This window comes from Nocardia sp. CA-129566, assembly GCF_050956075.1.
Lineage (GTDB): Bacteria > Actinomycetota > Actinomycetes > Mycobacteriales > Mycobacteriaceae > Nocardia.
This window is the reverse complement of the sequence record NZ_CP192085.1, coordinates 1141824-1257166: the sequence shown is the minus strand read 5'-3', so window position 1 is coordinate 1257166 and position 115343 is coordinate 1141824. Positions and strand designations below refer to the sequence as shown.

At 67.1% G+C, this 115343-nt stretch carries 49 protein-coding genes and 1 pseudogene (2 of these 50 cut by a window edge); 19 read left to right on the top strand and 31 right to left on the bottom strand.

Going from position 1 to position 115343, the window contains the following annotated elements; all coding sequences use genetic code 11:
- From ACQP0C_RS05640 to ACQP0C_RS05620, 5 genes and pseudogenes are all read right to left on the bottom strand, one after another.
- On the bottom strand, window positions 1–36424 hold the 5' portion of the coding sequence (locus ACQP0C_RS05640) for a non-ribosomal peptide synthase/polyketide synthase (RefSeq protein ID WP_433734448.1). Its footprint begins 923 nt before the window's first position; 36424 of the gene's 37347 nt are visible here — the first part of the coding sequence; it begins with the start codon at window positions 36422–36424; its stop codon lies beyond the left edge, outside the window.
- Between the two features lie 336 nt (window positions 36425–36760).
- On the bottom strand, window positions 36761–37525 hold the full coding sequence (gene cobM / locus ACQP0C_RS05635; protein WP_433731192.1) for a precorrin-4 C(11)-methyltransferase: 765 nt from the start codon (window positions 37523–37525) through the stop codon (window positions 36761–36763).
- A 21-nt stretch (window positions 37526–37546) separates the two neighbouring features.
- On the bottom strand, window positions 37547–37972 hold the full coding sequence (locus ACQP0C_RS05630; RefSeq protein WP_433731190.1) for a PPOX class F420-dependent oxidoreductase: 426 nt from the start codon (window positions 37970–37972) through the stop codon (window positions 37547–37549).
- A gap of 82 nt (window positions 37973–38054) precedes the next feature.
- A complete protein-coding gene (locus ACQP0C_RS05625; protein ID WP_433731188.1) occupies window positions 38055–38672 on the bottom strand; it encodes a response regulator in 618 nt (205 codons plus the stop codon).
- A gap of 197 nt (window positions 38673–38869) precedes the next feature.
- A pseudogene (locus ACQP0C_RS05620) lies at window positions 38870–40018 on the bottom strand (sensor histidine kinase); the annotation flags it as partial.
- A 130-nt stretch (window positions 40019–40148) separates the two neighbouring features.
- Here ACQP0C_RS05620 and ACQP0C_RS05615 point away from each other — a divergent pair.
- The 3 genes from ACQP0C_RS05615 to ACQP0C_RS05605 are packed head-to-tail and all read left to right on the top strand — an operon-like array spanning window position 40149 to window position 42873.
- Window positions 40149–41216, top strand: a complete 1068-nt coding sequence (locus tag ACQP0C_RS05615) for an ABC transporter permease (RefSeq protein WP_433731186.1) — start codon at window positions 40149–40151, stop codon at window positions 41214–41216.
- 31 nt (window positions 41217–41247) lie between these two features.
- The gene (locus tag ACQP0C_RS05610; RefSeq protein WP_433734447.1) at window positions 41248–41979 is read left to right on the top strand and encodes an ABC transporter ATP-binding protein; all 732 of its coding nucleotides are present in this window, start codon (window positions 41248–41250) and stop codon (window positions 41977–41979) included.
- Between the two features lie 54 nt (window positions 41980–42033).
- On the top strand, window positions 42034–42873 hold the full coding sequence (locus ACQP0C_RS05605; RefSeq protein WP_433731184.1) for a hypothetical protein: 840 nt from the start codon (window positions 42034–42036) through the stop codon (window positions 42871–42873).
- A gap of 108 nt (window positions 42874–42981) precedes the next feature.
- Here ACQP0C_RS05605 and ACQP0C_RS05600 read toward each other — a convergent pair whose 3' ends face one another.
- From ACQP0C_RS05600 to ACQP0C_RS05590, 3 genes are all read right to left on the bottom strand, one after another.
- Window positions 42982–43599: a hypothetical protein gene (locus ACQP0C_RS05600; RefSeq protein ID WP_433731182.1), complete on the bottom strand. Its 618-nt coding sequence runs from the start codon at window positions 43597–43599 to the stop codon at window positions 42982–42984.
- A complete protein-coding gene (locus tag ACQP0C_RS05595; RefSeq protein ID WP_433731180.1) occupies window positions 43596–44333 on the bottom strand; it encodes a hypothetical protein in 738 nt (245 codons plus the stop codon). Before ACQP0C_RS05595 ends, ACQP0C_RS05600 begins: the two co-directional genes overlap by 4 nt.
- A gap of 280 nt (window positions 44334–44613) precedes the next feature.
- Window positions 44614–45525 carry a LysR family transcriptional regulator gene (locus tag ACQP0C_RS05590; RefSeq protein ID WP_433731178.1) on the bottom strand — a complete coding sequence of 304 codons (912 nt, stop codon included), beginning with the start codon at window positions 45523–45525 and terminating at the stop codon, window positions 44614–44616.
- A 140-nt stretch (window positions 45526–45665) separates the two neighbouring features.
- On the opposite strand from ACQP0C_RS05590, the gene ACQP0C_RS05585 reads away from it, so the two are divergent.
- Both ACQP0C_RS05585 and ACQP0C_RS05580 read left to right on the top strand, forming a co-directional pair.
- The gene (locus ACQP0C_RS05585) at window positions 45666–47096 is read left to right on the top strand and encodes an MFS transporter (protein ID WP_433731176.1); all 1431 of its coding nucleotides are present in this window, start codon (window positions 45666–45668) and stop codon (window positions 47094–47096) included.
- The gene (locus ACQP0C_RS05580; protein WP_433731174.1) at window positions 47093–47839 is read left to right on the top strand and encodes a 3-hydroxybutyrate dehydrogenase; all 747 of its coding nucleotides are present in this window, start codon (window positions 47093–47095) and stop codon (window positions 47837–47839) included. Before ACQP0C_RS05585 ends, ACQP0C_RS05580 begins: the two co-directional genes overlap by 4 nt.
- Before the next feature lie 266 nt (window positions 47840–48105).
- On the opposite strand, the gene ACQP0C_RS05575 is transcribed toward ACQP0C_RS05580, so the two are convergent.
- The gene (locus ACQP0C_RS05575; protein ID WP_433731172.1) at window positions 48106–48699 is read right to left on the bottom strand and encodes an SACE_7040 family transcriptional regulator; all 594 of its coding nucleotides are present in this window, start codon (window positions 48697–48699) and stop codon (window positions 48106–48108) included.
- 93 nt (window positions 48700–48792) lie between these two features.
- Here ACQP0C_RS05575 and ACQP0C_RS05570 point away from each other — a divergent pair, with 93 nt between their 5' ends.
- The 8 genes from ACQP0C_RS05570 to ACQP0C_RS05535 all read left to right on the top strand — a co-directional run bounded on the left by ACQP0C_RS05570 (window position 48793) and on the right by ACQP0C_RS05535 (window position 59678).
- Window positions 48793–50394 carry a carboxyl transferase domain-containing protein gene (locus tag ACQP0C_RS05570; RefSeq protein WP_433731170.1) on the top strand — a complete coding sequence of 534 codons (1602 nt, stop codon included), beginning with the start codon at window positions 48793–48795 and terminating at the stop codon, window positions 50392–50394.
- A 5-nt stretch (window positions 50395–50399) separates the two neighbouring features.
- Entirely contained in the window at window positions 50400–52442 is a 2043-nt protein-coding gene (locus tag ACQP0C_RS05565; RefSeq protein ID WP_433731168.1) for a biotin carboxylase N-terminal domain-containing protein, read from the top strand.
- A complete protein-coding gene (locus tag ACQP0C_RS05560) occupies window positions 52439–53599 on the top strand; it encodes an acyl-CoA dehydrogenase family protein (protein WP_433731166.1) in 1161 nt (386 codons plus the stop codon). Before ACQP0C_RS05565 ends, ACQP0C_RS05560 begins: the two co-directional genes overlap by 4 nt.
- On the top strand, window positions 53596–54084 hold the full coding sequence (locus ACQP0C_RS05555) for a MaoC family dehydratase (protein WP_433731164.1): 489 nt from the start codon (window positions 53596–53598) through the stop codon (window positions 54082–54084). The genes ACQP0C_RS05560 and ACQP0C_RS05555 overlap by 4 nt, the downstream gene beginning before the upstream one ends.
- Entirely contained in the window at window positions 54081–54893 is an 813-nt protein-coding gene (locus tag ACQP0C_RS05550) for an HpcH/HpaI aldolase/citrate lyase family protein (protein WP_433731162.1), read from the top strand. The genes ACQP0C_RS05555 and ACQP0C_RS05550 overlap by 4 nt, the downstream gene beginning before the upstream one ends.
- Before the next feature lie 33 nt (window positions 54894–54926).
- Entirely contained in the window at window positions 54927–56867 is a 1941-nt protein-coding gene (locus ACQP0C_RS05545; RefSeq protein WP_433731160.1) for an acetoacetate--CoA ligase, read from the top strand.
- A gap of 87 nt (window positions 56868–56954) precedes the next feature.
- Window positions 56955–58241 (top strand): TetR/AcrR family transcriptional regulator, encoded by a 1287-nt coding sequence (locus ACQP0C_RS05540; RefSeq protein WP_433731158.1) that lies wholly within the window; start codon window positions 56955–56957, stop codon window positions 58239–58241.
- A 186-nt stretch (window positions 58242–58427) separates the two neighbouring features.
- Window positions 58428–59678, top strand: coding sequence for a TetR/AcrR family transcriptional regulator (locus ACQP0C_RS05535; RefSeq protein WP_433731156.1), 1251 nt, complete (start codon window positions 58428–58430; stop codon window positions 59676–59678).
- Between the two features lies 1 nt (window position 59679).
- Here ACQP0C_RS05535 and ACQP0C_RS05530 read toward each other — a convergent pair whose 3' ends face one another.
- The 11 genes from ACQP0C_RS05530 to ACQP0C_RS05480 are packed head-to-tail and all read right to left on the bottom strand — an operon-like array spanning window position 59680 to window position 69308.
- Entirely contained in the window at window positions 59680–60372 is a 693-nt protein-coding gene (locus ACQP0C_RS05530; protein ID WP_433731154.1) for a hypothetical protein, read from the bottom strand.
- A gap of 12 nt (window positions 60373–60384) precedes the next feature.
- Window positions 60385–61563 carry an MCE family protein gene (locus ACQP0C_RS05525; protein ID WP_433731152.1) on the bottom strand — a complete coding sequence of 393 codons (1179 nt, stop codon included), beginning with the start codon at window positions 61561–61563 and terminating at the stop codon, window positions 60385–60387.
- Complete coding sequence (locus tag ACQP0C_RS05520) at window positions 61560–62639, bottom strand: MCE family protein (protein WP_433731150.1); 1080 nt, start codon at window positions 62637–62639, stop codon at window positions 61560–61562. The genes ACQP0C_RS05525 and ACQP0C_RS05520 overlap by 4 nt, the downstream gene beginning before the upstream one ends.
- Entirely contained in the window at window positions 62636–63736 is a 1101-nt protein-coding gene (locus ACQP0C_RS05515) for an MCE family protein (RefSeq protein ID WP_433731148.1), read from the bottom strand. Before ACQP0C_RS05515 ends, ACQP0C_RS05520 begins: the two co-directional genes overlap by 4 nt.
- Window positions 63736–64749, bottom strand: coding sequence for an MCE family protein (locus ACQP0C_RS05510; protein WP_433731146.1), 1014 nt, complete (start codon window positions 64747–64749; stop codon window positions 63736–63738). Before ACQP0C_RS05510 ends, ACQP0C_RS05515 begins: the two co-directional genes overlap by 1 nt.
- Window positions 64746–65768, bottom strand: coding sequence for an MCE family protein (locus ACQP0C_RS05505; protein ID WP_433731144.1), 1023 nt, complete (start codon window positions 65766–65768; stop codon window positions 64746–64748). The genes ACQP0C_RS05510 and ACQP0C_RS05505 overlap by 4 nt, the downstream gene beginning before the upstream one ends.
- Window positions 65769–65771: 3 nt before the next feature.
- Entirely contained in the window at window positions 65772–67169 is a 1398-nt protein-coding gene (locus ACQP0C_RS05500) for an MCE family protein (RefSeq protein WP_433731142.1), read from the bottom strand.
- A gap of 4 nt (window positions 67170–67173) precedes the next feature.
- The gene (locus ACQP0C_RS05495) at window positions 67174–68037 is read right to left on the bottom strand and encodes an ABC transporter permease (RefSeq protein WP_433731140.1); all 864 of its coding nucleotides are present in this window, start codon (window positions 68035–68037) and stop codon (window positions 67174–67176) included.
- A gap of 1 nt (window position 68038) precedes the next feature.
- Window positions 68039–68899 (bottom strand): MlaE family ABC transporter permease, encoded by an 861-nt coding sequence (locus tag ACQP0C_RS05490; protein ID WP_433731138.1) that lies wholly within the window; start codon window positions 68897–68899, stop codon window positions 68039–68041.
- Complete coding sequence (locus tag ACQP0C_RS05485; protein ID WP_433731135.1) at window positions 68896–69084, bottom strand: hypothetical protein; 189 nt, start codon at window positions 69082–69084, stop codon at window positions 68896–68898. The genes ACQP0C_RS05490 and ACQP0C_RS05485 overlap by 4 nt, the downstream gene beginning before the upstream one ends.
- Window positions 69084–69308 (bottom strand): hypothetical protein, encoded by a 225-nt coding sequence (locus ACQP0C_RS05480; protein ID WP_433731133.1) that lies wholly within the window; start codon window positions 69306–69308, stop codon window positions 69084–69086. The genes ACQP0C_RS05485 and ACQP0C_RS05480 overlap by 1 nt, the downstream gene beginning before the upstream one ends.
- A gap of 276 nt (window positions 69309–69584) precedes the next feature.
- Between ACQP0C_RS05480 and ACQP0C_RS05475 the strand changes: the two genes are divergently transcribed.
- Entirely contained in the window at window positions 69585–70505 is a 921-nt protein-coding gene (locus ACQP0C_RS05475; RefSeq protein WP_433731131.1) for an oxygenase MpaB family protein, read from the top strand.
- A gap of 331 nt (window positions 70506–70836) precedes the next feature.
- Here ACQP0C_RS05475 and ACQP0C_RS05470 read toward each other — a convergent pair whose 3' ends face one another.
- Complete coding sequence (locus ACQP0C_RS05470; protein ID WP_433731129.1) at window positions 70837–71235, bottom strand: AAA family ATPase; 399 nt, start codon at window positions 71233–71235, stop codon at window positions 70837–70839.
- Between the two features lie 63 nt (window positions 71236–71298).
- Here ACQP0C_RS05470 and ACQP0C_RS05465 point away from each other — a divergent pair, with 63 nt between their 5' ends.
- Window positions 71299–72363, top strand: a complete 1065-nt coding sequence (locus ACQP0C_RS05465) for a GNAT family N-acetyltransferase (RefSeq protein ID WP_433731126.1) — start codon at window positions 71299–71301, stop codon at window positions 72361–72363.
- A 40-nt stretch (window positions 72364–72403) separates the two neighbouring features.
- On the opposite strand, the gene ACQP0C_RS05460 is transcribed toward ACQP0C_RS05465, so the two are convergent.
- The 6 genes from ACQP0C_RS05460 to ACQP0C_RS05435 all read right to left on the bottom strand — a co-directional run bounded on the left by ACQP0C_RS05460 (window position 72404) and on the right by ACQP0C_RS05435 (window position 77305).
- Window positions 72404–74119 carry a hydroxysqualene dehydroxylase gene (locus ACQP0C_RS05460; protein WP_433731124.1) on the bottom strand — a complete coding sequence of 572 codons (1716 nt, stop codon included), beginning with the start codon at window positions 74117–74119 and terminating at the stop codon, window positions 72404–72406.
- A gap of 285 nt (window positions 74120–74404) precedes the next feature.
- Window positions 74405–75529: a serine hydrolase domain-containing protein gene (locus tag ACQP0C_RS05455; RefSeq protein WP_433731122.1), complete on the bottom strand. Its 1125-nt coding sequence runs from the start codon at window positions 75527–75529 to the stop codon at window positions 74405–74407.
- Between the two features lie 164 nt (window positions 75530–75693).
- Window positions 75694–75900 carry a DUF397 domain-containing protein gene (locus ACQP0C_RS05450; RefSeq protein ID WP_433731120.1) on the bottom strand — a complete coding sequence of 69 codons (207 nt, stop codon included), beginning with the start codon at window positions 75898–75900 and terminating at the stop codon, window positions 75694–75696.
- A 52-nt stretch (window positions 75901–75952) separates the two neighbouring features.
- Window positions 75953–76159, bottom strand: a complete 207-nt coding sequence (locus ACQP0C_RS05445) for a DUF397 domain-containing protein (protein WP_433731118.1) — start codon at window positions 76157–76159, stop codon at window positions 75953–75955.
- Window positions 76160–76212: 53 nt separating this feature from the next.
- Window positions 76213–76419 carry a DUF397 domain-containing protein gene (locus ACQP0C_RS05440; protein ID WP_433731116.1) on the bottom strand — a complete coding sequence of 69 codons (207 nt, stop codon included), beginning with the start codon at window positions 76417–76419 and terminating at the stop codon, window positions 76213–76215.
- A complete protein-coding gene (locus tag ACQP0C_RS05435; RefSeq protein WP_433731114.1) occupies window positions 76409–77305 on the bottom strand; it encodes a helix-turn-helix domain-containing protein in 897 nt (298 codons plus the stop codon). Before ACQP0C_RS05435 ends, ACQP0C_RS05440 begins: the two co-directional genes overlap by 11 nt.
- A gap of 234 nt (window positions 77306–77539) precedes the next feature.
- On the opposite strand from ACQP0C_RS05435, the gene ACQP0C_RS05430 reads away from it, so the two are divergent.
- From ACQP0C_RS05430 to ACQP0C_RS05420, 3 genes are all read left to right on the top strand, one after another.
- The gene (locus tag ACQP0C_RS05430; RefSeq protein WP_433731112.1) at window positions 77540–77737 is read left to right on the top strand and encodes a hypothetical protein; all 198 of its coding nucleotides are present in this window, start codon (window positions 77540–77542) and stop codon (window positions 77735–77737) included.
- Complete coding sequence (locus ACQP0C_RS05425; RefSeq protein WP_433731110.1) at window positions 77737–78048, top strand: hypothetical protein; 312 nt, start codon at window positions 77737–77739, stop codon at window positions 78046–78048. The genes ACQP0C_RS05430 and ACQP0C_RS05425 overlap by 1 nt, the downstream gene beginning before the upstream one ends.
- Before the next feature lie 449 nt (window positions 78049–78497).
- Complete coding sequence (locus ACQP0C_RS05420) at window positions 78498–79301, top strand: carboxymuconolactone decarboxylase family protein (RefSeq protein WP_433731108.1); 804 nt, start codon at window positions 78498–78500, stop codon at window positions 79299–79301.
- Between the two features lie 462 nt (window positions 79302–79763).
- Here ACQP0C_RS05420 and ACQP0C_RS05415 read toward each other — a convergent pair whose 3' ends face one another.
- Window positions 79764–79952, bottom strand: a complete 189-nt coding sequence (locus ACQP0C_RS05415; RefSeq protein WP_433685988.1) for a hypothetical protein — start codon at window positions 79950–79952, stop codon at window positions 79764–79766.
- 306 nt (window positions 79953–80258) lie between these two features.
- Here ACQP0C_RS05415 and ACQP0C_RS05410 point away from each other — a divergent pair, with 306 nt between their 5' ends.
- Window positions 80259–81557 carry a helix-turn-helix domain-containing protein gene (locus ACQP0C_RS05410; protein ID WP_433731106.1) on the top strand — a complete coding sequence of 433 codons (1299 nt, stop codon included), beginning with the start codon at window positions 80259–80261 and terminating at the stop codon, window positions 81555–81557.
- A gap of 60 nt (window positions 81558–81617) precedes the next feature.
- Here the strand turns inward: ACQP0C_RS05410 and ACQP0C_RS05405 are convergent, their stop codons facing one another.
- The 3 genes in view from ACQP0C_RS05405 to ACQP0C_RS05395 are tightly spaced (at most 25 nt apart) and all read right to left on the bottom strand, a layout consistent with a single transcriptional unit that may run on beyond the window.
- The gene (locus tag ACQP0C_RS05405) at window positions 81618–81836 is read right to left on the bottom strand and encodes an MbtH family protein (RefSeq protein WP_433731104.1); all 219 of its coding nucleotides are present in this window, start codon (window positions 81834–81836) and stop codon (window positions 81618–81620) included.
- 25 nt (window positions 81837–81861) lie between these two features.
- Window positions 81862–107406 carry a non-ribosomal peptide synthase/polyketide synthase gene (locus ACQP0C_RS05400; protein ID WP_433731102.1) on the bottom strand — a complete coding sequence of 8515 codons (25545 nt, stop codon included), beginning with the start codon at window positions 107404–107406 and terminating at the stop codon, window positions 81862–81864.
- Window positions 107406–115343 carry the final stretch of a non-ribosomal peptide synthase/polyketide synthase gene (locus ACQP0C_RS05395; protein ID WP_433731100.1) on the bottom strand. It continues 9999 nt past the right edge of the window, so 7938 of the gene's 17937 nt are visible here — the last part of the coding sequence; its start codon lies beyond the right edge, outside the window; it ends in the stop codon at window positions 107406–107408. The genes ACQP0C_RS05400 and ACQP0C_RS05395 overlap by 1 nt, the downstream gene beginning before the upstream one ends.

The window sequence follows — 115343 nt, the reverse complement described above, 5'->3', positions numbered from 1 at the left end:
CGGTGAACCGGCTGAGCAGGTACTCGAGGGTGAACTCCAGCTTGGACTCCGCGGTCACCTGCAGGGTCAGCGGGTAGTGCGTCGTGCTGTCGACACCGACATCGGCCACCGACATGCCGTCGATCGAACTCGCGGCCGCGATCGCCTCGCGATCGATCGGATACGACTCGAAGACCAGCAGGGTGTCGAACTGCGATCCGATTCCGGCGGCGCGCTGGATATCGGCGAGTCCGAGGTAGTGATGGTCGAGCAGTTCGGTCTGGTCGCGCTGCAACCGCTTCAGCTGATCGTCGATGGTCGCGCGGTCGTCGATTCGCACCCGGATCGGGAGCGTATTGATGAACAGGCCGACCATCGATTCCACACCCGGCAATTCGGCGGGCCGACCGGAAACCGTGGCACCGAACACCACATCGGCGCGGCCGGTGAGCCTGCCGAGCAGAATGCCCCAGGCCGCCTGCACCAGCGTGTTCACCGTGATGCCGAGTTCGGCGCAGTGCTTGGTGAGCTGGCGGGTGCGGTCGGCGTCGATCTCGGTGACCAGCTTGCCGGTCTCGTAGGTCTCGGCCGTCCGGGCGGGCGTCGCCAATTCGGTCGGCTCGGTCGCACCGTCGAAGGCCCCGGCCCAGATCCGCAGCGACGCGTCCTGGTCGCGGGTGGCGAGCCAGTCCAGGAAGTCGCGGTAGGAGGAGACCTGCGGCAGCGCCGACTGATCGCCACGCGTCGCGTAGAGCACCAGCAGATCCCGCATGAGCAGCGGCATCGACCAGCCATCGACCAGCACGTGGTGGGTGGTGATGGCCAGCGACCACTCCTCGGCGGCGGTGCGCAACAGCGTGTAGCGCACCAGCGGCGGCGCGGACATATCGAAGCGATCCGCATGCTCCGCCTCGATCCGCCGCCGCAGTTCCTCGGCCCGCTCGGCCTCCGGCAGATCGGTGAGATCCACCACGCGCCACGGCACTTCGAGTCGATCGAGCACGACCTGCATCGCCTGGCCCATGGCATCGGTGACGAAGGCGGTGCGCAGGTTCGGGTACCGATCCAGGATCGCCTGCGCGGCCGCGTGCAGCCGGTCGATGTCCACCGTTCCGGCCAGTCGCACCACGGCCTGCATGGTGTAGACGTCCACGGTGGCCGTGGTCATCAGCGCGTGGAAGAGCAGACCGGACTGCAGCGGCGAAACGGGCCACACATCGGTGAGACCGCGGTAGGTCCGCTCCCACAGGTCGATATCGGACTGGCCGACCCGCACCAGCGGCAGATCCGACGGTGTGTGCCCACCGGCATCCGGGCGCTGTGCGTGCTCGGCCAGCGCGGTCAGTGCGGTGACCCACAGATCCGCCAGCTCCTGCACCCGCTCCGGGCCGAGCAGGCCCACCGGGAATTCGAAGGTGGCCAGCAGACGCGGGCCAGCGTCCTCATCGCCCACGGTGACGGTGATATCGACCGCACCGTTGGCGGGCATATCGGCGGCGCGCTCGGTCTTGATCACCGCGTCCTGATACCGGAAGCTCACCTGACCCACCTGCGGCAGATGCAGCAGACCGTGGCCGGCGCCCTGATCCGGCACCGCGAGCAGTTGCTCCTTCACCGACTTGACGATGGCGCCCGCGGCGCTGCCGCCGCTGAACGCATCGGCCAGATCGATATCGCCAAGGCCGAGTCGGGCCGGATAGGTGGTGGTGAAAGCACCGACCGTGCGCGACAATTCCGCGTCGCGGACCGCCGCGCGCCCATCGCCATCGAGCCGGATCAGCACATCCGATCCGTGCTGTTCGCCGCGCCAGCGCACCAGCGCCATGGCCAAGGCCGCAAGCAGCCCGTCGGACACACCGCCGTGGAACCGCGCCGGCACGGTGGTGAGCGCGACCTCGGAGACCGCCGTCGGCACCTCGACCCGAACCCGCCGCACCGAGGCGACGGTATCCTGCGCGGGATCGAAGGTGCGCGCGCCCAGCAGCGGATCCGGCGTCGCCGAAACCTCGTGCCAGAACGGCAGTTCGGCGGCACGGGCACTGGCCTCATCGGTCAGGCCGTAGGCCCAGCGCCGCAGTGAGGTGCCGACCTCCGGCAGCGCGACCGGCTCGGCCGCGACCAGATCGCGCAGATCCGTGGCCACCACACCGAGGGATTTCGGGTCGGCCGCGAAGGCGTGCACCACGACCAGCACGAAATTGCCGCCGTCGACCTTATCCGCGGTAATGCGTACGAACTGCACCATCACACCGTTGGCCGGATCGAGACGATCCGCCGCGGCGGCGCGTTCGTTATCGGCGAGCCGCATGAGCTCGTCATAGCCGTAGTCCTCGGTCAGGGTGGCGTCGACCGAAACCTCGTGCACCAGCGCATCGATATCGACGGTGCCGCGCTCGAGCGCCGCGAATGTCGCGCCATCGCCCACCTGACGCAATCGGGTGCGCAGGGCGTCGTGCCTGTCGACGATCGTGGCGATCGCCGCGCGCAGTCCGTCGCGATCAAGTTCGCTCGGCAGGGCCACCGTCGCCTCATGGGAGAGGCGCTGGTAGGACGTGCCACTGGCCAGCACGGCCGCGATGCTCGGCGGCAGCGGGATTTCACCGACGCCGCCACCGGGCAGCTCCGCCATCGTCGGGCGCAGCTCGGCGGTCGAGGTGGCGATCGCCGCGAGTCCGGCAACGCTGCGCTGATCGAAGACATCGCGCACGGAGAACACCACGCCCAGCGCCTTCGCCCGCGATACCAACTGGATCGACAGGATGCTGTTACCGCCGAGGGCGAAGAAGTCGTCATCGGCGCCGATCCGCTCGATACCCAGCACATCGGCGAACACACCGGCCACGATCTGCTCCACCGGCGAGACCGGCGCGCGGAATGCGGCATGTTCGAAGGTGGGCTGCGGCAGCGCATTTCGATCGAGCTTGCCATTGGCGTTGAGCGGCAACGCTTCCAGCGCCAGGAAGGCACTCGGCACCATATAGGACGGCAGCTCCGCCGCCAGCGCCGACTGCAGTGCGCGCTTATCGAGTTCACCGGCGGTCGGCACGACATAGGCGACGAGGCGGTCGCCGAGCGCCGGATCGGTGTGCGCGAGCACGGCGGCCGAGGTGATCGAGGTCTGCCGCAGCAGTGCCGCCTCGATCTCACCGAGTTCGATGCGGAAGCCGCGGATCTTCACCTGGAAGTCGGTGCGGCCGCGGTATTCCAGTTCACCGTCGGCATTCCATGCCACCAGGTCACCCGTGCGGTACATGCGCGCACCGGGCTCGAACGGGTTGGCCACGAACCGCTCCGCGGTCAGATCCGCCCGTCCGAAGTAGCCGCGCGCCAATTGCGTACCGGCCAGGTACAACTCACCGGATACGCCGACCGGCACTGGACGCAAGCGCGAATCCAGCACGTAGACACGGCTGTTCCACTCCGGCGCGCCGATCGACACCGAGACGGCATCGGCATCGGTCACCTCGTGGTTGGTGATCGACACCGCGGCCTCGGTCGGACCGTACAGGTTGAACAGCTTGGCGGCATTGGCCGTGCGGAACCGCTGCGCGGTCGCGGCGGGCAGTGCCTCACCGATCGCCAGCACCCGGCGCAACGACTCGGGCAGCTTTGCATCCGATTCGGTCAGCAGGGCGTCCAACATCGACGGCACCACATGCAGTGTGGTGACACCGGTATCGCGCATCAGGGTATTGAGGTACGCCGGATCGCGATGTCCGTCGGCGGTCGCGATGACCAGTCGGCCACCGGAAACCGCCGCCGACCAGAACTCCCACACCGACAGGTCGAAGGTCGCGGCCGTCTTGAGCAGCACCGCGTCTTCGGCGCCGAGGCCGAATTCGCTGGTCTTCCACTGCAACTGATTGGCGATCGCACCGTGCGGCAGTGCCACACCCTTCGGCTGACCGGTCGAACCCGAGGTGAAGATCACGTACGCGGTATTGGCCGCGGTCAGCGGGCCGAGTCGTTCGCTACCGGCCACCGGCGCATCCGAGTACGGCGACAGATCGAGTTCATCGATGGCCACCGAATCCACCGCCGCGGAGGTGAAGCCCTCGCGACCGGTGGTCAGCACGCACACCGGAGCGGCGGCGCCGAGGATGTATTCGACGCGGTCGGCGGGCTGATCCGGATCGACGGGCACATACGCCGCACCGGCCTTGGCCACCGCGTACATCGCGACGACCAGATCCACCGACCGGCGGATCGCCAGCGCGACCCGATCCTCCGACCCGACACCGCGCTCGATCAGGTACCGCGCCAGGCGGTTCACCTGCGAATCGAGTTCGGCATACGTCAGCGTCGCGTAGCGACTCGTTGAGGGGTGGTGGTCGGGCGACGGGTGGGCCAGCTCCAGCTTGCCGCCGGTTGGCACATCGGCGACCACCGCGATCGCGTCCGGCGTCGCGGCCACGGTCGCATCGAGCAGCGATACCAGCGTCGCGGTGGTATCGACCGCGTGCGCGGTGTCATTCCACTGCGTGAGGATCCGGGTGCTCTCCTGCGGCGCCAGCAGATCGATCTCGCCGACCGGCTGCGCCACATCGGCGACGACCGCGTCCAGTACCCGCAGGAACCGGTCCGCGAAGCCCTGCACCGTGGCCGCGTCGAACAGGTCGATGGCATAGCCGAATTCGGTGACGATCTCGGCCGGGGTGCCGTCATCGGCGTAGCGGTCGTAGAGCGTGACGTGCAGATCGGTCTTGGCCAGCTGGGAATCGAAGTTCACCGCGCTCACCGAGAGGCCGGGCAGGGTGAAGGTGGTCTCGGCCAGGTTCTGGAACGAGAGACCGACCTGGAACAGCGGATTGCGCGCCGTGGAACGCTCCGGGTTGAGCACCTCGACGAGCCGCTCGAACGGCACGTCGGCGTTGGCGAACGCCTCGAGATCCCGTTCGCGCACGTCGGCGAGCAGATCGGCGAAGGTGTCGCCGGGTCGCACTCGGGTACGGAATACCAGGGTGTTGACGAACATGCCGATCAGATCGTCGAGTTCACGCTCGCCGCGACCGGCGATCGGCGTGCCGACGGCGATATCGTCGGTGCCCGAGAGCCGGGCCAGCAGTACCGCGAGTGCCGCGTGCACGACCATGAACAGCGAGGCGTTGTTGGCCCGCGCCAATTCGTGCAGGCGCGCGTGCTTGTCCGGTGCGATCTCGAAGCGAATCGCCTTGCCCTGGAAGCTCTGCGCGGGCGGGCGCGGCCGGTCCGCGGGCAGCTCCAGCTGATCGGGCAGACCCGCGAGCGCGGACTGCCAGTAGGCGACCTGCTGTGCGGCAAGCGATTGCGGATCGTCCTCGGAGCCGAGCACCGCACGCTGCCACAGCGCGTAGTCGGCGTACTGCACCGGCAGCGGCGCCCACTGCGGGATCTCCCCCTGCGCCCGTGCCACATACGCCGCCATGACATCGCGGGCCAGCGGACCCATCGACGAACCGTCGGCCGAGACGTGGTGCACCGTGAACGCGAGCACGTGATCGTGTTCGGCGATCCGCAACAGCGTGACCTTCAGCGGCACCTGGACGGTGACATCGAAGGTGGTGAGCGCGAATTCGATGACCGTGCGCACCAGATCCGACTCGTCGATATCGGTGACGGTCAGCTCCGGCACGGCCCGATCGGCGGGCAGGATCACCTGGTGCGGGCCACTGGCCGAACTCGGATAGGTGGTCCGCAGCACCTCGTGCCGCGCGAAGACGTCGCCGAGCGCCTGCTCGAGTGCCGCCACATCGAGCGCACCGGACAACCGCACCGCGAGCGGGATATTGTCCACCGCCGATGTGGCCGTATCGAACTGGTTGAGGAACCAGTACCGCTGCTGCGCGGGCGAGAGCGGAATCCGGGCTGGCCGCTCCCCCGCGACCAGGCGCGGCCTGGTGCGGCCGGATCCGGCATTGTGTTCGGCCTTGGCCGCCAGCGCGGCGACCGTGGACGCCTCGAACAGGTCGCGCACCGCGAGCTGGGTATCCAGCGCCGCGCCGATGCGCGCGGTCACCTGGGTGGCCAGCAGCGAGTTGCCGCCGAGTTCGAAGAAGTCGTCGTCCAGGCCGACCCGGGCGATGCCGAGCACATCGCAGTAGACGCTGGCCACGATCTCCTCGATCGGGGTCGACGGTGCGCGGAACACCTTCGCCTCGAAGACGGGAGCGGGCAATGCCTTTCGGTCGAGCTTGCCGGAGGCATTGAGCGGGAACGCGTCCAGCACCACGAACGCCGTCGGCACCATGTACGCGGGCAGATCGGCCGCGAGTTCGGCGCGCACCGCATCGATATCGACGCTACGGTCGGCCGCCGCGATCACATAGCCCACCAGCTGATCGCCGAGACGATCGTCGGAGCGGACCACCACGGCGGCCTGGGCGATCGTCTCCAGCGTGGTCAGCGCGGATTCGATCTCGCCGAGTTCGATGCGCAGACCGCGCAGCTTCACCTGGAAGTCGGTGCGGCCCAGGTACTCCAGCTCACCGCCCCCAGTCCAGGTGACCAGGTCACCGGTGCGGTACATGCGCTCGCCGGTGCCGAACGGGTTCGCGACGAAGCGATCCGCGGTCAGATCCGGGCGCGCCACATAGCCGCGCGCCAGCTGATCACCGGCGAGGTACAGCTCACCCGGCACACCGACCGGAACCGGGTGCAGCCGCGAATCCAGCACGTACACCTGGGTATTGAAGACCGGGGCACCGATCGGCACCGAGACGGTATCGGTGTCGGTCACCTCGTGATAGGTGACATCGACCGCGGCCTCGGTCGGGCCGTACAGGTTGTGCAGCCAGACACCGGTCAGCTCGCGCAAACGCTGTGCGGTCACCGCGGGCAGCGCCTCACCGGAGGCGAAGACATTGCGCAGGTCGAAGCATTCGCCCGCCCGGTCATCGGCCACGAAGACCGAGAGCATGGACGGCACGAAGTGCACCGTGGTGACCTGCTCCTCGGCAATGGTGCGCACCAGGTACGCCGGATCGCGATGCCCGTCGGGCCGTGCGATGACCAGGCGCGCCCCGACCTGTAGCGGCCACCAGAATTCCCAGACCGACACATCGAAGGTGGCCGGGGTCTTCTGCAGCACCACATCGCCGCGATCCAGCCCGTATTCGGACTGCATCCACACCAGGCGGTTGACGATGGCGGCGTGGCTGACCGCGACACCCTTCGGGCGACCGGTCGAACCGGAGGTGAAGATCACGTACGCGGTGTTCGAAGGCCGCAGCGGCGCACGACGTTCCGCATCGGTCACCGGCGCCTCGGAGTACGCCGACAGATCCAGCGCCGCGATATCCAGCGCCATCGTGGCGCCCGCGTCGAACTCGTCGGCCGCGGTGCTCAGCACGCACACCGGGTTCGCGGTGTCGAGCACATACCGGGTGCGCTCGGCCGGATGATCCGGATCCAACGGCACATACGCACCACCGGCGACGCTCACCGCGTACATGCCGATCACCAGCTCGACCGACCGGCGCATACCGAGCGCGACCAGCGAATCCGGTCCGACACCCAGCGAGATCAGGTGCCGTGCGAGCTGATTCACTCGCGCGGTGAACTCGCCATAGGACAGACTCGTCCCCTCGAAGGTGAGCGCGGTCGCCTTCGGACTCCGGGCGGCCTGCTCCTCGAACATCGAGACCAGGGTGAGTTCGGCATCGACGACATGCGCCGTGTCGTTCCAGGTTTCGAGCACCAACGTGTGCTCGGCGGCATCGAGCAGATCAATATCACCGACCGCGACGGCCGCATCCGCGACCACGGCCCGCAGCAGCCGGGTCAGGCGCTGGGCGACACCGGCGATCGTCTTCGCATCGAACATATCCGTCGCATAGGCGAATTCGGCGGTCATGCCGTCGGCGTTCCCGGCCGCGTCGATCCGGTCCGCGAGGTTCAGATGCAGATCGAACTTCGCGGTCACCACATCGAGCGGCACACCGGCCACCTCGAGGCCGGGCAGCTCGAACGATGCCTCACCGGTGTTCTGGAACGACAGCATCACCTGGAACAGCGGATGCCGTGCCTGCGAACGGGCCGGGTTGAGGATGTCGACCAGCCGCTCGAACGGCAGGTCGGCATGGCCGAAGGCGGCCAGGTCGGTTTCCCGGGCCCGCGCGACCAGGTCGATGAAGGACGCACCGGCATCGACCGGAGTACGCAGCACCAGCGTATTGACGAACATGCCGATCGCGTCGTCGAGTACGGCCTCACCGCGACCCGCGACGGCGGTGCCGATGGCGATGTCATCGCTGCCGGACAGTCGCGCCAGCAGTGCCGCGAATGCCGCGTGCACCACCATGAACAGGCTCGCGCCCTGAGCGCGGGCCAGTGCGTTGAGTTCGGTCAGCAGCGCCGCGTCGATGCCGAATTCGTAGACATCACCGCGGTTGGACGCGACGGCCGGACGCGAACGATCCGACGGCAGATCCAGCTGATCGGGCAGTCCGGCCAGACTTTCGGACCAGTACGCGACCTGCTTGGCGATCAGCGAGGCCGGATCGTCCTCGGAGCCGAGGGTTTCGCGCTGCCACAGCGCGAAATCGGCGTACTGCACCGGCAGCGGCGCCCAGGCGGGCGATTCGCCGCGGTTGCGGGCCGCGTAGGCGACCATCACATCGCGGGCCAGCGGACGCACCGACCAGCCGTCACCGGAGATGTGGTGCACCACGAAGACCAGCACATGGGTATCGGGCAGCGACCCGTCCATCGGGGCCTCGAGCCGGAACAGCTTGGCCCGCACCGGAACCTCGGCGGTGACATCGAACCCGGTCAACACCAGCTCGCTGATGCGATCGCGAATATCGGTCTCCGACACCACGATCGGGGTCAGGTCCAGATGGACCTGCCCCGCAGGCAGCACCACCTGTACGCCGTGCCCGTCGGCGGTCTCCGGGTAAACGGTGCGCAGCACCTCGTGCCGGTCCACCACATCCGCGACGGCCAGCCGCAGCGCATCGGTATCGAGTGCACCGGTGAGCCGGACCGCCAGCGGGATGTTGTTGACGGCGGTCTGGTTGTCGAAACGGTTGAGGAACCACATCCGCTGCTGAGCCAGCGACAGCGGAATCTGTTCCGGCCGCGGTCCGGCCACCAGCTCCCGGCGACCGCCGGTGCCCTGCTGCGCCTCCATCCGCGCCGCCAGCGCGGCCACATTCGGCGCCTCGAACAGCAACCGCACCGGAATGCGGGTATCGAGTGCGGCACCCAGGCGCGCCACCACCTGGGTGGCGATCAGCGAGTTTCCGCCGAGATCGAAGAAGTCGTCGTCCAGACCGACCGGACGCCCGCCCTCGGCGGTCGACAGCCCGAGCACCTCGGCGAAGGTGTCGGCCACGATCTCCTCGATCGGGGTCGACGGCGCACGGAATTCCCGTGCCTCGAAGGCGGGTTCGGGCAGTGCGCGGCGATCGAGTTTGCCGTTCGGGTTCAGCGGCATTTCATCGAGCACCATCAGCGCCGCCGGCACCATGTAGGACGGCAGTTGTCCGGTCAGCTGCCTGCGCAGCTCGTCGACATCCACCGCGCCGCCGTTCACCGGCACGACATAGCCGACAAGCTGGTCGCCGGTACGGGCATCCGAGCGCACCAGCGCCACCGCCTGCGCGACCGAATCGTGCGCGGTGAGAGCTGTTTCGATCTCTCCGAGCTCGATGCGCAGACCGCGCAGCTTGACCTGGAAGTCGGTACGGCCGAGGTAGTCGATGGCACCATCGGCGGCCCTGGTGACCAGGTCACCGGTGCGGTACATGCGTGCGCCCGGCGCGCCGAACGGATTGGCCACGAAGCGATCAGCCGTCAGATCGGCGCGGCCGAAGTAACCGCGCGCCAACTGCGCACCGGCCAGGTACAACTCACCCGCAACACCCGGCGGCACCGGGTGCAGACGCGAATCCAGGACGTAGGCCTGCGAATTCCACACCGGCAAGCCGATCGGCACCGCGCCTTCGACCTTGTCGGCAACGGGTCCGTGGGTCGCATGGACGGTGAATTCGGTCGGGCCGTACAGGTTGTACAGCTCGGCCCCGCTCACCTTGCGAATGGCCTGTGCCGCATCGGCGGTGAACGCCTCACCGGCGACGAGCAGTGCGCGCAGCGAGCTGAGGGCCGCGCTGCCCGCGGCCGCGTCGACACTGCCCGCGAAGACGCTCAGCATCGAGGGCACGAACGAGGTCATGGTGACCCTCTCGGCCGCGATCACATCCGCCAGATACTGCGGATCACGATGCCCATCCGGGCTCGCCACCACGATCCGGCCACCGGTGCTCAACGGGCCGAACAACTCCCACACCGACACATCGAAGGTCGCCGGGGTCTTGAACAGCACCACATCATCGGCACCGATGCCGTACTCGCCGGTGATCCAACGGATCTGGTTGACGACGGCCGCATGCGGAACCGCGACACCCTTCGGGCGACCCGTCGAACCCGACGTGAAGATCACATACGCCGGGTTGCTCGGCCGCAGCGGTGCGATCCGCTCTGCATCGGTGACCGGCTCGTCCGAGTACCCGGACAGATCCAGGTCATCGATGACGAGTGCAGGCAGACCGGTGGCGTCGAAATCGTCGCGCGAGGTGGTCAGCACACATACCGGCGCGGCCGAATCGAGCACATAGCCGATCCGCTCCGCAGGCTGGTCCAGATCGAGCGGCACATACCCGCCACCGGCCGCGTGCACCGCGTACGCCGCGACCACGAGATCGACAGACCGCCGCAGGCCGAGAGCCACCAGACTTTCCGGACCGACACCGGCCTCGATCAAATGCCGAGCCAACCGATGCACGCGCGCACCGAATTCGGCATAGGTCAGCGAGGCACCCGTCGCCGGATCCACGATCGCGACCGCATCCGAGGTGGCCGCCGCCTGCCTGGCGAACTCGTCCACCAGCGTGGTCACCCCACCCAGCGCACGCTCGGTGTCGTTCCAACCACGCAGCGCCAGTTCGGTTTCCCGCTCGTCGAGCAGGCCGATATCGCCGATGGCCCGATCCGGTTCGGCCGCGACGGCCCGCAGCAACCGGTTGAACCGGTCCCCGAATTCGGCCATGGTGTCGGCGTCGAACAGGTCGGTGGCGTAGATCAATTCGGCGGTAATGCCCGATGGCGCGACCGTGGTGGCACCGGCACCGTTGGCGGTGCTGGTCGGGGTCGCGGTCTGCTCCGAGAGCACCAGCTGCAGATCGAACTTGGCCACATCGATGGGCAGTTCGACGCCGGTGACGGTGAGTCCGGGCAGTTCCAGGCTGTTCTGACCGGTGTTCTGGAACGAGAGCATCACCTGGAACAGCGGATGCCGCGCCTGCGAACGGGCCGGGTTCAGGATCTCCACCAGACGTTCGAACGGCAGGTCCGCGTGCCCGAATGAGCTGATATCGATGCCGCGCACGGTGCGCAGCAGCTCGGTGAAGGTGGCATCGCCGTCGATCGGGGTCCGCAGCACCAGGGTGTTGACGAACATGCCGATGAGGTCGTCGAGCGCGCGTTCACCACGGCCCGCGATCGGGGTGCCGATCGCGATGTCTTGCTCACCGGACAAACGAGACAGCAGTACGGCCAGCGCGGTGTGCGCGACCATGAACAGCGTCGCACCCCTGCTGCGGGCGAGTTCGGCGAGCTTGCCGTGGGTTTCGGCGTCGATCTCGAAGACATGGGTCGCACCGCGCCCCGACGCCACCGCCGGACGTGGCCGGTCGGCGGGCAGGTCGAGCTGTTCGGGCAGGCCGCGCAGGGCCTTCGACCAGAACTCGATCTGCCCGGAGATCACCGACTCCGGATCGGTTTCGGCGCCGAGCACCTCGCGCTGCCACAGCGCGTAGTCCGCGTACTGCACCTCGAGCGGCCGCCAGGCGGGTTCGCCGCCGTCGACGCGGGCGGCGTAGGCGGTCATCACATCGCGGGTGAGCGGGCCCATCGAGAAGCCGTCGGCCGAAATGTGGTGCACCACAAGGGCCAGCACGTGTTCGGTCGGGCTGATCTCGAACAGCCGGGCCCGGAACGGAACCGCGGCGGTGACATCGAAGCCGCTCAGCATGACCTCGGCGAGGCGCTGCGGCAGTTCGGCTTCGGTGACATCGACCGGCGTCAGATCCGGGATCACCTTGCCGGTGGAGACGGTCCGCTGGTACGCGGTGCCGTCGACCTCCGGGTAGTAGGTACGCAGCGATTCGTGGCGGGCCAGCACATCGGCGACCGCGATCTGCAACGCCTGCCGGTCCAGCAGACCGGAAAGCCGCACCGCGGCCGGGATATTGTCCACGGCCGATTCCGGATCGAAGCGGTTGAGGAACCACATGCGCTGCTGCGCCAGCGACAGCGGCACCCGCTCGGGGCGCTGCTGCGGCACCAGTGCCGCCCGCGCACCGGCACCGGCCCGCGATTCCGCACGGGCCGCCAGTGCCGCCACCGTGGCGGCCTCGAAGAGTTCGCGGACACCGAGATCGGTGTCCAGCGCGGCCGAGAGCCGGGCGGCGACCTGGGTGGCGCTGAGCGAGTTGCCGCCGAGCGCGAAGAAGTCATCGTCGAGACCGACGCGCTCCAGGCCGAGCACATCGGCGTAGGTGGCGGCGATGATCTCCTCGACCGGTGTGGTCGGCGCGCGGAATACCGCGGCCTCGAATACCGGTGCGGGCAGGGCCTTGCGGTCCAGCTTGCCGGAGGCGTTGAGCGGGAATTCATCGAGCACGATGACGACCGAGGGCACCATATAGGCGGGCAGCTGACGCGCCAGATCCTCGCGCAATGTCTCGATATCCAGCCGCAGGTTCGGCGTGGCGATGACGTAGGCGACGAGCTGATCGCCGGTGTGCTGATCACCGCGCACCACGACCACGGCCTGGGCTACCTCGTCGAGTGCGGTGAGCGCCTGCTCGATCTCGCCGAGTTCGATGCGCAGACCGCGCAACTTCACCTGGAAGTCGGTGCGGCCCAGGTACTCCAGCTCACCGTCGGCCGTCCAGGCCACCAGGTCACCGGTGCGGTACATGCGCGCACCCGCGCCGCCGAACGGATTGGCCACGAACCGGTCGCTGGTCAGATCCGGTCGCGCGACATAGCCGCGCGCCAACTGGGTGCCCGCGAGGTACAGCTCACCCGCGACACCCACCGGAACCGGCCGCAGTCGCGAATCCAGCACGTAGACCTGGGTATTGAAGACCGGCGCACCGATCGGCACGGTATCGGTATCGGTCGCGACCACCTCGTGGAAGGTGACGTCGACCGCGGCCTCGGTCGGACCGTACAGGTTGTGCAGCGCCGCACCGGTCAACTCGCGCAGGCGGTGCGCGGGCTTGGGCGCCAACGCCTCACCGGAGGCGAAGACCAGCCGCAGCGACTCACACCGCCCCGCCGCCGCATCGGCCACGAAGACCGACAGCATGGACGGCACGAAGTGGGTGACGGTAACCCGCTCGGCGGTGATGACCTCGGCGAGGTAGGCCGGATCGCGATGTCCGTCCGGGCGCGCGACGACCAGGCGCGCACCGATCTGCAACGGCCAGAAGAACTCCCACACCGACACGTCGAAGGTCGCGGGCGTCTTCTGCAGTACGGCATCGGCGCTGGTCAGCCCGTAGGCCGACTGCATCCACACCAGGCGGTTCACGATCGCCGCATGGCTGACCGCGACACCCTTCGGACGGCCGGTCGAACCCGAGGTGAAGATCACGTAGGCGGTATTCGACGGACGCAGCGGCGCACGCCGTTCCGCGTCGGCGACCGGCTCGTCCGAGAGCCCGAACAGGTCGAGCAGGTCGATGCGCACCTGGGCGGTATCGATCTTCAGATCGTCACCGGAGGTCAGCACGCAGACCGGATCGGCGGTGGCGAGAATGTATTCCGTGCGGTCGGCCGGATGATCCGGATCCAGCGGCACGTACGCGCCACCGGCCACGGTCACCGCGTACATGCCGACCACCAGATCGATGGAGCGCCGCATGCCAAGGGCCACATACGATTCCGGGCCGACACCGCGTTCGATGAGCCAGCGCGCCAAACCGTAGACCCTGGAGCCGAATTCGGCGTAGGTCAGACTCGTCCCCTCGAACGTCAGCGCGGTCGCGTCCGGGGTCGCGGCGAGCTGGGCCTCGAACATCGAGACCAGCGTGGCCGCATCGTTCACCTCATGCGCGGTGTCGTTCCAGTCCGATACCACCAGCTCGCGCTCGGCGGTATCGAGCAGTTCGATATCCCCGACGGGCACGGCGGGTTCGGTGGTGATCGCGGTCAGCACCCGGACCAGTCGATCGGCGATGCGGCGCACCGTCTGCTCGTCGAACAGATCGCGCAGGTAGCCCGCGCGGATCCGCAGCCGCGTGTCCAGCTGCGCGATCAGGGTCAGCGGGTAGTGGGTGGCGTCGGCGGCCTGCATATCGACGACCGCCATGCCATCGATATCGGCGGCCTGGGCCCGAATGCCCTCGGCATCGACCGGGTAGGACTCGAAGACCACCAGCGTGTCGAACAGACCGCCGATACCGGCGGCGGACTGGATATCGGCCAGGCCGACGTAGTGGTGATCGAGCAGATCCGCCTGCTCGCCCTGGGTACGGGTCAGCAGCTCGCCCGCCGATTCCGACGGATCGAAGCGCACCCGCACCGGAACGGTATTGATGAACAGACCGACCATCGATTCGACACCGGTGAGCTGCGCCGGACGCCCGGACACCGTGGTACCGAACAGCACATCGTCGCGGCTGGTCATCCGGCCGATCAGGATGCCCCAGGCGACCTGCAGCACGGTATTCGGCGTGACACCGAGCGAGGCGGCCAGCTCGGTCAGTCGCGCGGTCGCCCGCTCGTCCAGTTCGAAGAAGTATTCGCCCGACAGCGAGGTGATCTCGCGGCCCGCGTCCGGACGCGACAGCAGCGTGGGTTCGCTGACACCGCGCAGCGCATCGGTCCACGCGGCCACCGAGGCCGCATGATCCTGCTGTCTGGTCCATTCCAGGAAGTGTCGGTAGGAGCGCACCGCGGGCAGCAGATTGGCATCGGCGTGGGCCGCGTAGAGCACCAGCAGATCCCGCATGAGCAGCGGCATGGACCAGCCGTCGAGCAGGATGTGGTGGTTGGAGACCACGAACTGCCAGCGGTCGGGCGCCACCTGGATCAGGGTGAACCGGATCAGCGGCGGCGCGGTCAGATCGAAACGCTGGGTGCGGTCCGCCGCGATGAGGTCGGCGCCGTCGCCGGATTCGATCCGGTCGTGCTCGGCCCAGGCGACGCGGACGCTGTCGAGCACCACCTGCACCGGGTTGCCGTCGTTATCGGTGACGAACGCGGTGCGCAGGTTCTCGTAGCGATCCACCAGAGCCTGTGCGGCCGAACGCAATCGGGTCGCGTCCACCCGGCCGGTGAGCGTCAGCACGGCCTGCGCGGTGTAGACGTCCACCGAGGTGGCGGCCAGGCGCGCGTGGAAGAGCAGACCCGCCTGCAGCGCGGACAGCGGCCAGATATCGGCCAGTGCCGGGAAGCGCTGCTCCCAGTTGTCGATATCGCGCTGGGGCACTCGGACCATCGTGAAGTCCGACGGTGTGTGCCCACCGGCACCGTTCGAATTGGCGTGCCGGGCAACCGCTTCCAGCGCGGTGACCCACAGCTCGCCGAATTCACGGACCTGCGCGGCGTCCAGCAGGGTGGTCGGGTAGCCGATATTCGCGGTCAGCTTGTCGCCGACCACGATGGCATTGATATCCAGCGGCGCCATCGCGGGCATATCCGCGTCGTAGGCGCCGCCGAGCGCGCCGAGTTCCGCGGCCGGGATCCAGCCGAAGCCGCGCAGCGCCTCGGGCACATCGCCCTCGGAGACGCGGCCCAGGTAGTTGAAGCTCACCTGGCCCGGCTGTGCGGCGGGCAGTTCGCTGGCGGTCGCCGCGTTCATATAGCGCAGCAGGCCGTAGCCGATGCCCTTGTCCGGCACCGCGAGCAGCTGTTCCTTGACCGCCTTGACGGCCTTGCCCAGGGCCGGGCCGCCGCTCAGCGCGGCATCGATATCGATACCGGACAGCTCGAAGCGGACCGGGAAGATCGCGGTGAACCAGCCGACCGTGCGGGACAGATCCGCGCCGGGCACGATGTCCTCTTCGCGGCCGTGGCCTTCCAGACGCAGCAGCAGCGCGTCGTCGGTGCGGGTGCCGGTGCGGCGCGCGCGCCACTTCGCGGTCGCCAGGGCGAGCGCGGTGAGCAGACCGTCGTTGACACCGCCGTGGAACAGCGCGGGCACCGTGGTCAACAGTGCCTTGGTGACCTCGGCGGACACCTCGACCTGCAGCTTGTCGATGACACCCGAGGTATCCACGGTCGGATCCATCGGCCGCTCGGTCAGCAGCGGATCCGCGGTGGCGACCACCGAACGCCAGTAGTCGAGTTCGGCCACCCGCCCGGCACTTTCGGCCTCGCGCTGCAATGCGTCGGCCCAGGCCCGCATCGAGGTGGCGGGCGCGACGAGCTGCGGATCCTGGCCCGCGGTGAGCTGACCCCACGCGGTGACGAAGTCCGGCACCAGGATGCGCCAGGAAACACCGTCCACCACCAGGTGATGCGCGGCCACGATGAGTCGGCCGCCGCGGCTGCCGTCCGAGGGCTCCAGCCAGACGAACCGAACCACCACGCCCGCGGCCGGATCCAGCCGATCCAGCGAGGCATCCAGTGCGGCGGCGGCGATTTCGACCAGTCCGGCCGTGTCCACGCCCGCGTCGAATTCGGTGCGGTCGATCAGCGCGTCGACGTCGACCGTGCCCGGTGCGGCGGTGTCGACGATCCAGTCGTCACCGTCGCGGTAGAGCCGCGCCCGCAGCATGTCGTGGCGATCGATCACCGCGCCAACGGTTTTCGCGATACCGGCCCGGTCGATGCCGACCGGCAGCTCGAGTGCCATGGTCTGGTTGAACCGGCCGAAGGAGCCGTCGCGCTCGGCCATGAACCGGACCACCGGGGTCAACGGCATGGCGCCGATGCCGCCACCGGGCAGCTCGGCCAGCGTCTCCATACTGGATTCGGTGCTGTCGGCGGTCTCGGCGACCGCGGCGAGTCCGGCCACGGTGCGCTGTTCGAAGACGTGGCGCGGGGTGAAGACGACACCGCGCGCCTTGGCCCGCGAGACCAGCTGAATCGAGACGATGCTGTCGCCGCCGAGTGCGAAGAACGAATCGTCGACACCGACGCGATCCACACCGAGCACCTCGGCGAAGACCTCGGCGATGGTGTGCTCGATCGGGGTGCGCGGCGCGCGGAAGACGACCTCGGTCGCGAATACCGGCTCCGGCAGCGCCTTGCGGTCCAGCTTGCCGACCGGGGTCAGCGGGATGTGGTCGATCACCATCACCGACGACGGCACCATATAGGCGGGCAGGCGTTCTTCGACGTGCGCGGTCAGCTCGGCCACGTCGATCGAATGCCCTTGCGCCGCAACCACATACGACACCAGCGAGGTCGCACCGGCGGTGCTCTTGTGGCCGACGGTGACGGCGAAGTCGACGGTCTCGTGCGAGGCCAGCGCGGCGTCGATCTCACCGAGTTCGATGCGGAAGCCGCGCACCTTGACCTGGAAGTCGGAGCGGCCGACGTACTCGACCTCAGCGCTGCTCGTCCATCGGACCACGTCACCGGTGCGGTACATCCGCGCACCCGCGACATACGGGTTGGCCACGAAACGCTCGGCGCTCAGCCCGGCCCGCGCGTGATAACCGCGCGCCAGCTGAATGCCCGACAGGTACAGCTCACCCGCGACACCCACCGGCACCGGCCGCAGCTGGGCGTCCAGGATCAGCGACTGCATACCGCGGATCGGGGCACCGATCACCACCGTGTCACCGGCCACCAGCGGATCGCTGATATTGGTCATGATGGTGGTCTCGGTCGGACCGTACCCGTTGTGGAACTTGCGGACCGACCCGTTCTCCAGCGGCACGGCCCATTTCGCGACCAGATCCGCCGGTACCGCCTCACCACCGGCGACCAGTACCCGCAGCGAGTCCAGCCCGGTCGGGTCGAAGGTGGCCAGCGCGGCCGGGGTGATGAACGCGTGCGTGACCCGCTCGGTGCGGATCAGCTCGGACAATTCCTCACCGCCGTAGACACCGGGCGGCGTCACCACGAGCGCGCCACCGGCACCGATCGCGAGCAGTAGCTCGAGGATCGAGGCGTCGAAGCTCGGCGAAGCGAAATGCAGTGCGCGCGAACCGGAATCGAGGTCGTAGCGCACGATCTGCTCGACACTGAAGTTCGCGAGACCCGCATGGGTGACCACCACGCCCTTGGGCACACCGGTCGAGCCCGAGGTGTAGATGACATAGGCCGGATGCGCCGGACGCAGCGGGCGGACCCGGTCGGCGTCGGTGATCGGACCGCCGTCGAAGGCATCCAGGTCGAGGTCTTCGAGCACCAACCAGCGCGCCGATTCCGGCAGGCCGTCACGGGCCGCCGCGACCGTAAGCCCAACGGGGGAACCGGAATCGGTGACCATATGCGCGATGCGCTCGGCTGGATAGTTCGGGTCCACCGGTACGAAGGCCGCACCGGTCTTCGACACCGCCCAGGCGGCGAATACCGAATCCGCGGACCGCGGCACACCGACGGCGACCAGATCCTCGGTGCCGATGCCCTCGGCAATGAGCAAGCGGGCCAGGCGGTTCGACCGCTCGTCGAGTTCGCCATAGGGCATACGTGTCCCCTGGAACACCACGGCGGTCGCCTTCGGATCCATCGCGGCGGCCTCGGCCAGCAGCTCGGGCAGCGTGCGCGCGGGAACGGCCGTGGGGCCGGTGCGGGCGATGAGATCGGCGCGCTCCTGGGCATCGAGCACGTCGATCGCGCCGACGGTGACCGTGGGATCGGCGGCGATGGCCTCGAGCACGCGCCGCCAGCGCTGGGTGATCTCGGCGGCGGTCGCCTCGTCGAACAGTTCGGTGGCGTAGGTCAGCGCCAGCGTCATACCGGTGGAACCGGTTTCCGACAGCGTGAACTGCAGGTCGAAACGGGCGACGTTCTCGTCGAGGTCCAGTGCGGACACCGAAAGGCCCGGCAGTTCCAGCGCGGTGCGATCCAGGTTCTGGAATGCGAGCATCACCTGGAACAGCGGGTTGCGCGCCTGGGAGCGTTCCGGCGCGAGCAGTTCCACCAGGCGTTCGAACGGCACGTCGGCATTGCCGAAGGCGTCCAGATCGGTCGCCCGGACCCGGTCCAGCAGTTCGGTGAACGACTCGGACTGGCTCACCCCGGTGCGCAGCACGAGCGTGTTGACGAACATGCCGACGAGATCGTCGAGCGCCTGCTCGCCGCGGCCGGCGATCGGCGAGCCGACGGCGATATCGTCGGTGCCCGACAAACGACACAGTAGGACGGCGAGCGCGCTGTGCATCACCATGAACAGCGACGCACCGCGTTGCCGCGCAATGGCTTCCAGGGCGGCGATGAGCTCACCGGGCAGTTCGGTCTGCAGGGTCGCGCCGCGATGCGAGGCGATCGCGGGGCGCGGCCGGTCGGTGGGCAGCGGCAGTTCGTCCGGCACACCGTCGAGCGCGCGCTGCCAATGCGCGACCTGGCGCGCCATCAGCGATGCCGGGTCGTCCTCGGAGCCGAGCACCTCCCGCTGCCAGATCGCGAAGTCCGCGTACTGCACCGGCAGTGGCGCCCAGCCGGGCGCGGCGTCCTGGGTGCGCGCGGAGTAGGCGAGCATGACATCGCGGGTCAGCGGGCCCATGGAGAAGCCGTCGCCCGCGATGTGGTGCACCACCACGACGAGCACATGCTCGTCGGGACCGGCGGCGAACAGCCTGGTCCGCAGCGGAACCTGTTCGGAGACATCGAATCCGGTGCTGACGAACTCGGTGACCACCGCGGTCAGCTCGGCCGGATCGACCGAAACCGGCTGCAGGTCCAGCGCGATCGCGTCGGCGGGCACGATCACCTGTACCGGGGTGCCGCCGTGCTCGGGGTAGCGGGTGCGCAGCGATTCGTGCCTGCGCACCACATCCGCCACCGCCAACCGCAGCGCCTCGATATCGAGGGCACCGGTCAATCTAATGGCGATCGGCAGGTTGTAGGCCGCCGATGCGGTGTCGTACTTGTTCAGGAACCACATGCGCTGCTGTGCGAACGACAGCGGCACCAGTTCGTCGGCCTTGCGCGGACGGGCGAGCAGCCGGGCCCGCGCCGCACCGTCGGCATGCGATTCCACCCGGGCCGCGAGCCCTTCCACGGTGGAGGCCTCGAACAGCGCGCGCACCGGCACCGTGGTGCCCAGCGCCGCGCCGATCCGGGATACCACCCTGGTCGCGATGAGCGAGTTGCCGCCGAGATCGAAGAAGTCGTCGTCGACGCCGACCCGGGGCAGGTCGAGCACATCGGCGAAGACCGCGGCCACGGTCTCCTGCACCGGGGTGACCGGAGCGCGGAAAGCCTTGGCCTGCACCGCGGGCGCGGGCAGCGCGCGGCGGTCCAGCTTGCCGTTGACGGTCAACGGGATCCACTCGAGCCGCACCAGCGCCGCGGGCACCATGTACGACGGAAGTCGTTGCGCCGCACCGCTGCGCACCACATCGAGATCGGGGATCACCTCGGGTTCGGCGACCACATAGGCCACGATCCGCTGGTCGCCCGGCTGATCCTCGCGCACGATGACCGCGGCCTGGGCGATGCCGGGCTGGGCCAGGATCGCCGATTCGATCTCGCCGAGTTCGATGCGGAAACCGCGCACCTTCACCTGATCGTCGGCGCGACCGAGGTATTCGAGTTCGCCGAAGCGGTTCCACCGCGCGAGGTCGCCGGAGCGGTACAGGCGCGTGCCCGCCGCATCGGCGTCGGCGAGCGGGTTCGCGACGAAGCGGGTGGTGGTCAGATCGGGGCGGCCGAGGTAGCCGCGGGCCAATTGCGGTCCCGCGACATACATTTCGCCCGCGACCCCGACCGGTACCGGCCGCAGCCGGTTGTCGAGCACGTACACCCGCAGACCCGCGATCGCGCGGCCGACCACACTGCCGGAGGCGGCGGCGATGGTCGCGGCGTCCAGCGCGCGGTAGGACACGTGCACCGTGGTCTCGGTGATGCCGTACATGTTGACCAGCAGCGGAGCGATCGGCGCGGAGCCCGCGGAGCGCTTGTCGGCACCGTCGCCGTGTCGGGCGACCCAATCGGCGAGCCGACGCAGTTCGAGGGCTTCACCGCCGAACACCACATAGCGCAGCGCCAGCGGTTCGGCGTCCGGTGCGGCATTGCGATCCGCCTCGGCCAGTTGGTAGAACGCGGACGGCGTCTGGTTGAGCACCGTGACCTGCTCCACCCGCAGCAGTTCCAGGAACTGTTCGGGCGAGCGCGAGGTGTAGTAGTCGACGACCACCAGGGTGCCGCCGAACAGCAGCGGACCCCACAGCTCCCACACCGAGAAGTCGAAGGCGTAGGAGTGGAACAGCGTCCACACATCGTCGGGGCCGAAGCCGAAGTCGCGGTCGGTATTGGCGAACAGCCGCACCACATTCCGATGCGCGACCGCGACACCCTTCGGGCGTCCGGTCGAACCGGAGGTGTAGATCACGTACGCCACATTGTCCGGGGCGAGCGCCGCGCGGCGGTCGGCGTCGGTGATCGGGGCGTCGTCGGCGTCCTCGACATTGCCGGTCTCCACCGCGAATCCATCGAGGACCACGGTCGGCAGTTCGGCGGGCACGCTCACCTGGACAGTGGAATCGAGGATCACGCTGGTCGGACGCGAATCCGCGAGCACATAGGCGATGCGGTCGGCCGGGTAGGTCGGATCCACCGGCACATAGCCCGCACCGGTCTTCACCACCGCGAGCAGCGCGACCACCAGGTCCAGCGAGCGCGGCAGGATCACCGCGACCAGCGATTCCGGACCGGCGCCGTCGGCGATCAGCCGGCGCGCCAGCACATTCGCGCGCCGGTCCAATTCGGCGTATGTCAGCGATTCGATGCCGAACTTGGCCGCGGTATTGTCCGGATGCGCGGCCACCGCCTGCTCGAACAGATCGACCAGCGTGGTACCGGCGGCGCTGAATCGCTGCGCGCCACTATCCAATCCGGACGACACCCAGCGCTGCGAAACATTGAGCCGCTCGGCCTCACCGAGCAGATCGATATCGCCGATGACGATCTCGGGATCCTCGACCACGCTGCGCAGAATGCGCACCAGACGATCGGCGAAGGAGGCCACCGTCTCCGGATCGAACAGTTCGGTGGCGTAGTTCCACGACATGCCCAGCGCACCGTCGGCGGCCTCGCCGACGGTCAGCTGCACATCGAATTTGGCGGTGCCCGGATCGAATTCGACCACCGACAGCTCCACACCCGGCAGGGCGAGGGTGCCCATATCGGCGGCCGCGGCGGCCTCGAAGGTCAGCGCCACCTGGAACAGCGGGTGATGCGCCTGCGACCGGGCCGGGCTGATCACCTCGACCAGCCGCTCGAACGGCACATCGGCATTGGCGAAGGCCGCCAGATCGGTGCGGCGCACCTGGGCCAGCAGATCGCTGAACTTGGCGCTCGGATCGACCTCGTTGCGCAGCACCAGCGTATTGACGAACATGCCGACCAGGTCGTCGAGCGCGCGTTCACCGCGTCCGGCGATCGGGGTGCCGATGGCGATATCGGTGCTGTTGGACAGCCGGGCCGCCCAAGTCGCCAGCGCGGCGTGCACGACCATGAACAGCGTGACCCCGCGGGCGCGGGCGAGTTCGGCCAGTGCGGTGTGCAATTCGACGTCGATCGAGAAGCCATGGGTGCCACCGGCATTGGAGGCGACCTCGGGCCGCGAGCGGTCCGCGGGCAGCTCGATCTGATCGGGCAGATCGGCCAGCTGCCCGGTCCAGTACGCGAGCTGCTGTGCCGCGACGGATTGCGGATCGTCCTCGCTGCCGAGCACCGCGCGCTGCCACAGCGCGTAGTCGGCGTACTGGACATCCAGTGGCGCCCACGCGGGCACCTCACCGCGGCTGCGCTCGGTGTAGGCCAACACCACATCGCGCAGCAGCGGGCGCAGCGAGAAGCCGTCACCGCTGATGTGGTGCATGACGAGCACCGCGACGTGGTTGTCGGCATCGATGCTGAGCAGGTTGGCCCGGAACGGCACCTCGCTGGTCACATCGAAGTGGGCACTGGCCAGCTCGACGATGCGCGCGGGCACCGCGGCGGGCGCGATCGCCTCGGCCGCGAGCTCGAAACCCACCTCGTCGGTGTGCAGAACATGCTGGTAGCCGGTGCCTTCCAGCTCCGGATAGATGGTGCGCAGCGCCTCGTGGCGGGCCAGCACATCGCCGATGGCGGCGTTCAACGCGGCGATATCGACATCGCCGGTGAGCCGGATGGCGACCGGAATGTTGTTGACCGCGCTCTGGTTGTCGAAGCGGTTGAGGAACCACATCCGCTGCTGGGCCAGCGACAGCGGGACCAGCTCCGGGCGCGGCTGTGCGGTCAGCGCCGCCCGGCCGCCCGCTCCGGCGGCCGATTCCACCAGCGCGGCCAGCGCCGCGACATTCGAGGCCTCGAACAGCGCGCGCACCGGGATCTGGGTGTCCAATGCCGCGCCGAGCCGCGCCGCCACCTGAGTGGCGATCAGCGAATTGCCGCCGAGTTCGAAGAAGTCGTCGTCCAGGCCGACACCGTGGCCGACCCCCTGCAAGCCCAGCACCTCGGCGAAGGTGCCCGCCACGATCTCCTCCACCGGAGTGCTCGGCGCGCGGAATACCTTGGCCGCGAACGTCGGCGCGGGCAGTGCCTTGCGATCCAGCTTGCCGGAGGCGTTGAGCGGGAACGCGTCGAGCACCATATAGGCCGCGGGCACCATGTAGGCGGGCAACTGCTCGACGAGCGTGTTCTTCACGGTGTCGACAACGATGGCACGGTCCGGGTTCGCGACCAGGTAGGCGACCAGCTGATCGCCGGTCCGCTCATCGGAATGCACCAGTACGACCGCCTGCGCCACCGCGTCCTGTGCGGTGAGGGCCGACTCGATCTCACCCAGTTCGATGCGCAGACCGCGCAGCTTCACCTGGAAGTCGGTGCGGCCCAGGTACTCCAGCTCGCCGCGCGCGGTCCACATGACAAGGTCACCGGTGCGGTACATGCGTTCCGCATCGCCGAACGGGTTCGCGATGAACCGGTCGGTGGTCAGGTCGGGGCGGCCGACATAGCCGTGCGCCAGCTGCGCGCCCGCCAGATACAGCTCACCCGGGACACCGGCGGGCACCGGACGCAACCGCGAATCCAGCACGTACACCTGGGTGTTGAACACCGGGGCGCCGATCGGCACCGAGCTGACATCGGCATCGGTCACCTCGTGGAAGGTGACGTCGACCGCGGCCTCGGTCGGGCCGTACAGGTTGTGCAGCCGCGCGCCGGTCAGCTGGCGCAGGCGCTGCGCCGTCACCGCGGGCAATGCCTCACCGGAGGCGAAGACATTACGCAGGCTCGCGCATTCGGCCGCGCGATCCTCGGCGACGAATACCGAGAGCATCGACGGCACGAAGTGCACCGTGGTGACCTGCTCCTCGACGATCAAACGCGCCAGGTAGGCCGGATCGCGATGGCCGTCGGGCTTGGCGATGACCAGGCGCGCACCGACCTGCAAGGGCCAGAAGAACTCCCACACCGACACGTCGAAGGTCGCCGGCGTCTTCTGCAGCACCACATCATCGGCCGCGAGACCGTATTCGGCGTGCATCCACACCAGGCGGTTGACGATCGCGGCGTGACTCACCGCAACACCCTTGGGTCGACCGGTCGAACCCGAGGTGAAGATCACGTAGGCGGTATTGCCGGGGCGCAGCGGCTTATGCCGATCCGCGTCCGTCAGCGGCTCGTCCGAGAATTCAGTGAGGTCGAGTTCATCGATGCGGACCTGGCGCGACACCGTGGTCTCCAGATCGGTGCCGGAGGTCAACACGCAGACCGGTCGCGCGGTCTCCAGGATGTAGTCGATGCGCTCGGCCGGATGATCCGGATCCAGCGGCACGTACGCACCACCGGCGGCATTGATCGCGTACATGCCGACCACCAGGTCGATCGAGCGCCGCATACCAAGGGCCACATACGATTCCGGGCCGACGCCATTGCGCTTCAGCCAGCGCGCCAGTCGGTGCACCCGGGCGCCGAACTCGGCATAGGACAGACTTGTCCCCTCATAGGTGACCGCGAACTCCTCCGGAGTCCGCACCAGCTGTGCCTCGAACAGCGAAACCAGGGTCGCCGCCGCATCGCCCACCGGTGAGGTGAGCGCCGCGTCCACCGGGAATTCGGTGTCGTTCCAGCGGTCGAGTACCCGTGCCCGCTCGGTGCCGTCGAGCAGATCGATATCGCCGACCGCGACCGCCGGTGCCGCGGTGATACCGCGCAACACCCGGACGAAACGCTCGGCGAAGGATTCGGCGAACGGCTCATCGAAAAGGTCGGTGGCATAGACGAGTTCGGCATCCATCTCCGATTCCGCGCCCTCGCTCAGCGTGAGCTGCAGGTCGACCTTGGCGGTCGGCTGGTCGATGCCCAGCTCGGAGACCGCCAGGCCCGGCAATTCGAGCGAGGTGCGGCCGAGGTTCTGGAACGACAGCATCACCTGGAACAGCGGATGCCGCGCCTGCGAGCGGGCCGGGTTGAGCACCTCGACCAGCCGCTCGAACGGCACATCGGCGTGGGCGAAGGCCTGCAGATCGCGCTCGCGCACCTGGCCGAGCAGGTCGGTGAACGATTCGGCCGGATCAACCGGGGTACGCAAAACCAGGGTGTTGACGAACATGCCGACCAGGTCGTCGAGCACCTGCTCACCGCGACCGGCCACCGGGATGCCGATGGCGATGTCATCGGAACCGCTCAGGCGCGCGAGCAGTGTCGCGAAGGCGCTGTGCACCACCATGAACAGCGTGGTGCTGTGCTCGTGCGCGACCCGGTTCAGCGCGTCGACCACGGCGCCGGGCAGCCGGAATCGGTGTGTCCGTGCCTGATACGAGGCGACCACCGGCCGCGGCTTCGGCGAAAGGCGCAGTTCCTCGGGCAGTCCGGCCAGGGTTTCGCGCCAGTAGCCGAGCTGTTCGGAGATCAGCGAGGTCGGATCGTCCTCGGCGCCGAGGCTTTCGCGCTGCCACAGTGCGTAATCCACGTACTGCACCGGCAGCGGCGCCCAGACCGGCGCGGATTCGGAGCTGCGCGCGATATAGGCCGACATGAGGTCGCGCACCAGCGGACGCATCGAGAAGCCGTCCGCCGCAATGTGGTGCACGACGACCGCGAGCACATGATCCTGGGTGTTGTCGCGCCACTTCTTGCTGCTCAGCGGCGCGCGCTCGACCTGGTAGAGCCGAATCCGCACCGGGGATTCGGTGGTCACGTCGAAGCCGCGACCGATGAATTCGTAGAGGGCGCCGCCCATTTCGCTCTCGGCGACCGGGACGATCTCCAGTTCCGGCAGCGCCCGCGCGGCCGGTAGCACTTGCTGGTAGGCCACGCCCTCGTGGGACGGGTAGACCGTGCGCAGCGATTCGTGCCGGGTGATCACATCGGCGATGGCACCGCGCAGCGCGGGCAGATCCAGATGCCCGTGCAGCCGCACCGCCACCGGAATATTGTCGGCGGCCGAATCGGCGTCGAAGCGGTTGAGGAACCACATCCGCTGCTGCGCCAGCGACAGCGGTGGGTACTCCGGGCGCGGACGCGCGGTCAGCGCCTGACGGCCACCGGCCCCGGCATTGGCCTCCATGCGCGCGGCGAGCGCGGCCACGGTCGGCGCCTCGAACAGCAGCCGGACCGGAACCTGGGTATCCAGTGCCGCACCGAGCCGGGCCACCACCTGGGTGGCGACCAGCGAGTTGCCGCCGAGATCGAAGAAGTTGTCGTCGATGCCGATCCGCTCACAGCTCAACACGTCGCTGAATACGCCGACGACGATCTCTTCGATCGGGGTCGACGGCGCGCGGAATTCCTTGGCCTCGAAGACGGGTTCGGGCAGTGCGCGCCGGTCCAGCTTGCCGTTGGGGTTCAACGGCATGGCATCGAGCACCACAATAGCGGACGGGACCATGTACGAGGGCAGCTGCTCGGTCAGGTGCGCGCGCAGCTCAACGAGGTCGACGGTGCCGCCGTTGGCGGGCACCACATACGCGACCAGCTGATCGCCGGTCCGCGCATCCGCACGCACCAGCGCCACCGCCTGCGCGACCGAATCGTGCGCGGTCAGAGCGGTTTCGATCTCACCGAGCTCGATGCGCAGACCGCGCAGCTTGACCTGGAAGTCGGTACGGCCCAGGTAGACGATCGACCCGTTGGCATTGCGGGTGACCAGGTCACCGGTGCGGTACATCCGAGCACCGGCGGTACCGAACGGGTTGGCCACGAAGCGATCCGCGCTCAGATCGGCGCGGCCGAAGTAACCACGCGCCAGCTGCGCACCCGCGAGATAGAGCTCACCTGCGACACCCGGCGCGACCGGATGCAGGCGGGCATCGAGCACATACGCCTGGGCATTCCAGACGGGCAGGCCGATCGGCACCGCGCCGACCAGCCCCTGCGCCACCGGTCCGTGGGTCGCGTGCACCGCGAATTCGGTTGGGCCGTAGAGGTTGTACAGCTCGGCGGAGCTGACCCGGCGAATGGCCGCGACCGCGTCTCCGGTGAACGCCTCACCGGCGATGAGCAGTGCACGCAGCGATTCCAGCGCCGCACCACCGGCGGCATCCACACTGCCCGCGAACACGGTCAGCATCGAAGGCACGAACGAGGTCATCGTGACCCGCTCGGCCGCGATCACATCCGCCAGATACTGCGGGTCACGATGCCCATCCGGGCTCGCCACGACGATCCGGCCACCAGTGGACAACGGGCCGAACAACTCCCACACCGACACGTCGAACGTGGCAGGAGTCTTGAACAGCACCACATCATCGGCACCGATGCCGTACTCACCGGTGATCCAACGAATCTGGTTGACAACAGCCGCATGCGGCAGCGCCACACCCTTCGGGCGACCCGTCGAACCCGACGTGAAGATCACATACGCGGTGTTCTCCGCCCGCAGCGGTGCGATCCGCTCCGCATCGGTGACCGGCTCGTCCGCGTACCCGGACAGATCCAGCTCATCGATGACGAGTGTGGGCAGACCGCCGCTCTCGAAGTCGTCGCGCGAGGTCGTCAGCACACAGACCGGTGCCGCCGACTCGAGCACATAGCTGATCCGCTCGGTCGGCTGGTCCAGGTCCAACGGCACATAACCGCCGCCCGCTTCCTGCACCGCGTACGCCGCGACCACGAGATCGACCGAACGCCGCAGACCGAGGGCCACCAGCTTTTCCGGACCGACCCCGGCCTCGATGAGACGCCGCGCCAACCGATGCACACGCGCACCGAATTCGGCATATGTCAGCGTCGCGGAGCGACTCGATGAGGGGTGGTGGTCGGGCGACGGGTGGGCCAGCGAGGTGCCGGCCGGATCCACGATCGCGACCGCATCCGGGGTGGCCGCGGCCTGCGCGGCGAACTCGCCCACCAGGGTGAGCCCAGCCCCGTCACCCCGGCGAGCGCCGGAACGACGCGGGCTGCGCCCGGGCTGACGACGCGGCAGCAAATCGCGCCGGGTGTCGTTCCAACCGATCAGCGCCAGCGCGGTTTCGTCATCGTCGAGCAGCCGGATATCGCCGACCGGAACCGTCGGATCGGCGATGATGGCCGCAAGGACCCGATCCAGGCGCCGCGCGAACGCCGCCACCGTCGCCTCGTCGAAAAGGTCGAGCGCATAGGAGAATTCGGCCGACATACCGGCCGCCTCACCATGCTCCTGCGTCTCCTGCAGGGTCAGCTGCAGGTCGAACTTGGCCAGCCTGGCGTCGTAATCGATGCCATTGACCGACAGTCCGGGCAGTTCCAGATTGGCCTGTCTGGTGTTCTGGAAGGCCAGCATCACCTGGAACAGCGGATGGCGCGCCTGCGAACGAGCCGGGTTCAAGATCTCGACCAGCCGCTCGAACGGCAGGTCCGCATGGGCGAAGGCGTGCAGATCGGTTTCCCTGGCCTGCGCGAGCAGATCCGCGAAACTGGCGGAGCCGTCCACATTCGTGCGCAGCACCAGGGTGTTGACGAACATGCCGATCAGATCGTCGAGCGCGGCCTCACCACGACCGGCGGCCGGGGTGCCGACCGCGATATCGCCGGTACCGCTGGCCCGCGCCAACAGCACCGCGAGCGCACTGTGCATCACCATGAACAGCGACGCATTGTGCTTGCGCCCCAACTCGATCAGCGCGCGCTGGGTCTCGGCGGAGATCACGAACGCGTAGGTGCCGCCCCGGTAGGAGGCGACGGCCGGACGCGGACGATCCGATGGCAGCACCAATTCGTCGGGCAGATCGGCGAGTTCGTTGGTCCAGTAGCGAATCTGGCTGGAGATCAACGAGTTCGGATCGTCCTCGGAGCCGAGCACCTCGCGCTGCCACAGCGCGTAGTCGGCGTACTGCACCGGCAGCGCGGACCAGGCGGGCGATTCCCACGAGGTGCGCGCGGCATAGGCCACCATCACATCGCGTGCCAGCGGTCCCATGGACCAGCCGTCGGCCGAAATGTGGTGCACCACCATGCCGAGCACATATTCGGATTCGCTGATCTCGAACAGCCGAGCGTGCAGCGGCACCTCATCGGTGACGTCGAAGGCCATGGAGGCCAGGTCGACCAGATGCTCGACCAGCGTCTCCTCCGTGACCCGATACGGCGTCAGGTCCGGAACGATCTGTGCCGCATCCAGAATCCGCTGCACCGGACCGTTCCTGGTCTCCGGGAATACGGTACGCAGCGATTCGTGCCGGTCGATCACATCGATGACCGCGACCTGCAGCGCGGCGACATCGAGGTCACCGGACAGCCGGATCGCGACCGGGATGTTGTTGACCGCCGATTCGGTATCGAACCGGTTGAGGAACCACATGCGCTGCTGCGCCAGCGACAGCGGCACCTGCTCGGGCCGCTGCCGGGCCACCAGTGCCTTGCGCGCGCCGTCACCGGCATGCGATTCCACCCGGGTCGCCAGCGCCGCCACGGTGGACGCCTCGAACAGCATGCGCACCGGCACCCGGGTGTCGAGCGCGATGCCCAGGCGCGAGGCGACCTGGGTGGCGATCAGCGAGTTGCCGCCGAGTTCGAAGAAGTCGTCGTCGACACCGACCCGGGAGATGCCGAGCACCTCACCGAAGATCTGGGCGACGATCTCCTCGATCGGGGTGGTCGGCGCACGGAATTCGCGCACCTCGAAGACCGGCGCGGGCAGCGCCTTGCGATCCAGCTTGCCGGACGGGTTGAGCGGGAACGCGTCCAGGCCGACGATCGCCGAGGGCACCATGTACGAGGGCAGGGTGCGGTGCAGCGAGTTCTTGATGTCATCGATATCGGCGGCGCCACCCGGGGTGACCACATAGGCGACCAGCTGATCGCCCGCGACGGTATCCATGACGAGCACGACGGCCTGGGTGACCGCGGCATGTTCGAGCAGCGCGGTCTCGATCTCACCGAGTTCGATGCGCTGGCCGCGGAATTTCACCTGGAAGTCGGTGCGGCCGATGTACTCCAGCACACCGGCGGTCCCGGTCGCCGGATCCTTCGGCGCGCTCCAGCGGACCAGGTCGCCGGTGCGGTACAGGCGCGCGCCCGGTGCGCCGAACGGGTCGGCGACGAACCGCTCCGCCGACAGGTCGGGGCGGCCGTGGTAGCCGCGGGCCACCTGGACACCGCCCAGGTACAGCTCGCCGGGCACCCCGACCGGAACCGGGTTCAGGCCCGCGTCGAGCACATAGGTCTGGGCATTGGACACCGGGCGGCCGATCGGCACCGTGGTCGGCGTGGCCTCATCGATATGCCAGGCGGTGGCGTGCACGGTGAATTCGGTCGGGCCGTACAGGTTGTGCACGGCGGCGCCGCAGAACTGCCGGAATGCGGTCACCGTGGCCGGGGGCAGCGCCTCACCGGCGACGAGAACCGTACGCAGCGAAGCGCATTCGTCCGCGGACGCGGCCCCGGCGAAGACCGAGAGCATCGACGGCACGAACGAGGTCATGGTGACCCCGTGGCGGCCGATGACCTCCGACAGGTACATCGGATCGCGGTGGCCGTCCGGCGCGGCGATCAGCATGCGCGCGCCGACCGCCAGGGTGCCGAACAGCTCCCACACCGACACGTCGAAGGTGACCGGCGTCTTCTGCAGGACTACATCGGCGGCGTCGATGCCGTATTCACTGGTGATCCAGGCGATCTGGTTGACGACACCGGCATGGCCGACCGCGACGCCCTTGGGGCGGCCGGTCGAACCGGAGGTGTAGAGCACATAGGCGGTGTTCGAAGAACGCAGCGGCGCGAGGCGTTCGGCATCGGTGACCGGCGCGTCGTCGAAATCGGCGAGGTCGAGGGTGTCGAGCTGGAACACCCGATGGTCACCCTCGGCGGCGACATCATCGGCGCTCGTGGTGAGCACGCAGACCGGATTCGAGCTGGCCAGGACATATTCGGTGCGCTCGGCCGGATGATCGGGATCGATCGGCACATAACCGCCGCCCGCGGCCATGGTCGCGTAGATGGCCACGAGCATGTCCACCGAACGGCGAATGCCAACGGCCACCAGGGATTCCGGGCCGACGCCCTCGGCGATCAGCTTGCGGGCCAGGCGGTTGACCCGCGCCGAGAATTCGGCATACGACAGCGTCGCGTAGCGACTCGATGAGGGGTGGTGGTCGGGCGACGGGTGGGCGAACTCGGTCCGCGGCCCGAATTCGCCTTCGCTGCGGGTACCGCCGTCGAAGACGACGGCGATCTCGTCCGGACGCTGACGCACCTGCTCTTCGAACAGGTCGAGCACGGTGGCGGCGGGCACCGGGTCGGCGGTGCGGTTCCAGTCGCGCAGCACCGTCGCGCGCTCGGCGTCATCGAGGATATCGATATCGCGGACCGCGGATTCCGGTGCGGTGACGACGGTTTCGAGCACGCGCAGGAAACGGCGGCCGAATTCGGCGACGGTTTCGGCGTCGAACAGATCGGTGGCAAAGGACACCACCGTCGACATACCGGCGGGTTCGCCGTGCGCGCCGCGTCCCTCGGTGACCGTCCACTGCAGGTCGAATTTGGCGATATCGACCTCGAGCTCATCGGCGGTGACCGACAGGCCGGGCAGCTCCATCGAACCGTGCGAGAGCTCCTGGAACGACAGCATGACCTGGAACAGCGGATGCCGCGCCTGCGAACGGGTCGGGTTGAGCACCTCGACCAGCCGCTCGAACGGCACATCGGCATAGGCGAATGCGGCGAGATCGCCCTCGCGCGTGCGGGTCAGGAAGTCGGTGAAGGCCTCGCTGCCCTCGACCTCCGAACGCAGCACAAGGGTGTTGACGAACATACCGATCAGATCGTCGAGCGCCTGCTCACCGCGACCGGCCACCGGGGTGCCGATGGCGATATCGCTGGTGCCCGACAGCCGCGACAGCAGCACCGCCAGCGACGCGTGCAGCACCATGAATACGCTGACGCCCTGCGTGCGCGCGAGTCCGGCGATGCGCTCGTGCAGATCGACATCGATATCGAAGCCGACCCGGCCACCGCGGAAGCTCTGCACCGGCGGGCGCGGACGATCGGCGGGCAGGTCCAGCTGATCCGGCAGACCGGCCAAAGCCCTACGCCAGTAGGCGATTTCGCGGGCCGCCATGGAACCGGGATCGGACTCCGCGCCCAGCAGTTCGCGCTGCCACAGCGAGTAGTCGCGGTACTGCACCGGCAGCGGCGCCCACACCGGGGCCGCACCAGCGGCCCTGGCCAGGTAGGCGGTGGCGACATCGCGGGCCAGCGGACCGAACGAAAAACCGTCCGCCGCAATGTGATGCACGACGAACGCGACCGCGTAGTCGGGGGTTCCGTTATTCGAACCGGTGACCCGGTAGACCCGCACCCGGATCGGCAGTTCGGTGGAGACATCGAATCCGGTGGCGGCGAATTCGACCAGTACGCTGTGCAATTCGGCGGGATCGATCGATTGCACCTCGATACCGAGATCGACCTCGTCCATCGGCAGCACCAGCTGGTAGCCGCCGTCGCCGGACTCCGGGAAGATGGTGCGCAGCGATTCCTGGCGCGCCATCACATCGGTCAGCGCCACCTGCAGCGCATCGACAGCGACCTGGCCGCGCAAGCGCACCACGAACGGCAGGTTGTAGGCGGGCACCGTGGAGTCGAACTGGTTGATGAACCACATCCGCTGCTGTGCCAGCGACAGCGGCACCCGCTCGGGCAGCTGCTGGGCGACCAGCGGCGGCCGCGCGAACTCGGCGGGACTCGCGGTTTCGGCCCGGGCGGCGATACCGGCCACCGTCGGGGTCTCGAACAGCGCACGCACCCCGATCTGGGTGCCGAATGCCGTGCCGATCCGCGACACCACCTGGGTGGCGACCAGCGAGTTGCCGCCCAGATCGAAGAAGTTGTCATCGATGCCGACGCGTTCCTGGCTGAGCACATCGGCGAAGATGGCCGCGACGATCTGTTCGGCCTGGGTGCGCGGGGCGCGGAATCCGGCGGCGTCGGCACTGAAGACCGGCTCCGGCAGGGCCTTGCGGTCCAGCTTGCCGGAGGTGTTGAGCGGGAACGCGTCCAGCACCATGATCGCCGCCGGCACCATGTAGCTGGGCAGCTTCTCCGCGACGAATCGGGTGAGTTCGGCCGATTCGATGGACTGTCCCGGCGCGGGCACCACATACGCGACCAACTGTTGGCCAGTGGCGGTATCCACCACCAGGACGGCGGCTTGGCTGACCGCGGGATGGGCGAGCAGATCCGTTTCGATCTCGCCGAGTTCGATGCGCTGACCGCGGAACTTCACCTGGAAGTCGGTACGGCCGATGTACTCCAGCGTGCCGACGGCATTCCAGCGCACCAGGTCACCGGTGCGGTACATGCGTTCGCCGTGGGTGCCGTAGGGGTTGGCCACGAACCGATCCGAGGTCAGATCGGGACGACCGCGATAGCCACGCGCGAGCTGACGTCCACCCAGGTACAGCTCACCCGGTGCGCCGACGGCCGCGGGCCGCAGCCGCGCGTCCAGCACGTAGACCTGAACGTTCCACTCCGGGATACCGATCGGCACCGTCACGGTATCGGCGGCGGTGGCCTCCCAGTAGGTGACCGAGACCGCGGCCTCGGTGGGACCGTAGAGGTTGTGCAGACCGGCGGTGGTGATCGCGCGGAAACCGGCCGCGGTTTCCGGCGGCAGCGCCTCACCGATGACGAAAACCGCACGCAGCGTGGCGCATTGGGCGGCGGTGGCGTGCGCGACGAAGACCGTCAGCATCGAGGGCACGAAGTCGGTGACACTCACCTGGTGCCGCTCGATCATGTCGGCGACATACAGCGGATCCCGGTGCCCGTCGGGGGCGGCGATGATCAGCTTCGCGCCGACCATCAGCGGTAGGAAGTAGCCCCACAGCGACACGTCGAAGGTGGTGGCGGTCTTCTGCAGATACACGTCATCCGCGCTCAGGCGGTATTCGTCGAGCATCCACAGCTGCTGATTGACGATCGCGTGATGGGTGACCGCGACACCTTTGGGTCGACCGGTCGAACCCGAGGTGTAGATGACGTAGGCGGTGTTGTCCGGACGCAGCGGCGCGCGCCGATCGGCATCGGTGACCGGCGCGTCGTCGAAGGCCGACACATCGAGGGTGTCGATCTGTACCCGGCGCACCGATTCCGGCAGCTCGAGCTCGTCGGAGGAGACGGTGAGTACGCAGACCGGTGCCGCGGAGTCGAGGATGTAGGCGGTGCGATCGGCCGGATGATCGGGATCGATCGGCACGTACGCGCCACCGGCCTTGAGCACCGCGTGCATGCCGACGACCAGGTCCAGTGAACGCCGCATGCCGAGTGCGACAAGCGATTCGGGGCCGACACCGTCGGCGATCAGGAAGCGGGCCAGCCGGTTGACCCGTGCGGCGAACTCGGCATAGGTGAGCTGCGCGCCCTCGAAATCCAGCGCGATATTGTCCGGGGTCAGCTGGATCTGCGCATCGAGCAGCGCCGCCAGGGTGGTAGCGGGAACGTCCTGCTCGGAGTCGTTCCACTCCAGCAGCGTCAGTTCACGCTCGGCCTCGGTGGTGGCCGGTAGCTGCCACACCACCGCATCGGCGTCGGCGGCCAGGAACCGGTCGAAGAACTCCAGGAACCGCGAATGATGCTGCGCGGCTTCGGCTTCGGTGTACAGGTTCGGGTTGGTCTCGAAGTCGATATGCGAGCGGGTGCCGCCGACCGACTGATAAAAATTGACACCGAGATCCTCGATGCTGCCGGTCGACAGCACATTCAAGCTGCCGACCATATCGTCGAGCACGATCTCGTTGTGGAACAACATGATGTTGACCCACGGACCGAAGAACTCCGCGCCGATACCGTTGCCGGTGTGCGAGCCGCCCGCGCTATCGCGCCGGATGTCCTCGTGCCGGTAGCGCTGATGACGCAGCGCGCCCGACACCTCGACGGTGACCGCACGCAGCAGCTCGGCAACCGTGGTGTCATAGCCGACCCGCAACCGCAGCGGCACGATATTCGAGGTCACACCGCCGGAGCGGCGCATGGCGGCGGTGGTGCGCGCGGTCACCGGCAGGCTCAGGATCACTTCTTCCGCGCCGGTCCACTGGGCCAGATACGCGGCGAAACCGGCGATGAGCAGACCGGCGGGCGAATTGTCGTGGCGGGTGACGGCATCGGCGAGCAGTGCGTCCTGCTCCGGCGACAATGCCGCGCTCGACACCCCCTTCAACGGTGCGGGCGGCGCGGACCGACCGGCCAGGCTGGTCCCGTCCTCGAGTCCGGCGACCCGCTGGGCCCAGTGCTCCCTATCGGCCTTGAACCGGTTGCTGTCGCGGTAGGCGATCTCCTGCTCGTAGAGCGAGCGCAGGTCGCTGGCGTTGGACCGCGGGGGTTCCACGCCGTTCGCGGCCGCGGTGTACAGCTCGGCGATGCGCTGCATATAGGTCATCGCGCCGAAGCCGTCGAGCACGATGTGGTGCACCCGGGCGTACCAGAACCAGCGATCGTCCGCGAGCTGCAGCACGGCGCTCTTGATCAGGCGGTCGTTGACGATGTCGAGCGGGCGGCTGTATTCGGCGCGCATCCACGCCGCGGCCGCGGCGACCGGATCATCGGCAGCGCGCAGATCGACGTGCTCGATCTCGGCGGGCATGGTGAGGTCGACGGCCTGCATCGGCTCGCCGCCCCGCTCGACAATGCGCAGGAAGGCCGAACCCGTCTCGTTACCGGCGGCAACGCTGGCCCGTAGCAGGGCGTCGACATCGAGCTCGCCGCGCAGGTCGACATACTGGGCGATATTGACCGGAACCTGCGGGTCCACATGCTGCGCGTACCAGATGCCCAGCTGTGCGGGAGACAGCGGAAAGTACTCCGCAGCAGCCTGCGTAGCGCCCGCCCCTGAGTCACCAGTTTCGCCGTTTCCGCCGAAATCCAGCCGGTCCAACCCGTAACCTCGCTTCCGGAACACCACGCAAGCGCTCCCCGACGAACACCGGGACAGGACGCGCACCTATCGGAGCGTGGCGTCTGCGTTCCCGCGTTCAGTTCTCATCAATCAAGCAAAAATGTTCATTGGCACTATCTGCCCGCCAGGCCGACCTTGTTACATGGGCGCGACCGTGCCCGCTGCCCACCGACCGGCTCCGCCGGGAAGTTCACTGCTGATCACCGAAACAATCTACCGTCGCCCCAGCCGCGCGACCAATCAGCTCCCATAGCTGGGAAACATCACCCCAGGCAGCGGCGTCATCGCAAGTTTGCCAGGTGACTGTCACCCATCTCACACCGCTTGCGAAGGTCGGCGCCGGTCGCGCGCCGGGTCGTACAGATGCGATTGTGTGCACGATGGATTCGGTGCGAGCGCGCGGCCGACGAGGATGACGGCGGCTTGGCGCAGGCCCGCGGATTCGACCTGGTCGGCAATGTCGGTAAGAGTGCCGCGCAGGATCAGTTGGCCGGGTTGGCTGGCTCGATAGACTACCGCGATCGGGCAGTCGGGGCCGTGGTTCGGGATAAGTTCGGCCGCGAGGGTGCGGATTCGGGTGATGGCCAGGTGCAGGACGAGCGTTGCGCCGGTTTCGGCGAAGGTGGTGAGCGCTTCGGACTCCGGCATCTTCGTCGAACGGGCCTGGGTGCGGGTGAGAACCACTGATTGGACCAGCTCGGGGACGGTGAGTTCGGTGCCGAGCAGGGCGGCCGCCGCGGCGTAGGCGGGGACGCCGGGGGTGACATCCCACGGGACGTCATGTGCGTCCAGGCGGCGGGTTTGTTCGGTGAGGGCCGAGTAGATCGATGGATCGCCGGAGCACAGGCGCGCGACATCCCTACCGGATCGGTGCGCACGCACCAAGTGCTCGGTGATCTGATCGATGTCCAGATGCTGGGTATCGATCAGCTCGGTCCCAGGGGCACAGTGTGCGAGCACCTCGGGGTCCAGGTAGGTGCCCGCATAGAGGCAGACCGGGGAGTCGCGCAGCAGGGTCACCGCGCGGACGGTCAGCAGATCCGCAGCGCCCGGCCCGGCCCCGATGAAGTGCACGGTCATGCGGGTGAGTGTATGGAGGGCTCAGGCCGTCGCGTCGAAGTGGGCGATCACCTTGGTCGGATGCACCCGGACCACCAGTTCGCCGGGGACGCCATTGCGCTTGCCGAATTCCTCGGCGCGGTCCGCGCCCATATAACGGCCGCCGATCTCGGTGGCGGTGCGCAGGAGTTCGTCGGGATCCTCGGACAGGGTCACCGTGCCCTGGACCTGAACCGAGGGGTACAGGTCCGCCTCCACGTCGACGACGAGCGCGATCCGGTTGTCCCGGGCGAATGCCTTGCCCTTCGCCGAGGCCCTGCCGGTATTGAACACCAGCTCGTCACCCTCGAGGACGAACCAGACCGGCGTCACCACCGGGCGTCCGTCGGTGGCCGTGAATGCGACCTTGGCGGTTCGGCTGCCGTGAGAGAGGAATTCGCGTACCGCGGGATCCGAGAGTGAGGCCATCCCCCAACCCTAGGGCCACCCTGCGCCGACGGCCGACATATCGCCGCCCCGCTGGTGGCGCGACTGATCCGGGCACGGATGTTCAGATCGCGCCTTGTTCGCGGGCGCGAGCGACGGCGGAGGTGCGCGAGCGGACGCCGAGTTTGGCGTAGATGTGCACCAGGTGGGATTTGACGGTGGTTTCGCTGAGGAACAGCTCCTTGGCGATCTCGCGGTTGGAGCTGCCGTAGGCGACCAGTCGCAGCACCTCGATCTCCCGCGGGCTCAGGGTGGTGTCGGCGCGGCGCACGCGGGTCATCAGCTTGGAGGCCACGGCGGGTGACAGCACGCTCTCCCCCGCTGCCGCGGACCGCACCGCCGCGAGCAGTTCGACCGGCGGGGTGTCCTTGAGGATGTAGCCGCAGGCTCCGGCCTCGATCGCGCCGAGAATGTCGGCGTCGGTGTCGTAGTTGGTGACGACCAGCACGTTGGGCGGGTTCGGGAGCGCACGCAATTCGGTGGTCGCGTCCACACCCGAGCGGCCGGGGCCGAAGCTGAGATCCATCAGCACCAGATCGACCGACGTGGTAGCACAAAAGGCCACTGCGGCCTCGGCGGTCGGCGCGTCGCCGACGACGGTGATGTCCTCGTTGCTCGCCAGCAGCGCCCGCAGGCCCGCGCGCACGATGGCGTGGTCGTCGGCGAGCAGTAGGCGGATCATGCGCGGCGCTCCGGATCGGTCGAATTCGGCTCGAGCGGGGTTGATTTCGGTGACAGTGGATCGGATTGTGCTGTGGGCACAGCGGATTCGCATGACGCAGGCCGCGACTCCTCGTGTCGAGGTTCCACCGCGGGGTCCGACTGTCCCGCGATCTGATCGGAATCGGTTGCGGCCGACCGGTATTCGATGCCTTCGGGCTCGATCGGAAACGCAATGGTGACCGCGGTGTGGCCGGGCTCGGACTCCACCGCCATGGTGCCACCCTGCTGTTCTACGCGACTGCGCATGGCGGCCAATCCGAAGGTGCCGGACGGCGCGCGATCCAGCACCGCGGGGTCGATGCCCACACCGTCGTCCACCACGTCGAGATACACCTCGGTGTCGGAATAGGTCAGGGTCAGCCGCATCCGGCTCGCTCCCGCATGGCGCACCACATTCGAGACCGCCCCCTGCGCGATCCGAACCAGGGCCGCCTCGACCGGCATCGACAGTCGCTCCGGCGTGCCCTCGACCACCATCTGGGTGATCAGTCCCGGCGTCTCGGCGCGCAGGCAGATGCGTTCCAGTGCCTGCGCGAGGCTCTGCCCTTCCAGTGCGGCGGGGGTCAGTTCCGCTATGAGTCTTCGGGTTTCCGCCAGATTCTCCGCCGCGGTCTCGCGCGCCAGCCGAATCTGCGGCAGTGCGGGATGATCCGGTGTGGACTGTTCCGCCGCGTGCAGCAGCAACTGAATGCTGCTCAGCCCCTGGGCCACGGTGTCGTGGATCTCCTGCGCCAGTCGTTCGCGCTCGGCGAGCTTGCCCGCCGTGCGTTCCTGTTCCGCGAGTGTCGCTCGGGTGCTGAGCAATTCATCGATCAGGCGCTGACGTTCGGCCGACTCCCGGAACAGCGCCTCATAGCCCAGGCCGATCCCCACCGCGACCGCCGCGCCGAGCATCGGCCCGATGGCACCCGCCACCGACCAGCCGCGGTGCACCCCGAAACCGATGACCGCGACCGCGGTGGCCGCGCCGACGGCGAGAAAGCTCCACGGACGCGGCAGCAGGTGCAGGTACAGGAAGAACATGCCGAATGCGAGATATCCGGCGTCGGGCGCGAACACCACCAGACCGAGCCACAGCACGGTCAGCACCGCCAGCCAGAGGCGGATGCCAGCCGGATGGCGCCCGACCAGTGCACCGGTGAAGTACACGGCCAGGAATGCCACGGTCAGCGTGACGACGGCGAGCGGATGTCCGGCGCCGGGCAGTAGCGCACGCACCGCCACCAGCACCGCCAGCGTCGTCACCAGCACGTGCAGCCCCAGCCGCAATGCGGTGAAGACGGGGGTGAACGGCGACGCATGCACGCTGCCAGCTTATGTGCGGCTACCTGGGCGGCATCCATCGAAAGGTGTAAAACGCCGCCCAACCTTCGATCAGGGTCGGTTCCTCCGCGTGCGCGATGGCGGGCGCGGGCGATCGCGGCAGGGTGAAGGCATGTTCGTCGCACTCCGGGATCTGCGGGCCGCACGCGGCCGCTTTCTGCTCATCACACTGGTCGTCACCCTGGTGGCGCTGCTGGTGAGCTTTCTCAGCGGTCTCACCGCCGGGCTCGCGCACCAGAACATCTCCGCCATCGAGGCGATCCGCGCCGATGCCGTCGTCTTCGCCGACAGCGGCGCGGATCCCTCCTTCGACGCCTCGGCGCTCACCCCGCAGCAGGTCGAGACCTGGCGGGCCGCCGCCGGTTCGACCGGAACCGTCGACTCGATCGGCATCAGCCGGACGGCGGGCGCGGTATCGGGCCGGGGCGAGACCAAGCCCGCGCAGGTCGCGTTGTTCGGGAGCGCGGGAACGGCATTCGGCAATCGCGTCGCAACCGATTCCGGCACGGTGGTGCTCAGCACCGGCGCGGCCAAGGCGCTCGATGCCATTGCCGGTGACACCGTCACGCTCGGTGCGTCCGGTTTCCGGGTGGCCGCGGTGCAGGGCGACGACTGGTACAGCCATACCCCCGTCGTCTGGATGACGCCGGCCGACTGGCAGTCGGTGAGCCCGCGTGGTGGCGCGGCCACGGTGCTCGCGGTGTCCGGAATCCCGAATATGGCCGCTGTCAACGCATCCGCGCATACGACCTCGACCAGCGTCTCCGGATCGCTGTCGGCATTGAGTTCGTACCAGGCCGAAAACGGTTCGCTGACCTTGATGACAGTGTTGCTGTTCGCCATTTCGGCGCTGGTGATCGGCGCGTTCTTCACCGTGTGGACGGTGCAGCGCATGCCCGATATCGCGACCTTGAAGGCATTGGGCGCGACCTCCGGTGCGCTGGTCCGCGATGCCATCGCGCAGGCGGCGATCGTGCTGAGCGCCGGTGTCGCCGTCGGCCTCGGCAGCACCGTCACCGCGGCCACTTTCATGGGCGACGCGCTGCCCTTCGTCCTCAGCCCGTCGACCACCCTGCTGCCCGCCGCGGCCCTGATCGTGCTCGGCCTGCTCGGTGCCGCCTTCGCCCTGCGTTTCCTGTTCACCACCGACCCGCTCACCGCGCTCGGCGCGGCCCGCTGACCTCTCGGAGACCCGCATGACCACCGCGACCATGACGAAAACCGCTCTAACCGTTCGCGATACCACCCTGACCTACCCCGACGGCGCGGGCCGACTCACCGCACTGAACCAGGTGAATCTGCACGTCCCCGGGGGCGCCATCGCGGCCATCACCGGCCCCTCCGGCTCCGGCAAATCCAGCCTGCTCGCCGTCGTCTCCACCCTGATCCGCCCCGACGCCGGTCGCATCACCCTCGAAACACCAAAGGGCACAGTCGATCTGGCCACCCTCACCCGACGCGAAGCCGCCGCTCTGCGCCGCTCGTCCATCGGCATCGTCTTCCAACAGCCGAATCTCATCCCCGCCCTCACCGCCGTCGAACAATTGGAGGCCATGTCACACCTCGGCCAGCGCCTGTTCACCTCGCCGACCCAACGCCGCGAAACCCGAACCAAGGCAATGGAATTACTCGATTCGGTCGGCCTGGCCGACCAGCACGCCAAACGCCCCGCCCAACTCTCCGGCGGCCAACGCCAACGCGTCAATATCGCCCGCGCCCTGATGAACGACCCCGCCCTCCTGGTCATCGACGAACCAACCAGCGCCCTCGACACCGAACGCGGCTCCGCCGTAATCGAACTCATCCTCACCGTGGTCCGGGACCACAACGCCGCCACCCTCCTGGTAACCCACGACCGCACCCACCTCCCCCACATGACCGCGGTCTACCGCATGATCGACGGCGTCCTCGACCAGGACCCCACCGTCGCCTCAGTGGCCTGAAACCTGCTCTCCTGCCCGGATTTTCCTGTCGGTGCCCACCGATAACGTGCCCCCATGCCCAGCGTCCTGCACGAAGTGGTGATCGACCTGTTCCGGCAACGCCCCCAACTGGCCGCCGAACTACTGGCCGACGTGCTGGACACTCCGCTACCCCAATTCGACCACGCCCGCCTGGAGTCAGGTGACTTCCCCGACATAGACCCCACCGAATACCGCGCCGACACTGTCGTCGTCCTGGCGACCGGCACCACCCCGGTGCTCGGCGTCGTCGTCGAAGTTCAACTGAAGCCGGATAGCGACAAATACTGGAGCTGGCCGGTTTACCTGACCACCCTCAGAGCCCGCCTCCGTTGCCTGACAGTCCTGCTCGTCCTTTGCCCCAACGAACGCACCGCCACTCACTGCCGCAAACCGATCAGCATCGCCCCCGGCTTCACCCTCACACCCGTCGTACTGAGCCCATCCGACGTCCCTGTAGTCACCGACGCGGAAACAGCGACGGCCAATCCTGAGCTTGCGGTCCTTTCCGCGATCGCGCATCGTCACCACCCGGAGCGGGACGCCATCCTGACCACTCTCGTCGCCTCTATGGTCGACGTAAAGAACCACGAAATGTACATTGACCCGGTAATGGCTGTTCTCCCCAAAGCCGCCCGGCACTTCCTGGAGGGCCTTATGTCGACCACCGGAACGTCCAAATACAAGAGTGAATATGCCCGCGGCTATGAGGCTCACGGTAAGGCCGAAGCGCTGGTGATGATCCTCGAAGCGAGAGGCTTGATGATCTCTGAAGGGGACCGAGCTCGCATGCTCGAGTGCACGGATCAGGATCAGCTCGACATATGGCTGAAGCAAGCCGCGTTTGTCGCCGCAGTGGACGACCTCTTCCGCTGACGCCCTGAACCAGCAAGGGGATGGCAGTTTCGACACGATCATCGTTGCCCAGCTGAAAGCCGTGCACCCCTTGACCTTCGAAAGGTCAAGGGGTGCGAGGGATTCAGGTCAGGGCTGGCCGGTGAAGTAGGCGATGCCCGCGTCGATCAGCGGTTGGCCGCCTACGGCGAGGAAGCCTATGCTCGCGCCGATGGCGACGGTGGCCATGGGGATGGGGAAGAGGATGATGCCGCCGAGGGGGAGGCCGATGATCAGGCCGATGCCGGCGCCGATCAGGGCGCCGAATGAGGCTCGTTGCACCTCCTGGTTCCAGCGTTCCTGTGAAGTGGTCGGCTGGGGGGCGGGGTCATCGATCGGGCGTAGGGTCAGTGCCTTGCCGTCGTGATCGATGATTGGTTGCAGTGCGATATCGCGGTCCTTTGCCGGAAAGACCAGTGGCACCGTGGTAACCACCTGACCGGCGTTGTCGGCAATGGCGATCCCGTCGGCGGTGGCGGTGAATGCGCCCGAATCCAGCGTCGTCGTCACGGCTTTGGCATCCGCGGCGAACCGCATCGTGTACCCGATGCCGTGATCGGCACCAATGACCGGCACCGACGGGTCGAGGACCCGCTGCTGTGTGGTGGGCGCTTCCAGCGGCTGCGCCGTGGTCGTACCAGCGGCCAAACCAGTTGCTGCGATGGCGAGCAGCGCCGTCGCAACAATCTTGTTTCCGGACCATTTCATCGCAGACCCCCCCGTCCCGCCCCCACCAGGGCACCGGTCGTACCCCCCAGCAAAGCCCAGGACACACAGCCGATCGGCGCAAGAATCGGTGCGGCGACAATCGTGATGGCACCGATCGCGGCACCGACACCACATCCGATCGCCGCCCCCTGCGCCGCACCCGCGATGGCGGCCGAGGCAACGCTGTCGGCGCGGCTCGGCGCGACACCGACCGAGCGCGCGAACCGGGAGATCTCGGCCTCCGGACCCGCACCGATCGAATTCACCTGCGCGACCTGTTCGGTCGACAGGAAATCCGGTGCGGGCATGGAAAGATCACCGAACCGCACGACCGCGGGCTCCGGCACGATCACGGCAACCTGCGGTGACGGCGCCGGCGCGTGCAGGCTGCCCATATCCAGCGGCGCGACCGGCCGCTGCGGGGGCACCTGCCGAACCGGCAGGTAGTCGGTCTCGGGTGCGACGCCGCGTCGGTCGTCCTGCGGCGCGACATACGCCATCGGCGGCGGCGCCTCCGTCGTCACGCCCGGCTGCTTCTTCGGCGCTTCCGGCGCCGGTGCCGGAGTGGTCACACCCGGCTGCGGCGCGATGAATTCGATCGTTCCCGCATTCGCGACACCGGCATACGCGACCGCGACGCTCATCGGCACGACGCCGACCATCATGCGCGCGCAATTGCGTCCGATATCGGGTTTACGGTGCCGACCTGGTTGTTTGCGATGGCGACCTGACAAGTGTCCCCCACCTTTCTTATTTGTGCCGCGTCGATCACAGCCGACGCGTGAACCCGCCCGGCCGGACCACACGGATGCCCGACCCTTCACGACCTCGCCAAACCCGTTGGCAGGCACGGGTTATGGGAGAAGTCGCACCGAGTACATCGAGCCATTCACGACGTGTCAACCCGACCGCTACCGTTGCGGCGCGCATCACATTTTGCTCACGCGAGCTATCGCCAGCAACAGCGAACAACCGAGTTGGCAAGCCAGGCAACATATTTCACCGCCAAAACGATCAGTCCGGCAAGCCGAGCAGCATATTCCGCTGCTCCCGAACGCGAACCTGAATCGCGTCCACCACCGCCGCCACCTCCGGCCTTCGTAGTGTCTCGGTGCGGGTGACGAGCCAATAGGTGAGCCGAACCGAGACCTCCTTGCGGAGCACCCGGACCAGATCGTCATGGCGGTCGGCCATGAAGCAGGGCAGCAGACCCAATCCCGCGGCCGCGCGAGTCGCTTCGACATGTACGAAAACATTTGTGGATGTGACGGATTCGCGCATAGCCGGCGCGAAACTGTTGGCCAGATCCAGATCGTCCACCTGGAGCATCGAATCGATGAAGTAGACCAGGGAATGCCGCGCGAGATCGCCGATGGCCGTTGGGGTTCCGTGTTCGCGCAGATAGTCGCGGGAGCCATAGAGCCCGAGGCAGTAGTCGGCCAGCCGAATCGCCTTGGCGCGGTGCACCTGCGGTTCACCGACCACCACTTCGATATCGAGGCCCGAACGCTGCTGGGAGGCACGCCGGGTCGCGGCGACGATCTCGACGGCGATCTTCGGATGCCGCCGCTGCACCTCGGCGGCCGCCGGCGCGGCCATATAGGCACTGAATCCGTCGGTCGCGGAAATCCGGACCACGCCCTCCAGCACCCGAGTGCCGTCGGCATCGGTGGCCAGCGATCTGACCGCCGATTCCACCGCCTCGGCCGCGGCGAGCGCCTCGCGCCCGAGATCGGTGAGTTCCCAGCCGCCGGTCACCCGGGTGAGCACGCGGCCGCCGAGCGTCCGCTCCAGTGCGGCGATGCGGCGGGAGATGGTGGTGTGGTTGAGGCCGAGTTCCTCGGCGGCGGTAACGAAGCGCCCGGAGCGCCCGACGGCGAGCAGAACCAGCAGATCGTCCGCGCTGGGATAGGCAGCCGGAGTCATTTCTGCATTCTTGCAGACGCGCACTGCACAACTGGTCATTGCGGCCGCAGATATGTGCACGAATACTCGTTCTGACCACGAAATGTGGGGGCCGTCACATTCGCAACATGATGTGGCCCCGGTCATGAAGGAGATGTTCGATGAGCGTGCGCAGTGCAGTGCGGCCGACCGGTGATCCCGGCGGTGTACCGACCGGTCTGAGGCGGGTGGTGGCCGCCTCCATGGCGGGCACCGTGGTCGAGTGGTATGAGTTCTTCCTCTACGGCACGGCTGCGACGCTGGTCTTCAGCAAGGTGTTCTTCGCCAAGGGCACCAGCGATCTCGACGCGATCCTCGCGGCGTTCATCACCTACGCCGTCGGCTTTGCCGCGCGCCCGCTCGGCGGCATCGTCTTCGGACACTTCGGCGATAAGTACGGCCGCAAGAAACTGCTGCAATTCAGTCTCATCCTGGTCGGATCCGCGACCTTCCTGATGGGCTGTCTGCCGACCTTCGCCCAGGTCGGTTACTGGGCACCGGCACTGCTGGTCGTGCTCCGGTTCATCCAGGGCTTCGCGGTCGGCGGCGAATGGGGTGGTGCGGTGCTGCTGGTTGCCGAACACAGTCCGAGCCGCAGTCGTGGTTTCTGGGCGAGTTGGCCGCAGGCGGGTGTGCCCCTGGGCAATATGCTGGCGACGGTCGCACTGCTGGCGCTGACCTCGACGCTATCGGATGCGGCCTTCCTGAGCTGGGGCTGGCGCGTCGCGTTCTGGCTGTCCGCGGTGGTCGTGCTGGTCGGCTATTACATCCGCACCAAGGTCACCGACGCGCCCATCTTCGTTGCGGCACAGCAGGAAATCGCACAGCTCGAGGCGAATTCGCTGAGCGTGGTCGAGGTACTGCGGCGCTACCCGCGCGGTGTCCTCACCGCCATGGGGCTGCGGTTCGGCGAGAACATCCTCTACTACCTGGTGGTCACCTTCACCATCACCTATCTCAAGGTGCAGGTGCACGTGGATACCAAGGTCATCCTGTGGTGGCTGCTGGCCGCGCACGCCGTGCATTTCGTCATGGTGCCGTTGGCGGGCAGTCTCTCCGACCGCTTCGGCAGGCGGCCGATCTATCTGATCGGCGCGCTCACCGCGGGCACCTGGGGCTTCTTCGCCTTCCCGATGATGGACAGCGGCCATAACGCGATCATCATGGCCGCGATCATTATCGGCCTGGTATTCCACGCCTTCATGTACGCCGGACAGCCCGCGATCATGGCCGAGATGTTCCCCACCCGCATGCGCTATTCCGGTGTCTCCCTCGGCTATCAGGTCACCTCGATCGTGGCCGGATCGCTCGCACCGATCATCGCGGTGCGCCTGCTCAATACCTACAAATCCGCGGTACCCATCGCCATCTACCTGGCGGCGGCCGCCGCCGTCACCGCCATCGCCGTCCTGTTCGCCCGCGAGACGAAAGGTATCGCGCTGGAGGGTGTCGACACCGCGGATGCGGAAAGCCTGGCAACCCAACCATCCTCGGCAGCCATCCCGCCAGCGCAGGTCGCGCAGGCCGACACCGTTAGAGCGGAGCTCACATGAGTGATCTGACCGGACGTCGCGCACTGATCACCGGCGGCGCGAGCGGCATCGGCGCCGCCTGCGCCAGGGAACTCGCGGCACGCGGAGCCACCGTCACCATCGCCGATATCGATGACATCGGGGCCAAGGCACTGGCCAGCGAGATCAATGGAAAAGCCTGGGCGGTGGACCTTCTCGATGTCGCGGCACTGGAAGAGCTCACCCTGGATGTGGACATCCTGGTGAACAACGCCGGTGTGCAGAGCATCAACCCGATCGAGGATTTCCCGCCCGAGCGGTTCCGGAATCTGATGACCCTCATGGTCGAAGCGCCGTTCCTGCTCATCCGCGCGGCGCTGCCGCGGATGTACGAGCGCGGCTTCGGCCGGATCATCAATCTGTCCTCGGTGCACGGGTTGCGCGCGTCGGAGTACAAGGTCGCGTATGTCACCGCCAAACACGCGCTGGAGGGTCTGTCCAAGGTGACCGCGCTCGAGGGCGGCCGGCACGGCGTCACCAGCAATTGCGTCAATCCCGGCTATGTCCGAACACCCTTGGTGGACAAGCAGATCGCCGACCAGGCCAAGGCGCACGGCATCGATGAGCAGCAGGTGCTGGAGCAGGTGCTGCTCACCGAGAGTGCGATCAAACGCCTGGTGGAGCCGGAGGAGGTGGCGTCGCTGGTCGGCTGGCTCGCCTGCGCCGATGCGGGCATGGTCACCGGTGCGTCCTACACCATGGACGGTGGGTGGACCGCACGGTGATTCCGGCGGGGCTGTGTCTGATTTGCCGCGCCTGCGGCGCGGCGGGTTCGCGGCCCCAAAATGTCAGCATCGCGCAGCGATTCGATGAGGGGTGGTGGTCGGGCGACGGGTGGGCCTCGCGTCCGAGCCGTCGAGACTCGCGACTTCGTCGCATGCGCTTCGACGACTCGGACGCGAGACGGGCCGCGAACGTCGCTCGTAAGACTCGGTCCGTGGGGGTTGGGAGAGGCTTGAAGTGGGCGAGCGAGCGATCAACCCAGTGCGGCCTAACCGAATGCGGACAGCGCCATGCGGCGCAGCACCGGCCGGGCCCTGGTGGCGCTGGCATTGGTCGCGCTGTGCGGTGTGGAGTTCATCAACCCGAAGCCCGCGTGGGCCTGCATCCGCGCGGTCTCCTCCGGCAGTTCCGGATGCACCTCCCGCAGCACCGCCACCCAGATCTCCACGTACTGACGCTGGGTGCGACGCAGTTCGCGGCGGGGACCGGCCGGAACATTGTCGAGGTCGCGGTCCTGGATCCGAATGAGTTCGGGCTCGCCGAGCGCGAAGTCCAGATGGAAATCGACCAGCCCGGCCAGCGCCTCCTGCGCCGACTCGGTCCGCGCCACCACCGCCTTCCCGCCGTCGAGCAGCCGCTGGCTGACCCCGACCAGCAGTTCCACCAGCAGCGCCTCCTTATTCGGGAAGTGCCGGTAGACCGCGGGCCCGCTGATCCCGACGGCCGCGCCGAGATCGTCCAGGCGCATGCCGAGGAAGCCGCGGTCGGCGATGAGCCGGGCGCCCGCATCCATCAGCTGCGCCCTTCGCTGCAGTTTCAGTTGCTCCCTGCGGGTGAGCGCGACGGGGTCGGTGCTGGTCACACGCGCTCCTTTCTGCACACCTGGACATCTCGGTTAATCAACATTAACCTGAATTCCAGTTATCGGCGACTAACTGGATGGCAGGACGGCGTGATGACGGTGACCGAACAGGTCGGAGTCGACAACCGCACGGCGCATGGGGCGCTGTTGGCAGATCTACGTGCCCGGCTGGCCACGGCGGCGCTCGGCGGGCCACCGAAGGCGCGCGAGCGGCATGTGGCCCGCGGCAAGCTGCTGCCCCGGCAGCGGGTGGATCAGCTGCTCGATCCGGGCAGCCCGTTTCTCGAACTCTCGCCGCTGGCCGCGACCGGGATGTACGACGACGAATGCCCGGGCGCGGGGATCATCACCGGCATCGGCCGGATCTCCGGGCGCGAATGCGTGATCGTGGCAAATGACGCCACGGTCAAGGGCGGCACCTACTACCCGATGACGGTGAAGAAACATCTGCGCGCCCAGGAGGTCGCGCTGCAGAACCAGCTGCCCTGTGTCTATCTGGTCGACTCCGGCGGCGCGTTCCTGCCGCGCCAGGACGAGGTTTTCCCGGACCGGGAGCACTTCGGCCGCATCTTCTACAACCAGGCGACCATGAGCGCCAAGGGCATTGCGCAGATCGCCGCGGTACTCGGCTCGTGCACCGCCGGTGGCGCGTATGTACCGGCGATGAGCGATGAGGCGGTGATCGTGCGCAATCAGGGCACGATCTTCCTCGGCGGACCGCCGCTGGTGAAGGCGGCGACCGGTGAGGTGGTCACCGCCGAGGAGTTGGGTGGCGGCGAATTGCATTCGCGCACGTCGGGAGTGACCGATCACCTGGCCGAAGACGACCAGGACGCGCTGCGCATCGTGCGCCGCATTGTGGCCACCCTCGGCCCCCGTCCGGCCAGCCCGTGGGAGGTGAGGCCGACCGTCGCGACCGCGCAGCCGGAATCCGAGCTGTACGACGTGGTCCCGGTCGATCTGCGCACGCCATACGATGTCCGCGAGGTCATCGGTCGGCTGGTCGACGGCGGTGCCGATGGCGACGACGGATTCCACGAATTCAAGGCCGAATACGGCAAGACGCTGGTCACCGGATTCGCCCGCATCCACGGACATCCGGTCGGCATCGTCGCCAATAACGGCGTGTTGTTCAGCGAATCCGCCATGAAGGGCGCACATTTCATCGAGCTGTGCGATAAGCGCAAGATTCCGCTGCTGTTCCTGCAGAACATCACCGGTTTCATGGTCGGACGTGACTATGAGGCGGGCGGTATCGCCAAGCACGGCGCCAAGATGGTCACCGCGGTGGCGTGCGCGCGGGTGCCGAAGCTCACCGTGGTGATCGGCGGATCATATGGCGCGGGCAACTATTCGATGTGCGGGCGCGCGTATTCGCCGCGCTTCCTGTGGATGTGGCCCAATGCGCGGATCTCGGTCATGGGTGGCGAACAGGCCGCCTCGGTGCTGTCGACGGTGCGCGGCGATCAGCTCGACAGCTCCGGACAGCCGTGGTCGGCCGCGGACGAGGAGGCGTTCAAGGCCCCGATTCGGGAACAGTACGAATATCAGGGCAATCCGTACTACTCGACCGCGCGGCTCTGGGACGACGGCGTCATCGACCCCGCCGACACCAGAACCGTGCTCGGACTTGCCCTTTCGGTGTGTGCGCAGGCGCCGCTCGAACCCGTTTCCTACGGCGTCTTCCGGATGTGATCGCGATGATGAACAAATCCCATCCCATCGAATTCGACACCGTGCTGGTCGCCAATCGCGGTGAGATCGCGGTGCGGGTCATCCGCACCTTGCGCACCATGGGCATTCGCTCGGTGGCGGTCTACAGCGATGCCGACGCACAGGCCAGGCATGTGCGCGAGGCCGATACCGCGGTGCGCCTCGGCCCGGCCCCGGCCAGGCAGAGCTATCTCGATATCGAGAAGGTGGTCGCCGCGGCGGTGCGCACCGGGGCTCGGGCCGTGCATCCGGGCTACGGCTTCCTCTCCGAGAATGCCGCTTTCGCCGCCGCGCTGGCCGAAGCGGGCATCGTCTTCCTCGGACCGCCCGCGAAGGCGATCGAGGTCATGGGCGACAAGATCGCGGCGAAGAATACCGTCGCCGCCTTCGATGTGCCCGTCGTCCCCGGTATCGCCCGACCGGGACTCACCGACGCCGAATTGATCGACGCCGCAACCGATATCGGCTATCCGGTGCTGGTCAAGCCGTCGGCCGGTGGTGGCGGCAAGGGCATGCGACTGGTCGAGGAGCCCTCGGCGCTACCGGCCGCGCTGGCCAGTGCCCGGCGCGAGGCGGCAGCGGCATTCGGTGACGACACCCTGTTTCTCGAGCGATTCGTCACCCGTCCACGGCATATCGAGGTGCAGATCCTCGCCGACCAGTTCGGCCACGTGATCCACCTGGGCGAACGCGAATGCAGCCTGCAGCGGCGGCATCAGAAGGTCATCGAAGAAGCGCCCTCGCCGCTGCTGGACGCCGCGACGCGGGCGCGCATCGGCGCCGCCGCGTGCAATACCGCGCGCAGCGTGAATTACGTCGGTGCGGGCACGGTCGAATTCATCGTCTCCGCCGATCGGCCGGACGAGTTCTTCTTCATGGAGATGAATACCCGCCTGCAGGTGGAGCATCCGGTCACCGAGCTGGTCACCGGAATCGACCTGGTGGAGTGCCAGGTGCGGATCGCGGCCGGACAGAAGCTCGCGGTGAACCAGGACGAGCTGCGGCTGGTCGGGCACGCGATCGAGGCCCGGGTCTATGCCGAGGATCCCGGCCGCGGCTTCCTGCCCACCGGCGGCACGGTCCTGGACCTCTCGGAACCCGAAGGCGCTGGGGTGCGGGTGGATTCCGGATTGCGCATCGGCACCGTGGTCGGCAGCGATTACGATCCGATGCTCTCGAAGGTCATCGCGCACGCGACCGACCGCGACGCCGCACTCGCGAAACTCGATCGGGCACTGGGCGATACCGTGCTGCTCGGTGTCACCAGCAATATCGAGTTCCTGCGATTCCTGCTGGCGGATCCGGATGTGGCCGCGGGCAGGCTCGACACCGGATTGCTGGATCGCCGCGTCGGCGACTTTCGGCCCGCCGCGGTCGGCGACGACGAATTCATCGCCGCCGCGGCCTATCACTGGCTACGGCGCTGGCCAGCGGCCCCGAGCGAGCCGTGGGAGATCCCGTCCGGTTGGCGCATCGGCGCGGCCGCGCCGACCACCATCAGGCTGGCCAGCGGTGACCGCATCGAGCACGTATATCTGACCGGCTCCCCCGCTGCCGCCGAGGTACACCTCAACAGCAGCGAATCCGCCCCGCTCACCGCCGAATTCACCGGAGATGGGTCCGGAGTGCTGGTCCTGACGCTGGGCGGTCTGCGCCGGGACTACCGCGTCGCCGAGCACGACGGACAGCTCTGGGTGGCGGGACCATCCGGTGTCTCGGTGCTGCGCGAAGTGGCCGAGGTGAGTGTCCGCGGCGGCGCCGAACACATCGGCGACGCCGAGATCCGCAGTCCCATGCCGGGTTCGGTGATCGCGGTGCCGGTCGGCCATGGCGCCACCGTGGCCGCGGGCACGCCGGTTGTCGTGGTCGAGGCCATGAAGATGGAGCACACCCTCACCGCACCGGTCGCGGGCACCGTCGAGGTCCTGGTCGAACCGGGCACCCAGGTCCGCCTCGATCAGCCGCTGGTGCGCATCACCGCGGCTACCACCGAACCCGAAACCGCCGAGCGAGAAGGAACTTCCGCATGACCGAGTTTTTGTCCACCGGCACCCTGCCCGAGGAGTACCGCGACCTCGCACTGACGGTGCGCGATTTCGCCAGGTCGGTGGTCGCCCCGGTCGCCGCCGAACACGATGCGAACCACACCTTCCCGTATGAGGTCGTCGCCGGTATGGCCGATATGGGCCTGTTCGGTCTGCCGTTCCCCGAGGAGTACGGCGGCATGGGCGGCGATTACTTCGCGCTGTGCCTGGCGCTGGAAGAACTCGGCAAGGTGGATCAGAGCGTCGCGATCACCCTGGAGGCCGGTGTCTCGCTCGGCGCCATGCCCATCTACCGCTTCGGCAACGATAAGCAGAAGCAGGAATGGCTGCCGCAGCTGACCAGCGGACGCAAGCTCGCCGCGTTCGGGCTCACCGAACCCGGTGCGGGCAGCGATGCGGGCGGCACCAGGACCACCGCGGTCGCCGATAGCGGCGAATGGATCATCAACGGCAGCAAGCAGTTCATCACCAACTCCGGCACCGATATCACCACACTGGTGACGGTGACCGCGGTGACCGGCCAGTCGGGCGGCAAGAAGGAGATCTCCACCATCCTGGTCCCCACCGACACCCCCGGCTTCGTGGCCGAACCCGCCTACAACAAGGTCGGCTGGAATGCCTCGGACACCCATCCGCTGAGCTTCACCGACGTCCGGGTGCCCGAGGAGAACCTGCTCGGCGAGCGCGGCCGCGGCTATGCCAACTTCCTGCGGATTCTCGATGAGGGCCGGATCGCCATCGCGGCGCTCGCGGTCGGCGCGGCGCAGGGCTGTGTCGACGAAAGCGTGCGCTACGCCAAGGAACGTGAGGCCTTCGGCCAGGTCATCGGCCGCAACCAGGCCATCGCGTTCAAGATCGCGAGAATGGAAGCGCGCGCCCATGCCGCCCGCACCGCCTACTACGACGCCGCCGCGCTCATGTTGGCGGGTAAGCCGTTCAAGAAGGAGGCCTCGATCGCCAAGCTGGTGGCGAGCGAGGCCGCGATGGACAATGCCCGCGATGCCACCCAGATCTTCGGTGGCTACGGCTTCATGAACGAATACGCTGTGGCCAGGCACTATCGCGACAGCAAGATCCTCGAAATCGGCGAGGGCACGACGGAGGTGCAGTTGATGCTGATCGGGCGGGAGTTGGGGCTGTGACCGACGCTGCGCGCCGCGTGGTGCAGCGCGGCCTGTGGTTCGACGAGTTCGAGATCGGCGTCGTGTACGAGCACCGGCCGGGCCGGACCATTACCGAGGCCGATAACGTCTTGTTCACCACGCTGACCATGAACACCCAGGCGCTGCACCTGGACGCGGCGTTCAGCGAGCAGCTGCCACCGTTCCACCAGCGGCTGGTGAATTCGATGTTCACGCTGTCCACCCTGATCGGCCTCTCGGTCGCGCAGCTGACCCAGGGCACGATCGTGGCCAACCTCGGCTTCTCCGAAATCGCCTTCCCGAAGCCGCTGTTCCACGGCGACACCATGTACGCCGAGACCGTGGTCACCGATAAGCGCGAATCGAAGAGCCGTCCAGGCGAGGGCATCGTCACCTTCGCCCATACCGCGCGCAATCAGCACGGCGATATCGTGGCTACCGCGATACGCAAGACACTGGTGCGCAAAGAATCGAGGCCGGCATGAGTTGGCAGCTACCGGGACCGGCCTGGCTGTTCTGCCCGGCCGACCGCCCCGAACGCTATGCGAAGGCCGCCGCGGCGGCCGATGTGGTGATCATCGATCTCGAAGACGGTGTCGCCGCCGCAGACAAGGCGGGCGCGCGCAAGGCACTCATCGATAGCCCGTTGGCTCCGGAAACCACCGTCATCCGGATCAATGCCGTCGGCACCGATGAGCACGCATTGGATCTCGCGGCGCTGGCCCACACCGAATACCGGCGGATCATGCTGCCGAAGGCCGAATCCGCCGCACAGCTGGACTCGCTCGCCGACTACGAGGTGATCGCGCTCATCGAATCGCCGCTCGGCGCCGTCGCGGTCCAACGCGTGGTGCTGGCGCGCAATGCGATCGGGGTCATGTGGGGTGCGGAGGATCTGGTCGCCGGACTCGGCGGCAACTCCAGCAGACATGCCGAGGGCGGCTATCGCGATGTGGCACGGCATGTTCGATCGAGCACACTGCTCGCGGCCAAGGCGTACGGGAAGTTCGCGCTCGACTCGGTGTATCTGAACATCGGCGATCTGGACGGACTGCGCGCCGAAGCGCTGGACGCGGTCGCGATCGGCTTCGATGCGAAGGTGGCGATCCATCCCAGCCAGGTGCCGGTCATCCGGGCCGCCTACGCGCCGTCGGCGGATGAAATGGACTGGGCCCGAAGGGTACTCGACGAGGTGCCGAACCATCGCGGCGTCTTCGCCTTCGAGGGCCGGATGGTCGATGCCCCGGTGCTGCGGCATGCCGAGCAGATCGTGCGGCGCGCGAACCACACCTGATTTCCGATAGATATTCAGCCAGGAGGTACTGCGGTGCAACCACAATGGGTGCCGACCGAATCCGATATCGCGGAGGCGCGCATCACCGACTTCGCCAGATTCGTCGCGGCGCGCACCGGAGTGTCCGCGCCGGATTACCGGACGCTGTGGCAGTGGTCGGTCGATGATCTGCCCGGCTTCTGGGGTGCGCTGTGGGACTACTTCGAGCTCGGCCCGGTCGCGGGTGACGTGCTCGCGAGCGCCGAAATGCCCGGCGCGCAGTGGTTCCCGGGTACCCGGCTGAATTATGTGGATCAGGTCGTCCGGCAGTTCCGCGCCGATCGGCCCGCCATTGTCGCGGTGACCGAGGACGGTCCGGTGCGCGAGGTGTCCTGGAGCGAATTGATCGACAGCACCACGGCATTCGCGCGCACGCTGCGCTCGCTCGGTGTGCGCCCGGGTGACCGGGTGGCCGGATATCTGCCGAATATTCCGGAGGCGGTGATCGCCTTCCTGGCCACCGCGAGCATCGGCGCGGTGTGGAGCGCCTGCGGCCAGGACTATTCCCCCAAGGCGGCGCTGGACCGGCTCGGCCAGCTGGAACCCACCGTGTTGGTCACTGCCGATGGCTACCGCTTCGGCGGCAAGACGCACGATAAGCGCGACGATATCGCGGCGCTGCGGGCCGGACTCGATACCGTGAAGACCACCGTGGCCGTCTCTCAGCTCGACCTGCCGGTCCCCGACGCACTGTCCTGGACCGAGGCCAGCACGAATACCGAAGCCGCTGTCATCGAGACGGAGACCGTCGATTTCGACCATCCGCTGTGGATCGTATTCTCCTCCGGCACCACCGGACTGCCCAAGGGCATTGTGCACGGCCACGGCGGTGTGGTGCTGGAACACCTCAAAGCCGTTGCGCTGCAAGCCGATATCGGTCCCGAAGACACCTTCTTCTGGTACACCAGCCCCAGCTGGATGATGTGGAACTTCCAGATCGCCGGGCTGCTCGTCGGCGCGACCATCGTCTGCTACGACGGCAGCCCCACCTACCCGACCCCGGACGCGCTGTGGCATATCGCATCCCAGGTCGGCGCGACCGTGCTCGGCACGAGTCCGGGCTATGTGCTCGCCTGCATCAAGGCGGGTGCGGTGCCGCGCACGGACCACGATCTGTCCGCGCTGCGGCAGGTCGGCATCACCGGTTCATCGCTGCCGCCCGCATCGGCGGTGTGGTTGGGCGAGAACGTCGGTGACCACGTCCAGGTCGCCTCGATCAGCGGCGGCACCGATGTGGTCTCCGCCTTCATCGGTGGCGCGCGCACGGTGCCGACCTGGCCCGGTGAGCTGTCCGCGCCCTATCTGGGTGTCGCGCTCGAGGCATTCGACGCCGACGGCAAGCCGGTGCGCGACGAGGTCGGCGAACTGGTCATCACCAAGCCCATGCCATCCATGCCGGTGCGCTTCTGGCACGATGCGGACGGAATTCGTTACCACGACGCGTATTTCGATATGTTCCCCGGCATCTGGCGACACGGCGACTGGATCACCATCACCGATCGCGGCAGTGTGGTGGTGCACGGCCGCTCCGATTCCACTCTCAATCGCCACGGCATTCGTATGGGCAGCGCCGATATCTACCAATCCGTAGAACGGCTCCCCGAAATCACCGAGGCCCTGGTCATCGGCGCCGAGCAGCCCGACGGCGGCTACTGGATGCCGCTGTTCGTCACCCTGGCCCCCGGCACCGATCTCACCGACGACCTGAAAACCCGCATCAACACCACCATCCGCACCGAGGTCTCCCCCCGCCACGTCCCGGACGAGATCATCCTCGCGCCGGGCATCCCGCATACGCGCACCGGCAAAAAGCTCGAGGTCCCCATCAAGAAGCTCTTCCAGGGCGCCGACCCGGCCCGCGTCGTCGAACGCAGCGCCGTCGACAACCCGGACCTACTGGACTGGTACGCCGCCGTTCGCCCACAGTCTGCATAGCGGACATTGCACGCGGACGCCCCACCTGGGCAAATCAGACCGACCTGGACAGCCCGGTGAACTGAGGTGGTCGTTACGATGTCGGGCATGGGTGTCGACAATCGCCGTACGGCGCGCAAGGTCAGCGGCGACTCGGCACCGCGAGAGATTCGGCGCAGGCCGAAGAATCGGCGGGCCCAGATCGCGGCGGCCTCGGCGGCCGCCTTCGGCGCGCTGGGCTATCACGGCGTGAGCATGGACGATATCGCCTCCGGGCTCGGCATCAGCTCGGCCGCGCTGTACCGGCACTACCCGAGCAAGTACGCGCTGTTCCGGGAGGAATTGCTGCGGGTGGGGCGGGCCATGACCGAATCGGTCGAGTTGCCGCAGGAGGCGGCGGGCACGGGGATGGCAGCCGACGAAGTCGGCGGGGTGGGTAAACCCTGGTCACCGGAGCGGCGGTTGCGCCATGTGCTCGATGCGCTCATCGGCGTCACCATCGAGAACCGGCCGACCGTCACCCTGGTGCGCTGGGAGGGCCGCTATCTCGAGCCGGAGGATCTCGCGGTCCTCATCGAACAGCAGCTCACCGTCGTCGGCGCGATCGGCACGCAACTGGCCGCGCTGCGACCGGAACTCGGGGCGGACGACCTTCGGGTACTGCGCGCCGCACTGCTGAGCGCGATCACCAGCATCGCCGATCACCATGCCACCCTGCCCGCGAAATCCCTTGCCCGACTGTTGAGTTCGGCCTGCTGGGCGCTCGTACCCGCCGAACTCCCCGCAATCGAGGCGGATGCCGAACTGCCGGTGGCCGCGGAGATTCCGGAATCGTTCAAGCACGAGCTGTTGCTGCGCAAGGCTGTCGAACTCTTCCACGATCGCGGCTATCCGAATGTCAGCGTCGAGGAGATCGCCACTGCCGCAGGGCTTTCCGCGGCATCGGCGGTGTACCGGTTCTATCGCGGCAAGAGCGATCTGCTCGCCGCCGCCTTCCGCAGGGCCGCCGACCGGGTCTCCGGCGCGATCGGCCCGGCGGTGGCGGCCGCCCCCGACTCCGAGGCGGCGCTGACCACACTGATCGAACAGTACGTCGAAGGCTCGTTCACCGAGCGGGCGCTGACCTTCGTGTATTACACGGAGTTCCAACACGTTCCGTCCGAGGAGCGCACGGTGCTGCGAAATATCCAGCGGCTCAGCGTCGAAGAGTGGGCGCGGCTGCTGCGCGAGGTCCGACCGGAACTCTCGCCCGCCGAGGCCCGATTCCTCATCCACGCGGCATTCGCCTTGGTGGTCGATCTCGGACGGACCTTCAGCGCCGAACCGATCGCCTCCCCGGCCCGGGTTCGGTTGCTCATGCAGCTCGTTCTGTTCGGCCGTCCGGCCCGCTCGTAGTCCGAGTCATGCTTCGACATCGGCCCTTGCCGACCACAATTATGTTATCAACTATTCTGGTTGCCGGAAGAGCAAAATAGCGATGTTGAAACGTAATTCTTGGTATTTTTGTGATCTTCCGTTCAATCGCATTTCAGCACTGGGAAGATCCGCGTAGCAAGCGTCCGGTTGGGCTAACATCGCGGAATGGATGCCGAGGACCGTCGCGCAACGGAGGACGCGAGCGCAGATCGCACCGCTCGGTCGCGTGCGGTACGCCGACGACCGCGCGACCGCAGGGCGCAGATCGCCGCCGCCTCCGCGGAGGCCTTCGGATCATTCGGCTACCACGGTGTGAGCATGGAGGACATCGCCTCGCGCCTCGATATCAGCTCCACCGCCCTCTACCGGCACTACCCGAGCAAATACGCGCTGTTCCGCGAGGAGGCGCTGCGGCTGGCCGCGCTGAGCACCGAGGCCGTGCGCCTGCCCGAGCGGCTGCGCGACCGGCCCGCCGACGAACGCCTCGACCACATCCTCGATGCCCTGATCGCGGCCTCCATCGCCAACCGCCGCAGCGCCGCGCTGCTGCGCTGGCAGAGCCGCTACCTCGAGGACGCCGACCGCCAGATCCTCATCGATCACCTGATAGCCACCGATGCGGCGGCTCGCGACCTGCTGGCCGAGATCCGGCCCGAACTGCCCGCTCGGGATCGGGGGGTGCTCTCGGCCGCCGCGATGAGCGTGATCGGCAGCATCTGCGATCACCATGTCGCGGTTCCTGCGCGCGCGCTGACGGCCCTGCTGCGCTCGGCCTGTGACGCGGTCATCGCATGCGAGCTGCCCGCTCCCGGCGATGCGGCCGAACCCCTTGGGGCCAAGGAGGTTCCGCTCACCTTCAAACATGAGCTGTTGTTGGTGCGGGCGATCGAGCTGTTCCATGAGCACGGGTATCCCCATGTGAGCGTGGAGGATATCGCCAATGCGGCGGGCCTGCCCGCCTCCTCGGCGGTGTACCGCTTCTACCGCAGCAAGGGCGATCTGCTCGCGGCGGCGTTTCGCCGTGCGGCGGAACGGGTTTCGGCGGCGATCGGGCCGGCCATCGCGGCATCGGAGCGTCCGGAGCAGGCGCTGGGGACCCTCATCGAGTTGTACGTGCAGGGCTCGTTCGACGAACGCGAGCTGACCTTCGTGTACTACGCGGAGATCAGCAATGTGCCGCCGGAGGATCGCACCGTACTGCGCAATATCCAGCGGCTCAATGTCGAGGAGTGGGCCAAACTGCTCATCGGGGTTCGGCCCGAGCTTTCCCCGGCCGAGGCGCGGGTGCTCGTCCATGCGGCGCTGGCCCTGGTGGTCGACCTCGGCCAGTGGCTCGGACCCGATAATCCGGTGTGCTCGCGGCAGCGGGTCGCGCACCTGATGCAGGTCATCCTCTTCGGTCGGCCCACGCACTAGGTTATGACCGCGGTGGCGCGGCGAGCGGTGAGTTGACCTTACCGACCAGCCAGCGGCCGTCCACCTGCTCCAGCCGCATCACCATGGACAGCTGACCAGGCGCCGGTTTGCCCTGGGTGCCCATGCTGGTAATGGTCTGGCCGATGACCACGATCGCCTCGGCGGATTCGGTATCGCCGGATTTGATCGCGCACTGGACGTCATCGACCTTCGAGACCACCTCGCCCTGCGTGAGCACCTCGCGCAATTCCTTGCTGGTGCTGTCGAATTGCTTCTTCCAGTCACCGGTGGCGCCGTCGAGCACGCCCGCGAAGTACTTGTCCAGGTTCTTGGCGTCATAGTCGGCGAGCACCGGCGCGTACTGGCAGGCGGCGCGGCGGGCGTCCTCGTGCGCGGTGACGATGGCCTTGTTGTCCTTGTTCTGCAGGTAGAAGAACACCGACGACGCGGCCACGGCGGCGAACAGCACCGCGGCCGCGCAGCGGTAGGCGATCCTGCCCCGTTTTGCGGAAGCGCGCAGGAGCGTAAGGCGCTCGGCCACCGGCGATTTCACCTCTGCCGGCGCAGGAGTCGACTCAGGGCCTTTGTCGGCGGCGGCGTCGTCGTCCTTGCCGAGCGAGACGGTTGCCTCCGACTCGGACACATCGGCGTTGTCGATCTCGTTGTCGGCTGTGTTGCTTGTTCGCTCGCTCATGATTTCTCGTTCCTATCTGCCGGGTGCGGGCCGGGAGAGTTCATTACCGGTGACGCCGGGTGGCGGGCCGGAGCCGTTGTCCGCCACATTCGGTCGCGGCGCATTCGCCGAACCGCGGACCTGGAGTGCGGGATCGGTGGTGACGCAGTAGTTGTAGAGCCGCACCCTGGTATCGACGACCTTGTCGGTCGGCACCACGGGCACCGTCTGGTAGTCGCAGGTCGGCCGCGGCCATGGATCGACCAGCGTGTTGAAAGCGTTGTCGTGCGCCGGAATGCCGATGGCCGCCGAACCCGCGCGCAATGCCGGGAACAGCGCCTCGATGGCCGGCTGGCGCAGCTTGGCCGCCTTGGTGATGGCGACGAAGTTGGTGATCAGATCGGTCATCGGGTCCTGGGTGTCGTGCACGATGCCGCCGAGGGTGGCCAGTTGGCCGGGCCCCTGCTCGAGGAACCGGCGCACTTCCTGGTCGGCGGCGGTCAACTGCTGGAACAGCGCACTGGATCCGGTGGTCAGCGTGGTCAGATCGGGCTGTGCGTGCGTGGTGGTTTCGGCGATCACCTGCAGGTTCTCGATCAGGCGCTGGGTCTGTGGCAGCAGATCGGACAGTCCGGACATGGCCCGGCTGATCCCGGCGACCATATTGCGCAGCCGATCCGGACCACCGGCCAGCGCCTTATCGAGTTCATCGATGATCACATTGAGTCGGGTCGGATTCATCCCGCCGATCAGACCGCTCATATTCGCCAGCACCGACTGCACCGTGACCGGCGTGCTGGTCGCCGCGCGCTCGACGATCGAGCCGTCGGACAGATACGGCCCGCTATCGGAGTCGGGGCGAAAGTCCAGGTACTGCTCCCCCGCGGCCGAGAGCCTGCCGACGGCGACGGTGCCGCCCACCGGAATCCGTGCGCTGTCATCGATATCGGCGATGGCGGCGACGCCGTCACCGGAGATCCGGACCTCGCGCACCTTACCGACCCGACTGCCACGGAAGGTGACGTCATTGTTCGCCGCCAGACCGCCCGAACTCTTCAGCTCCACCCGGACGGTGTAGGTGCTCGGCAGCGGATTGATCCGCAGCACGGCCGCACCGAGATAGGACATGCCGAGGATGAGCACGACGACCGATCCGATATTGGCCACCGCGATCCGATGCCGAACCAGCCAGTGCCACAACGGAATATTCATCGCCCACCGCCCTGCAGCCGCCCGATGACCTGCTGGATGACCTCCGCGAGACTGCCGATGAACGCTGGTACATCACCGATTTCGGGCCAGCGGCTGCCCTTCGGATCGGTCAGCGCACCGATATCGAGATAGGAGACCGTCGCGGCGACCGCGAGCACCGGCCCCTCATAGCTGGCCATCACATTCGGGTAGAGGGCGTGCAGGCCCTCCAGTGTGCCCGCGAGATTGTCGCCCATCCGGGTGAATCCGGACATCAGCCGCTGAATGCTGTCGAACAGGCTCAGGAACTCCGGACCGGTGGTGTCGGCGAAATCGCCGAGCGCGGACATGGTCACCGACACCTTGGCGACCAGATCGTCAATGCTCCTGTTGTTTTCGGCGACCAGCCCGATCAGCGGCGGGAAGGAATCGGCCGCCGCGCCCAATTCCGCCTTGCGCCTGGCCAATTCGCCGGTCAACACATTCAGCCCGGACAGCACGCTGTCGACATCGGCGGTGCGCGCGTTGAGCGCCGCGAGCACCTCGGTCATCTCGGTGATCAGATGCGACAGCTGCGGCGCGCGCCCGGCGAACATCGAGTTCATCTCGGTGGTTATCCGCGCGACCTGGTTGAGTCCACCGCCATTGAGCAGCATGGAGATCGACATCATCAGCTGTTCGACCGAAGCGCCGGTACTGGTGTGGTCGGCCGCGATGGTGTCGCCGGGCCGCAGCATATCGGCGCTGGCCTGCTCGGCGGGCAGGGTCATGGCGACGAACATGTCACCGAGCGGGGTGGCCTGGCGCAGTTCGGCGGTGGTGCCGCGGGGCAGCTGGATATCGCGTCGGATCTGCATCTGGACATCGGCGAGGAAGTTGGTGGTGCTGATCTTGGAGACCATCCCGATTTCCGTGCCGCCGATCTTCACGTGGGCGTTCGCGGGCAGGTTGAGCGCGTCCTCGAAGACGGCGTGCAGCTCATAGCCCGGTCCGCCGATGCCCGGCTTGGGCAGCGGCACAGTGTCGACCGTCACGGCGCATCCCGCCGTCGCGACGACCACCGCCGCGGCCAGGAAGGCCGAACGCGCCGCCCTCATTTGGTGATCCCGAGCAGTGCGGCGGTCAGCCCGAAATCGGGGCCGAAGTCCTGGATCTTGCCGGTGCGGCAGCCGTCGAGTCGCAGCTGGATGCGCGCACAGAACAGCGAGAGCGCCTCACCGTCGAGCACCGCCTTGTCGAGCAGACCGTGCAGGCGCAGGGCCCGGTCCTCCCGGCTCACGGCATTGCTGAAGTTCTCGAAGAAAAGCGGTGTGACATCGGCGATTTCGGTGAGTCCGCGGGCATTGGCGCGCATCTGCGCGGTCAGTGTGGTGAACCTGGTGAGCGCGCCGAGCAGCTGTTCGCGGTTCTGGCCGACCACGGTCGAGGTATTGGTGACGAAGTCGTTGAGCTGGGTGATCACTGCCTGCAGTCCCGGCGCCTGCTGCCCCATCAGCTGCACCAGCTCGGTGAGTCGGCCGCTGAAATCCCTTACCGTCTGGTCGTTCTGGGCGATGATCTCGGTGATCTCATTGAGTTCGACGATGGTGTTGGAGATCTGGTCACCATTGGCCAGGGTGACCTGGAAGGCCGAGGACAGGTCGTCGAGTGTCTGACGTAGCTTGTCCCCGTTGCCGTTCAACAGGGGGAACAGCACCCGGCTCGCCATCGGCCCGGTTTCGCTATCGCCCTTCAGCGCATCGCCGAGCTGATCGAAGGTGTCCAGAATGCGGTCGAGTTCGACCGGGGTGCGAGTGCGGGCGAGCGGGATGTGCTGACCGTCGGTCAGCACCGGACCATTGCCCTCGTAGGCGGGGGCGAGTTCGACGTGCCGATTGGTGATCAGCTGCGGTGAAACCAGTGCGGCCATCGCATCGGCCGGAATCCGCACGCCCTTGTCGATGGACATGGTGACCTCGACATAGCTGCCCTTGGGCGTCACGGTATCGACCCGTCCCACCGGGACGCCGAGCACCGCCACATCATTGCCCGCGTACAGACCAGCGACATTCTCGAAGTCGGCGCTGATGCGCAGATGTTCGCCGAGATATTGATCCGGGAGCGCGGTAAGGCTGTCGGGCAGCAGCGAACAGCCGGTCGCCACGGTCACCGCCGAGCCGAGCACCGCGGATTTCAGAAAAGTACCTATCCTCATCAGTTGCACCCCTGTACGGCTTGGGCAAAGCACAGCCAGTTGTCCGGGAACACCCATGGCGCCCACACATCGCCGTAGGGACCGTTGCCGAGCGCATTGTTGAACTGCCGCAATGCGACCGGCATGATTTCGTAGAGCGAATCGAGGTTGTCGCGGTTCTTCTCCAGGCCCTCGGACATGGTGTTCAGGTTCTGGATGAGCGGACCGAGCTGATCCTGGTTCTCCAGTCCCATCTCCTGCAGCAGCCGCGACAGGCTCGCCACATTGTCGAGCAGTTGTTTCAGCAGGCTCTGGCGCAGTGCGACGGCATTGCCGATGGCCTCGCCGCGGGTCAGCAGCAGGAGCACGCTATTGCGGTTGTCGGAGGCCAGCTGGGCCACCTGATCCATGCTCTTCAGCAGCGTGTCCACCTCGTCGCGGCGATCGTTGATCACCTTGGCCAGCGCACCGATGCTGTTGAGTGCCTCGACGGTGAGCTGAGGGGAATCGCCCATCTGCTGGCTCAGCACATCCAGGGACCGGCGCAGCTTCGCCGGATCCAGGCGTTCGATGCGCTCGAAGGACGACTTGTAGACCGGATCCTGGATAACCTTGCCCAGGTTGTACGGCACCGAGGTCTGCTTCAGTGGAATTCGGTTGTCCGGCAGTCCTTTTCCATTCCCCGGCAGCAGTTCGACGTGCAATTTGCCGAGAATGGTGGTCATCTTGATGGCCGCCGAGGCATCCGGACCGAGCCGAAGATCCTTGCGCACCTTCAGATCAACGATCACCTTCGCACCGTCGAGTCGCACGGCGCTCACCGATCCGACCTCGATGCCCGACACATCCACCGATGCCCCCGACCGCAGACCCGCCGCCTGGGCGAATTCGGCGTGAATCGTCTTATCGCCCAGATGCGCCTGCGACAGCGCACTGGATCCGACCAGCAGCACGACCACCGAACCCGCCGCGAGCAGTCCGAGCCACAGCAGGCGATTGCGTACCGGACGCAACCGGCCAACTAATCCGATCATCGGCAGACCTCCGAATGAGAATTGCCGCCGACCTGCGAGAACAGCCCGGGTGGCAGCAGCACGCCCCAGAGCGACACATCCAGCGAGCAGATATAGGCATTGGCGTAGGCGCCGTAACTGGTGAACCGAGCCAGCGCATTGAGAATGGTCGGCAGCTCGACCGCCGCCTGATCCAGCGATGCGCCATTGAGGATCAACAGGGCGACGCCGCTGGTCGCATCATTCTGTGCCCGCGCCAGATTCGGCTTCACCTGGCCGATCAGGGTGGCCAGCGAGTCGGTGGATCTGGCCACGGTATCGACCGAGGATTTCAGCGACTCCCCCTGCGCGTACAGCGATTCCACGAGTGCGCGCGCCTGTGTGATCAGGGTTTCCAACTCGCCGCTGCGATTGGCCAGGCCCGCTATCACACTGCTGAGATTGCCGATGACATCGCCGAGGATCTTGTCGCGCTGGCCGAAGGTGCCAGCGAGTTCGGCGGCCTGGGTGATCAGCGCGCTGAGCGAGACGTTATTGCCCTGTAGGGCCTGGATCAGGGTTTCCGACAGCGAGTTGACCTGATCCGGTTGCAGCACACTGAACAGCGGCTCGAAGCCCGACAGCAGCGCCGACACATCGAAGGAAGGTTCGGTGCGCTCGACGGGAATCGCCGATCCGGCGGTCATCACCGCGCCGTCCCCGTTGCCGGGAACCAGGGCGATATAGCGTTGCCCGATCAGATTCTGGTAGCGCACCAGAGCTTTCGTGGTCGTGGTCAGGTGCTGATCGTTCTGGATGCGGAACTCGACGCGCGCCTTGTAGTCCCCGTCGAAATCAATGGCGTCGACCCGCCCGACCCGAACACCGGCCATGCGAATGTCATCGCCGATGCGCAGGCCGAGCACATCGGTGAAGGTCGCGGAGTAGGAATCTGTATCGCCGGTCACCGAGCGCTGTAGCGTCGACCAGATCGTGTAGGTCAACAGCACCGCTACTACGGCGAACAGGCTGAATCCGATCAGTGCCCTGCCTGACTTCATGCGCTAACCCCCCGCGTTCGGTGCGGTGTCGGATACGGTCACCGAGCCACCGGCCAGCAACGGAGCCAGCAGCAGATACTGCGCGGTGCTCGGCCGACCGCCGACGATCGCGGCGGCGGCATCGAGTCCGCGCAGACCTGCCGCATTCGGCTGGGCGGGTCGATCGGTCGCCGCGGCGGGCGCGGTCGTGCCCGGAATCAGCCCCGGAATACCGGACAGACCCGGAATACTCGGCAGGCCGGGAATTCCCGGTACCGCAGCGGTGGGCGGCGGCCCGGCGGCGGCCAACCGCTTGGGCATCAGTTGCGGCGGAAACTCCTGCGGCACCGGAACATCCGGGACGGTACCGCCGCCGCAGCGCGGCCCCGCCATGGTGCCGTAGTGCGGGCAATCCTTGGCGGTGTACTGCTGGAACGGTGTGAAGCTGACGTCCATCTTCCACACCATCTGCCGACTCGGCCCGAAACCGAAGGTCGTGCGCACCCGCTGCAGCGCGGCATTGAAGTTGGCGGCCGTATCCGCAATGGCCTGCGGATCCCGGGCCAGACCGCCGAACAGGCCATCCAGTCCGGCGACCAGATCCTTGCCGGCGTCCGGATTCCGCGCGAACAGCGCATTGACCGAATCGACCGTGCCGCTGGCATTGGTCAGCAGTGCGACGAGATTGTCGCGTCGCTCGGTCAAGGTGCGCGCCGTGGTCACCGAATCGGACAGCACGCCGACCAACTCCGGTGCCGAAACGCTGAGCGCCGTCACCGCCCGGCCCAGATTGCCGAGCAGATCGCCGATGCCGGGAATCGCGTGCACCTGGGTGAGCCAGGTATCGAGGCGTTCGACGGTGGACCCCGGCACCCGCGCCCCGGGATCGAGCGCGTCGGCCAGGGTGGCGAGCACCCGGCCCAATTTCTCCGGCTGAATGTGGTCGAGCACATCACGCAGCACGCTGAGCGTGGTCTGCAATTGCACGGTGCCCGTGCCGGTGTCCTCGGGAATTCGGGCGCCCGCGCGCAGTGTATCGGTGGTGTGGCCGTTGTCGACCAGTTCGATGGCGGTCACGCCGAAGATATTGTTCGGAATCACCCGCGCGGTGACATCGGCCGGAATCAATTCCGCCACACCGGGTTTCAGATCCAGGTCGGCATCCTGACGTTGCCCCTTCGCGACGACCTCGACGGCCGCCACCGAACCGACCACCATGCCGCGGAATTTCACATCGGCATGGGTGGGCAGCCCGTCCCCGGTACTCGTGAGCACCGCGACCACGGAAACGTTGTCTTCGAAGTAGCCGGTGTAGCGCAGCCCCAGCAGATACAGCAGCAGCGCCGTCGCGGTGGTCATGGCGATTCCGGCGAGGGTGAGTTGACGGGCGGTGGGTCCGCGCCCACTTGGATCGAGCAGCATGCGCCTATCCCGATATCCGGAACCCGGGGTCGATACCCCAGATCGCAAGGGTCATGAACAGATTCACGAACACCATGACGACGATGACCATCTTGATCGCTCGCCCGGCCGCGTGGCCGACCCCTTCCGGGCCACCGGTGGCGATGAAGCCGTAGTAGCACTGGATGAAGGTCGAAATCAGCACGAACACCACGACTTTGATGACCGAGAAGAAGACATCGATGCCATTGAGGAATTGGAAGAAGTAGTGGTCGTAGGTCCCGGCGGAGGTACCGCCGAGGAACAGCACGGCCAGCTTCGTCATCAGATACGCCACCGCCAAGCCCACGCTGTAGAGCGGGACAATGGTCAGGCTCGCGGCGATCATCCGGGTGGTGACCAGGTACGGAAGCGGCCGGATGGCAATGGATTCCAGTGCGTCGATCTCCTCGGAGATCCGCATCGCACCCAGCTGCGCGGTGCATCGGCATCCCGCTTGGATGGCGAAGGCGAGCGTGGCCAGGATCGGCCCGATCTCCCTGGTGGTCGCGAAACCCGAGATCGCGCCGGTCAGCGGATTCATGGTGAGCAGGTTCAGCGCGGTGTAGGACTCCATGCCGACGGTGATTCCGCCGAATCCGCACAGGATGATGACAACGCCGACCGTGCCGCCACCGACGATGAGCGAACCATTGCCCCACCCGACATCGGCGGTCAGCCGCAGCACTTCCTTGCGATAGTGCCTGAGCACGAAGGGAATTGCCGCGACGGCCTGAAAGAACGTGATCGTCTGATGGCCGAGTCGCTGATTGGCCCGGATCGGCACGCGGGCCACCTCGCCCACCACGCGCAACGGTTTCAGCGCCGGTGGGGTGTATCGGGTGCCCATCTCAGATCACCTTCGCCGGGAACAGCGTGTTGTAGATCTGGGTGATGATGATGTTGGTGGCGAACAGCATCAGCGCCGAGTTGACCACCGCGGCGTTGACCGAATTGGCGACACCACCCGGTCCGCCCCTGGTGTGTAATCCGATGTCACAGGCGATGATCGCGGTGAGCGCACCGAAGATGGCCGCCTTGACCAGCGCGATCACCAGATCGTTCGCCACCGCGAAGGAGGCGAAGGTGCTGATGAACGAACCCGCCGTACCGCCCTGGGCATAGACATTGAACATGTAGCCGGTGGCGAACCCGACGAAGACCACGAACCCGCACAGCAGGATGCTGACCAGGATCGCCGCCAGCAACCGCGGCGCGACCAGCCTGCGCACCGGATCGACGCCCATCACCATCATGGCGTCGATCTCCTCGCGAATGGTGCGGGAGCCGAGGTCGGCGCAGATGGCCGAGCCGACCGCGCCCGCGATCATCAGCGAGGTGACCAGCGGCGCGCCCTGGCGAATGATGCCGAGACCGCTGACCGCGCCGATGAACGTCGTCGCACCGACCTGATTCACCAGCGCGCCGACCTGGATCGAGACGACGACCGCGACCGGAATCGCGACGAAGACGGTCGGTGCGGCCGAAACGCTGGCCATGAACGCGCACTGCTTGATGAACTCCTGAAAAGGAAAGCGGCGCAACAGCATCGCGCGCACCATCTCGATGAAGGCATCGCGCGTCAGCCGAACCTGACGGCCCAGCGTCTCCAGCGACCGCTGGGGATGGCGCCGCCACAGCCCCTTCAGATCCTCGACCGCCCGCTCCAGATCGGTTGGCTCGGTGCGCCGTTCGGCGAGTTCGGTGCTCATGCCGCCTCGCTCAGTTGATGCTGTAGCAGAACAAGTAGATAGCCGACCGCGGCGATACCGGCGGCGGCGGTGCTCAGCACGGCGAGCCAGAGCCCGAACCGCAGCACCGGATTGACTTTCCTACGCCCCCCGAGGATCTTGACGCCGATCACCAAGATGTCGATGAGCCAAACCAAGATCATCATCAGGTCATACACACATTCGAGAAGGTGAGTACCGGCCAGCACACGATCGAGCCGAGGAACGAGATGACCACGTCGATGCCGTGCATGCGGTGTAGGTGGTTGGTGTGGGTCAGCGTCCAGATGAGCCCGACGAGCCCGTACGGGATGGCGAGGATGATGAGGGTGCCGAGGAACTCGGAAACCTTCATCTCGTAGCTGAATATTCGATCCAGCTTCTCGAGCATGCGCCTGTGTCCTTTCCTACGCCGTCCGAGCGGGACGGCCGGACCTGCGTCGCTACGGCGCGAGCGCGGCCGATCACTGTCCGATCGGTCGGGGTATGGCTGCGTATGTTACGCACAGTTCTGTCGATCGCGGAAGAACTTGAGGACACTTAGTTTCGCAATTCTCGACAGACAACCCAGCGTAACTGGCTAATGTTTGGTCTTGAACTGAAGAATCGTTAGTAACATAATCGATGCGCGGCCCACGCGGGGCCGGTTTGGCGGCAGGAGAGTTCGATGACGAGCAACGCGGCTTCCGCAGCATTGCGGCCCACCTCCCTCGACCACACGGAGCTGACGAAGGAACAGACCCGCATCCACATCAACTCCGCGCACCGTCCGTTCACCAAGCGGCCGGTCGAACTGACCGATGCACTGGACTTCTGGTCCTTCGCCGGGGCCGCCGCCAATGTGGCGATGCAGATGTCGCGCCCCGGCGTCGGGTACGGCGTGGCGCAGAGCCGCGTGGAATCCGGTGCGCTGATGAAGCACCCGTGGAAGCGGGCCCGCACCACCACGCAGTACCTCGCGGTCGCCATCCTCGGCACCGAGGAGGAGCGGCGGGCCTACCGCGAGGCGGTGAATGTCGCGCACCGGCAAGTACATTCGGAGCCGGGTGCGGCGGTGAAGTACAACGCCTTCGACCGCAACCTCCAATTGTGGGTCGCCGCCTGCCTCTACATCGGCTTCGAGGACACCTACCAGCTGCTGCAGGGCCGGATGAACGACGAACAGGCCGAGGCCTTCTACTCGTCCTCCTCAACGCTGGGCACCACACTCCAGGTCACCGAGCAGATGTGGCCCGCGACCCGCGCCGAATTCGATCGCTACTGGAACGATGCCTGCGCACAGGTGGCGCTCGACGACTATGTCCGCGGCTACCTGGACGATCTGCTGAATCTGCGCATGATCCACTGGTATCTGCGCCTGCCGTTCCGAAACCTGTTGAAGTTCCTCACGATCGGCTTCCTGGCACCCATCTTCCGCGAGCAGCTCCAGGTCGAATGGACACCCGCCGACCAGCGCCGCTTCGAGCACCTGTTCGTATTCGTCGCCTTCGTGAACCGCTTCATTCCGCGATTCCTCCGCCACGGCGGCACCTATGGGCTCATGGCCGATATCCGCCGCCGCATCCGCAAGCAGAAGGGCCTCATCTGACAGCGTGTCCGAAAGACCCTTGTGGGTATTCGGACACCACCCTTTTCGGGCGTCGTCGGGTTCACGCCATGGGGTATGAAAGTCGCCGGTTCCTTCGACTTTCGGACCGGTTTCGCCAGTACTCGGGGGATCGTGATCGATCTTCATGGAGCGGCCCCATGCCCGGGAGTCGACGGTTCACAGCGAATCGGATCGGAGCTTCATTCGGGCTCAGGTCGCGGGGTTGTGCGGGCCAGCGCCGAGGCGATCGAGTTGCTGGAGAAGTCGCCGCAGCGACTGGTCCGGGGTTTCGCCAGCTGTGTCGACGATGACATGGTCGCGGTTCCAGGGCTCATATTCTCGGCTGAGGACGTCGTCCCACTCTGGTAGCGGCAGGTCGGGGATATCGACCGATCTCGATCCGATGCTCGGCCGGATCAGAGCAGAGCACTTCGACTTCGACAGCGACCGTTCCAGCGTTCTTCGCCGCATCCAGCCAGCTGTCTCGGGTGATGGCCAGCGGATTCACCGATTCGGCCAGCACAGTGTGCCCTTGCCGCAGGTGCTCCTGCGCCAGGGCATATCCGACGACATAACCAGCGGGGCCGACGGGGTGTTCCGTCAGACCGGACCGGACGATCGCCTGCTCGATGGTGTCGATTCTCAGGTGCACTGCACCGATTCGTCCGGCCAGCAGTCGTGCCAGTGTGGTTTTGCCAGTGCCGGGCAGCCCGCCGATGACAATAAGCATCCGGCCATACTTCCAGCTCCCTTGTGACATGCGCCGAGACCTTTCCCTCGATCGCGCGGACTGTTGCTGGTCGGGCTGGCGGCCGATTCAGCCGAATGTCCGGACATCGACCGGTTGCTCAGTGGTAGTTGGCCAGAGTTCGCGGCGGTAGTTGGCCAGAGCCGTGAATCGGTTCCTCGGTGTTACACCAAATCCTTTGCAGGACAGCTCGGTCTGGGTGGACGATGCAGCCACGGGCACGAACGGAAGGGACCCATGGCGACTCGACGAGATTGCGGTGATCCCGCAGCCTGTCATTGCTTGCAATCGCTGGCGCAGCGCATCTGGTCGCCCGAGCGTCGCTTCCATATCGGCGATATCGCATGGGCTTGGAACTCGGTTCCTGACGCGAAAGCGGAATTCCGCGTGTCGGTATGGGAAGAGTGCGATGTGGTTCTGGCATGGGCGTGGGTAGAACTGCCCGGACATCTGGACCTGCTCATCGATCCGGCCGCGACCAGCCTGCTACCGCGGGTGCTGGACTGGTTCGAGACAGTAGCCCGGGGGCCGAGGATTTCCTGTCTGGTGATGGAAAACGATCGTCGTGAGCGCACGGCACTGACCGGACACGGCTATACACCGCAGCAGGACGGACCGTTCTTCCGCCGCCACATCCACGCCCTGACCGACCTGCCTGCACCGTCCGTGCCGAGTGGCTTCTCCATATCCCATGTCACCCGCGGCGACGCCGATCGGCGGGCTGCAGCACACCGTGCCGGCTGGTCCGACTTCGGCTCCCGGGTCAACAGCGACAGCTATCACCAGGTCATGGCCGCTTACCCCTACCGCGAGCAGACAGACCTCGTTGTTGTTGCGCCCGATGGCCAGTGGGTGGCCTCCGCGCTGGGTTGGTACGACGAGATCAACCGCGTTGGCCTGGTAGAGCCGGTCTCGTGCATGCCACGGTTCCGCGGCAAGGGCCTCGCCAAGGCTGTCAATATCGCTCTGCTGCACGCATTCCGGTCCCTTGGAGCCACCCACTCGGTGATCATGCCCCGCGGCGACCAGGCATACCCGGCACCGGCACGTCTCTACCGGTCCATCGGCTACCAGCGCGGCCCACGTACCGTGCGCTACATGCGGGATTGATGCACCCGATGCATCCTGCAAGCCGTTAGCAACCGTGGCACTAGCGGGTGGGGTAGCGGCGGTCGATGATGTCGAACATGTTGGGCTGGCCTGCTTTGTAGAGTTCGCGGTCGATGAGTTTGAGGGGCTCCCAGAGGGGCATGGTGAAGCGGGGGGTGATGGTGGCGGGTGCGGCCGGGGAGCCGCAGGCGTGCAGGATGGCGTTGGCGGCGAGGCGGCCGCCTTCGTTGGCGCCCTCCATGCAGGCGACGTTCATGCCGGTTTTGATCCAGTCGCCCGCCAGGAACAGGTTGTCGATGGCGGTATGGGCGTCGGGGCGGTCGGACCACGAGCCCGGGTTCTGGATGAAAATGGCGTCGTCATAAGCGATATCGGGGGTGCCAGCTCCGGTGAGGGCGGGGTCGATCATCCAGGAGTGCAGCATATCGTCGGTGAGCTGGATGTCGCCGTCATCATTGACGTGCGCCTTGATCTGCGCCCAGGTTTCGCGGGCGATCTCCTCGGGTGTGCATTGTTCGGCGGTCCTGCGGTTGAAGGTGCCGGGCTCTTCCCATTCGGAGATGATGGCGGAGAGCACATCCTGGACAGTGCCGTCGCCATAGGTGGTCAAGGGTCGCCGCCAGAACTGGGCCTCGCTGATCGAGGTCAGGCCCCAAGGTGCGTCGTTGTAGCCGACGTGGCCGTTGGCCAGGTCGACCCGTTTGCGCAGGAAGAACTGGATGCCGACCATCCAGGCGGCCTGAAGGTTTCGGATGCGGTCCAGGGTGGGGTCGGCGGCGGACAGGTCATCGGAGAGCACGTCCGGGAATTTGTCGAGTGGGATCGCCGAGAGGTAGTAGTCGGCCTCGACCGTCCGACGGGCGCCGCTCCGGTCGGTCACGGCGGCCGAGGTGATATGTGCGCCGTCGCTGCTGAAGCCCGAAAGGCGTTGGCCCAGTGCGAAGGTCACGCCGATCGAGCGCAGATAGTCGATCCACGGGTCGATCCACGTCTCGGTCGTCGGGCCGTTGAGTACGCGGTCATTGCCCTTGCCGTCGGTGTCGTTGTCGAGGTTCAGCAGCGACCAGACATACTCCTCGCCGACCAGACCGATCGAATGCGCGCTGCAGTTACGGGATTTGGTAGCGACGAGTTCGCGAATGAAACCGTCGCCGAGGAAGCGGTTGTACTCCGGGGACGAATTGTCCAGGCGCGCGAAATCGGTCCAGGTCATTCGCTCCCACTGACCGAATTTGCGCTCGGTACTGCTCGAGACGTAGACGGCCAGTCGCTCCGCGGCGAACACCGCCTCGGGCAGCGGCAGGCGGAACAGCGACTCGAAGACCGACGCGACGGAATCGATGAATCCCTGTGGCGTCATAGGTAATTGGGAGAAGGGCAGCGGGAACGGTAGCGGCACGGTGAGGTTGTGCCGATTCATGCCCGCGATCATCGCCGCATTGAGGCGGACCAGGTTGTCCCATACGCCGTTCGCATTGCCGGGGAACGGGATCCGGCGCAGCGTATCGGGCAGATTGTGATAGAAGCCGAAGAAGCTGCGGAAGCCGTGTTCGCCCGGCAGTTGGCCCCCGCCGGAATCGGCGTAAATGCTGCGGGTCTTACCGCCGAAGGCATCGAGCTTCTCGTACACCGTGACGGCGAATCCCCGCTCGGCGAGCTCGTGCGCGGCGGTCAACCCCGCGGGGCCCGCGCCGAAGACGGCGACCGACCGGCCCGGCTGAGCGCTCGCACGGCGACCGGTGGGCGCCAGTGTCATTGCGGCGGCGACACCTCCGACGAGGGCGGCATTCTTCATGAATGTGCGTCGCGAGTGCGACGGGGACGGCTTCTGCTGCATTGCTGAATCTCCCGACCATCCGGCCTGCCACGTCCATGTGCGCCGCGCAGGCATCCTGCGTTGTCGCGATATGTTACTGAAGATTCTTCATCGGTGTGAGTGGTTTCGCCCATGCGGAGACGACCGAAAAATGGTTGTGCACCATCCCAAGATCAGCCGTGCGTAGCGTCCGTCGCTACCGAATGATGTTGATGCAAATTCCCTTCATGGACACAGGGCGCGCGCCAGCATGGCCGTCTGATCGGGCAGCTGTTGCGGCGGCTTGGTGTAGGTGTAGGTCACCGCCCGTCCGTCCGGTGTCGCGCCGGATATCGTGAGGTACCCGGAGATGCCACCGGTGTGTCCGACATACTCTGCGCCGCACGGCAAATGGGAGGAGCCGACGCCCAGTCCGTAGGATATGTCGAGCATTCCCATCGGCACACCCTCGCGCATCTCCCGCAGCTCGGCCTCGGGTACCACCTGCCCGGCCAGCAGCGCTCGGTAGAAGCGATTCAGATCGTCGCCGGTGGAGACCATCCCGCCCGCACCCCACGGCAGCGAAGGTTCGATGCGCGACACATCGGTGATCACGCCGTCGATGTCGGCGTACCCCTTGGGATGGGACCCCCGGATATCGAGCTCGCCCGGCCCCGGCAAGTAGGTGTCATCGAGCCGCAACGGCTTCAGGATCCGCCGGTTCAACTCATCGACATACGCCGCGCCCGTGACCCGTTCGATGAGCACATCCGCCACAATGTAGTTGGAATTGCTGTACTCGAACCGCGCACCCGGCGCGAAATCCGCTGGCCTGCTGAGGATTATCGCGATCTCTTCGGCGGGCGTCATGATCCGCCCCTCCAGGCCCGCCCGATATTCGTCGACGCGCGGGTCATCGGCGAACTCCGGCAACCCGCTCTGGTGCCGCAGGATCTGACGCACCGTAATCGCCCGCCCATCGATCCCATCGCCCCGCAACAGCCCCGGCAGATACGTATCCACCGGCTCGTCGAGCCGAACCCTGCCCTCCGCCACCAACTGCAACACCACCGCACTGGTGAACGTCTTGCTGACACTGCCGATCCGCACCCGCTGCGGCGGTGCCGCCGGAATCGGCGCTCGGGTACCGATATCGGCGACGCCACTGGTGAGCGTGACCGTCTTCCCGTTCTCGGTCAGCGTCGCGATCATCCCCGTGACCCCAGCCTCCACCGCCCGATCGATATCGGCCTGCACCACCCGAATCCGGTTCTCCGACACCCCCTCCGACGCATCCTTCTCCGCATCCTGCGCACATCCCACGAGTAGGGCAACCAAACCAACAGCAATACCTATCGTCACAACCCGCATACCTCGACGGTAGGAACCTCCCCAGCCCCACACATCCAGGTTGCCCCCTGAGATCTCCCCCGGGGTAGCCCCCTAGCACTAGCGGGTGATGGTGTCTCGCCCAGACATGGATCGAGCCCGATCCGAGGTACGGACCGGGCTCTTCAGTTCCGAAGCGGAACGCGTTATGGGCGCTCGAACTCGTCGTCCACCACGCCAGCGGTAAAGGCTGCCCACTCACCAGGGGTGAATACCAGCGCTGGGCCGGAGGGGTTCTTGGAGTCGCGGACGCCGACCCTGCCGCCGCCCAGGAAGGCAACCTCCACGCACTGACCGCTCGTCTCGCTATAGCTGCTCTTGAACCAGCGCGCTCCCTGCATGTCAACGGACACCGCACTTCTCCTTCGCACCTGTTGTGAACCGAACTCGGCGAAGCGGAACGAGCTAGGGCCGCTTGTACTCGCCGTCCACCACGCCAGCGGTGAAGGCTGCCCACTCACCGGACGTGAAGACCAGCGCCGGGCCGGTGGGGTTCTTGGAGTCGCGGAGGCCGACCATGCCACCACTCAGGAAGGCGACTTCCACACATTGACCATTGGAGGCGCTATAAGTGCTCTTGAACCAACGCGCTCCCGACATGTCAACAGCCACCGCACTTCTCCTTCGCAACCTGTTGTGCGCCGCGCTCCACGAAGCGGAACGAGCTAGGGGTGCTTGAATTCGCTGTCCACCAGGCCAGTGGTGAAGGCTTCCCACTCACCAGGAGTGAATACCAGCGCCGGACCAGTGGGGTTCTTGGAGTCCCGGACGCCGACCATGCCACCGCCCAGGAAGGCAACCTCCACGCACTGACCATTGGACTCGCTGTAGCTGCTCTTGAACCAACGCGCTTCGGATAGGTCAACGGTCACCGTACTTCTCCTTCGCTACCTGTCGCAGCAGGTCTCGCGTGCTCTTCTCATCCAGTGCTATCCACCGGATGGACTCAGCCATTTCAGTGTATCGCTCTACCAGCTCTGGCTTCTCGAAGTAAAGGTCGCTACTCATGCCACCGTCGAGGTAGACCACGGGCGGTTCGATCGGCTGCCCCTTGCTGTCCGTACCGAAGTCGAGGAGCACGAACGAACTGTGCAGGATGCCACGGGTAAAACCTGCCGAGTAGGGATGGATTCGGAGGCTGACATTGTCGAGCTTGCTGACCTCGGCAAGCTGCCGGAGCTGCGCGGCCATCACCCGCGGCCCTCCGACGATCCGATGCAGAGCGGACTCGTCGAGCAGTATTTCGAGCGCAAGCGGGGTGGCTTTTCGGGTGACAACCACCTGGCGGCGCAAACGCACCGCCACCCGATGCTCGATTTCGTCGCGAGTCCCGTCATGAAGGAACGCGCCGATCAACGCACGCGCATAGTCCGCAGTCTGCAGCAGGCCCGGCACCTGCACTTGATACGACAAGAGTTTGCGCGCCGACCGTTCCAAACCGACGTACATGTTGAACGCATCCGAGAACATCCCGCCGAGAGACGTAATGCCGTCCTCGTCCTTGGTAGTCGCGGCACGAAAGGCCAGATCCACGGCCTGCTTCGTCTCGCCGTCGTCCACTTCGTACAGCGAACACAACTCGCGTACATCTTGTCGCCGAGGCTTGACGGTACGGCCCGTCTCTAGGCGCTGTAATCCGTTGTAGCTGAGTTGAACTGCCTTGGCCGCATCTTGGATTGCGAAGCCCCGCCCCTCGCGCTTGTCGCGCAGGAAACGGCCCAGCTGCCGGCGCAGCAGCGTCGGTGATTCCTCGGGCATCGAATTCCTCCCCACACAGCGAATGCACTTGCGCTCGAATTCCGAACACGGTTTAACAGCACATTCGCATCCTGTCCAGGGGCTTTCGGCGAGTTCGTCTGAACATTCAGATTTCACTCGTGCAGGTGTTTGTCCGGTGGTGTGCTCAACATGCGCTCGGAGGGAACTCTTCCCAGGTCAGGAGTTGTTTTCAGGGCCCGAGTGCAGCACCGTCGAGGTCCGGGAGGTCGGCACGTGCCGAATCGAGAACTGCCGCAGCGAGATCCGTTCGTCGGTCCGCCAGCCGCCTACCGCGGCGCGCCAGCGGATGTGGTCGAACGGTTCGCGGATGCGGTACGCGAGTGGGCGGTCCAGCCCGTAGCCACCGAATCGCCCAGGTACCGGGGTGAGGAGTCCTCCGGCAGCGGGCGCACGAACGGCGAGGTCGGGTAATGCGTCGAGATGCCGTGCGCACCACACGAACCCGGGATGGCGGCAAGGTCGCCGTGTGGCAATTGATCGGCAGTTCCGCGCGCATCCTGCGCCTGCAGCTTCCCGGTGCGGCGTTCACCGCCTACCGCCTGCCGTCGCGCGCGACGCTGCCGAGCGCCCAACCCGGCACGATCGTGTTCGATCCCCACCCGGACCTGGCCGACGCCCGGGAACTACTTCCCCAGCACGAGGACCTGTGGGATGTCCTGCGCGACGACTACTGGGCCGCCCTCCTGAGCCGGACCGATCTCCCGAACTCGTTGGAGCCGTGACGCATATGTCTCGGCCACCACAAAAGGAAATCGCCCCTTCCGTCAGAGCGCTGCTCGTCGCCTTCCACCAAGACACTCGGTTCAAGCTCGAACTCGCTCCGGCAAACAGCCGCCCACTGTGCCAATGCGCGGACGGCTCCCTGTACGAGGTCGGCGAAGACGGCTGGCCCATCGAGTACAGCGAAACTCACTCTGCTCCAACAGATTAAGGTCGCGCATACCGACTGCACACCTCGCATAGGTTGCAGCTTGTGCGAAGTCGTCAGTGCTTGTGCGAGGATGCCGCTGCTTGTGCGACTGCCGCTGCCGCAGGTCCTGAGATCCGGCCACACGGTCACTGGTGTCCGGCGGTTGCGGTGGGTGGTGACTGCGCCGATGTCAGGGCTCGTGGCCAAGCGGGTGAATCAGTGCTTGCGTTGGAGTGCGCTCCAACTTTTAGAGTTCGGGGCATGACGAACGCACAGGCCTCTACCAGCAATGATCGTTTCGAGCGTGGATTGGAGCTGCTTCGGCAGGTTGGTGGGCAGGAGCAGCCCGCGGTGCTGGACAGCCTCGCGGATATCGCACCGGACCTCGGGCGGCTGACCGTCGAGTTCGGGTATGGCGACATTCTCTCGCGGCCCGGACTGACCTTGCGGCAGCGGCAGTTGGCGACGGTGTCTGCGCTGGCGGCGATGGGAAATGCCGCGCCGCAGTTGCGGTTCCACATCGACGGGGCGCTGAATGTGGGGTGCACGCGGGAGGAGATCGTCGAGACGCTCATCCATGTCAGCGTGTACGCGGGGTTCCCTGCCGCACTGAACGGGCTGGCGGCAGCGCGCGAAGTGTTCGACGCCCGTACCGACCTCCCGGCCCCGGCCGAACCGGCACCGGCCCCGAGCGGTGACCGGTTCGAGCGCGGGAGCGCGAAGCTCGCCGAGATCGACGGGCACGCGGGCGAACGAGTTATCGACTCACTGCGCGATATCGCCCCGGATCTGGGGCGCTACATCATCGAGTACAGCTTCGGCGATATCTACTCGCGACCGGGCCTGGACCTGAAGACCCGCGAAATGGTCACCGTCGCCATGTGCACCGCACTCGGCACCGTCGCGCCGCAACTCGGCGTACACATCCACGGTCTGCTGAACGTCGGCGGCACCGAGACCGAGGTCGTCGAAATCATCACGCAGATGGCGGGTTACGCCGGATTCCCCGCCGCGCTGAACGGAATCACCGTGGCGCGTAGGATTTTCGCCGAGCGCAACAACTGACATCCGCAGCCGGTACACGGCAGTACCGGCGAGGACGCGGCGATCGATCCGAGGCGGCGTACGAGCCGCACGATGAAGGTATTCACGCCGGAGTACATGGGCGTGTGGGCTGATCTCGTGGTCGGTGGCTGTCGCAGAACCAGTGATCACCTCGCACAAGCTGCAAGCTGCAAGCTCTGCGAGGTATGCATTCGATGTGCGCGACCTTAATCCGCTGGTGTGGTGTGGATTTCGTCGTACTCGATGGGCCAGCGGTCTTCGCCGACCGCGTACAGGGAGCCGTCCGCGCATTGGATCGAACAACCTCGACTGCGGCGTGCGCATCGCGTCCGGCGACGCCCCCGTGTTCGGCAAGCCTGCGCACCAGTGGAGCGCGACCTCACGAAGGTGTGGGCATCGATCAACCCGGTGCGGCGCTCAACAATTGAGCGCCGCACCGGAACCCCTCATCAGGGCTTCGAGCTACTTCTCGGCGGTGCGCCGGAAGCAGTGTGCGGAGGCGGCCAGGTATTGGCGACAGCGAGCGCCGTGACCAGCGTGGACGGACAGGATGAAACGGGCCCGGTCGTCGCTGAGACCCACCGGTTCTTGACCGCAATCCCGGCTCTGCACCAGCCACAATTCCCGGATATCCGAATGCAAAACGTCCATTGTTCACCTCCGCGAAAAGATAAGTGCACCCGGCACCGGCAACCCCGCCGAAGCCCGCCTTCAACGCTGTTGGATCGGAGCAGCGTCGGGACCGTGCGTCGGGCCACGCCAGAGCAAGCGCCCCCGAAAGGGTTTGGGGCACAAACCCGGTGCCGGGTACCGCTTCAGCGTGCACGTTGCGATTCGATCGATAACAGAGCCGAATATGGTAAATGCGAGTAATTTCCGATTGAATCAGCCTGGTACGAGGAAGCGGGACCTATGGTTGAGGTCGACTGGACCGGCGAGGACGTACACGCTCTTCGCATGGCGATGAAGCGAAGTCGCTATGAGTTCGCGCGCTTGGTGGGCGTCACCCCGCGCACCGTGATCTTGTGGGAGAACGGCCGGACAACCCGGATGCATGCCGCAAGCAGGCGTTTGCTCGATCGAGTGCTATCGGAGGCCGATTCGGTCGTCATCGCGCGATTCGAGCGCGCGATCGCCGACGACCCACTGACAACCCGTGATATCGGAGATGCGAGCGCGGCGCTCGATCGGACACAGCTCGGTAGGGACATCGGGCTCGACAAGGAAGTCGAGGATGACGACGTGAGAAGGCGATTACTGCTGGCCTGCATCGGCGCGGGCCTGGCGGGGCAGGCGGCCGATATGGTCGCCAGCGAACCGGAGAAGATGCTCGCGACCCTGGACGCCGGGTCTATGAGCGAGCGACGGCTCGGCTTCTTCGAGCAATCCACCGAAACCCTCGGCGCCCGGGTGGTGCAGGTGCCGCCGCACGAGTTGCTGCAACTCACGCTCGACCAGTTCCGTGCGGTCCGTGGCAGTCTCGCGGAACGCCAGGCCACCCACCATCAGATCCGACTGGTCCGTACGGCGGGCCGGTTGGCGAATGTCGTCGGCGAAATTCTGTTCAATGAGGGCCATTTCGGTCAGGCCCGAATGTGGTACACCACCGCAATTCACGCCGCCCAGGACATCGGCGACCGCTATTCCGAGGATATCGCACTGGCGGGATTGGCGTATTTACCGACCTATAGCGATAATCCGAAGGAAGTTTTGAACCTGCTCGGCCCGCGTCTCGAAGAAAATCCGGGCCATGGTCCGGCGGCGGCCTGGCTGTGGGGAATGGCGGCCCGCGCACACGCCAGCCTCGGCAATTTCGACGGCTTCGCCCGCAGCATCGCGAGATCGGAGCAGGCGCTGGAAAATGTTCCCGCAGAACAGCTCTCGATCGGCATCTTTTCCTTCCGGCCGGAGAAGCTGGCCTTCTATCAGGCCATCGGCTACTCCCGCTTGGGCCGCACCGAGCAGACCGCACGCGCCGCCGCGCGAGCTATCGAACTCTACGATCCCAGCGAGACCATGGAGCCCGCGCTGGTCCGGTTCGAACACGCCACCGCCCTGCTGGGCTCCGGCGAGGTGGACGAGGCCTGTTCGGTGGCCACTCGCGCGATCACCAATGGTCACACCTACGTCGGCCTCACCGTAACCAAGCGCGCCAAACAATTCGACTCCGCACTGTCGACCCTGCAGGGCCGCGCCGTCGCCGACTGGCGCCAACAAGCACGAATGATCATCAACTCCCCCCGCACCCGGGCCTGAGGAGGGGCGGGGCGCACCGATCGGCAGGGGGGGATGTGTGGACCGGCGCGCCCCACCTATTCAGTTGGCTTCGGGGTGCATTGCGGCTATCAGCGAGTTGGGGCGCATATCGAGCCAGTGGGATTCGACATAGTCGAGGCAGGAGCGGCGGGGGGCCGCGCCGTGGGCGATGGTCCAGCCGCCGGGCACGGCGGCGAAGATCGGCCACAGCGAGTGCTCGCCCTCATCGTTGATCAGGACGTAGAACTGGGCGTTGTCGTCGTCGAAGGGGTTGGTCATGGGAATTGGCCTTCCTGGGAGGGGTTCAGGTCCGGTCGGCGTGCGCCAAGACATTGGTCAGGACGTGGCCGATGCGGGCGAGGGCGGATTCGGAGGTCATGCGCCAGTGCGAGGCCTGCACGGCGTGGTTGTGCACGGTGCCGTCGATGGCGTCGGACCAGCTGGCCGCGCCGGTGGCCCCGGTGGGATCGTCGAGTGCGGCGGTGAAGTACACGAGATTGCCCTTATAGGGCCGTGGGCGGTAGCGGGTGATGAGCTCCAGGGAGTGGATGCCCGCGTCGAGGACCCGGCCGAGCCGATCGAAGCCGAAGGAGGCGAACGGTTCCGGGAGATCGGCGATGCGGCGGGCGAGTTGGGTGCGGTCGAGTTCGGTATCGGTTTCGTCGGCCTGTTCGCCGAGTAGTCCGCCGAGCAGATCGGCCACCGGGACCGTCGCCGTCTCGTCCACCGTGACGTGCAGTGAACTGTCCATCATGGCGAGCATCGCGACATGTTGGCCCTGGTCCTGCAACTGGTTCGCGACGGCATGCGCGAGCACACCGCCCAGCGACCAACCCAGCAGGTGATACGGCCCCTCCGGCTGCACCGCGCGGATCTCACGGACATAGTGCGCGGCCCAGTTCTCGATCGAATCCGGCAGCGCCGCCGCGGAATTCAATACCGGCGACTGGATGCCGTAGATGGCACGCTCGGGATCGATATGCGCGGCCAGCCCGGCGAACGACCAGGCGACACCGCCGACCGGATGGATACAGAACAGCGGCTCGCGGGCACCGCCGGGCCGCAGCGGCAGCAGCACATCGAAGGCCGCCTGTGCGTCGACGCGGCCGCGACCGCAGCGGTGCAGTTCGAGTTGGCTGATGAGATCGGCCGGTGTCGGCGCGGCGAACAGCCACACCACCGGGATCTGTTCGACGAGAGCCGAACTCAGCTGGGTCGACAGCCGAGTGGCGAGCAGCGAATTGCCGCCGCGTTCGAAGAAGTTGTCGTCCATGCCGATGCGCTCGGCCGCCAGCACCTCGGCGAAGGCGGTGCAGACCAGCTGCTCCAACTCCGTTTCCGGAGCACGGAATTCCCGGGTGCCCAGCTCGGGCCGGGGCAGCGCCGCCCGATCGACCTTGCCATTCGCATTCAGCGGCAGGGTTTCCAACCGCATCAGCACCGTTGGCACCATATAGCTCGGCAGCACCTCGGTCAGCGCGGTGCGCAGCACCGTGGGATCGACCGGTTCGGTGGCGGTGAAATACCCGACGAGCATGGCGTTATCGCCACCTTGCTGAGCCACGACAATGGCCTCGGACACCATCGGACGCGAACGCAGCGCATGCTCGATCTCGGCGAGTTCGATGCGATAGCCGCGCACCTTCACCTGGAAGTCACGGCGCTGCACGTATTCGAGATTGCCGTCGGCACCCCAGCGGACCATATCGCCGGTCCGATAGATTCGCGTGCCCGGTGCGCCGAACGGGTTGGCCACGAAGCGTTCCGCGCTCAGGTCGGGTCTGCGGTAATAGCCGCGGGCCAGTTGCGCACCACCGAGGTACAGCTCGCCGGTCACCCCGGCCGGTACCGGATGCATCCGGTCGTCCAGCACATAGACCTGGTTCCCGGCTTCCGGTGTGCCGATCGGGACCACCGCGTGTCGACTGGCCGGGCCGGTACGGAATCGGGTCACCGAGACCGCGGCCTCGGTAGGGCCGTAGAGATTATCGATCCGGGCCGCGGTAAGCGCCCGAATGCGATCGACGATGTCTGCGGGCAGTGCCTCACCGATGACGAGCAACCGGCGCAGCGATCGTGGCAGCCGCCGGTCGCCGCCGACCTCCGCCAACATGGCCAATAGCGATGGCACCAGCGTCACGGTGGTCACCGAGGCGCGCCGGATCAGATCCAGGACGCTTGCCGGATCCCGTTGCGCGCCTTGCGGTGCCAGCACCACGCGCGCGCCGGTGCGCAAGGCCGACCAGAACTCCCATACCGATAGGTCGAAGGCGGCCGAGGTCATCAACAGGGTGGCGTCGTCGGTGTCGAACGCGTATTCCGATTGCAGCCAGTCCAATTGGTGTGCGACGGCGGCGTGCGGAACGGCCACCCCCTTCGGTGATCCGGTCGAACCCGAGGTGAAGATGACGTAGGCGGTGTTCGCCGGGGTCAGCGGCGTCACCCGTTCCTCGGCACGCACCGGACTGCTGTCGAGGACGCCGGCGACGATCGAGATATCCAGCACCACATCGTGCTCGACCACATTCTCGGGCAGCATGGGCCGCTCGGCCGAGGTCAGCACCAGCGCCGGATTCGCGGCGGCGAGTACGCTCGCGGTCCGCTCCACCGGATGGGCCGAGTCCAGCGGCACATACGCACCGCCGGCGGTCACCACCGCGTACATCGCGACCAGCAGCTCGACACTGCGCGGAATGGCGAGGGCGACCAGCGATTCCGGTCCGACACCGCGCCCGATCAGCGCGCGGGCCAGCCGGTTCACCCGAGCGGCGAACTGAGCGTAGGTCATCGTCATGGCATCGTCGACGATCGCCACCGCATCGGGCCGCCGCGCGACCTGTGCCTGGAATGCCGCCACCAGGGTGACCGGTGCCAACTCGTGCTCGCCGCGATTCCAGGTCACCAGCATGCGTTCGCGTTCAGCGGGGTCGAGCAGGTCGAGATCACCCACCGGAACGTGCGGTGCGGCACAGATCGCGGCCAGCAGGCGCTGTAGGCGACCCGCAAAACCGGCGACGGTGGATTCGTCGAACAATGCGGTCGCGTAGGTGATCGATGCGGCCATGCCCGCCGGATTCCCCTCCGCGTCATAGCGGTCGGTGACCACCAGATGCAGATCGAATTGCGATATCTCGGAATCGAAATCGGCCGCGGCAGCGGTCAATCCGTCCAGTGTGAACTCGGCTTCGGCCTGGTTGTGGAAGGAGAAGCCGACCTGGAACAGCGGGTGCCGCGCGGTGGAACGCTCCGGATTCAGCACCTCCACCAGGCGCTCGAACGGCACATCGGCATGGGAGAAGGCAGCGACGTCCGCGGCGCGCACCAGATCCAGCAGTTCGGTGAAATCCGCGCCCGCATCGACCGGCGTGCGCAGCACCAGGGTGTTGACGAACATGCCGACCACATCATCGAGTTCGGCCGCGCCCCGGCCCGCGACCGGGGTGCCGACCGCGATATCGGCGGTGCCGGACAGGCGTGCCAGCAGTACCGCGAATGCGGCGTGCAGCACCATGAACAGCGTCGCGCCGGCGCCGCGGCCCAGATCGGCCAGCGCCGCCTGCATTTCGGCGCCGATGGTGAAATCGACATGGCGGCCGCGGGTGGAGACGATGGCGGGCCGTGGCCGGTCGGTCGGCAGGGACAGTTGCGCGGGTAGTCCGGTGAGGGTCTCGGTCCAGAACCGGAGTTGCCTGGCGAGCAGCGAATCCGGGTCATCCTCGCTGCCGAGCAGATCCCGTTGCCAGCGGCTGTAATCCGCGTACTGCACCGGCAGTGGCGTCCATCCGGGCAGCGCACCCTGCTTGCGTGCGGCATAGGCGACCATCACGTCGCGGGCCAGCGGGACCAGTGACGAACCGTCGGCGGCGATATGGTGCACGACCACGACGAGCACCTGCGCACCGAGTTCGGTCGGCCCCTCGACCGGCCGGAACAGCCGGGCTCGGACCGGAACCGCTGCGGTGACATCGAATCCGCCGCCGACGAAGTCCACGACCGCCGAGGTCAGATCGTCGACCGGCACCGGAATCGGCACCAGCACCGGCACTTGCGCCGCCGCTATGGGCAGCACCACCTGCACCGGGCCGTTCTCGCGCTGCGGGTACACGGTGCGCAGCACCTCGTGGCGCTCCACCACGTCGCTGATGGCCGCGTTCAGTGCCGCGATATCCAGCTCACCGGTGAGCCGCACCGCGAGCGGAATGTTGTAGGCGGTGGACTGCCGGTCGAGGCGGTTGAGGAACCACATGCGCTGCTGTGCGAGCGACAGCGGAACCGGATCGGTTCCGGTGCGCCGGGTCAGGGCCGGACGCGCGCGCACCGCGGCCGGATCGGTGGCGGCGGTATCGATGGCGGCGGCCATGGCCGATACCGTCGCGTTCTCGAAGACCAGCCGCACGCCGACCGAGACGTCGAGGCGCGCACCCAGTCGCGCGGCCAATTGTGTCGCGGTCAGGGAGTTTCCGCCGACGGCGAAGAAGTCGTCGTCGACACCGACGGTCTGCAGGCCGAGCACATCGGCGAACACCTCGGCCACGATCCGTTCGGCCGCCGTCTCCGGCGCGCGGAAGGCAGCGGTACGGAACTGGGGCTGCGGGAGTGCCTTTCGATCCAACTTGCCGACGGGAGTCAGCGGCAGTTCATCCAGGACCATGATGGCCGCGGGCACCATATAGGCGGCGAGTGCGCGTGCGGCGAAGGCGGTCAGCTCGGCGGTGTCGATCGTGCGCCCCGCGGCGGCGACCACATACGCGACCAGCGAGACGGTGCCTGCGGCGTCGGTATGTCCGATGGTCACCGCGAATTCGACGGTGTCATGGGTCGCGAGCACCGCGTCGATCTCACCGAGCTCGATGCGCAGACCGCGCACCTTCACCTGCTGGTCGGCGCGTCCCACATACTGGATCGCGCCGGTCGTGGTCCAGCGCACCAGATCACCGGTCCGATACAGCCGTCCACCGGCCGGACCGTAGGGATCGGCGACGAAGCGCTGCGCCGAAAGACCCGGGCGCGCGTGGTATCCGCGAGCCAGACCCGGACCGCGCAAGTACAACTCACCGGTTACCCCGTCCGGCACGGGCTGCAACCGAGTATCGAGCACCACCGCGGACATGCCGTGGATCGTGGTGCCGATATCGAACTGACCCGGTCGCAGCGGTGCGCTGATATGGGTGATGATCGTGGTTTCGGTCGGGCCGTAGGTGTTGTGGAAGGAGCGCCCGATCCCCCAGCGCTGCACCACATCCGGGCCGTAGGACTCGCCGCCGACGGTCAGCTGCTTCAGTTCGGGCAGCTCGCTCGGATCCAATGTCTGCAGCACAGCGGGAGTTATGAACACATGGCTGACCCGCTGGTCCCGGATCAGCGCGGTCAATTCCGCCCCGCCGTAGACACCGACGGGCGCGATAACCAGCGCGGCGCCCGCAGGCAGTGCGAGCAGCAGCTCGAGCATGGACGCGTCGAAGCTGGGCGATGCCACATGCAGGACCCGCGACGTCGCGGTTACCTCGTAGCGATCCCGTTGTGCGCGTGCCACTCCCGCGAGTCCGCCGTGGGTGGCGAGCACGCCCTTCGGTATGCCGGTCGACCCCGAGGTGTAGATCATCCACGCCGGATTGGCCACCTGTACCGGACGGGCCAGCTCCGTCGCGCTGAGCGGGGCAGCACTCGTATGCCGCATGCGCGCCGCGGTGGCGGGTGCGTCGAGAACCAGCCATTCGGTGGTCTCCGGCAGTGCCGTTCGGCAGGCGGTCAGCGTAAGACCGACGGTCGCACCGGAATCGGACAGCATATGCGCGATCCGGTCGGCCGGATATGTGGGATCGACCGGTACGAAGGCCGCGCCGGTCTTGGCCACCGCCCACACCGCGAGGATGGACTCGGCCGAACGCGGGATCGCCACGGCGACGAAATCCTCGGCGCCGATACCGTGCCCGATGAGCATTCGCGCCAGTCGCGACGACTGTTCGTCCAAGGCGCGGTAGCTGAGTTCCCGATCCTCCGAAATCAGCGCGAGCGCATCGGGATTCATCGCGACCGCTTCGGCCATCAGCTCGGCGAGGGTGCGCGGCGGGGCCGATGCATCGCCGCACCTGCCGAGCACTTCGGCGCGTTCGGCCGGAGCCAGCACATCGATCGTGCCGACCTGCGCGGACGGATCCGCGGTGAGGGTGCCGAGGACCCGGCCGAATCGGCGCAGCAACCCCGCGGCTGTGGCCTCGTCGAACAGGTCGGTGGCGTAGTCGAGTTCCACCGCGAGGTGACCGTCGGCATCGAGGTCGGCCGCGACGGTGAACTGCAGATCGAACCGGGCCACCGGTTCGTCGAAGGCGAGGGCCGCCAGCTCCAGACCGGGCAGCGCGAAGGCCTCCGCGCCGGTGTTCAGATAGCTCAGCGCCACCGTGAACAGCGGATGTCGCGCCTGTGAGCGCTCGATGCCGAGTTCATCGGCGACGCGTTCGAAGGGGACGGTGGCATGGGCGAAGGCGGCCAGATCGACCGTTCTGGTCTCGGCGAGCAGATCAGCGAACGAACGGTCCGAATCCGGGTGCGTGCGCAGCACCAGGGTATTGACGAACATGCCGACCAGATCGTCCAGCGCCGCCGCGCCGCGTCCTGCGACCGGGGTACCGATGGCGATATCGGCCGAACCCGAGAGCCGGGCCAGCAGTACGGCCAGCGCGGCATGCACCACCATGAAGGGGGTCGCGTTGTGTTGCAGCGCGAGTTCGTGCACCCGGGCACCGACACCGCCGCCGATCCGGGCGCGGACATTGCCGCCGCGCTTGGATGCGATGGCCGGGCGGGGCCGGTCGGTCGGCAGCGCCAGCTCTTCCGGCAGATCGCGCAGCGCCTCGGTCCAGTACGCGAGCTGCGGTGCCGCGACCGCATCCAGTTCGGCCGTCTGCCACAGCGCGTAATCGGCGTACTGGGCGGCGAGTTCCGGCCAGACGGGAGTACCGCCGAGCACTCGGGACAGGTAGGCCGACACCAGATCTCGCAGCAGCGGTTGCATCGAGTAGCCGTCCGCGGCGATATGGTGCAGCACCGCGACGAGCACATGGCTGGTCGCATGTTCACCCAGCAGCACCGCGCGCACCGGCACCTCGGCGGTGACATCGAAGCCCGCAGCGAGGAATTCGGCGATCCGCTCATCCACCGGACCGTTCAGAGGTTCGACCGTCAGCCGCACCGGAGCCGGTTCGGCGGGCAGGATCACCTGGTGGCCGGTGCCGCCCGCATCGGCGGGATACACCGTGCGCAGCACCTCATGACGTGCGACCACATCCGCGAACGCGGCACACAGCGCCGCCGCGTCCAGTTCACCGCCGATCCGCACCGCGACCGGGATATTGTGCGCGGCCGAATCCGGATCGAGCCGGTTGAGGAACCACATGCCGCGCTGCACCGGCGCCAGCGGAATCAGCTCCGGGCGCGGTCCGGCGAGCAAGGGCACCACCTGCTCGTGCGCGTCGGCATCGGCGGCCAGCCGGGCGGCGAACGCATGCACCGTGGGTGCTTCGAACAGCGCCCGCACCGGCACGCGGCGACCGAGCCGCTCGCTCAACCTGGCCAGCACCCGGGTGGCGATCAGGGAGTTGCCGCCCAGGTCGAAGAAGTTGTCGTCGGCGCCGATCGGCGTCCGCGCCAAGACCGTCTCGAAGGCCTCGGCTACCAGTCGCTCGGCCGGAGTAACCGGCGCGCGGTAGGCGATGCGGTCGAGTTCCGGTTCCGGCAGGGCATTTCGATCGAGTTTGCCGGAGGCATTGAGCGGGAAGGCGTCGAGCACCACGATCGCCGACGGAATCATGTACGACGGCAGCGCATCCGCCGCGGCAGCCAAGGCGGCCGCACGGAGACCATCTTGCGCGACGCCGGTGACATAGCCGACGAGCTGATCACCGGTATTCGTGGTGACAACACCGGCGGCGGCCTGCGACACACCGGGCACCGCGGCGAGTACCGCCTCGATCTCGCCGAGTTCGATGCGCTGGCCGCGGAACTTCACCTGGAAATCGGTGCGGCCCAGGTACACCAGTTCCGGGGTGACACCGCTGGTATCCCAGCGAACGAGGTCTCCCGTGCGATACATGCGCGCACCCGCCGGGCCGAATGGGTTGGCGACGAACCGATCCGCGGTCAGATCCGGCCTGCCGTGATAGCCACGGGCGAGCTGCGTCCCCGCGAGGTACAACTCCCCCGCCACACCGGGCAATGTCGGCCGCTGCCGGGAATCCAACACGTACACCCGGCTGTTCCACTCCGGATTGCCGATCGGCAGGACGGCACGGTCGATATCGCCGGTGACATCGCGGTAGGTGATGCTCACCGCCGCCTCCGTCGGGCCGTACAGGTTGTGCAGACGTGCGGCGCTCACCGCGCCGAAGGCACGCACGGTCTCGCCGGGCAGCGCCTCACCGATGACGAATACCGTGCGCAGTGTGTCGAGATCGGCACGCGCTCCGGTGGTTTCGATATGTCCGGCGAACGCGCTCAACATCGATGGCACGAAATCGGTGACGGTGACGCCGTATTCGCCGATCACCGCGCCGAGATAGCCGGGATCGCGGTGGCCGTCCGGGGTGGCCAGCACCAGCGTCGCGCCGATGCGCAAGGGCAGGAAGTAGCCCCATAGCGAGACATCGAAGGTGGTCGCCGTCTTCTGCAGGTACACATCCTCGGCGGTGAGCCGGTACTCCGACTGCATCCACGTCATCTGGTTGACGATGGCGGCATGGGAAACGCTGACACCCTTGGGCTTTCCGGTGGAACCCGAGGTGAAGATGACGTAGGCCGGGTTCCGCGGGTGGATCGGCGCGGTGCGCTCGTGCACCGCGATCGGATCGTCGGCATAGCTTTCGAGGGCGACGGTGTCGATGTGCACCGTCGCACCGGCATAACCGAAATCCGCTCGATCGCGCTCGGTGGTGAGCAGCACGGCCGGTGCCGCGGTATCGAGAATGTGCGCGATGCGCTGCACCGGATGATCCGGGTCGATCGGCACATACGCACCGCCCGCCTTGAGCACCGCGTACATCGCGACAACCAGCTCGGTCGAACGCCGAATCGCCAAGGCCACCAATGACTCCGGACCGACACCGGCCGCGATCAGATGCCGGGCCAGCTGGTTGGTCCTGCGGTCCAGTTCACCGTACGACATGGTCCGGCCGGTGCCCGCGTCATCGGCCGCGAAGACCAAGGCGGTGTCCTGCGGTGTCGCGGCGGCCTGTGCCTCGAACTCGTCGAGCAGCATCTCCGCGACGAATGCGGTGTGCGCGGAGTCGTTCCAGGCGGTCACCACCCGGTCCAGCTCACCGGATTCGAACAGATCGATATCGCCGACTATCTGTTCCGGATCACCGATCACCGCGGCGAGCAGCCGGGTGAAGCGGGCGCCGAAGGTCGCGATGGTCGTCGCGTCGAACAGGTCGGTGGCGTAGGTGAACCGCAGCGCGTCATCGGTGACGGTCAGCTGCAGATCAAATCGGGTCGTCTCGTAGTCGATGTCGTACTCGGCGACGGTGACGCCCGCCATCTCCACCGATACCGGTGCGAGGTTCTGGAAGAACAGCGCGACCTGGAACAGCGGATGCCGCGCCTCGGAGCGCGGTGGATCCAACACCTCCACCAGCCGCTCGAACGGCACATCGGCATGGGCGAAGGCATCGAGGTCACCATCGCGGACGCGACGCAATACCGATGCGAAGGAGTCGGAGCCGGGAACCTGCGTGCGCAGCACCAGGGTGTTGACGAACATTCCGACGAGATCATCGAGCGCGGCCGCGCCACGACCGGCGATCGGCGCGCCGATGGCGATATCGGCCGTGCCGGACAGGCGTGCGAGCACGACCGCCAGCGCGGCATGCACCACCATGAACGGGCTGGCATCGTATTGCGTTGCGATGGTGGCGATTCCGTCGCGCACTGCCGCATCGAGCCCGATGGCGATGCTCGCGGCGCCGTGGCTGGCGACAGCGGGACGCGGCCGATCCGATGGCAGATCCAGCTGTGCGGGCAGCCCGCCGAGCGCGTCGTTCCAGTAACGCAGTTGCCGTGCGGACACCGACTCCGGATCGTCCTCGGCACCGAGGATTTCCCGTTGCCAGAGTGCGTAATCCGCGTACTGCACACCCAATTCGGTCCAAGCGGGTGCCGCGCCGGTGGCACGCGCCGCGTAGGCGATGGCGATATCGCGGGCCAGTGGCGCCATCGAAAAGCCGTCCGCCGCAATATGATGCACCACGAGGGCGAGCAGGTGTTCCCGATCCGCTAGCGTGGCCAGGCCGATGCGCAGCGGTACCTCGGTGCTCACATCGAAGGATCTCGCGACCAGATCCACCAGTGCGGCAGCGATATTCGACGGATCCAGTTCGACGATTTCGGGCACCTGTGTGCGGTCCGAGATCCGTTGGTAACCCGTGCCATCGACGTCCGGGTAGATCGTGCGCAGGGTTTCATGCCTGGCGATCACATCGGCGATGGCGGCGGTCAGCGCCGCGGTGTCGAGATCTCCGGTGAGGCGGATGGCGACCGGAATATTGTTCACCGTCTCGTCCGGATCGAAGCGGTTGAGGAACCACATCCGCTGCTGCGCCGGCGAGAGCGGGATCAGGTCGGGACGCGGTCGCGCGGTAAGTCGCGGTCGGCCGCCGGTGCCGATGAGCCGTGCGGCCCGCGCGGCCGATCCGGCGACATTCGGGGCCTCGAACAGCATCCGCACGGGGATTTCGGCATCCAGCACCGCGCCCAGCCGAGCCGCCACCTGGGTGGCGAGCAGCGAATTGCCACCGAGGGCGAAGAAGTTGTCATCGAGGCCGATCCGGTCGACGCCGAGCAGATCGCCCATGATCTCGGCGACCGTCTGCTCGGTCTCGGTCGCGGGTGCGCGGTAGGCGGCGACCTCGAATACCGGTGCGGGCAGTGCGGTGCGGTCGAGCTTGCCGGAGGCATTGAGCGGGAAGGCAGCCAGCACGACGAAGGCCGAAGGCACCATGTAGGCGGGCAGCTCGGCCGCCAGCTCCGCACGCACCGCGTCGATATCGATGGACCCGCCGACCAGATACGCCACCAGCTGCTCGCCGAGCCGATCGTCGGAGCGCACGACGACAACGGCTTGGTCGACCGCATCCAGTGCGGTGAGCACGGATTCGATCTCACCGAGCTCGATCCGCAACCCGCGCACCTTCACCTGGAAGTCGGTGCGGCCCAGGTACTCCAGCTCACCGTCGGCGTTCCACCGGACGAGATCACCGGTGCGATACATCCGCTCGCCCGCGCCACCGTGCGGATTCGCGACGAACCGGTCAGCGGTCAATTCCGGCCTGGCCACATAGCCGAGCGCCAGCTGCGCACCGGACAGATACAGCTCACCGGGGACGCCGACCGGTACCGGCCGCATTCGCGCGTCCAGCACCAGCAGCCGGGTATTGAACACCGGTCTGCCGATCGGCACCGAGACCGAATCGCGGTCGGTCACCTCATGGAAGGTGACGTCGACCGCGGCCTCGGTCGGCCCGTACAGATTGTGCACGCTGGCGCCGGTCAGTTCGCGAACCCGCTGCGCGATCGTCGCGGGCAGCGCCTCGCCGGAGGCGAATACCGCACGCAGCGTGCGACATTCGCGCGCCCGCGGCTCGGCCAGGAATACCGCCAACATCGAGGGGACGAAATGCGCGACGGTAATCCGATCATCGGCGATCAATCGAGCCAAATAAGCCGGATCACGATGGCCATCGGGCCGCGCGAGCACCAGACGCGCGCCGACCCGCAACGGCCAGAAGAACTCCCAGACCGAGACGTCGAAGGTCGCCGGGGTCTTCTGCAATACCGCGTCCTCGGCACGCAGCCCGTACTGCGCCTGCATCCACACCAGGCGATTGACGATCGCGGCATGCGATACCGCGACCCCCTTCGGACGTCCCGTCGATCCGGAAGTGAAGATGACATACGCCGCATGCCCCGGCGACAGCTCACCGAGCCGATCCGCCGTGGTCAGCGGTGCTGGCGAGAATCGGGTCAGATCGAGTCGATCGACCCGAACCTGATGCGCCGTACCGAGTTCCAGATCCAAGCCAGCGGTGAGTACCAACACCGGCCGCGCGGTCTCCAGTACGTATTCGATCCGATCGGCCGGGTGGTCGGGATCCAGCGGCAGGTACGCGCCACCGGCGACCGTCACCGCGTACATGCCGACCACCAGGTCCAGCGAACGCCGCATACCGAGCGCGACAATCGAATCCGGTCCGACGCCCTGGCCGACCAGCCAGCGCGCCAGTCGATGCACCCGATCCGCGAATTCGGCATATGTCAGCGTCGCGTAGCGACTCGTTGAGGGGTGGTGGTCGGGCGACGGGTGGGCCAGCGTCGCGTAGCGACTCGTTGGGGGGTGGTGGTCGGGCGACGGGTGGGCAGAACTGTGCCCCTCGAATGTCACGGCGATGGCGTCGGGTGTCCGCAACACCTGCTCCTCGAACCGCGATACCAGGGTCTGCGTGCCGTCTACCGGGAACGACGTATCGTTCCACCGATCCAGCACCAGCGCGCGCTCGGCGCGATCGAGCAGTTCGATATCGCCGACGCGGACGGTGGCATCCGCCACGACCGCCTCGAGCAACCGCACCAAGCGGGCCGCGAACGATTCGACCGTCGTCCGGTCGAACAGATCCGTCGCATAGCGCATGACCGCGCGCACCGCGGTGCGAGCGCCCGCCGCGTGCTCGGCGAGTTCCAGTGCGAGGTCGAATTGCGCGACCTGGTTGTCGATCGGGTAGGCGGCAACGTCCAAACCGGGCAGGCGCAGCACCGTATCGTCGCGGTGCTCGTAGGTCAGCAGCGTCTGCACGATCGGTGCGTGGGCCTGCGAACGCAGCGGATTCAGCTCATCGACGAGCCGCTCGAACGGCAGATCGGCATGCGCGAAGGCGCGGATATCGGTGGCCCGCACCCGGCCGAGCAGTTCGGCGAAGGTTGTCTCGGCCGCCACCTCGGTGCGCAGCACCAGGGTGTTGACGAACATGCCGACGAGATCGTCGAGCGCCTGCTCGGCGCGACCGGCAACCGGGGTACCGATCGCCACATCGTCCACGCGAGCCAGGCGCGCCAGCAGGATCGCATAGGCGGCGTGCAGGACCATGAACGACGAGACCCCGTGCCTGCGGGCCAGCTCAGCGATGGCAGTGGTCAGCTCGGCGGTGATCGCGAACTCGACCGCGGCCCCGCGCCCGGACGCGACCGCTGGACGTGGCCGATCGGCGGGCAGTTCCAGGACCGGGGCGAGTCCGTCGAGTTCGGTGCGCCAATGCGCGATCTGGCGCGCCAGCACGGATTCCGGATCATCGGCCGAACCGAGCACATCGTGCTGCCACAGTGTGAAGTCCGCGTACTGGACCGGCAGCGGTCGCCACAGCGGCGCCGCCCCCGCGGTGCGAGCGCTGTAGGCCGCCATCAGATCGCGGGCCAGTGGAGCCGTCGAGACGCCGTCGGCGGCAATGTGGTGCACCACGACGACGAGCACATGGTCGTCGGGTGCGACCCGGAACAGGTTAGCGCGCACGGGAATTCGCGTGCGCAGATCGAATCCGATCGCCGTGACGCCGACAACCGCTGCGGCGAGGTCGGATTCGGCGATATCGGTGCGCGGCAGTGCCAGCTCGGCGCCCTCGGCCAGCACCACCTGTACGGGACCGGCTCCGTCATCGGGGAACACGGTGCGCAGCGATTCGTGCCGTGTCACGACATCGCCCAGCGCCAAGTGCAGCGCCCGCTCATCCAGTGCGCCGGTGAGGCGAATGGTGATCGGAATGTTGTAGACGGCCGAGTCCGGATCGAGCCGGTTCAGCAGCCACATTCGAGTCTGGGCCAGCGACAACGGAATACGGCCCGAGCGCGCCCTGACCACCAGTGCGGGTCGGGTGGCGTGCGCGCTATCGGAATCGGTCACCCGAAGGGCCAGTGCGGCTACGGTTGGCGCCTCGAAGATCTCGCGCACGGTCAGTGCGCACCCGAACGCGGCATTGGCTCGTGCGACCAGACGCATGGCCAGCAGCGAGTTCCCGCCCCGAGCGAAGAAATCGTCATCCGCACCGATGCGCACACCACCGCCGATGAGATCGGCGATGAGCGTGGCGAGCACCGATTCGGCGCCTTCGCCGGGGGCCCGGAATTCCGTGGTAATTCCGGATACTTCGACGGCGGGCAGAGCGGCGCGATCGAGCTTGCCGACCGTGGTGAGCGGCATCTCGTCGAGCACCACCAGATGCGCGGGCACCATGTACGCGGGCAGGTGGTCGCGCATCTCGGCCAGCACCGCCTCCGCCGACAGCTCCGCCCCGGTGACATAGCCGACCAAACAGTCATGGCCGGAGGTGTCCTGAACCAGCACCACCGCGGCATTCGTCACGCCCGCAACGGCGGTCAGCGCCGACTCGATCTCGCCGAGCTCGATGCGCTGACCGCGCAGTTTGACCTGGAAGTCATTGCGGCCCAGATAGACCAGGTCGCCCCCGCGATTCCAGCGCACCAGATCACCGGTGCGATACATCAATCTGCCGGGCACCCCGAACGGATCTGCCACGAACCGCTCGGCGGTCAGCCCGGCCCGGCCGTGATAGCCACGCGCCAATTGGTCGCCCGCGAGATACAGCTCACCCGTCACACCGATCGGCACCGGCCGCAGCCGGGCATCGAGCACATAGGCGCGGGTATTCCAGCACGGACGGCCGATGGCGACATCACGGCCGGATTCGGCGTCGGCATCGGTGAATTCGTGATAAACCGCCGAAATCGCAGCCTCGGTGGGGCCGTACGCATTGTGCACCGCCCCGCCGACGTGTTCGCGAATCGCGGCGAGCAGATCCGGCGTGAGCGCCTCACCGCCGCAGTGCAGGTGCCGGAAGGATCCCAGCGCATCCCCCATACCCTCACCGATCAGCGCCGCGAGTACCGACGGCACGTATTCGGCGATGGTGATGCCGTGCTCGCGCAATAGCCCGGCGAAGTAGGCGAGGTCGAGATGGCCGCTCGGGCGGGCGATCACCAGTGGTGCGCCGACCGCGATCGGCAGGAAGCATTCCCACACCGAGACGTCGAAGGTGAGCGGGGCACGCTGCAGAATCCGGTCGTCCGTGGTGACGCCGTAGCGGAATTCGAGCCACCGCAGCTGATTCATAATGGCGCGGTGGGTGACCGCGACCCCCTTGGGGCGGCCCGTCGAACCGGATGTGAACAGCACGTAGGCCGTATTGTCCCGACGCAGTGGCGCGCGGCGCTCCGGAAGCGTCCTGGCATCGAAGCCGGTGAGGTCGAGGTCGGCGAGATCGACCACGCGCACGCCATCGAGTTCGGGCAGTACCGCACCACCCACCGCCAGCACCAGAGCCGGTGCGGCACTGTCGATCACCTGCGCGAGCCGGTCGGCCGGATGGGCGGGGTCCAAGGGCAGGTACGCACCGCCCGCGCGCACGATCGCGTATATCGCCACGAGCATGTCGATCGACCGCAGCGCGGCCAGACCGATGATCGTCTCCGGTCCCACATCCGCCGAAATCAGCCACCGGGCAAGACGGTTCACCCGGGACTCGAATTCGGCATAGGTCACCGCGGTGTCCTCGAAACGCACCGCGACGGCATCGGGGGTCGCCGCCACGCGGGCGGTCAGCAGATCGTCGAGGGTCGCCGGGGGCAGCGAGCGGGCGGTGGCATTGCGATCCGCGAGCAGCAGTCCGCGTTCGGCCATCGACATCAGCTCGACATTGCCGACGGGTGTGCGCATATCACGGACCATCGCGCGCAGCACTCGTTCGAAACCCGAGAGGAACCCGCTGACGGTTTCCTCGTCGAAAAGGTCTAGCGCGTAATGCAGATGGATATCGATGCCGTCCGCCGAACCGTCGGCGGCATAGCGGTCGGTCAGCGTCCAGTCCAGATCCAGCTGGATCGGCGCGGGACCGATATCGAGTGCGGCAATGCTCAATCGGTGCAGTTGGAAGTCCGGCTTCGACTGGTTCTGCAGCGTCAAGGCCACCTGGTACAGCGGCGCGTGTGCCTGCGAGCGGACCGGATTCACCACATCGACGAGCTGTTCGAAGGGCACGGCGGCGTGATCGAAGGCGGCCAGGTCGGCGGCGCGGACCGTCGCGAGCAGGTCGGCGAGCATGGCCTCGGCACGCACCTCGGTGCGCAACACCAAGGTATTGACGAACATGCCGACCAGATCGTCCAGGGCTTCGTCGCCGCGACCGGCGACCGGCGTGCCGACCACGATGTCATTGCTCGTGCTCAGGCGGCTCAGCAGTACGGCGAGTGCGGTGTGCAGCACCATGAACGGGGTGACCCGGTGTGTGGCCGCCAATTCCTGGATGCCCTGGTGCAGATCGCGGGGCAGACGGCCGGTGATGGCGCCGCCGCGGTTGGAGGCCACGGCGGGCCGCGGCCGGTCCGCGGGCAGGGTCAGCACCTCGGGGACGCCAGCGAGCCGCTTGGTCCAGTACTTCAGTTGATGGGCCAGCAGCGAACCCGTGTCCTCGGCCCGGCCGAGTGCGGCGCGCTGCCAGATCGCGAAGTCCGCATACTGCACCGGGAGCGGGCCCCAGGACGGGGCGACACCTGCGCAGCGGGCCACATAGGCGGTGGCCAGATCGCGGGTCAGCGGCGCGAACGACCAGCCGTCCGCGGCGATATGGTGCACGACGAACAGCAGCACGTGCACCTGCTGGGCCGAGTTGCGCTGCGGCGCCGCCGGTTCGTCGTCGATGTGCAGCAGCCGCACCCGCAACGGCACCTCGGTCGTGACATCGAATCCGCTCTGGGCCACCGCGGCGATGAGTCCGGGCAGCTCGGCCGCCGGTACCGAGCGGGCCACGAGTTCCACCAGCTTGGTTCCGGCGGGCAGCACCACCTGCGTCGCGGCACCGTCGTGTTCGGGATAGATGGTGCGCAGCGTCTCGTGCTCGGCGATGACATCGGCAATGGCACGTTCCAGCGCTGGCACATTCAGCACGCCGGTCAGGCGCAGCGCGAACGGAATGTTGTATCCGCCGCTGGCCGTATCGAATCGGTTCAGGAACCACATGCGCTGCTGGGCGATGGACAGCGGAATCGGCTCGCGGCGATCCTGGGCTGTCAATGGCGGCACCGCCGGTGGCGCGGTTTCGATATCGTCCGCGCGGGTGACGGTGATCCGACGCGACAGCTCGCGCACCGTCGGGGCGTCGAAAATGGTGCGCACCGGCACATCCACGCCGGTTGCCCTGGTGAGCCGGGCGGCGAGCTGCGTGGCGATCAGCGAATTGCCGCCGAGGGCGAAGAAGTCGTCGTCCGCACCGACGGTCGCCACATTGAGCAAGGCGGTGAAGGTCTCGGCGACAAGGGTTTGCGCCGGACCGCTCGGTGCGTGGAATTCGGTGGCGACCAAAGCCGGTGCGGGCAGGGCCTTTCGGTCCAGCTTGCCGGAGACGGTGACCGGGAAGTCATCGAGCACGACAACGGCGGACGGCACCATGTAGGAGGGCAACCGCCGCGACAGCTCGGCTCGGAGGACAGCGGTATCGACTGCACCATCCGCCACCAGGTAGGCGACCAACTGATCGCCCGTGCCGTAATCGTCTCGGGCCAGCACGATCGCCTGCGCGATTCCGGCAACCGCCAGCAATGCCGACTCGATCTCGCCGAGTTCGATGCGCAGACCGCGAATCTTCACCTGGAAGTCGGTGCGCCCGACGAACTCCAGCTCACCCGGCGCACGCCAGACGACCAGATCGCCGGTGCGGTACATGCGAGCACCGGCCGGACCGAACGGATCGGCCACAAACCGTTCGCCGGTCAGATCGGCCCGGCCGAGATAACCGCGAGCCAATTGCGCGCCGGACAGATACAGCTCACCGGGGACACCCACGGGTACCCGGCGCAGGCGAGCGTCGAGCACATATGCGCGGGTATTCCAGTTCGGACCGCCCATAGGCAGAGTGGCACCGTCGCTATCGGTCACCTCATGGGCGCTGACCTCGACCGCCGTCTCGGTGGGGCCGTACATGTTGTGCACGCGGGCACCGGTCCGCGTTCGGGCCCGCTGCGCGGTCGCCGCGGGCAAGGTTTCGCCCGAGCAGAACACGTGCCGCAGTGCGGGCACATCGATGTCGTCCGCGACGAACATCGCGAGCATGGACGGTACGAAGTGGGTGATCGTAATCGACTCGCGCCGAATCAGATCCGCGAGATATCCCGGATCCCGGTGGCCATCCGGCCGCGCCAGCACCAACCGAGCCCCGACCTGCAATGGCCAGAAGAACTCCGGCACCGAGACATCGAAGGCCACCGGCGTCTTCTGCAGCAGCACATCGGTGCCGACCAGCGCGACGTGCGCGGACTGCATCCACAGCAGCCGATTCACGATCGCGCCGTGGCTCATCGCGACGCCCTTGGGCCGACCGGTGGACCCCGAGGTGAAGATGACGTAGGCGGTATTGGCGGCCCGAAGCGGTGCGTTCCGGTCGGCATCGGTGATCGGGGCGGCCGAATACCCGGACAGGTCGAGCCGATCTATGCGCACCTGCGACCCGGCGACATCCAGATCACGGCCCGAAGTCAGCACGCAGAGCGGTCGCGCGGTCTCGAGGATGTGACCGGTGCGCTCGGCCGGATGGTCCGGATCGAGCGGCACATAGCCACCACCGGCCACGGTGGTGGCGTACATGCCGACCACCAGATCGATGGACCGGCGCATTCCCAGTGCGACAAGGGAATCCGGTCCGACGCCCTGCTCGATGAGCCAACGCGCCAGGCGGTGCACCCGGTCGGAGAACTCCGCATATGTCAGCGTCGCGTAGCCACTCGAAGAGGGGTGGTCGGGCGACGGGTGGGCCAGCGTCGCGTCGCCACTCGATGAGGGGTGGTCGGGCGACGGGTGGGCCAGCGTGGTCCCGTCGAAGGTCAGTGCGGGTGCGTTCGGGGTCCGCGCCGCCTGAGCGGTGAACAAGGAAGCGAGCGTCTGGGTTTCGTCGATTGCGCGCGTCGTATCGTTCCACCGATCCAACAGCGACAGCTCGTCGGCATCCAGTAGCTCGATCGCACCGATCCTGGTCTGTGGCATCGCGGCAACGGCTGCGAGCACCCGCAGGAAGCGGGCGACGAAGGCGGCGATCGTCGACGCATCGAACAGATCGGTGGCGTAGCGCAGGCTGCCGGTGAGCCCACCGTCTTCGGCGCGTTCGTTCATCACCAGGTGCAGGTCGAATTTCGCGCCGGTATCGACCGGTTCGACCGGTTCGACCGTCAGCCACGGCACCGCGAGCGCCCGGCTGCCCGCCACCACGCCCGGTGCCGCACCGAAACTGAACATGACCTGGAACAGCGGATGCGCGCCGGTGCCGCGGTCCACCGCCACGGCATCGACCAGGCGCTCGAACGGCAGATCCGCATTGGCGAAGGCGGCCAGATCCGTATCACGCACGCCCGCGAGGAGTTCGGCGAAGCTCGCCGACGCGCTGACCCTGGTTCGCAAGACCAGGGTATTGACGAACATGCCGATGAGCGCGTCGAGTTCGCGGGCACCGCGCCCGCTGACCGGCGAGCCGATCACCACGTCGTCGGTGCCGCTCGAGCGGGCCAGCGTCGCCGCGAAGGCCGCGTGCACCACCATGAACAGCGACGCGCCACCGCGCTGTGCCAGTGCGCGCAGATCTGCCGCGATCTCGGGCGTCACCTCGAAATCCACCGCGGCGCCGCGATTCGACGCCAGCGCCGGACGCGGCCGATCGGTGGGCAGTGCGAGTTGGGCCGGTAGGCCGTCGAGGGTTTCGCGCCAGAATCGCAGCTGCTGATGCGCCGGATCGCCGGGCCGGTCCTCGGCGCCGAGCAGCGCGCGATGCCAGAGACTGTAATCCGCATACTGCACCGGCAGTTCCTGCCAATCCGGCGTGCCGCTCGGCCCACCCGTCGCCCGACCTCCACCCCCCATCGAATCGCTGCGCGATGCAGTACCCAATCTGGCCAGGTAGGCGCGGACCAGATCGGTGATCAGCGGCGTCATCGACAGTGCGTCGGCGGCGATATGGTGCACGACGAAGACCAGCACGTACTCGTCACCGGGGATGCCGCGCCGATCGTCGACGCGGTCGACACTCAGCAGCGCTACCCGCACGGGCAGTTCGGTGGTCACATCGAATCCGGCGCTGGTGATCGCGGTAATGGCGGCGGTCAGATCGGCACGCTCGACGGGCACCGGATCGAGGACCAGCCCGATCTCGGCCGATACCAGAATCGACTGGTACGGACCGGATTCGCTATCGGGATAGCAGGTGCGCAGTACTTCGTGCCTGGACAGCACATCCAGCACCGCGCGCTCCAGCGCGTTGACATCGAGCCTGCCGGTGAGCCGGAGTACGACGGGGAGGTTGTAGACACTGGCCGCGCGGTCCTGGGTTTCGATCCGATTGAGAAACCACAGTCGCTGCTGGGCCGGTGAGAGCGGAATACGCTCCGGACGTTCCTGCCGCACCAGCGGCAGTGCGGGCGCGGCGGCCCGGCTGAGTTCATCGACGGCGGCCGCGAACCCCTCGACCGAGGACGCGTCGAACAGGGCCCGCACCGGGATGCGCGCACCGATGGCCTCCCCGGCCCGGGCGGTCACCTGGGTGGCGTCGAGTGAGCTGCCGCCCAGTGCGAAGAAGTCGTCATCGAGGCCGACCCGTTCGACACGCAGCACCTCGGCGAATACCGCCGCGACCAGGCGTTGGGCCGCATCGGCTGGCGCTCGGAAACTCTTGTGCCGCAACACCGGAAGCGGCAGGGCGCTGCGATCGAGCTTGCCACTGGTGTTGCGTGGGAACTCCGACAGCTCGACCAGCGCGGTCGGCACCATATATCCAGGAAGACGCCCGGCGAGGCCCGCTGTGACCGCATCCAGGTCCAATTCGCTGCCCGGCATGCGAATCACATAGCCCGCCAGATAGTCCCCGGTATCGCCATCGATCAGCCGGACGGCGGCCTGCGCCACCGCTGAGGCCGCCAGCAATGCCGCCTCGATCTCCGCGAGCTCGATCCGCTGGCCACGGAACTTCACCTGGAAATCCGTCCGGCCGAGGTAGACGAGCTCGCCATCGGCATTCCAGCGCACCAGATCTCCGGTGCGGTACATGCGCGCACCGGATCTGCCGAAAGGGTTGGCCACGAACCGCTCCGCGGTCAGATCGACCCGGCCGTGGTAGCCGCGGGCCAGCTGGTCACCGGCCAGATACAGTTCGCCGGGTACGCCGATCGGCGCTGGATGCAACCGCGAATCCAGCACGTACACCTGGGAATTCCACTCCGGCTCGCCGATCGGCACCAGTTCGTCGGCGGCGGTGACCTCGCGGTAGGTGATCGATACCGCCGCCTCGGTCGGGCCGTACAGATTGTGCAGCGCGCCATCGCTCACCGCGTGGAAGGCCGCGACGGTCTCCGGCGGCAACGCCTCACCGATGACGAAAACATCGCGCAGCGAGTCGAGTTCCCCCGCTTCGGCATGCGTCGCGAAGACGGCGAGCATCGACGGCACGAAGTCGGTCAGTGTGACGCTGTGGCGGGCAATGGTTTCCGCGATATAGCGGGGGTCGCGGTGGCCGTCCGGCGCGGCGAGCAGCAGGGTCGCGCCCGCGCGCAGCGGCAGGAAGTAGCCCCACAGCGATACGTCGAAGGTGGTCGCGGTCTTCTGCAGGTAGACATCACCGCCGCGGGGCCGGTATTCGTCGTGCATCCAGGCCAGCTGGTTGGCGATCGCGCGATGTTCGACCGATACGCCCTTGGGCTTGCCCGTCGATCCGGAGGTGAAGATGACGTAGGCGGGGTGTTCGGGTCGCAGTATCGCGCGGCGCTCGCCGTCAGCGATCTTGGCGGCGGAGTACTCCGACAGGTCGAGCTCGTCGATATGGTGCAGGTTTACACTCGGCGGCACGGTGGCGGGGAGGGTGAATCCGGTCTCGCGCGTGGTGAGTACGGAATGCGGCCGGGCGGTGTCGAGAATGTGCCAGATGCGCTCGGCCGGATGGTCGGGATCCACCGGGACGTAGGCGGCACCGGCGCGCAGCACCGCATACATCGCGACGACCAGCTCGATCGAGCGCGGCATGGCCAGCACGACCAGCGATTCCGGGCCGATGCCGGTACCGATGAGCAGGCGGGCCAGCCGATTGGCCCGCGCGGAGAGTTCGGTGTAGGTGAGTTCGGTCGTATCGGAGGCCAGGGCAATGGCATTCGGCGTCCGACGCACCTGGTTGTCGAAGCCCTCGTGCAGAAATCGGTCGGCGACCTTGTGCCCGCTGGCATTCCAGCTCGCGGTGACGTAATCGAGTTCGCCCATATCCAGCAGCTCGATATCGCCGACCGCGATATCCGGATCGGCAAGGGCCGCGCGCAGCAGCCGGAGGAACTTGGTTCCGAATTCCCGGACGGTCGCGGCATCGAATAGATCGGTGGCATAGGTGAATTCGGCGCGGTAGCCGGATTCGTCGTTGCCGGTGTCGGACAGTGTCAGCTGGAGATCGAATTTCGCGAATCCGGGGTCGAAATCGACCAGCTCCGCGTCCAGGCCCGGCATCGTCAGCGCGATCGGCCCGATGTTCTGCATGAACAGCGCGACCTGGAACAGCGGATGCCGCCCCTGCGAGCGCACCGGATCGACCACCTCCACCAGACGCTCGAACGGAATATCGCTGTGCGCGAAGGCATTCAGATCGCGCTCGCGCGCTTCGGCGATGAGATCGGCGAAGCTCAGCTCGCCCCTGACCTCGGTGCGGAGCACCAGGGTATTGACGAACATGCCGATGAGGTCGTCCAGCGCGCGCTCACCGCGCCCGGCGACCGGCGTGCCAATGGCGATATCGGTGGTGCCCGACAGCCGCGACAGCAGCACGGCGAGCGCGGCGTGCACGACCATGAACGGCGTGGCGCGGCTGCGGGCGGCGATCCGGTCGATCGCGTGCCGCAGTTCCGCGTCGATGGCGAATTCGTGGGTGGCCCCGCGATGGGACGCGACGGCGGGGCGCGGTCGATCGACGGGCAGATCCAGCTGGGCGGGCAGATCGGCCAATTCGGCGGCCCAGAACCCGAGCTGGCGCGCGGCCACCGAATCCGGATCGTCCTCCTCGCCCAGCACCTGCTGCTGCCACAGTGCGTAGTCGGCGTACTGCACCGCCAAAGCGGCCCATCCGGGTTTGCGGCCACCGCGACGGGCGGCATAGGCGGTGACCAGATCGCGCATCAGCGGGCCCATCGAGACGCCATCGGCGGCAATGTGATGCACCACCAGCACCAGCGTGTGATCCTCCGGTCCGCTGCGCAGCAGGCGCACCCGGACCGGGATCTCCTCGGCGACATCGAATCCCTGTACAGCGGTGGCCAATACGGCACCGGTGAGTTCGGCCGCAGGCACCTCGGTCGGCGACAGGTCGAATACGGCGTGCACCGAACGCACCACCTGGACCGGGCCGTCCTCGGTCTGCGGGTAGACGGTGCGCAGGATCTCGTGTCTGGCCACGAGATCGGTAATGGCCGCGGACAGGGCGGAGACCTCGAGCGCACCGCGCAGGCGCAGCGCGACCGGGATATTGTCCACCGCGGCGGTATCGAAGACATAGGCCGATTCGGTGTGCGTGCCGAACCGGTTGAGAAACCACATGCGCCGCTGCGCCGGGGACAGCGGAATGCGCTGCGGCCGGGCGACCGCCGTGAGCGCGGGCCGCGCAAGGCCGGTCCGCGACAGTCCGGCCAGTGCCGCCACCGTCGGGCGCTCGAAGAAATCCCGGACATCAATGGTGATGCCGAGCGCGGTCCCGATCCTGGCGATGGCGCGGGTGGCGATGAGGGAATTACCGCCGAGTGCGAAGAAATCGTCATCCGTGCCGACCCGCTCCGCGCCCAGTAGCTCACCGAAGATCTGCGCGACCGCGATCTCATCGGCGCTCGCCGGAGCACGGTATTCGGCCGCGCCGGACCCGAATACCGGTTCCGGCAGCGCGCGACGGTCCAATTTGCCGTTGGCATTGATCGGCATTTCGTCGAGCACCATGACCAGCGACGGCACCATGTAGTCCGGCAGGTCCCGCCGGGCCGATTCCAGCACGGTGGCCGGATCCGGCGTAATGCCGCGGTGGGCCACCACATAAGCCACCAGATGATCCCCGCCCGCGTGCCGATGCAGCAGCACCGCGGCCTGTGCGACCTGCTCATTGCGCAGCAGCGCCGCCTCGACCTCGCCGAGTTCGATCCGCAGTCCGCGCAGTTTCACCTGGAAGTCGATGCGGCCCAGATATTCCAGTTCGTCCGGACCGCCGTTGCCATCGGTGACCCAGCGCACCAGATCGCCCGTGCGGTACATCCGCTCACCCAGCGCACCCTCGGGATTGGCCACGAAGCGATCGGCCGTCAGTCCGGGACGGGCCACGTAACCGCGCGCCAACTGCACACCGGCGAGGTACAGCTCACCGACGACGCCGCTGGCGACCGGCCGCAGATTATCGTCGAGCACCAGCAATTCGGTGTCGTCGGCGGGCGCGCCGATCGGCACGGTGGTGTGGTCGGCGGCGGTGACCTCATGGGCGGTGACATCGACGGCGGCCTCGGTGGGGCCGTAGAGGTTGTGCAGCGTCGCGCCGCTGATATCGCGGAAGGCGGCCGCGGTCGCGGCGGGCAGCGCCTCACCGGAGGCGAAGACCAGGCGCAGGCTCCGCGCCGCCGTTTCGATCTGCGGTTCGGCCACGAATACCGCGAGCATCGATGGCACGAAATGCGCGACGGTGACCCCGCGCCCGGCGATCGTGCGGGCCAGATAGGCCGGATCACGATGACCGTCCGGTGCCGCGATCACCAGCCGTGCGCCGACCTGCAACGGCCAGAAGAACTCCCATACCGAGACGTCGAAGGTGAACGGCGTCTTCTGCAGTACCACATCGTCGCCGCGTAGTCGGTACAGCCGCTGTCGCCATCGTAGGTTGGCGAGGATCGAACGATGCGATACCGCAACACCTTTCGGGCGGCCCGTCGACCCGGAGGTGAAGATGACGTAGGCCGTATTGTCCGCCGACAGCGGCGCGCGGTCCAGCGCCTCGTCGGACATCGCGTCGCCGTCGAATTCATCGATCCGCAGCACCCGGATATCGGGGCCGAGCTCCGGCTGGTCCTGGGTCGTGGTCAGCACCAGCACGGGTGCGGCGACTTCGAGCACGTAGCCGATGCGTTCGGCCGGATGCTCGGGATCGATCGGCACATACGCACCGCCCGCCTTCAGGATCGCGTACATGCCGACCAGCAGGTCGAACGACCGTCGAACGGCCAGTCCCACCAGTGCGTCCGGGCCGACACCCAGGTCGATCAGGTGCCGCGCGAGGGCGTTGACCCGGCCGTCGAACTCCGCATACGTCTGAGTCGAGCCCGCGAATTCCAGCGCCACCGCATCCGGCGTCCGGCGCACCTGCTGCTCGAATTCGCTGACCAGGGTCTCGATCGGCGCGAATGTCGTCGACAGCACATGCGCGGCCGCCGCCAGCGCATCGTCGAGCAGTTGTTCGAGCACCGTGCCGAGCGCGCCGTCGGCCGATTCCAGCAGTGCGGGCAGCTGACCGGAGACCACGACCGATACCAGTGCGTCGGCGCCGAGACCGCCGCCCATGGCCTCGTCGAGCACCATGATCTCGGTGGCCAGTGCGCGGTAGGTGATGGTGGTCCCGTCGTGGCGCAGGGCGACCCGTTCCGGATCCAGCTCGGCGACCTTATCGATCAGGCCGGGCAGGTCATCGATTCCGTACGCCCGGCGCAGCGCCGAATGATCGTGCGCGGCACTATGGTTGCCGAGTCCGCTGGATGCGACCGATTCTGCGTGGGACATCAGCTAATTCCTTCCGAATCGACTTCCAACCCCGAGTTGGAGATCACGGCCTGTGCCTCGGTGCGCAGGGTGCGCAACACGGCGGCGAGACCACTGCCGCCCAGGGCGGCCAAGAGACCGGGCACCAGCCCGGCCAGGGCGACATTGATGAGCGCTTCCGGTTTCGCGGTCGCACCCATGGCCTTGGCGACCGTCGCGAGCTTGGCGGCCAGCTCGCCATAGGTCACCGTGTGCGCGTCATGGGTGAAGGCGACGGCACCGGATGCGATATCGGCCGCCGCGGCGATGACCGCGGGCAAGTCCGCCAGTTTCGGCGCACTGTCCTGGTCCTCGACGCGCGGCGAGTGTTCGGATCCGCCGCGTTCGGCGGCGCTGCGAATATCGATGGCGCGGATCGCGATCGACGGGTCCGCCGCGACTACCGCGAGCACACGCAGCAGTCGCTCGGCGAACAACCGGACCGTGGCGGCGTCGAAAATGTCGGTCGCGTACCCGAACCGCATATCCAGCCCGGCCGGCTCCCCCACCGCGTCGAACATCTCGATACCGGTCAGCTGGAGGTCGTATTTCGCCTCGGCCAGCGCGAGATCGAGCACCTCGACGTCGAGTCCGGGCAGCGCGACGCGGCCCGTCGGCATGTTCTGGAAGGTGAACATCACCTGGAACAGCGGCGTATAGGCGCTGGATCTGGTCCGGCCCATGGCGTCGACCACCTGCTCGAACGGCACATCGGCATGCGAGAGCGCCGCGATGTCGCGATCCCTGGCCTGGCGCAGCAGGTCCGCGAAACCGGTGCGTCCATCGACCTCGGTGCGCAGCACGACGGTATTGACGAACATGCCGATCAGCTCGTCGAGTTCGCGTTCGCCCCGGCCCGCGACCGGTGCGCCGATGGCGATATCCGTCGTACCGGACAGCTTGCCGAGCAGGACCGCGAAGGCACTGTGGATCAGGGTGAACAGCGTGGTCCCGTGTGCGCGGGCAATGGTGTCCAAACGCGCGGTGAGCTCGGCGTCGACCTCGAAATCGACGGCCGCGCCGCGCATATTCCGGCGCGGTGGACGCGGCCGATCCGTCGGCAGCGGCAGTACCTCGGGCAGTGCGGCCAATTCCGTTGTCCAGTAACCGAGTTGCCGTGACAGCAGGCTGTCCGGATCACCGTCGGACCCGAGTACGGTCCGCTGCCACTGGCTGTAGTCGGCGTACTGGATCGGCAAGGGAGCCCAGTCGGGTGTATGGCCCGCGGTCCGGGCCAGATACGCGCGCATGAGATCGCGCGTCATCGGAGCCACCGAATAGCCGTCGGCGCTGATGTGATGTAGCACCACGACGAGCAGGTGTTCGTCGATATCGGTGCGCAACAACGCCGCGCGAACCGGCACCGCCGCGGTGATATCGAAACCGGCGGACACGAATTCATCGATCCGCGCGTTGATATCGCGGCGCGACACCGGGATCGGCGTCAGTGCGAACGACAGATCGGCGACGCTGAGCACCTCTTGCACCGGACCGGGCTCGGTATCCGGATACCGGGTACGCAAGGTCTCGTGCCGTTCGATCACATCCCGGATGGCCGAGTCGAGGGCCGCGATATCCAATGCGCCGGTCAGGCGCAGTGCCGCCGGGATGTGATAGGCCGAGGAGTCCGGTGCCAGCCGGTTGACCACCCACATGCGCTGCTGTGCCAGCGAAAGCGGCACGGGCGCAGTGCCGGACCGGCGGGTGAGCGCGGGCCTGGTATCGGCATCGCCGAGATCGGCCAGGTGTGCCGCGAGCCGTCCGACGGTCGGTGCTTCGAATACCGCGGCCACCGGCACCCGCACGCCCAGTGCGGAACCCAGCTGCGCAGCCAGCCGCGTCGCCAGCAGCGAATTGCCGCCGAGCGCGAAAAAGTCGGTGCCCACCCCGATCTCGCTGTGCCGCGCCGCCGAACCGATCACCGACGCGAAGGTGGTGGCGACCAACCGTTCCAATTCACTCGCCGGTGCGCGGAAATCGGCTGCGGCGAATACGGGTTCGGGCAGTGCGGCCCGATCGAGCTTGCCATTGGCATTGAGTGGCAATGACTCCAGCACGACAATCGCGGCGGGCACCATATAGGTCGGCAACTCCGCAGCCACCGCCGTGCGGATCGCGGCGGCGAGTTCGGTCGAATCTGCTTCCGGCACCGCGACATAGGCGATGAGCCGCGCTCCCGCATTGTCGTCCTCGCGCGCCACCGCCACCGCGGCCCGCACATCGGGCAGCCGCAGCAGCGCGGTCTCCACCTCGCCGAGCTCGATCCGGAATCCACCGATCTTGACCTGGAAATCCGCGCGCTCCAGATACTCCAGCGTGCCCTCCGGACGCCAGCGGACGATATCGCCGGTCCGATACATCGCGGCGCCGATGGCGGCCGCGAACGGATCCGCGACGAACCGCTCGGCCGTCAGGCCGGGCCTGCGCTGGTAGCCGCGCGCCAATTGCGCACCGGCCAAGTGCAACTCGCCCGGCACACCCACCGGAACCGGCCGCAATCGCCCATCGAGCACATAGACCCGGCTGTTCCACGCGGGCGTCCCGATCGGCACGCTATGCGTCGGATCGTCATCGACCGCGAAGCCGGTGATCGATACCGCGGCCTCGGTCGGGCCGTACAGATTGAACAGTCGCGCACCGGTCTGTTCGGCCCGGCGCCGGAACTCGATCGCGGTAGCCGGCGGCAGCGCCTCGCCAATGGCGAGCACCTGCCGCAGCGATTCCGGCAGCGGCTCCGCCGTCACCGCGAGCAGCATCCCGACCAGCGACGGCACCGCGTGCAGCACTGTCACCGCATGCCGCTCGATCAGGGCACGCAGCCGGTCCGGATCACGTTCGGTGCCGGGCGCGGTCACCACCAGCCGACCGCCCGTCGTCAGGATCGACCAGAACTCCCACACCGACAGATCGAAGGTCGCCGGTGTCTTGAGCAGCGCGCTCGCATCCGGCCGCGACGCGAACCGGTTCCGCAGCCAGGCCAATTGGTTGACGATCGCGGCATGCGCGATGGTGACGCCCTTGGGCAGACCGGTGGACCCGGACGTGAAGATCACATACGCCGGATGCTCGGGCCGCAGTGATCGAACCCGTTCTTCATCGGCGATCGGCATCGCGTCGTACTCCGACAGGTCGAGCCGATCCACTTCCAGTGCGGGAAGCGCTGTTTCGATGGGCAATCCGTCGCGCGAGGTCGTCAGCACACAGATGGGGGCGGCGGTCTCGATAATGTGCGCAATGCGGTCGACCGGATGATCCGGATCAATGGGCACATACGCACCACCGGCGCGCACCACCGCGTACATGGCGACAACCAGTTCGACCGAACGCCGCATCGCGAGCACGACGGTCGCCTCCGGGCCGACCCCGTCGGCAATCAGCCTGCGTGCCAGCCGGTTGACCGCCGCATCGAATTCCGCATAGGTGAGCACGGACTCGGAGGTCGCGTCGATCAGCGCGATGTGGTCGGGTGTCAGTGCCACCTGGGTATCGATGAGATCGGCCAGCGTCGCCGATGCCACCGGATGCGCCGTCCGGTTCCACTCCTCGAGCAACTGGCCACGGGCGGCCTCCCCGAGCAGGTCCAACTCGCCGACTGCTGTATCAGGTTGGGTAACAACAGCTTCGAGAATCCGAAGCAGCTGCGCACTGAACCGCCGGGCACTCGCGGGCTCGAACAGATCGGTGGCATACCCGAGCGCCAGGTCGATCCCCTCAGGTGCGCCGTCCGCACCGTAGTGATCGACCGCGAACAGATGCAGATCGAATTGCGCCACACCGCTGTCGAATTCGAGCTCACGCACCTCGAGTTCGGGCAGCCGGAGCTCACCGCGCTCATGGTTCTGGAACGAATACCCGACCTGGAACAGCGGATGACGCGCCGTCGACCGTTCCGGATTCAGCACCTCCACCAAGCGCTCGAACGGCACATCCGCGTGCGAGAAGGCCGCGATATCCACCGCCCTGGCCCGCCCGAGCAGCTCATCGAAACTGTGCGCACCCTCGACCCCGGTCCGCAGGACCAGCGTATTGACGAACATACCGATGACATCATCGAGTTCGGCATCGCCGCGTCCCGCGATCGGCGTGCCGACCGCGATATCCGAACTACCGGACAACCGCGCGAGCAGCGCGGCCCATGCGGCATGGACAACCATGAACAGCGTCGCGCCGCTACGCCGTCCGAGCGCGACGAGCGCGGCATGCAACTGCGCGTCGATCGCGAATTCCACCTTCGCGCCGCGCAGACTCTGCCGCGCGGGCCGGGGGTGATCGGTCGGCAAGGCCAGCTGATCCGGCAGCCCGGCCAATGCCCCCGTCCAGTAAGCGAGCTGTTGCGCCGATACCGATTCGGGGTCGTCCTCGCTGCCGAGCAGTTCCCGCTGCCACAGTGCGTAGTCCGCGTACTGCATGGCGGGCGGCGTCCAGCCGGGTGCGCTGTCATGCCGGCGCGCGGTGTACGCCTGCATCAGATCTCGGACGAACGGTGCGAGCGAAGACCCATCCGCGGCAATGTGATGCAGCACCGCGGCCAGGACGAACTCCGCACGCCCCGCAATGCGGAACAACCGCATCCGCACCGGAATGTCGGCCGTCACGTCGAAGGTAGTAGCGGCCAACTCCCTGATCCGTTCCGGGAGTTCGGCTTCCGTGCTATCGATCGGGTAGAGCGACGGAACCGCCTGCGCGACCGCCACGATCAGCTGCGTCGCCACGCCGTCGACCTCCGGATACCGGGTCCGCAGCGATTCGTGTCGGCCGACCAGATCGGCGACCGCCGCTTGCAGTGCGGCGATATCCAATGCACCGGTGAGCCGCAGCGCCACCGGAATGTTGTAGGCGATCGAGTCCCGGTCGAACCGATTGAGGAACCACATCCGCTGCTGCGCGGGCGAGAGCGGAATCCGGGCCGGACGCGCACCGGCCACCAGCGCGGGCCGGATCGCACCCGAATCATTCGCGACGACCGCAGCGGCGAGATCGGTCACCCGTGGCGATTCGAACAGCGCGCGAACGCCGACGGTATGACCCAGCGCGGCACCGATTCTGGCGGCGGCCTTGGCGGCCAGCAGGGAGCTGCCGCCGAGTGCGAAGAAGTCGTCATCCGCGCCGACCAGACCGTCCGCGCCCATGCCGAGGACATCGGCGAAGACTCCGGCGACGATCTCCTCGGCGACCGTCCCCGGCTTGCGGTAGGCCGTGGCCGCGAATACCGGCGCGGGCAGTGCGGCGCGATCCAATTTCCCATTGACGGTCAAGGGAATTCGATCGACCAGCATGATGGCGGCGGGCACCATATGCTCGGGCAGCCGGTGCGCGAGCCGTTGGCGCAGCGCCACGGTATCCAACGCGTCGACACCGACGACATATGCGACGATGCGCGGCTCATCCACCAGATCGGTGCGCACGATGACCGCGACCTCGTGCACCGATACGTCCGCATCCAGCAGCGCCGCTTCGATCTCACCCAGCTCGATCCGGAACCCACGCAGGTTCACCTGCTGATCGGCCCGCCCCAGATACTCCAGCTCACCATCGACGGTCCACCGTGCGAGATCACCGGACCGATAGGCCAGCGCACCATTGTCGGCATACGGATCGGCCACGAACCGGCTCGCGGTGAGCGCGGGCCGCCCGAGATACCCGCGCGCCAACTGCCCGCCGGAGACATAGATTTCGCCGGGCACGCCGACCGGCACCGGCCGTAGCCGGGCATCGAGCACCCGCACGACCAATCCCGGTATCGCGCCGCCGATTACGCTCGCCGAGCCGGGGCTGGCATCGATCCGCCGGTAGGAAACGTGCACAGTGGTCTCGGTGATGCCGTACATATTCACCAGCTGCGGCGAGCCAGGATGTCGGGCCGACCAACCGCCGAGCCGCTGCGGTTCCAGCGCCTCACCACCGAAGATCACATAGCGCAAGGCGAGTTCGGCGGGTGGTGCGGCGGCCTCGGCGGCGATCAGTTGGTAGAACGCCGACGGCGTCTGGTTCAGCACCGTCACCCGTTCCGCGGCGAGCAGTTCCAGGAACTGTTGCGGTGAACGCGAGGTGAAGTAGTCGACCACCACCAGCCGGCCGCCGTACAGCAGCGCCCCCCATAGCTCCCAGACCGAGAAGTCGAAGGCGTAGGAGTGGAACATCGTCCACACATCCGATGGTCCGAAATCGAAGTGGCCCCGGGTGTTGTCCAGCAACCGCAGCACATTGCGATGCGGAATGACCACCCCCTTGGGCTGTCCGGTGGAGCCGGAGGTGTAGATGACGTAGGCCGTATGCGCGGGGTCCAGCGGTGCCCGGCGATCGGCCCGGGTGATCGGCCCCGGATCCATCGAATTCAGGTTGGCGGCCATATCCAGCACCGGCCCGCCGAACCAGCCGGGTGTCAATTCGGCGGTGGCGCTGGTGATCGCGCAGATCGGGCGCGCGTCATCGAGGACGTATTCGATGCGATCCGCCGGATAGTTGGGGTCGATGGGCAGATATCCGCCCCCGGCTTTGACCACCGCGAGCAGCGCGACGATCAGTTCCACCGAGCGCGGCAGCGCCACCGCGACCAAGGCCTCCGGTCCGACTCCGGCCGCGATCAGCCGCCGGGCCAGCCGGTTCGACCAGGTGTCGAGTTCGGCGTAGGTCAGCGATCGGCCACCGGCACGGACCGCGATCGCCGCCGGATCCAGCGCCGCGGTCAGCGCGAACCGGTCCGCCAATGTGCTGGTCTCGGTGACGTAGGTTGCCGCCGGAGTGGCCCATTCGTACAGCGCCCGGTGCTGCTCCTCGGCGCTGAGCAGTTGGATATCCCCCACCACCACCGTGGCATCGGCGGCGATGGCGGCCAGCACCTGGGTGAACCGGCGCCCGAGCACCGCAATGGTGCCCGTGTCGAAAAGGTCGGTCGCGTAGGTGATCTCGATATCCATGCCATCGGCGCGACCATCGGCATCATCGGATTCGACCACCGTGAACTGCAGATCGAACTTGGCCGCGGCCGCGTCGAACGCGACCGGCCGCACCACCAGATCGGCGAGTTCGAGCCGGGGCAGCGTGAAGTTCTGGAAGGCCAGCGCCACCTGGAACAGCGGATGCCGGTTCTGCGCCCGGGTGGGCGCGATGACCTCGACCAGCCGCTCGAACGGCACATCCGCATGGGACAGCGCCTCGATATCCTGTGCGCGCACGGTGTCGAGCACCGTTTCGAAGCGCGCCCTGGTGTCGATATGCGTGCGCAGCACCAGCGTATTGACGAACATGCCGACGAGCCCATCGAGCGCGGCGGCACCGCGCCCGGCGACCGGGGTGCCGATAGCGATGTCCGCACCGACCGAGAGTCGCGACAGCAGCACCGCCAGCGCCGCGTGCACCGTGCTGAACAGCGTGGTCTCCCGCTTACGCGCCAGTTCACGCAGCTCACCGTGCAGATCCGAGTCGATGCGCAGCCGGTGGGTGTCACCGCGATACGACGAGACGGCCGGTCGCGGACGATCGGTCGGCAGTTCCAGTTGCTCCGGCAGACCCGCCAGCGCGCCGCGCCAGTACGCGAGTTGGCGGTGCGCCTGCGACCCCGGATCATCGTCGACGCCGAGTGTTTCGGCCTGCCACAGCGTGTAGTCGGCGTATTGCACCGGCAGTGCGGCCCATTCCGGCGCGCCGCCCGCGCGTCGAGCGGCATAGGCGGTCATCAGATCGCCCGCGAGCGGGCCGAGCGAGAAGCCGTCGGCCGAGATATGGTGCAGCACAATCGCCAATACGTGCTCGACCACAGCACCATCGGTGATGGCGAACAGCCGGGCCCGCATCGGCAGTTCCGCCGTCAGATCGAAGGTGTCCGCCGCGAATGCGCCAAGGCGCGGTGTGAGTTCCGCCTCGGTGACCGGCTCCGGCCGCAGCGTCGGAACAGCCCGCGCCGCGGAGATGATCACCTG

Bases quoted from the DNA above. Each gene is read 5' to 3' on its own strand.
- ACQP0C_RS05570 (WP_433731170.1), top strand. From the start codon at position 48,793: ATGACGGTGACCGAACAGGTCGGAGTCGACAACCGCACGGCGCATGGG.
- ACQP0C_RS05540 (WP_433731158.1), top strand. From the start codon at position 56,955: ATGGGTGTCGACAATCGCCGTACGGCGCGCAAGGTCAGCGGCGACTCG.
- ACQP0C_RS05490 (WP_433731138.1), bottom strand. From the start codon at position 68,899: ATGAGCACCGAACTCGCCGAACGGCGCACCGAGCCAACCGATCTGGAG.
- ACQP0C_RS05600 (WP_433731182.1), bottom strand. From the start codon at position 43,599: ATGAAATGGTCCGGAAACAAGATTGTTGCGACGGCGCTGCTCGCCATC.
- ACQP0C_RS05505 (WP_433731144.1), bottom strand. From the start codon at position 65,768: ATGAAGTCAGGCAGGGCACTGATCGGATTCAGCCTGTTCGCCGTAGTA.
- ACQP0C_RS05415 (WP_433685988.1), bottom strand. From the start codon at position 79,952: ATGGACGTTTTGCATTCGGATATCCGGGAATTGTGGCTGGTGCAGAGC.
- ACQP0C_RS05500 (WP_433731142.1), bottom strand. From the start codon at position 67,169: ATGCTGCTCGATCCAAGTGGGCGCGGACCCACCGCCCGTCAACTCACC.
- cobM (WP_433731192.1), bottom strand. From the start codon at position 37,525: ATGACCGTGCACTTCATCGGGGCCGGGCCGGGCGCTGCGGATCTGCTG.
- ACQP0C_RS05420 (WP_433731108.1), top strand. From the start codon at position 78,498: ATGACGAACGCACAGGCCTCTACCAGCAATGATCGTTTCGAGCGTGGA.
- ACQP0C_RS05435 (WP_433731114.1), bottom strand. From the start codon at position 77,305: ATGCCCGAGGAATCACCGACGCTGCTGCGCCGGCAGCTGGGCCGTTTC.
- ACQP0C_RS05400 (WP_433731102.1), bottom strand. From the start codon at position 107,406: ATGTCCCACGCAGAATCGGTCGCATCCAGCGGACTCGGCAACCATAGT.
- ACQP0C_RS05425 (WP_433731110.1), top strand. From the start codon at position 77,737: ATGCGTCGAGATGCCGTGCGCACCACACGAACCCGGGATGGCGGCAAG.
- ACQP0C_RS05475 (WP_433731131.1), top strand. From the start codon at position 69,585: ATGACGAGCAACGCGGCTTCCGCAGCATTGCGGCCCACCTCCCTCGAC.
- ACQP0C_RS05520 (WP_433731150.1), bottom strand. From the start codon at position 62,639: ATGAGGGCGGCGCGTTCGGCCTTCCTGGCCGCGGCGGTGGTCGTCGCG.
- ACQP0C_RS05615 (WP_433731186.1), top strand. From the start codon at position 40,149: ATGTTCGTCGCACTCCGGGATCTGCGGGCCGCACGCGGCCGCTTTCTG.
- ACQP0C_RS05550 (WP_433731162.1), top strand. From the start codon at position 54,081: ATGAGTTGGCAGCTACCGGGACCGGCCTGGCTGTTCTGCCCGGCCGAC.
- ACQP0C_RS05605 (WP_433731184.1), top strand. From the start codon at position 42,034: ATGCCCAGCGTCCTGCACGAAGTGGTGATCGACCTGTTCCGGCAACGC.
- ACQP0C_RS05585 (WP_433731176.1), top strand. From the start codon at position 45,666: ATGAGCGTGCGCAGTGCAGTGCGGCCGACCGGTGATCCCGGCGGTGTA.
- ACQP0C_RS05560 (WP_433731166.1), top strand. From the start codon at position 52,439: ATGACCGAGTTTTTGTCCACCGGCACCCTGCCCGAGGAGTACCGCGAC.
- ACQP0C_RS05535 (WP_433731156.1), top strand. From the start codon at position 58,428: ATGGATGCCGAGGACCGTCGCGCAACGGAGGACGCGAGCGCAGATCGC.
- ACQP0C_RS05515 (WP_433731148.1), bottom strand. From the start codon at position 63,736: ATGAGGATAGGTACTTTTCTGAAATCCGCGGTGCTCGGCTCGGCGGTG.
- ACQP0C_RS05625 (WP_433731188.1), bottom strand. From the start codon at position 38,672: ATGATCCGCCTACTGCTCGCCGACGACCACGCCATCGTGCGCGCGGGC.
- ACQP0C_RS05525 (WP_433731152.1), bottom strand. From the start codon at position 61,563: ATGAATATTCCGTTGTGGCACTGGCTGGTTCGGCATCGGATCGCGGTG.
- ACQP0C_RS05530 (WP_433731154.1), bottom strand. From the start codon at position 60,372: ATGAGCGAGCGAACAAGCAACACAGCCGACAACGAGATCGACAACGCC.
- ACQP0C_RS05405 (WP_433731104.1), bottom strand. From the start codon at position 81,836: ATGACCAACCCCTTCGACGACGACAACGCCCAGTTCTACGTCCTGATC.
- ACQP0C_RS05630 (WP_433731190.1), bottom strand. From the start codon at position 37,972: ATGGCCTCACTCTCGGATCCCGCGGTACGCGAATTCCTCTCTCACGGC.
- ACQP0C_RS05485 (WP_433731135.1), bottom strand. From the start codon at position 69,084: ATGATGATCTTGGTTTGGCTCATCGACATCTTGGTGATCGGCGTCAAG.
- ACQP0C_RS05580 (WP_433731174.1), top strand. From the start codon at position 47,093: ATGAGTGATCTGACCGGACGTCGCGCACTGATCACCGGCGGCGCGAGC.
- ACQP0C_RS05460 (WP_433731124.1), bottom strand. From the start codon at position 74,119: ATGACACTGGCGCCCACCGGTCGCCGTGCGAGCGCTCAGCCGGGCCGG.
- ACQP0C_RS05410 (WP_433731106.1), top strand. From the start codon at position 80,259: ATGGCGATGAAGCGAAGTCGCTATGAGTTCGCGCGCTTGGTGGGCGTC.
- ACQP0C_RS05510 (WP_433731146.1), bottom strand. From the start codon at position 64,749: ATGATCGGATTAGTTGGCCGGTTGCGTCCGGTACGCAATCGCCTGCTG.
- ACQP0C_RS05610 (WP_433734447.1), top strand. From the start codon at position 41,248: ATGACGAAAACCGCTCTAACCGTTCGCGATACCACCCTGACCTACCCC.
- ACQP0C_RS05480 (WP_433731133.1), bottom strand. From the start codon at position 69,308: ATGCTCGAGAAGCTGGATCGAATATTCAGCTACGAGATGAAGGTTTCC.
- ACQP0C_RS05565 (WP_433731168.1), top strand. From the start codon at position 50,400: ATGATGAACAAATCCCATCCCATCGAATTCGACACCGTGCTGGTCGCC.
- ACQP0C_RS05495 (WP_433731140.1), bottom strand. From the start codon at position 68,037: ATGGGCACCCGATACACCCCACCGGCGCTGAAACCGTTGCGCGTGGTG.
- ACQP0C_RS05470 (WP_433731129.1), bottom strand. From the start codon at position 71,235: ATGCTTATTGTCATCGGCGGGCTGCCCGGCACTGGCAAAACCACACTG.
- ACQP0C_RS05455 (WP_433731122.1), bottom strand. From the start codon at position 75,529: ATGCGGGTTGTGACGATAGGTATTGCTGTTGGTTTGGTTGCCCTACTC.
- ACQP0C_RS05590 (WP_433731178.1), bottom strand. From the start codon at position 45,525: ATGACTCCGGCTGCCTATCCCAGCGCGGACGATCTGCTGGTTCTGCTC.